Annotated in this window: 95 protein-coding genes (2 of these 95 running past the window's edge); 34 read left to right on the forward strand and 61 right to left on the reverse strand. The window is 49.6% G+C overall.

Annotation, left to right across the window (positions count from 1 at the left end; translation table 11 throughout):
• From ACY0JR_RS04425 to queA, 3 genes are all read right to left on the reverse strand, one after another.
• Positions 1 to 180 carry the 5' end (the start) of a 2-C-methyl-D-erythritol 4-phosphate cytidylyltransferase gene (locus ACY0JR_RS04425; protein ID WP_462632688.1) on the reverse strand. 537 nt of this gene lie to the left of the window's left edge, so the window shows 180 of its 717 coding nt (coding positions 1-180); the start codon lies at positions 178 to 180; its stop codon lies beyond the left edge, outside the window.
• A 161-nt stretch (positions 181 to 341) separates the two neighbouring features.
• Positions 342 to 2,954, reverse strand: coding sequence for a PAS domain S-box protein (locus ACY0JR_RS04430; RefSeq protein ID WP_462632690.1), 2,613 nt, complete (start codon positions 2,952 to 2,954; stop codon positions 342 to 344).
• Positions 2,955 to 3,949: 995 nt separating this feature from the next.
• A complete protein-coding gene (gene queA, locus ACY0JR_RS04435) occupies positions 3,950 to 4,996 on the reverse strand; it encodes a tRNA preQ1(34) S-adenosylmethionine ribosyltransferase-isomerase QueA (RefSeq protein ID WP_462632691.1) in 1,047 nt (348 codons plus the stop codon).
• Between the two features lie 229 nt (positions 4,997 to 5,225).
• On the opposite strand from queA, the gene ACY0JR_RS04440 reads away from it, so the two are divergent.
• The 7 genes from ACY0JR_RS04440 (at position 5,226) to uvrA (ending at position 14,402) form a co-directional block, all read left to right on the forward strand.
• Positions 5,226 to 6,482: an ABC transporter permease gene (locus ACY0JR_RS04440; protein WP_462632692.1), complete on the forward strand. Its 1,257-nt coding sequence runs from the start codon at positions 5,226 to 5,228 to the stop codon at positions 6,480 to 6,482.
• Positions 6,483 to 6,589: 107 nt separating this feature from the next.
• Positions 6,590 to 7,453, forward strand: a complete 864-nt coding sequence (locus ACY0JR_RS04445; RefSeq protein WP_462632694.1) for an LOG family protein — start codon at positions 6,590 to 6,592, stop codon at positions 7,451 to 7,453.
• A 247-nt stretch (positions 7,454 to 7,700) separates the two neighbouring features.
• Positions 7,701 to 8,201, forward strand: coding sequence for a hypothetical protein (locus ACY0JR_RS04450; RefSeq protein WP_462632695.1), 501 nt, complete (start codon positions 7,701 to 7,703; stop codon positions 8,199 to 8,201).
• Positions 8,202 to 8,330: 129 nt separating this feature from the next.
• Positions 8,331 to 8,957, forward strand: coding sequence for a PepSY-associated TM helix domain-containing protein (locus ACY0JR_RS04455; protein ID WP_462632697.1), 627 nt, complete (start codon positions 8,331 to 8,333; stop codon positions 8,955 to 8,957).
• 137 nt (positions 8,958 to 9,094) lie between these two features.
• On the forward strand, positions 9,095 to 10,210 hold the full coding sequence (locus ACY0JR_RS04460) for an alanine racemase (protein ID WP_462632698.1): 1,116 nt from the start codon (positions 9,095 to 9,097) through the stop codon (positions 10,208 to 10,210).
• A gap of 313 nt (positions 10,211 to 10,523) precedes the next feature.
• Positions 10,524 to 11,171 (forward strand): hypothetical protein, encoded by a 648-nt coding sequence (locus tag ACY0JR_RS04465; RefSeq protein ID WP_462632699.1) that lies wholly within the window; start codon positions 10,524 to 10,526, stop codon positions 11,169 to 11,171.
• A gap of 192 nt (positions 11,172 to 11,363) precedes the next feature.
• Entirely contained in the window at positions 11,364 to 14,402 is a 3,039-nt protein-coding gene (gene uvrA / locus ACY0JR_RS04470; protein WP_462632701.1) for an excinuclease ABC subunit UvrA, read from the forward strand.
• A gap of 216 nt (positions 14,403 to 14,618) precedes the next feature.
• Here uvrA and ACY0JR_RS04475 read toward each other — a convergent pair whose 3' ends face one another.
• The 14 genes from ACY0JR_RS04475 to rpoN form a co-directional block, all read right to left on the reverse strand.
• Positions 14,619 to 14,867, reverse strand: a complete 249-nt coding sequence (locus tag ACY0JR_RS04475; protein ID WP_462632702.1) for a hypothetical protein — start codon at positions 14,865 to 14,867, stop codon at positions 14,619 to 14,621.
• 182 nt (positions 14,868 to 15,049) lie between these two features.
• The gene (locus tag ACY0JR_RS04480; RefSeq protein ID WP_462632704.1) at positions 15,050 to 15,736 is read right to left on the reverse strand and encodes a DUF4142 domain-containing protein; all 687 of its coding nucleotides are present in this window, start codon (positions 15,734 to 15,736) and stop codon (positions 15,050 to 15,052) included.
• Positions 15,737 to 15,993: 257 nt separating this feature from the next.
• Positions 15,994 to 16,632 carry a DUF4142 domain-containing protein gene (locus ACY0JR_RS04485; RefSeq protein WP_462632705.1) on the reverse strand — a complete coding sequence of 213 codons (639 nt, stop codon included), beginning with the start codon at positions 16,630 to 16,632 and terminating at the stop codon, positions 15,994 to 15,996.
• 283 nt (positions 16,633 to 16,915) lie between these two features.
• Entirely contained in the window at positions 16,916 to 17,158 is a 243-nt protein-coding gene (locus ACY0JR_RS04490) for a hypothetical protein (RefSeq protein ID WP_462632706.1), read from the reverse strand.
• A gap of 94 nt (positions 17,159 to 17,252) precedes the next feature.
• Complete coding sequence (locus tag ACY0JR_RS04495) at positions 17,253 to 17,873, reverse strand: DUF4142 domain-containing protein (RefSeq protein WP_462632707.1); 621 nt, start codon at positions 17,871 to 17,873, stop codon at positions 17,253 to 17,255.
• Positions 17,874 to 17,984: 111 nt separating this feature from the next.
• Positions 17,985 to 18,656 (reverse strand): DUF4142 domain-containing protein, encoded by a 672-nt coding sequence (locus tag ACY0JR_RS04500; protein WP_462632708.1) that lies wholly within the window; start codon positions 18,654 to 18,656, stop codon positions 17,985 to 17,987.
• A gap of 97 nt (positions 18,657 to 18,753) precedes the next feature.
• The gene (locus tag ACY0JR_RS04505) at positions 18,754 to 19,326 is read right to left on the reverse strand and encodes a DUF4142 domain-containing protein (protein WP_462632709.1); all 573 of its coding nucleotides are present in this window, start codon (positions 19,324 to 19,326) and stop codon (positions 18,754 to 18,756) included.
• A gap of 601 nt (positions 19,327 to 19,927) precedes the next feature.
• Positions 19,928 to 20,395: a hypothetical protein gene (locus ACY0JR_RS04510; protein WP_462632710.1), complete on the reverse strand. Its 468-nt coding sequence runs from the start codon at positions 20,393 to 20,395 to the stop codon at positions 19,928 to 19,930.
• 9 nt (positions 20,396 to 20,404) lie between these two features.
• On the reverse strand, positions 20,405 to 20,590 hold the full coding sequence (locus ACY0JR_RS04515; RefSeq protein ID WP_462632711.1) for a hypothetical protein: 186 nt from the start codon (positions 20,588 to 20,590) through the stop codon (positions 20,405 to 20,407).
• A 146-nt stretch (positions 20,591 to 20,736) separates the two neighbouring features.
• Complete coding sequence (locus ACY0JR_RS04520) at positions 20,737 to 22,386, reverse strand: beta-N-acetylhexosaminidase (RefSeq protein ID WP_462632712.1); 1,650 nt, start codon at positions 22,384 to 22,386, stop codon at positions 20,737 to 20,739.
• Positions 22,387 to 22,532: 146 nt separating this feature from the next.
• A complete protein-coding gene (locus ACY0JR_RS04525; RefSeq protein WP_462632713.1) occupies positions 22,533 to 24,089 on the reverse strand; it encodes a M28 family metallopeptidase in 1,557 nt (518 codons plus the stop codon).
• 120 nt (positions 24,090 to 24,209) lie between these two features.
• Positions 24,210 to 24,695, reverse strand: a complete 486-nt coding sequence (locus ACY0JR_RS04530) for a hypothetical protein (protein WP_462632714.1) — start codon at positions 24,693 to 24,695, stop codon at positions 24,210 to 24,212.
• A gap of 508 nt (positions 24,696 to 25,203) precedes the next feature.
• A complete protein-coding gene (locus ACY0JR_RS04535; protein WP_462632715.1) occupies positions 25,204 to 25,824 on the reverse strand; it encodes a hypothetical protein in 621 nt (206 codons plus the stop codon).
• Positions 25,825 to 25,966: 142 nt separating this feature from the next.
• Complete coding sequence (rpoN, locus tag ACY0JR_RS04540) at positions 25,967 to 27,448, reverse strand: RNA polymerase factor sigma-54 (RefSeq protein WP_462632716.1); 1,482 nt, start codon at positions 27,446 to 27,448, stop codon at positions 25,967 to 25,969.
• Between the two features lie 223 nt (positions 27,449 to 27,671).
• On the opposite strand from rpoN, the gene asnS reads away from it, so the two are divergent.
• The 3 genes from asnS (at position 27,672) to ACY0JR_RS04555 (ending at position 30,792) form a co-directional block, all read left to right on the forward strand.
• A complete protein-coding gene (asnS, locus tag ACY0JR_RS04545) occupies positions 27,672 to 29,060 on the forward strand; it encodes an asparagine--tRNA ligase (RefSeq protein ID WP_462632718.1) in 1,389 nt (462 codons plus the stop codon).
• A 344-nt stretch (positions 29,061 to 29,404) separates the two neighbouring features.
• A complete protein-coding gene (locus ACY0JR_RS04550) occupies positions 29,405 to 29,899 on the forward strand; it encodes a cell envelope integrity TolA family protein (protein ID WP_462632719.1) in 495 nt (164 codons plus the stop codon).
• Between the two features lie 317 nt (positions 29,900 to 30,216).
• Positions 30,217 to 30,792, forward strand: a complete 576-nt coding sequence (locus tag ACY0JR_RS04555; protein ID WP_462632720.1) for a DUF4252 domain-containing protein — start codon at positions 30,217 to 30,219, stop codon at positions 30,790 to 30,792.
• Positions 30,793 to 30,926: 134 nt separating this feature from the next.
• On the opposite strand, the gene ACY0JR_RS04560 is transcribed toward ACY0JR_RS04555, so the two are convergent.
• Together ACY0JR_RS04560 and ACY0JR_RS04565 are read right to left on the reverse strand one after the other, a co-directional pair.
• Positions 30,927 to 33,821, reverse strand: a complete 2,895-nt coding sequence (locus ACY0JR_RS04560) for a CHASE domain-containing protein (RefSeq protein WP_462632721.1) — start codon at positions 33,819 to 33,821, stop codon at positions 30,927 to 30,929.
• Between the two features lie 124 nt (positions 33,822 to 33,945).
• Positions 33,946 to 35,295 (reverse strand): FAD-dependent oxidoreductase, encoded by a 1,350-nt coding sequence (locus ACY0JR_RS04565; RefSeq protein ID WP_462632722.1) that lies wholly within the window; start codon positions 35,293 to 35,295, stop codon positions 33,946 to 33,948.
• Positions 35,296 to 35,400: 105 nt separating this feature from the next.
• Here ACY0JR_RS04565 and ACY0JR_RS04570 point away from each other — a divergent pair, with 105 nt between their 5' ends.
• On the forward strand, positions 35,401 to 35,904 hold the full coding sequence (locus ACY0JR_RS04570) for a methylated-DNA--[protein]-cysteine S-methyltransferase (protein WP_462632723.1): 504 nt from the start codon (positions 35,401 to 35,403) through the stop codon (positions 35,902 to 35,904).
• 278 nt (positions 35,905 to 36,182) lie between these two features.
• On the opposite strand, the gene ACY0JR_RS04575 is transcribed toward ACY0JR_RS04570, so the two are convergent.
• From ACY0JR_RS04575 to ACY0JR_RS04595, 5 genes are all read right to left on the reverse strand, one after another.
• Positions 36,183 to 36,800: an alpha-ketoglutarate-dependent dioxygenase AlkB family protein gene (locus tag ACY0JR_RS04575; RefSeq protein WP_462632725.1), complete on the reverse strand. Its 618-nt coding sequence runs from the start codon at positions 36,798 to 36,800 to the stop codon at positions 36,183 to 36,185.
• Between the two features lie 14 nt (positions 36,801 to 36,814).
• Positions 36,815 to 38,131 (reverse strand): cation:proton antiporter, encoded by a 1,317-nt coding sequence (locus ACY0JR_RS04580; RefSeq protein ID WP_462632726.1) that lies wholly within the window; start codon positions 38,129 to 38,131, stop codon positions 36,815 to 36,817.
• 502 nt (positions 38,132 to 38,633) lie between these two features.
• Positions 38,634 to 39,905, reverse strand: a complete 1,272-nt coding sequence (gene kynU / locus ACY0JR_RS04585) for a kynureninase (protein ID WP_462632727.1) — start codon at positions 39,903 to 39,905, stop codon at positions 38,634 to 38,636.
• A 229-nt stretch (positions 39,906 to 40,134) separates the two neighbouring features.
• Complete coding sequence (locus ACY0JR_RS04590) at positions 40,135 to 40,749, reverse strand: hypothetical protein (protein WP_462632728.1); 615 nt, start codon at positions 40,747 to 40,749, stop codon at positions 40,135 to 40,137.
• A gap of 85 nt (positions 40,750 to 40,834) precedes the next feature.
• On the reverse strand, positions 40,835 to 41,887 hold the full coding sequence (locus ACY0JR_RS04595; RefSeq protein WP_462632729.1) for an amidohydrolase family protein: 1,053 nt from the start codon (positions 41,885 to 41,887) through the stop codon (positions 40,835 to 40,837).
• Between the two features lie 225 nt (positions 41,888 to 42,112).
• Between ACY0JR_RS04595 and ACY0JR_RS04600 the strand changes: the two genes are divergently transcribed.
• The 3 genes from ACY0JR_RS04600 to ACY0JR_RS04610 all read left to right on the forward strand — a co-directional run bounded on the left by ACY0JR_RS04600 (position 42,113) and on the right by ACY0JR_RS04610 (position 44,359).
• A complete protein-coding gene (locus ACY0JR_RS04600; RefSeq protein WP_462632730.1) occupies positions 42,113 to 42,496 on the forward strand; it encodes a RidA family protein in 384 nt (127 codons plus the stop codon).
• A 208-nt stretch (positions 42,497 to 42,704) separates the two neighbouring features.
• Positions 42,705 to 43,562 (forward strand): SDR family oxidoreductase, encoded by an 858-nt coding sequence (locus ACY0JR_RS04605; RefSeq protein ID WP_462632732.1) that lies wholly within the window; start codon positions 42,705 to 42,707, stop codon positions 43,560 to 43,562.
• A 65-nt stretch (positions 43,563 to 43,627) separates the two neighbouring features.
• Entirely contained in the window at positions 43,628 to 44,359 is a 732-nt protein-coding gene (locus ACY0JR_RS04610) for a YebC/PmpR family DNA-binding transcriptional regulator (protein WP_462632733.1), read from the forward strand.
• Between the two features lie 490 nt (positions 44,360 to 44,849).
• Here ACY0JR_RS04610 and ACY0JR_RS04615 read toward each other — a convergent pair whose 3' ends face one another.
• Positions 44,850 to 45,377 (reverse strand): 3-hydroxyanthranilate 3,4-dioxygenase, encoded by a 528-nt coding sequence (locus ACY0JR_RS04615; protein ID WP_462632734.1) that lies wholly within the window; start codon positions 45,375 to 45,377, stop codon positions 44,850 to 44,852.
• 305 nt (positions 45,378 to 45,682) lie between these two features.
• Between ACY0JR_RS04615 and ACY0JR_RS04620 the strand changes: the two genes are divergently transcribed.
• The 3 genes from ACY0JR_RS04620 (at position 45,683) to ACY0JR_RS04630 (ending at position 50,427) form a co-directional block, all read left to right on the forward strand.
• A complete protein-coding gene (locus tag ACY0JR_RS04620) occupies positions 45,683 to 46,471 on the forward strand; it encodes an SDR family oxidoreductase (RefSeq protein ID WP_462632735.1) in 789 nt (262 codons plus the stop codon).
• A gap of 185 nt (positions 46,472 to 46,656) precedes the next feature.
• Positions 46,657 to 48,099 carry an aldehyde dehydrogenase gene (locus tag ACY0JR_RS04625; RefSeq protein ID WP_462632736.1) on the forward strand — a complete coding sequence of 481 codons (1,443 nt, stop codon included), beginning with the start codon at positions 46,657 to 46,659 and terminating at the stop codon, positions 48,097 to 48,099.
• A gap of 141 nt (positions 48,100 to 48,240) precedes the next feature.
• Positions 48,241 to 50,427 (forward strand): S9 family peptidase, encoded by a 2,187-nt coding sequence (locus ACY0JR_RS04630; RefSeq protein ID WP_462632738.1) that lies wholly within the window; start codon positions 48,241 to 48,243, stop codon positions 50,425 to 50,427.
• Positions 50,428 to 50,872: 445 nt separating this feature from the next.
• Here ACY0JR_RS04630 and ACY0JR_RS04635 read toward each other — a convergent pair whose 3' ends face one another.
• From ACY0JR_RS04635 to glmM, 3 genes are all read right to left on the reverse strand, one after another.
• Positions 50,873 to 51,835, reverse strand: a complete 963-nt coding sequence (locus tag ACY0JR_RS04635; protein ID WP_462632739.1) for an L-threonylcarbamoyladenylate synthase — start codon at positions 51,833 to 51,835, stop codon at positions 50,873 to 50,875.
• 164 nt (positions 51,836 to 51,999) lie between these two features.
• On the reverse strand, positions 52,000 to 53,142 hold the full coding sequence (locus ACY0JR_RS04640) for a cysteine desulfurase family protein (RefSeq protein ID WP_462632741.1): 1,143 nt from the start codon (positions 53,140 to 53,142) through the stop codon (positions 52,000 to 52,002).
• Positions 53,143 to 53,320: 178 nt separating this feature from the next.
• Entirely contained in the window at positions 53,321 to 54,715 is a 1,395-nt protein-coding gene (gene glmM / locus ACY0JR_RS04645) for a phosphoglucosamine mutase (RefSeq protein WP_462632742.1), read from the reverse strand.
• A gap of 698 nt (positions 54,716 to 55,413) precedes the next feature.
• Here glmM and mazG point away from each other — a divergent pair.
• The 7 genes from mazG (at position 55,414) to ACY0JR_RS04680 (ending at position 62,235) form a co-directional block, all read left to right on the forward strand.
• Positions 55,414 to 56,238: a nucleoside triphosphate pyrophosphohydrolase gene (gene mazG, locus ACY0JR_RS04650; RefSeq protein WP_462632743.1), complete on the forward strand. Its 825-nt coding sequence runs from the start codon at positions 55,414 to 55,416 to the stop codon at positions 56,236 to 56,238.
• 262 nt (positions 56,239 to 56,500) lie between these two features.
• On the forward strand, positions 56,501 to 57,364 hold the full coding sequence (locus ACY0JR_RS04655) for a MotA/TolQ/ExbB proton channel family protein (RefSeq protein ID WP_462632744.1): 864 nt from the start codon (positions 56,501 to 56,503) through the stop codon (positions 57,362 to 57,364).
• Between the two features lie 32 nt (positions 57,365 to 57,396).
• Positions 57,397 to 58,002: an ExbD/TolR family protein gene (locus tag ACY0JR_RS04660; protein WP_462632745.1), complete on the forward strand. Its 606-nt coding sequence runs from the start codon at positions 57,397 to 57,399 to the stop codon at positions 58,000 to 58,002.
• Between the two features lie 15 nt (positions 58,003 to 58,017).
• On the forward strand, positions 58,018 to 58,554 hold the full coding sequence (locus ACY0JR_RS04665) for an ExbD/TolR family protein (RefSeq protein WP_462632746.1): 537 nt from the start codon (positions 58,018 to 58,020) through the stop codon (positions 58,552 to 58,554).
• Positions 58,554 to 59,378, forward strand: coding sequence for an energy transducer TonB (locus ACY0JR_RS04670; RefSeq protein ID WP_462632747.1), 825 nt, complete (start codon positions 58,554 to 58,556; stop codon positions 59,376 to 59,378). The genes ACY0JR_RS04665 and ACY0JR_RS04670 overlap by 1 nt, the downstream gene beginning before the upstream one ends.
• Before the next feature lie 383 nt (positions 59,379 to 59,761).
• A complete protein-coding gene (locus ACY0JR_RS04675) occupies positions 59,762 to 60,709 on the forward strand; it encodes a PstS family phosphate ABC transporter substrate-binding protein (protein WP_462632748.1) in 948 nt (315 codons plus the stop codon).
• Positions 60,710 to 60,996: 287 nt separating this feature from the next.
• Positions 60,997 to 62,235 carry a tetratricopeptide repeat protein gene (locus ACY0JR_RS04680; protein WP_462632749.1) on the forward strand — a complete coding sequence of 413 codons (1,239 nt, stop codon included), beginning with the start codon at positions 60,997 to 60,999 and terminating at the stop codon, positions 62,233 to 62,235.
• A 753-nt stretch (positions 62,236 to 62,988) separates the two neighbouring features.
• Here ACY0JR_RS04680 and ACY0JR_RS04685 read toward each other — a convergent pair.
• The 13 genes from ACY0JR_RS04685 to ACY0JR_RS04745 form a co-directional block, all read right to left on the reverse strand.
• Positions 62,989 to 64,059: an RluA family pseudouridine synthase gene (locus tag ACY0JR_RS04685; RefSeq protein ID WP_462632750.1), complete on the reverse strand. Its 1,071-nt coding sequence runs from the start codon at positions 64,057 to 64,059 to the stop codon at positions 62,989 to 62,991.
• Between the two features lie 93 nt (positions 64,060 to 64,152).
• Positions 64,153 to 64,770 carry an OmpH/Skp family outer membrane protein gene (locus ACY0JR_RS04690; protein ID WP_462632752.1) on the reverse strand — a complete coding sequence of 206 codons (618 nt, stop codon included), beginning with the start codon at positions 64,768 to 64,770 and terminating at the stop codon, positions 64,153 to 64,155.
• A 19-nt stretch (positions 64,771 to 64,789) separates the two neighbouring features.
• Complete coding sequence (locus tag ACY0JR_RS04695; RefSeq protein WP_462632754.1) at positions 64,790 to 65,470, reverse strand: OmpH/Skp family outer membrane protein; 681 nt, start codon at positions 65,468 to 65,470, stop codon at positions 64,790 to 64,792.
• Between the two features lie 29 nt (positions 65,471 to 65,499).
• Positions 65,500 to 68,082: a BamA/OMP85 family outer membrane protein gene (locus tag ACY0JR_RS04700; protein ID WP_462632755.1), complete on the reverse strand. Its 2,583-nt coding sequence runs from the start codon at positions 68,080 to 68,082 to the stop codon at positions 65,500 to 65,502.
• On the reverse strand, positions 68,082 to 68,828 hold the full coding sequence (locus ACY0JR_RS04705) for an isoprenyl transferase (protein ID WP_462632859.1): 747 nt from the start codon (positions 68,826 to 68,828) through the stop codon (positions 68,082 to 68,084). The genes ACY0JR_RS04700 and ACY0JR_RS04705 overlap by 1 nt, the downstream gene beginning before the upstream one ends.
• A gap of 83 nt (positions 68,829 to 68,911) precedes the next feature.
• Positions 68,912 to 69,646 (reverse strand): type IX secretion system protein PorG, encoded by a 735-nt coding sequence (gene porG / locus ACY0JR_RS04710; protein WP_462632756.1) that lies wholly within the window; start codon positions 69,644 to 69,646, stop codon positions 68,912 to 68,914.
• Positions 69,647 to 69,712: 66 nt separating this feature from the next.
• Positions 69,713 to 70,684, reverse strand: coding sequence for a DUF6089 family protein (locus ACY0JR_RS04715; protein ID WP_462632757.1), 972 nt, complete (start codon positions 70,682 to 70,684; stop codon positions 69,713 to 69,715).
• A 127-nt stretch (positions 70,685 to 70,811) separates the two neighbouring features.
• Positions 70,812 to 71,690, reverse strand: a complete 879-nt coding sequence (locus tag ACY0JR_RS04720; RefSeq protein WP_462632759.1) for an NAD kinase — start codon at positions 71,688 to 71,690, stop codon at positions 70,812 to 70,814.
• A 73-nt stretch (positions 71,691 to 71,763) separates the two neighbouring features.
• Positions 71,764 to 72,429, reverse strand: a complete 666-nt coding sequence (locus ACY0JR_RS04725) for a CBS domain-containing protein (RefSeq protein WP_462632760.1) — start codon at positions 72,427 to 72,429, stop codon at positions 71,764 to 71,766.
• Positions 72,419 to 73,189: an alpha/beta fold hydrolase gene (locus ACY0JR_RS04730; protein ID WP_462632761.1), complete on the reverse strand. Its 771-nt coding sequence runs from the start codon at positions 73,187 to 73,189 to the stop codon at positions 72,419 to 72,421. Before ACY0JR_RS04730 ends, ACY0JR_RS04725 begins: the two co-directional genes overlap by 11 nt.
• Positions 73,190 to 73,224: 35 nt before the next feature.
• A complete protein-coding gene (locus tag ACY0JR_RS04735) occupies positions 73,225 to 73,800 on the reverse strand; it encodes an anthranilate synthase component II (protein ID WP_462632762.1) in 576 nt (191 codons plus the stop codon).
• A gap of 170 nt (positions 73,801 to 73,970) precedes the next feature.
• Positions 73,971 to 74,480: a CvpA family protein gene (locus ACY0JR_RS04740; protein ID WP_462632763.1), complete on the reverse strand. Its 510-nt coding sequence runs from the start codon at positions 74,478 to 74,480 to the stop codon at positions 73,971 to 73,973.
• A 9-nt stretch (positions 74,481 to 74,489) separates the two neighbouring features.
• Positions 74,490 to 74,951 (reverse strand): GatB/YqeY domain-containing protein, encoded by a 462-nt coding sequence (locus ACY0JR_RS04745; RefSeq protein WP_462632764.1) that lies wholly within the window; start codon positions 74,949 to 74,951, stop codon positions 74,490 to 74,492.
• A 118-nt stretch (positions 74,952 to 75,069) separates the two neighbouring features.
• Here ACY0JR_RS04745 and ACY0JR_RS04750 point away from each other — a divergent pair, with 118 nt between their 5' ends.
• The 4 genes from ACY0JR_RS04750 to ACY0JR_RS04765 all read left to right on the forward strand — a co-directional run bounded on the left by ACY0JR_RS04750 (position 75,070) and on the right by ACY0JR_RS04765 (position 78,159).
• Positions 75,070 to 75,786, forward strand: a complete 717-nt coding sequence (locus tag ACY0JR_RS04750) for a pyridoxine 5'-phosphate synthase (RefSeq protein ID WP_462632765.1) — start codon at positions 75,070 to 75,072, stop codon at positions 75,784 to 75,786.
• 58 nt (positions 75,787 to 75,844) lie between these two features.
• Positions 75,845 to 76,423 carry a hypothetical protein gene (locus tag ACY0JR_RS04755; RefSeq protein WP_462632766.1) on the forward strand — a complete coding sequence of 193 codons (579 nt, stop codon included), beginning with the start codon at positions 75,845 to 75,847 and terminating at the stop codon, positions 76,421 to 76,423.
• 41 nt (positions 76,424 to 76,464) lie between these two features.
• Entirely contained in the window at positions 76,465 to 77,232 is a 768-nt protein-coding gene (locus ACY0JR_RS04760; RefSeq protein WP_462632767.1) for an alpha/beta fold hydrolase, read from the forward strand.
• Positions 77,233 to 77,439: 207 nt separating this feature from the next.
• A complete protein-coding gene (locus ACY0JR_RS04765; protein ID WP_462632769.1) occupies positions 77,440 to 78,159 on the forward strand; it encodes an SAM-dependent methyltransferase in 720 nt (239 codons plus the stop codon).
• Between the two features lie 246 nt (positions 78,160 to 78,405).
• Here ACY0JR_RS04765 and ACY0JR_RS04770 read toward each other — a convergent pair whose 3' ends face one another.
• The 7 genes from ACY0JR_RS04770 to ACY0JR_RS04800 form a co-directional block, all read right to left on the reverse strand.
• On the reverse strand, positions 78,406 to 79,758 hold the full coding sequence (locus ACY0JR_RS04770) for a murein hydrolase activator EnvC family protein (protein ID WP_462632770.1): 1,353 nt from the start codon (positions 79,756 to 79,758) through the stop codon (positions 78,406 to 78,408).
• Positions 79,759 to 79,795: 37 nt separating this feature from the next.
• A complete protein-coding gene (gene lolB1, locus ACY0JR_RS04775) occupies positions 79,796 to 80,560 on the reverse strand; it encodes a lipoprotein insertase outer membrane protein LolB1 (RefSeq protein ID WP_462632772.1) in 765 nt (254 codons plus the stop codon).
• The gene (locus ACY0JR_RS04780) at positions 80,553 to 82,310 is read right to left on the reverse strand and encodes a tetratricopeptide repeat protein (RefSeq protein WP_462632774.1); all 1,758 of its coding nucleotides are present in this window, start codon (positions 82,308 to 82,310) and stop codon (positions 80,553 to 80,555) included. Before ACY0JR_RS04780 ends, lolB1 begins: the two co-directional genes overlap by 8 nt.
• Before the next feature lie 14 nt (positions 82,311 to 82,324).
• Entirely contained in the window at positions 82,325 to 83,332 is a 1,008-nt protein-coding gene (locus ACY0JR_RS04785; RefSeq protein WP_462632775.1) for a sugar phosphate nucleotidyltransferase, read from the reverse strand.
• Positions 83,333 to 83,457: 125 nt separating this feature from the next.
• Entirely contained in the window at positions 83,458 to 83,904 is a 447-nt protein-coding gene (gene dut / locus ACY0JR_RS04790; RefSeq protein WP_462632776.1) for a dUTP diphosphatase, read from the reverse strand.
• A gap of 19 nt (positions 83,905 to 83,923) precedes the next feature.
• Entirely contained in the window at positions 83,924 to 85,423 is a 1,500-nt protein-coding gene (locus ACY0JR_RS04795; protein ID WP_462632777.1) for a lipopolysaccharide biosynthesis protein, read from the reverse strand.
• Positions 85,424 to 85,578: 155 nt separating this feature from the next.
• The gene (locus ACY0JR_RS04800; protein ID WP_462632778.1) at positions 85,579 to 86,361 is read right to left on the reverse strand and encodes an enoyl-CoA hydratase/isomerase family protein; all 783 of its coding nucleotides are present in this window, start codon (positions 86,359 to 86,361) and stop codon (positions 85,579 to 85,581) included.
• 385 nt (positions 86,362 to 86,746) lie between these two features.
• On the opposite strand from ACY0JR_RS04800, the gene ACY0JR_RS04805 reads away from it, so the two are divergent.
• Positions 86,747 to 87,016, forward strand: a complete 270-nt coding sequence (locus tag ACY0JR_RS04805; RefSeq protein WP_462632779.1) for a hypothetical protein — start codon at positions 86,747 to 86,749, stop codon at positions 87,014 to 87,016.
• 530 nt (positions 87,017 to 87,546) lie between these two features.
• On the opposite strand, the gene infB is transcribed toward ACY0JR_RS04805, so the two are convergent.
• The 5 genes from infB to ACY0JR_RS04830 all read right to left on the reverse strand — a co-directional run bounded on the left by infB (position 87,547) and on the right by ACY0JR_RS04830 (position 95,502).
• Positions 87,547 to 90,798 (reverse strand): translation initiation factor IF-2, encoded by a 3,252-nt coding sequence (infB, locus tag ACY0JR_RS04810; RefSeq protein ID WP_462632780.1) that lies wholly within the window; start codon positions 90,796 to 90,798, stop codon positions 87,547 to 87,549.
• Between the two features lie 188 nt (positions 90,799 to 90,986).
• Positions 90,987 to 92,246: a transcription termination factor NusA gene (nusA, locus tag ACY0JR_RS04815; protein WP_462632782.1), complete on the reverse strand. Its 1,260-nt coding sequence runs from the start codon at positions 92,244 to 92,246 to the stop codon at positions 90,987 to 90,989.
• A gap of 7 nt (positions 92,247 to 92,253) precedes the next feature.
• The gene (locus tag ACY0JR_RS04820) at positions 92,254 to 92,727 is read right to left on the reverse strand and encodes a ribosome maturation factor RimP (RefSeq protein ID WP_462632783.1); all 474 of its coding nucleotides are present in this window, start codon (positions 92,725 to 92,727) and stop codon (positions 92,254 to 92,256) included.
• Between the two features lie 375 nt (positions 92,728 to 93,102).
• Positions 93,103 to 95,265: a ferrous iron transport protein B gene (feoB, locus tag ACY0JR_RS04825; protein ID WP_462632785.1), complete on the reverse strand. Its 2,163-nt coding sequence runs from the start codon at positions 95,263 to 95,265 to the stop codon at positions 93,103 to 93,105.
• Positions 95,266 to 95,268: 3 nt separating this feature from the next.
• Positions 95,269 to 95,502: a FeoA family protein gene (locus ACY0JR_RS04830; protein WP_462632787.1), complete on the reverse strand. Its 234-nt coding sequence runs from the start codon at positions 95,500 to 95,502 to the stop codon at positions 95,269 to 95,271.
• A 165-nt stretch (positions 95,503 to 95,667) separates the two neighbouring features.
• Between ACY0JR_RS04830 and ACY0JR_RS04835 the strand changes: the two genes are divergently transcribed.
• Entirely contained in the window at positions 95,668 to 96,417 is a 750-nt protein-coding gene (locus ACY0JR_RS04835; RefSeq protein WP_462632788.1) for a Bax inhibitor-1/YccA family protein, read from the forward strand.
• 472 nt (positions 96,418 to 96,889) lie between these two features.
• On the opposite strand, the gene ACY0JR_RS04840 is transcribed toward ACY0JR_RS04835, so the two are convergent.
• On the reverse strand, positions 96,890 to 99,361 hold the full coding sequence (locus ACY0JR_RS04840; protein WP_462632790.1) for a bifunctional UDP-N-acetylmuramoyl-tripeptide:D-alanyl-D-alanine ligase/alanine racemase: 2,472 nt from the start codon (positions 99,359 to 99,361) through the stop codon (positions 96,890 to 96,892).
• Between the two features lie 244 nt (positions 99,362 to 99,605).
• Here ACY0JR_RS04840 and ACY0JR_RS04845 point away from each other — a divergent pair, with 244 nt between their 5' ends.
• From ACY0JR_RS04845 to ACY0JR_RS04855, 3 genes are all read left to right on the forward strand, one after another.
• The gene (locus ACY0JR_RS04845) at positions 99,606 to 100,511 is read left to right on the forward strand and encodes an EamA family transporter (protein ID WP_462632792.1); all 906 of its coding nucleotides are present in this window, start codon (positions 99,606 to 99,608) and stop codon (positions 100,509 to 100,511) included.
• 69 nt (positions 100,512 to 100,580) lie between these two features.
• Positions 100,581 to 101,045 carry a hypothetical protein gene (locus tag ACY0JR_RS04850; RefSeq protein ID WP_462632794.1) on the forward strand — a complete coding sequence of 155 codons (465 nt, stop codon included), beginning with the start codon at positions 100,581 to 100,583 and terminating at the stop codon, positions 101,043 to 101,045.
• Positions 101,046 to 101,217: 172 nt separating this feature from the next.
• Complete coding sequence (locus ACY0JR_RS04855) at positions 101,218 to 102,546, forward strand: glycoside hydrolase family 2 TIM barrel-domain containing protein (protein ID WP_462632795.1); 1,329 nt, start codon at positions 101,218 to 101,220, stop codon at positions 102,544 to 102,546.
• Positions 102,547 to 102,906: 360 nt separating this feature from the next.
• On the opposite strand, the gene ACY0JR_RS04860 is transcribed toward ACY0JR_RS04855, so the two are convergent.
• The 5 genes from ACY0JR_RS04860 to ACY0JR_RS04880 form a co-directional block, all read right to left on the reverse strand.
• Positions 102,907 to 104,373 (reverse strand): glycoside hydrolase family 30 protein, encoded by a 1,467-nt coding sequence (locus tag ACY0JR_RS04860; RefSeq protein WP_462632796.1) that lies wholly within the window; start codon positions 104,371 to 104,373, stop codon positions 102,907 to 102,909.
• A gap of 277 nt (positions 104,374 to 104,650) precedes the next feature.
• Positions 104,651 to 105,535: a glycoside hydrolase family 16 protein gene (locus ACY0JR_RS04865; RefSeq protein WP_462632797.1), complete on the reverse strand. Its 885-nt coding sequence runs from the start codon at positions 105,533 to 105,535 to the stop codon at positions 104,651 to 104,653.
• 138 nt (positions 105,536 to 105,673) lie between these two features.
• Complete coding sequence (locus ACY0JR_RS04870) at positions 105,674 to 107,116, reverse strand: PKD domain-containing protein (protein ID WP_462632799.1); 1,443 nt, start codon at positions 107,114 to 107,116, stop codon at positions 105,674 to 105,676.
• Between the two features lie 20 nt (positions 107,117 to 107,136).
• A complete protein-coding gene (locus tag ACY0JR_RS04875; protein ID WP_462632801.1) occupies positions 107,137 to 108,633 on the reverse strand; it encodes a RagB/SusD family nutrient uptake outer membrane protein in 1,497 nt (498 codons plus the stop codon).
• 11 nt (positions 108,634 to 108,644) lie between these two features.
• The gene (locus tag ACY0JR_RS04880; RefSeq protein WP_462632803.1) at positions 108,645 to 111,680 is read right to left on the reverse strand and encodes a SusC/RagA family TonB-linked outer membrane protein; all 3,036 of its coding nucleotides are present in this window, start codon (positions 111,678 to 111,680) and stop codon (positions 108,645 to 108,647) included.
• A 1,109-nt stretch (positions 111,681 to 112,789) separates the two neighbouring features.
• On the opposite strand from ACY0JR_RS04880, the gene ACY0JR_RS04885 reads away from it, so the two are divergent.
• Complete coding sequence (locus ACY0JR_RS04885; RefSeq protein WP_462632804.1) at positions 112,790 to 113,167, forward strand: hypothetical protein; 378 nt, start codon at positions 112,790 to 112,792, stop codon at positions 113,165 to 113,167.
• Between the two features lie 107 nt (positions 113,168 to 113,274).
• Here the strand turns inward: ACY0JR_RS04885 and ACY0JR_RS04890 are convergent, their stop codons facing one another.
• Both ACY0JR_RS04890 and ACY0JR_RS04895 read right to left on the reverse strand, forming a co-directional pair.
• Positions 113,275 to 113,664, reverse strand: coding sequence for a VOC family protein (locus ACY0JR_RS04890; protein ID WP_462632806.1), 390 nt, complete (start codon positions 113,662 to 113,664; stop codon positions 113,275 to 113,277).
• Positions 113,665 to 113,719: 55 nt separating this feature from the next.
• On the reverse strand, positions 113,720 to 115,343 hold the 3' portion of the coding sequence (locus ACY0JR_RS04895) for a DUF5686 and carboxypeptidase regulatory-like domain-containing protein (RefSeq protein WP_462632808.1). Its footprint extends 1,019 nt past the window's final position; only the last 1,624 of its 2,643 coding nucleotides appear in the window; the start codon falls outside the window, past its right edge; its stop codon occupies positions 113,720 to 113,722.

Consider the following 115,343-nt stretch of genomic DNA (forward strand, 5'->3'; position numbering starts at 1 on the left):
CTCGGGTAGTACCACTACCAGTCGCATCTCGGCATCAAAGGTGTGGAATCGTCTGAGGGTGTGCAGGAGTACCGGCTCCCCGGCAATAGGCAGAAATTGCTTGGGCATGGAAGCCTGCATTCTGCTGCCGGAGCCACCGGCCACAATGATCGCGTACTTTTTCAAACCAATGGATTGCATGTGCCTGCAAGATACACAGACCAAGGCACCAGCACCAATCCCGTTTACCAGCGATTTTCAGAAAACAGGCTGTAAACTACCAAGATCAGGTCTTTTAGTCTGTTATTGATTCAGACTCTCTGCTTGTGAAGCGGGCAATAGGTTTTGATTTAGGGCTGGTTTTAGAATTCCAGGATAAAAGTGGTGCCTTTGTCTACCTCGCTGGTTACGCTCAGGTTGCCGCCCATGGCTTTGGCCTGGGAGTGGGCAATGTAGAGCCCCATGCCTTTGCTGTCTTTGTGGTGGTGGAAACGTTGGTACAACCCGAAGATGCGCTCCCCGAATCTTTTCAAATCTATCCCCAGCCCATTGTCTGAAAAGTACAGCACCTCGCGGCCGTCTACTTTTTCGGCTTTTACTTCTATGCACAAGGCCCGGTCTGGGGAACGGTATTTTACGGCGTTGGTGAGCAGGTTGAGCAGGATGCTGTGCAGATAACCGACATTGTAATACACCTGGGGCACTTGGGAGAAATCTGTGGTGAGTTGGATATCTTCATCGGCCAGCAGGCCGTCTACAGACAACACCACTTTCTCAAAGGCTTGGGCCAGGTCTACTTCTTCCTTGTTGGTATGCGGATTGTTTTTGATGACCAGTACTTCCAGCAGATCATTGATGATGGTGTTCAACTGCGCCGTTGATTCCTTGAATTTTTGGATGAGGATTTTGTTTCTGCCCTCTGGAATAGTCTGCGAGTCTATGAGGTTGGCAATACCGGTAAGGTTGGCCAACGGCGCACGCAGATTGTGTGAGGTAATGAACGTGAACTGCTTTAAATCTGCGTTGTTCTGGGTTAGTTCAGAGATAAGTACTTCGCGTTCCAACTCGTAGTGCTTACGGTTGGTAATATCGCGCAGGATAGAAATCCAGTGGGTGAGTACCTGTTGGCGGCCGCACATGGGAATCAGCTGCAACTGAGTCCAGAAAGAACTTCCGTCTTTGCGGTAGCTTTCCAGTTCTACCTCAGAAGCTAACCCCTTCTTCATGCGCTCTAACACCTCCTGTACGGTAGTGAGGTTGGTTTCTGGTCCGTTTAGAAAAGAAGGATCTTTGCCCAGCACTTCTTCCTGGGTATAACCGGTCATCTTGAAAAACGCCTTGTTGAAGAAAATGGATTTCAGCTCCAGCGGCTTTCCAGGAGAGACTTCGCTAATGATGATGCCGTCTTTGGAATTGGTAATCACAGACTCCAGCAAGCGCAACTGCTGCTCTTCTGCTTTCTGCTGCGTAATATTGGTTAAAAGTGCAAACAGGCTTTCTACTTGCCCGGCGTTATCATGCAGGGGTTGTAGTTGTATTTTAAACCACAGTTTTTCTTTGGCTTTTGAGTAAAGGACTACCTCACATTCCAGATTACGGGACTCATGGAACGACTTTTCAATGAGCTTTAGGGTGGAAGGATCGGTTTCTGGGCCCAGTAAGGCGAAGGGGGTTATACCGGCCATCTCTTTCAGGGTGTACCCCAACATTCTGGTGAAAGCCGCATTCATCCACTGGATGGTGAAATCTGGATTCATGATGATCACCCCATTGATGGTTTCGCGGGCTACCACAGAAAGCTTGCGAAGCCTTTCCTCTGCCACTTTGCGACTGGTTACGTCCTGGATGGCGCCCACTACTCTAATGGGTATACCGTTGTCATCTTTCAGCAGAGTGCCCTGGTCTACCACATAGGCGTACTCCCCGTTGGCTTTCCGGAAGCGGTATTCTTCGCGCCAGAGTTCCTGGTCTGCCTTTATGATGAATTCATTCAAAGAACCCTCCACCCGCTTCAAATCTTCGGGGTGTACGTGCGCCGCCCAGACATCAAACTCGGGCCCAAATTCCTTTATCTTGAAGCCGAACAGTTTTTCAAACCCAACTCCCCAATTTATTTTATAGGCAAGAATGTCAAAGTCCCAAATGGCATCATTGGTGGCCATGGTGGCATAGTGAAAGCGCTCATTGCTCAGGCGCAGCTCTTTCTCTGAGAGCTTGCTTTCCAGAATAAGCTGAAGCAGGTTGCGGATACCTTCCAGTGTTTCTTCCTGTTCTTTAGTAGGGGTTTTTACTTCTTGGTGGTAAACGGCCAAGGTACCCAATACTTTCTGGTTTGAACCTATTAGTGGAAAAGACCAACAGGATTCCAACCCATAATAAAGAATAGATTGGTAATGGTCTTTCCAGTGGTAATCTGTTTTAACATCTGAGGCAATTACCTTCTCCTTTAGAAATGCTTCGGCGTCGTAAGAACTAGCCCCTCTCCCAATAGAGATGCCGTTGCTACGTTCGCTGAAACTTTCCGGCAGGCTAGGAGCCGCTATCATATAGAGCTTCTCTCCTTCTAACCGCAGACAGGAACAGAACATGCCTTTGTAGAGCTTTTCTATGCCTTTCAGGCAAAAAGCCACCGTTGATTCCAGCGTGCTACCCGGCCAGGTGTTCCGCTCCAGCACTTGCTTGCTCAGCCGCTCCAACTCCATGACGCGCTTGAATTCCCGCACCTCCTGCAACAGGCTGGTATTCATTTTCATAGAAGCGGCGTTTCTGGCTCTTTCCCGTACTTCCTCCAACTCTTGGCGGGCTTGCTGTAACTCTTGCTGAAGCGCCTGTAGTTGCTCCTGGTGGGTAGTGGTGCTTTCTTCCAGCCGCGCCCTGACTTGTGTGGTGGTCCCTTCCTGGGGCACGGCAAGTGGGTAACTTCCAGTCACCTCCTGGTTCAACGCCGCACTCCCCTTTTCCGTTTTATCTTCCATTAGACATTTCTAAAAAGCTGGTACTACAGACCAATACCTCCTTGCCTGTCGCATTCATCTTTGAAACTGAATCTGGGTGCTCTCACAAATCCTTCGGTAAAAGGTAAATCCTTGCCCCTAGAGGAAGCCTGAATAGTGCCCAAGTGCCTGTTTCAAATAGCAGATTAAAGATAAGCCAATTCTTTTAACCTCCTAGCAATAGGGCATAAATAAGATTCTTTCTAGTTCTACTGGAACTGAGTTAATATTTTGCAGCTGCTTCCCTGAAAAAGGGCCCAAAACAAAAAGCCTCACCAGTGACTTGCAACATAGAAGCAATGCGTGAACTGGCAGTTGTAAACATCTTCCTTCGCCCCCTTTGAAGGGTAGGGCCGTTAAGTTCTACATTGGAGGCTTAAACTGGGGTAAAGTCCATTGCCTTTCTTGCAGAGTTTGAGGCTAACGCCTCACTGATTTGCAAACTTCAGCTCATTTTAGGTCCAAGTTGAAAACTTGAACCATATCAATTTTTAGAACTTAACGGCCCTACCTTCAAAGGGGGAGTCTCTGCTTTAGAGAGGTATTTCTCCACAAGAGATAGCAATGCATACAAGAGACAAGGCAGTGCCTGGTCTCTACGATACCTGATAACGTCTTCTGCGACTTTCCCTTTCCAGTCTTCCCCGAGCGCGCCTCGCTTTTGGCCATAGACAGACACCTACTAAGCGCAAAGGACAATGCAGGCCGAAAGGGCAGTGCGCGAGGGGAAGACGAGGCCTCGCGGCCGTGAGCGCACGGAGGGAAACGATGAAACAACAAAGCATAAGGGCACCGCATCAACCCGCCGCCACGCCAGCAACAAACAAACTGCATGCACCAATCACTCCTCAGAAGCCAGTTCCAAACAGAAACCAACCAACATCGGTAATAAGGTTATTTTCTAGAAACAAGCTCTAAAAACAGAAAGCCCCACCAGCAACCTGCACTGGTGGGGCTTTCCATGAAAGTGTATTTACTTAGAGAATCAGCATCACGTCTCCGTAGCTGAAGAACTTATACTTCTCTTTAATGGCCGTTTGGTACGCTTCCATCACCAGTTCATACCCGCCAAAAGCAGCCGCCATCATCAACAGCGTAGACTCAGGCATGTGGAAGTTGGTGATCAAGCTATTCGCGATTTTGAAATCATACGGAGGGAACACGAATTTATCGGTCCAGCCTTCATTGGGTTTCAGACGGCTGTTCGCCGAAACAGAAGATTCCAAGGCGCGCATGGTGGTAGTTCCTACCGAGCAAACGCGTTTTTTGGCATCCAGAGCTTTGTTCACGATTTTGGCTGTTTCCTCAGTCACGAAGAACTGCTCAGAATCCATTTTGTGCTTGGTCAAATCTTCTACGTCTACCTGACGGAAAGTGCCTAAACCTACGTGCAAGGTTACGGGAGCCACGTCTACGCCTTTCAGTTCCAGGCGCTTCAGTACCTCACGGGTAAAGTGCAGACCAGCTGTTGGGGCGGCTACCGCACCCGTGATCTCGGCGTAAACCGTTTGGTAACGCTCTTCATCTTCAGGTTCTGGCTCGCGTTTGATGTATTTAGGAAGCGGCGTTTCGCCCAAGCTGTGCACCACTTTGTAAAACTCCTCGTCTGGACCGTCATACAAGAACTTGATGGTACGGCCGCGCGAAGTGGTATTGTCAATTACCTCAGCTACCAGATCACTATCCCCGAAGTAAAGTTTGTTACCCACCCTGATTTTACGGGCCGGGTCTACCAACACATCCCAAAGGTGAATACGCTTGTCTAGTTCGCGCAACAGGAACACTTCAATCTTAGCGCCGGTTTTCTCTTTGTTTCCGTACAAGCGGGCCGGAAACACTTTGGTGTTGTTGGTCACCATGACATCGCCGTCATCAAAATAACCAATGATGTCTTTGAAGATTTTATGTTCTATCTTGCCACTGTCGCGGTGAATCACCATCATGCGGGCTTCATCGCGGTTTTGGGCCGGATGCGTCGCCATCAAATCGTTGGGCAGGTCAAATTTAAACTCTGATAACTTCATTTTTTAATATTACGGTATTAAAATATTGTAAAATAGAGCGCAAAGGTAGGCACTTTTATTTTATTTTTAGGCAAAATTTAAGTATGTCTAGCCCCTTAATTTGATACAGCGGCAGATATAGCCCTGTAAGAAAATAACCTGTTTCGCTACTAATACCTGTGTTATACAACTAACGAGTTAAGGAAGAGCATGTTCTCTTTCTCTCCTTTAAAACCTGTATCTTTCCAACATGCTATACATCCGTCTGGTTTATGAGAGCTTTCAGTTTGCCTGGCAGGCCCTGCGGTCTAATCTGCTGCGCACCATTCTTTCGTTGCTGGGCGTAACCATTGGTATTTTCGCCATTATTTCGGTGTTTACCATTGTAGACTCTCTGGAGCGCAGCATTAGGGAAAGCATGAGTTTTGTGGGTGAGCGCACGGTGTACGTAGAGAAATTCCCTTGGATTTTTAGCGACGGTTCTGACATTCCCTGGTGGAAGTTCATGCAGCGTCCTTCCCCTAACACGCGTGAATACAGGTACATGCAGGAGACCCTGGAGAACGCCGAAGGCGTGGCGCTGGTAGCCCGGCGGGGTGGGAACACCTTCAAGCACCGCAACAACAGCATTGGCGACATTATGCTGCAAGGCGTGACTGCTGACTTCAATAAAGTGGCCGAGGTGCCTATTGCCGAAGGCCGTTATTTCACCCAGCAGGAAATGGACGGTTCCCGCAACGTGATTATTATTGGCAACGAGGTGGCGCAAAGCCTGTACCCGCAGAGCAGTGCCTTGGGCGGAGACGTCAGAATTGGCGGCCAGAAGTTTACAGTCATTGGCGTTATGGAAAAACAGGGCGCCGGTCTCTTTGAGGGAATGCCCACCAATGACAAAAACGCCTATGTGCCGTTCGGAGCCTTCGGAAAGATGTTTGCCAGTGGCCCAAGGGGCATACAGCCAACGCTCATGATCAAAGGCAAGGTAGAGGACGAAGGTCTCCAGAACCTGGAATACGAAGTGAAAGGCAAAATGCGCACCATCCGGGGCCTCAAGCCTTACCAGGAAGATAACTTTGCCATAAACCGCTCAGAAATGATGGCCGATGCCATTGGCGAGATGTTCTCCATCATTGGCATTGCCGGTTGGGTGATTGGCGGTTTCTCTATTCTGGTGGGCGGATTCGGGATTGCCAACATCATGTTCGTGTCTGTGAAAGAGCGCACCAACATCATAGGAATCCAGAAATCTTTGGGCGCGAAAAACTTCTTCATTCTGTTCCAGTTCCTGTTTGAGTCAGTGTTCCTCAGCCTCATTGGCGGCGGAATAGGCATTCTGCTGGTGTCTTTGATAACCTTTATCCCCATGGGCTCGTTGGAGATTATCCTTACGCCCGGCAACATTCTGCTGGGATTAGGCGTATCGGTCGTGATTGGCGTACTTTCAGGCATTATTCCGGCGGTCATTGCTTCCCATCTGGACCCCGTAGTTGCCATCAGGTCTAAATAAAAGGCCCAAGACCACCAATTTACCCTGCACCAGTACTGATTTATTTACATACGACTGCCTGTTTACGGCCGCTTTTCCGTAAAACAGGCTATATACATGAAAGCTATATGACGAAGTTGAGAAAATCCAGCAAAACCAAGCTGCGCGATGAAACGGCCAACGTGGGTAGTGGTACCACCATTATCCAGCCAGACGCCAATGACAACAAGGTTGATTCTTTACAGGAAGCCAAGAAAATTGCCAAACAAGACGCCAACTTCACCAGTGAAGATGACAAGCGCATTAGAGAGGCTTTTACTGATAAAAACTGGAATGAGATCAAGATAGCCGACTCCTGGCAGATCTTCAAGGTGATGTCTGAGTTTGTTGAAGGTTTTGAGAAGATGGCCAAAATTGGACCGTGCGTCTCCATCTTCGGCTCTGCCAGAACCAAACCAGAGAACCCGTACTACCAGATGGCCGAAGAAATTGCCGCCAAACTGGTGCGCCATGGGTACGGCGTGATCACGGGCGGTGGCCCCGGCATTATGGAGGCGGGTAACAAAGGCGCGCACTCAGAAGGCGGCCGCTCGGTGGGTCTCAACATCCAGTTGCCGTTTGAGCAGTTCAACAACATCTACATTGACCCAGACAAGCTCATCAACTTTGACTACTTCTTTGTGCGCAAGGTGATGTTCGTGAAATACGCTCAGGGCTTCATTGGTATGCCGGGCGGTTTCGGGACATTAGATGAATTGTTTGAGGCCATCACACTCATCCAGACCAAGAAAATTGGCAAATTCCCGATTGTCTTGGTAGGCAAGAAATACTGGCAAGGCATGTTTGACTGGATCAAAGACGTAATGCTGGAGCAGGAAAGCAACATCAGTCCCGAGGATCTGGACCTGGTACACCTGGTAGACAACGCCACCGATGCCGTTACCGTCATTGATGAATTCTACAGTAAATACTTATTGTCTCCCAACTTCTAAGGAGAAGATGTTATTCGGCCGTTATTGGCCTGTTTTTCATAAAAGAGCCCAGATACATGTATCTGGGCTCTTTGGTTTTTATATGAAAGCCACACTTTTCTCATTTTACTGGTATTTTTTTTATAGAGAAAGACCGTCTACCTGCTTTTACATGAGCCAGATATAATTATATTTGTCTTCCTAAATTACAAATAGCACCGTTACTGTTATTTATTATCCGCTACTATACCCTAACCCTTTATTTATCATGAAAAAAACCTTTACTATGTTCTTGTGCGCCACCACCTTGTTGGCTTCTGGTTGCGCTTCCATTGTTTCCAAGACCAAATATCCCATCAGCCTTTCAAGTGCTCCAGAGGGCGCCAGCTTTACCATTGTGGACCGCAACGGAAAAGAAGTGGCGGCTGGCCAAACGCCCACCTCGGTTGTACTCAAATCGGGCAACGGGTATTTTAAAAAAGCCATTTATTCCATTAAATTCAGCAAAGCCGGCTACAGCGACAAAACCATGACCTTAGAAGCTGATTTAAACGGTTGGTACATCGGCAACATCGTGTTTGGCGGCCTCATCGGCTGGTTGATTGTTGATCCGGCTACGGGTGCTATGTACAAGTTTAACCAGAAAGACGTACAAGCTATGCTGAGCCAAAGCACCGCCTTCGCTCCTCTCCAAGGCGAAGGGCTCAAGATTGTTTCCATTGACGATGTTCCTCAGGAATTGAGAGCCAACTTGGTGGAAGTAAAATAACCGCATTTTGCCCCGTTTTCACAAAAGAGCCCAGATACCTATCTGGGCTCTTTTGCTTTGGTGCCTCCCACAATACACTAACTTTGCTTTCCCTGAGTTAACTATAAGAAACGCTATTCCCCCACCGCCGTGACCAATTCCACCAAAAGACAGAAACAGGCCCGCGTGCTGCGCGATTTCCGAAAAGTGCACCGGCTTACGGGTGCCTTGTTGTTCGTCTTTTTCTTTGTGCTCTCCATCACCGGGCTTCTGCTGGGTTGGAAAAAACACACGGGTGGCATAATTCTGGCCAAAACCCACACCGGCACCTCCACCAACCTCAAAGACTGGTTACCTGTGGATAGTCTTACCGCCAACGCGTTCCGGGCTGTGCAGGATTCTTTAGGCGTAGACGTTTCGCTCACCCTAGACCGCATAGACATGCGCCCCGACAAAGGCACCGTGAAATTCCTGTTCATGGAAAAGTACCTGGGCGTGCAGTTAGATGCCACCACCGGCCAACTCCTACACTTGGAAACCCGCCGCGCTGATTTCATTGAGAACCTCCACGACGGCACCATTCTGGACCGATGGTTTGGCGTAGAAAGCGGCGTCTTGAAAGTCATCTACAGCACCGTGATGGGCGTGGCCCTGCTCATTTTCACCATTACTGGTTTCTGGCTCTGGTATGGTCCCAAGCGCATGAAGCAAGACAAACCTGCCGTGGCCTCCAAGCCCGAAGGCCTACGCCCGGCAAGACCTGTCAGGCCTGCGTAAGAATTTGCTTCAAACTTCCGCTTTCAAGCTATTTTCTACAAAATAGGTCTGAAATGATAAGCTGTTTGACCTTGCTACCCGCTTTTAAAGGCTAAGCAGACTTGCCTATCTTTGAGTTGAATCTTTCACCGTCCGTTATGTCTTTCCTTGACCAAATCTCAGAACCTACCCTCCTGCTGAATGAACAGGTTGCCCGCACTAACATCCGCCGGATGGTGGAGAAAGCGAAACAGCAAAACGTAAGATTGCGCCCGCACTTTAAAACGCACCAAAGCAGGCAAGTGGGTGAATGGTTTAGAGAAGAAGGCATTACAGCCATTACCGTTTCCTCAGTAAAAATGGCGCAGTATTTTGCCCAACACGGCTGGCAGGACATTACCATTGCGTTCCCACTCAATCGCCGCCAATTACCGCAAATAGCAGAACTGGCCCAGCAGATTACCCTGAACCTGACCGTCACCTCCGCCGATGACGTGACCTTCATGCGGGAACACTTAGCAACGCCTGTAAACGTGTGGATAAAAGCAGACACCGGCTACGGCCGCACGGGCATCAAGACCGAAGATACTGCTGCTTTAGACACCGTTTTACAAGAACTGGCCCAATCCCCACAGCACACGTTTTTAGGTTTCTTAGCCCACGCCGGACACACCTACAAAGCCCTGAATCATGAAACCATTGCCGCTATCCACGGACAAACGTTGGCCAAAATGCGGGCCTTAAGAGAACGGTATTCCGGTACATGGCCAGAGTTGAAACTCTCCATTGGCGATACGCCCAGTTGCAGCGTCATGGAAGATTTCAGCGGCATGGACGAGATCCGGCCCGGTAACTTCGTCTTCTATGACCTCATGCAGAACCTCATCAGTTCCTGCCGCCTTGAGGATATTGCCGTAGCCGTGGCCTGCCCCATAGTGGCCCTGCACCCAGACCGAAACGAGGTCATTCTCTATGGCGGCTCCGTACACTTCTCCAAAGATGCCCTACCGCAGCCGGATGGAAGCCTCATCTTCGGGTTAGTGGTGCCGCTCACGGAGAATGGATGGGGAGCACCTTTGCTAGACACAGCTTTGGTTTCACTTTCGCAGGAACATGGTATTGTGCGCACCACGCCGGAGTTAATGCAACATTTTCAGTTGGGTGGTTTGGTGGGGGTGCTCCCGGTTCATTCTTGTTTGATGGCGGATTTGATGAAGGGTTATACAACTTTAGATGGGGAACGGCTAGAGCATTTGAGCGGGGTAATTGTCTGAAGCAGGACTTTCAGGATACAAAAGATTTCCAAGATTCTTTCGCTGGCGCAAGCCTCTGGCTCGTGTCCGCACGCATTCCTGATTAGATTAGTACCAACTGTAAATAGAAAAGCAAGGTCTGCAAGCTCGTGCCAGCATAGGCTTTGATTTGATTTTGGGAAAGACAGGTTTGAAACGGCACTGGCACAGACGCTCGCAGGAGCTGCGCACACTACGAGCGTCTGTGCTAACAGCGTATCCTTGCTTTCAGGGTATTTTATGTAAAACGACTTCTAAACGCATCTAAGAAGAAAATGCACCTCAATCGTTAAAGATGCGACTTACAAACCCTACTTACTTTTTCTGTCTCCTACTTGGCATCTTGAGTTTATGCTTTTATAGTTGTGAATATAAGGCGCAGGAAAGAGCAAAACTTAACAAGGTTCAAAACATCACCTTTATGATGATTGGGCGTGCCGATTCTGCCACTAAACAGAATAAGGGATATGGCATCGCTCGATACATCCACTTAGATCTAAAGCACAATAAAATTTCGGCTTATAGGAAAGCGCTTGATACGGCTACATTCTTCCCTTTCAATAGATATACCTTAGATTCCACCTTTACAGATTTAGAAACACATCCTGCCCTCCAAAAACTTCTTCAACAAGATACAACCTTAATTGGAAGTGGTCTTGCAGCAAGGTACACTGATAGCAATGTAGAAGAACCTTTTGATCTTAGACTTAATGAGTACTATTATATCATCAGGACAAAAGTTGCCTCCTCTGAAAAGATATACTTATTCAGTAGAAGAGAATTTACTCCAGCACTTGACAGCACTCTCAGTTTCTTCCTTGATATTACCGCAAGAGCAAGGATGAAGCTAACCTCTCACAAAATGAATGAAGATATTATTCTTTCACCTATCCTATCTCTCCCAAAATATTCTCGCATTCCAGTTTTATCTGAACATCCTTAACTATCATCTGAAACACAAACTAACTCCCGTTTCCTGCCCTCTTTCCCAAAAACCACCCCAAAACACCTTCACAAAAACACCGCCCCACCAATAAACTATTCCCTTCCAAATTCGGTTAAGAAGAGATGGATTGCCCGCTCCTTTTGTAGCGTGGGAATGCCTACCTTTGCTCTTTAAACCGAACCAAATCGGATGACGCCAAAAGATCCTGTTGCTACGCCGGTAGCCAAAAATACTTCATCCACCGCAGATGTGCCCTTCATTGAAGTGTACGGTGCGCGGGAACACAACCTCAAGAACATTAGCTTAAAAATACCGCGCAACCAGTTGGTGGTGTTTACGGGCATCAGCGGCAGCGGGAAATCCTCGCTCGCGTTTGACACCATCTACGCCGAAGGGCAGCGCCGCTACATGGAGACGTTCTCGGCTTACGCCCGCTCGTTCTTGGGCGGACTGGAGCGCCCGAACGTGGACAAGATTGAGGGGCTTTCGCCGGTGATCTCCATTGAGCAGAAAACCACTTCGCGCAACCCGCGCTCTACCGTGGGTACCATTACTGAGATCTACGACTTTCTGCGTCTGCTTTACGCCCGTACCGCCGAGGCCTTCAGCTACGTGACTGGCGAGAAGATGATGAAGCAGTCTGATGACCAGATTGTGCAGCACATTTTGGAGCATTTCAGCGGCAAGCGCACCATCATCCTGGCCCCGGTGGTGAAAGGCCGGAAAGGCCATTACCGCGAGCTGTTTGAGCAGATCCGGAAGATGGGTTTCTTGCGCGCCCGCATTGACGGTGAGTTGGTGGAACTGACGCCCAAGATGCAGGTAGACCGCTACAAAATCCACGATATAGAGATTGTGATTGACAAGCTGGTGCCTTCTGCCGAAGACCGTTACCGTTTGTCTACTTCTATTCAGAATGCGTTGCAGCACGGCAAAGGCACGGCTTTGGCCATGGACGCGGATACGAACGAGACGCAGTTCTATTCCCGGCACCTAATGGACCCGGCCACGGGTATCGCTTATGATGACCCGGCGCCAAATACCTTCTCCTTCAACTCGCCGTACGGCGCTTGCCCGGTGTGTAATGGTTTGGGCGAAATTGAGGAACTGACTGAGGAGTCCATTGTACCAGACAAAAGCGTGAGCATCAGCCGCGGCGGTATTGCGCCCTTGGGCGAGTACCGCGACATCTGGATCTTCTCTCAGATTACCGCTTTACTGAAACGACACAAAACGGCGCTTACGGTTCCTATTCAGGATATCCCTGAGGAGGCTTGGAACCATTTACTGCACGGTTTTGAAGAAGAAGACCCGAAAGGCAAGAAAGAGCCGTTCGTGTTTGAGGGCGTGCTCAACTTCCTGAAGAAACAGTTGGAGTCTGACTCTGAGAACGTGCGCAACTGGGTGCAGGAATACACGCAGCAAAGCACCTGCCCTGAGTGCAACGGCTATCGCCTGAAAAGAGAATCGCTCCACTTTAAGCTGGACAACAAACATATTGGCGAACTGTCTGAGATGGACATACAGGAACTGGCCGGTTGGGTAGCCAACCTGGAAGAACGCCTGAATGAACGCCAGAACCTGATTGCCCGCGAACTGCTGAAAGAAATCCGGAAGCGGATTGGCTTTCTGGTAGACGTAGGATTGGAATACCTGCACCTGCACCGCTCGGTAAGAACGTTATCTGGGGGTGAGAGTCAGCGGATACGCTTGGCTACGCAGATAGGGACCCAGTTGGTGGGCGTGTTGTACATCATGGATGAACCCAGCATTGGGCTGCATCAGCGGGACAACGAGAAGCTGATAAAGGCTTTGCAAGACCTTCGGGACTTAGGTAACTCCGTGGTAGTAGTGGAGCACGACAAAGACATGATTCTGGCCGCCGACTACGTGGTAGACATTGGTCCGGGTGCGGGGGTGCATGGCGGACAAGTCGTGACGGCCGGTACGCCAAAGGAAATGATGGAAAGCGGCACGACCACTTCTGATTACCTGAGCTACCGAAGAGGTATTCCGGTGCGGCGGCAGAAGCGCGAAGGCAACGGCAAGAGCCTGATCTTGCGCGGAGCTACCGGCCACAATCTGAAAGACGTGACGCTAGAGTTGCCGTTGGGTAAGCTGATTTGCGTGACCGGAGTATCAGGGAGCGGAAAATCGTCGCTGATTCATGACACGCTGTACCCCATCCTGAACAAGCACTTCTTCAACGCCAAGCGCGAGCCGCTGCCGTTCAAAGCCATTGAAGGCCTGGAGCACATTGACAAAGTGATTGAAGTGGATCAAAGCCCTATCGGGCGGACACCACGTTCCAACCCGGCTACCTACACGGGCGTGTTCACCGAGATTCGCAGTCTGTTTGCGTCTATGCCTGAGGCGAAAATTAGAGGGTATGCGGCCGGACGGTTCTCGTTCAACGTGAAAGGCGGTCGGTGCGAGACCTGCGAAGGAGCCGGTATGCGGACTATCGAGATGAACTTCATGCCAGACGTGTACGTGCCGTGCGAGACCTGCAAAGGCAAACGCTACAACCGTGAGACGCTGGAAGTTCGCTTCAAAGGAAAGTCTATTACTGATGTATTGGACATGACCGTGGAAACCGCCGTGGAGTTCTTTGAGTTTCAACCGCGTATTCTGCGCAAAATCCAGACTTTGAACCAGGTAGGCCTCGGCTATATCACCTTAGGCCAGCAAGCGACAACCTTATCTGGTGGCGAGGCCCAGCGCGTGAAACTGGCCACGGAGCTTTCCAAGAAAGACACCGGCCGTACGCTCTACATCTTGGATGAACCAACCACCGGTCTGCACTTCCAGGACATTCAGCACTTGTCAGACGTGCTGAATAAGCTGGTAGACAAAGGCAACTCGGTACTCATCATAGAGCACAACATGGACCTGATCAAAGTAGCCGACCATGTGATTGACATCGGGGCGGAAGGCGGCGCGAAGGGCGGTATGATTGTGGCCCAAGGCACGCCAGAGCATGTAGCCGAGCTGAACTTAGGCTACACCGCCCGTTTCCTGAAGGAGGAACTGAGCACCAGCCACTACGTAGACGCGCCGGTGTTTGTGGAAGAAGAACCCGAAGCTGAAGATGAAGTTCCGGTGGAAGAAGTGAAAGAGAAGAAAACCCGCGGCCGCAAGAAAAAGGAAACCGTTGCCGAGGATGCCTCCGCCACCACCCCTGTAAAGGAGAAAAAGACACCGGGCCGGAAGAAGAAAACCGAATAGCCTTTTCGGCCTTTTTCCCTGAAAACAAGCCGAAAATACAAAAACAGAAAAGCCTTGCTCAAGAGCAAGGCTTTTCTGTTTTATGGACCATCATTAAATAGCACTCGCTAGCATCTCGCGCTTTGTGCGTATTTCTTCAAAACGAGCTTAGAAACGGCCAGATAGCTTAGTTCTTGGTAAAGATGAAGCCTTAGAAAAGACGGTTGGCCTTTGATATTAGTGAGCTGCTTCTGCTGTGTGAGCAGTAGCAGCAGCTTTGGCGGCAGTAGTATCTGCTTTCGTTTCAGGAGTAGCTTCTGCAGTAGTGGCGTGGGCGTCAGCAGTTGAAGGAGCAGTTGTTACTACTTCCGCGTCAAGCGACGTACCGGAACCCTTATCATTGGGGTCTGTGGTGGAAGTGTACGTAGAACAGGCAGCACCGGCAAACAGCGCGCAAGCCGCGAAGAATGGCATGATATGTTTCATTGTTTTTGTAAAGTTTGCCCCAAAGGTACTCAATTCAGGCTTTCAAAAAACACCTGGGTTTAAGAGCAGCACCTCAGCCCATCGGTTCCTTTCGGGCTACTTTTCTGAAAACGCCCTGAAAAGAAAACTGCCTGCACCAGAAGGTAGGTACAGGCAGTTTATGATCTAAAATAGAGAATAGCTTATTTGCTGACCGCTTGCTGACGGCTTCTACCCACTTGTTCATAAATGGGCTGGGCAGCTTGGCGGTGCGCCTGCAGGATAGGCAGGTTTTTAGCGGCGAAGGCTTTGATCTCGGCATCTTGCCCGCCTTGGGCTTCCTGTTCAAACAGCTTAATGTCCATTTGGTGCGCTTCTACCATGTGCTGCATGTAGGCTTTGTCAAACTCCAGTTCAGACAGTTTGGAAAGCATGTCCAGGTGCTGCTGGTGCTCGGGCATAAGCGTAGTAGGCAAGGTAATGCCTTTGGCTTTGGCAATGGCCATGAGTTCAGTGTTGGCCTTGGTGTGGTCGGTGACCATGCGCTGGCCAAATTGCTTTACGCCCGCATTCTGTCCTTTGGTAGCGGCCAGTTTGCCGGCCGCCACTTCCAGCATACCGCTGCTGGCGGCAGTCATGGCAAAGAGATGATCCTGGTTCTGGCTGGCGTTCATGCTGTCTGAACTGGTGCCGGTGGCGGGATTATCCAGGGTAGCGTTGTTGTTCGCCTCGGCTACACCCATGCTGGCATTATGGCCGGTGCCTACTCTCTCATTGGAGAGGCCATACCCGGTGCCATAATCATCTGGGTCCGTAGAGGAAGTATAGGTACTACAGGCCGCGCCGGTTAGCAGGGCGGCGGCTGCAAAGAAGGGCATTATTCTTTTCATAGTTTTAAAGATGATCGCGTGTAGAACTGGTTTTAGAATGTTTTTATACGCAGGCCTCTGGCTTGAGTTAGACTTGTTACCAAACCAAGGTCATTTCAAGAAGAACCTCCGGTTAAGCTGGTCTTTTGCCCGGAAAGGAAAAGGCAATTAGGCGGTTATACCTTATGCTTCGTTACAAAAAGAATGTCTGTGTTTTCGGGGCGTTTCTGCTGAAACACCCCGAAAACACAGACATGGATGCTAATGGAAAACCAAGCTTAGTCTACCTGATCTTCTAATTTAGTGGCCATTTCCTGATGCGATTTCAGCATAGGGAGGGTCTTGGTGGCCAGTGCTTTCACCGGAGGGGTTTCGGCGTTGGCACTCTTTAACTGGAACATGGCAATGTCCATTTTGTGGGCGGTTTCCATGGCATCCATGTAGTCTTCGTCAAACCCTTTGCCGGTTTTGGTTTTTAGCCTGTCCAGCATGGTTTGGTGTATAGGCATCAAGGTTTTAGGTAGGGTAATTTTCATTTGGGAAGCCAACGTCATTTGCTCCTGGCTTGCTTTGGTGTGATGGTCTATCATCATTTGGGCAAACTTCTTCACATCTGCGTTGGTGGCATTCTGGGTGGCCAGTTTACCGGCCTGAATTTCAAACATGTTGCTACTGGCGGCCGTCATCATGAACATGGCATCTGTCATGTTGGTCATATCCATGGTTGTACCAGCGCCAGCACTCATGGTTCCGCCGGTTGCTCCTGTACCCGCTGTGCCGGTACTACCGCCTCCGGTGGTAGTGCCTGTAGTAGTTCCGCCGCTAGTAGTAGTTCCCATGGAAGTACCGGTTGAACCACCAGAGGTGCCTCCGCCGGTAGTAGTACCAGTGGTAGTACCCATTGTACCGCCTCCCATACTACCACTGCTGGTTGCTGTTCCGCTCGCGGAACCTGACATTGATCCTGAACCTGACCCTGTAGTGCCGGTGCTCGTACTCGTGCTGGTACATGCGGTGCCTGCAAGCATTGCTCCGGCCACCAGCATTGACATCATTTTTCTCATAATTTTTGCTTGTTTCGTTTTATTTGTTCTGCCTTTTATACGCGCTTAAAATGAGGCAGTTAACGCATTTACCTCCGAAGAAATACTGTATTTTGATTTCGCCGCCTCAACCCTTTACAACTCTCCCCCACGTTTCCTATCTCTGATCAGTAGAATCAGAATCAGCATTTAGTGAATCTGCCGCCAACGCGTGGGAGGAGACCGCACCGCCCATGCCTCCACCTCCTGCGCTGCTGGTAGCAGCGGTTGGGCTGGTGTTATCTTCCGCATTGGCGGCGGTATCCGTATCGGTGGTAGGCTGAGTGCCCTTTTGGTCACTGCTGCAGGAAATACTAAAAGCCAGAAGCAAGACAAGTACTGAAGACGGGAGGTTTCTCATAATTTTCTACGGATGGGGTATTTTGCTAAAGCCTGTACCTAAACAGCAGATCAACCAAGTATGCGCTAGTTCTTTCTTAGCAGTCACAAACGTGCTAATCTACCTGATCTTCAAAGCGGGTGGCCATTTCTGAGTGCGACTGAAGCACCGGCAACGTCTTGGTCGCAAAAGCTTTCACGGCCTCATTCTGGGCATTGGTGCTTTTCATCTGAAACTTAGCAATGTCCATCTTATGGGCGGTTTCCATGGCATCCATGTAGGTTTCATCAAAACTGGAGCCGGTTGCCGCCATTACCTTGTCTACGATGGCTTGGTGGGCCTGGGTGAGGGCCGTAGGCAGCGTTACGTTTAACTGCGAGGCGACCATCTTTAACTCGTTGTTTGCTTTGGTGTGGTGGTCTACCATCATCTGCCCGAACTGTTTCACCTGAGCGTTAGTAGCTTTCTGGGCGGCCATTTGGCCTAACTGTACCTCCATCATCCCGCTGCTGGCGGCATCAATCAGGAACATGGGATCAGACATGTTGGCAATCTCCTCATTAAGGGTTTCCCTTCCACCTGCGCCTGTTGGGTTCACCGCTGCCGCATCTGCGGTAGTAAGGGTGGTTTCAGCAGTAGACGCGGCCGTATCATTGGGGTTCGTAGTATCGGTACTGGAGCAGGCAGAACCCGCCAACAAGACTGGAATGGCTAAATAAAAGATGGCTTTTTTCATAGTGTGTCAAAGGTTAGCATTCAACTGTAGGTATTGAACCCGCAGAACGTCAATTGGTTTAAAGAAAAAAGCCTGCGGTGGCAGGCTCATTCTGTTGCTTGTGGTGGTTTACTACTTCACTTTCTTTTCCAGTTCATCTGCCTGATGTTCGTGAATACGCAGCACCGGCAGCGTTCTGATGGCGAAAGCCTTCACCGTAACCGTAGGAGCGCTGTTGCTCACCACCTCAAACAAGGCAATATCGCTTTCGTGCACATCTTCAATTTTATCAATGTATAACGCGTCAAATTCTTTACCGGTTAATTTAGACAATTGTTCCACCAGGTCTCGGTGCATGGGCAGCAGCGAAGAAGGTGCATCCATGTTCATCCCCGTGGCGATGGTCACCAACTCCTGGTTCGCTTTGGTGTGGTGGTCAACCATCATCTGGGCAAACTCTTTCACCTCTGAATTAGCCGACCGGGCCAGGGCTAACCGGCCTAACTGCACTTCCATCATGCCGCTGCTCATGGCTTCTGTTAGGAAAGTAGCCTCGGTGATGTTGCGGGTGCCGTAGCGCATGGTTCCGGTTCCGGCCACGTTACTGGCAGTACCGGGGGCCACATACGCATCGGCGGAGGTGCCTCCTACGCCCACCACGCCGGTGGCGGTATTGGTAGAAGTGACCGTAGCGGCGTATTCATCTGTGGTGGGCACCGAATTAGAGGTATTGATATCTACTCTGCCACAGGCGGCGCTCAGCATTAAGGCACAAGCAGCCATCCCCAAAAATATCTTTCTCATAGTTGTCTTCTCTTTAACATCCTCTTCTGACCTAACCCAAACCGAAGGGCTTTGTTCTTTCCACTGCGCCGTTCACCTTATCCTTTCTTTCCGAACTCTATTGCGGTTGAATCTGATCTTTCAATTCTTCCACCTGAGAAAGATGCGCGCGCAGGGTAGGCAAGTTTTTACTCGCGAAAGCCTTTAACTCCAGGTCCGTTCCTTCTTCAGCCATTTCCTCAAATTTCTCAATGGTTTCTTTGTGGTCTTCTTCCAGGGCCTCTAAGTACGCTTTGTCAAAGGCTGCGCCCGAATTGCTCATGACGGCATTATAGGTTTTCTGATGGTCGTCGCTCAGGCTGGTGGGCAGCATCAGGTTCTTCAGGTCAGCGATCTGTTTCAGTTGAGTGTTGGTCTGGGTATGATGGTTCATCATCAACTCGCCCAGTTGCCTTACCCGGGGGTCAATAGCTTTGCTGCTGGCTAAGCGGCCAAGTTCCACCTCAAACATGCCGCCGCTGGCTACTTCGGCCACAAACCAGCCGCCTTTCTCATCTTTCCCGGTGCTTTCCAGCAGTTCCTCGTTGTGTTTGCCCGCCGCATCTACAGACGTAGCATCTGAAGAGCCGCTACAACCAGAGACCAAGGACACAGAGGCCGCGAAGAGCACAGGGAACAGGTAATTTTTCATAGTTTAGATCTTGTACTGATGGCCAACGGAGTATATCCGTATGGTCTTTTTACGGTTTCGCCTGCACAGGGTTAACTCCTGCCTCAGAAAAGTCCAACTAAGGCGTATTGACGGGCTTGCAAAGGGGAGATGCTCACTTCAGTAGTTATTCTATTGGGACTACTTCGCCTTTCCTGCAATATGGGCTGATTCCTTCTGAAGGAACTACTTGCTCTATGCTGACTTGTCGCCGTTGTTGGTGTTATCACCAACAACTTCTACTCGGTTCACTTTGAAGGCAGTTTGGGAAAAGGAGCCGGTAAAGGATTGTTGGTGATAACACTAACAATGGCACGGAAGGAGAAGGAATGCGTACGCCGTTTCAGGGTAACGGCGCTACAGACCAGCAATGTAGCCTCGTTACCCTGTAACGAAGTACTTGTGCCGATGAAATGGGCCTTGTCTATTCTTAGCCTGACCGCTATGGTATTATCACCAGCAATGACACGTGAAAAGGAATTTACACCGCATGACTAAAAGCGGAAGGGCGTTTTGGAACTGCTTTCTTGAAAACAGCTCCAAAACGCCCTTCCGCCAAGAAATGGCCCGCACCTACACCAGGTTACAGACTCACGCCTTTGCTTTTCCCGGCCTGCCGGATGGCATCGCGCACGGTTTCTTCGTACTCTTCGGGAATAGAGTCAAACTCAATCTGGCCGGTCTGCCCAGACGTAAGCCGATACAGCAATTTATCTGACTGCACCCGCAGCAAACTGATGGTATTCCAAGGCAGCGTAATGGCCGCTTGGGTAAGGGAAAGTTTAAGTTCCAGGTGCTCGTCGGTGACCTGCACGTAGCTTGTTCCGGCGGGTTTACGCCGGCGCCAGGCCACTATGATGTAAGCGATGGCCAAGGCCAGTTGCAGCAAAGGCAGCAGGTACACAAGCAGATTCACTTCATTAGCGGCATAGTGCCGGTACACGCCAAGGCCGCCTAATATCATAAACACCACCGCCATGAACAGATACAGCTTTGAGAGCGCAGATCCGTTGTGGTGGGTGGGTGACAGGTTTAAAAAGAAGGATTTCATAAAGTAAGACTATTTAGAAGATTTGCTTTTCCGTTCTCGCAAGACCAGAATGATCTTTAAGACCACAAACATCATAAACCCCAGAAAAGCGGCCAGCGTCACCATGATATTGGGGTCTTCTAACCGCCACATCAAAATCAGGAACGAAATGGTGAGCATGCAGTTCAGCAACAGAGTAGAAGGACGTGAAGCCATGGGTAAAAGCAATGTAGGTAATTGAGTAAAGATACAAAGTTGTATCCACTACCCAAGCCGGTCTCTGTTTCTAGACCGCTTTCTCAAAACAGTGCCAGAAACAGAATAGTGCCTGCCAGTAGCAAAAGAACGTTGCTGCTTTCGGTTTATTTATCAGCTATGGTCCAACGCTCAAAGTCTTTGAAATAGGCGCTCCCCCAGGACGTATACCGGGGCAACATAGCGGCTTTCAGCCTCCGTTTGAAATCTGTAAAATCCTTTTGTTTGGGGGCTGTCCAGAGCACTTCGCTGAGGGCCGTCATGCGTGGGAAGATCATGTACTCTACTTTAGAAGGATAGCCCATGTACTCCGTCCAGACGTTGGCCTGGGCTCCCAGAATGTACTTGTCCAGTTTGCGTTGCTGCAGTTCGGCGGGGACTGGGTTGAAGTTGTACACGGCATCTAGCGGGTTGTAGCCGTGAATGGCGAGACTGTCTTTGGGGTCTTTGGACTGATAACTGTCAAAATACAACGGATTGCCCGGCGACATGATGACCGGGTGGTGCCGACGGACGGCCGCGACACCTTCCTCAACTCCTCTCCAGTTCATGATCACCGCGGTGGTATCTAGGTCACCTTCCAGAATCTCGTGCCAGCCAATCACTTTCTTGTTCTTTTGAGCGAGGTAGCCCGACACCTGTTTGATGAAGTAGGTCTGCAGTTCTTTCTCGTCTTTGAGGTGATTGGCCTTCATGAACGCCTGGGTATTGGGATCGGCTTTCCACCATATTTTACTGCACTCATCGCCGCCAATATGGATGTACTTTGACGGGAACAGATCAGCCACTTCCTGAAACATGGTTTCCAGAAACTGAAACGTAGCTGGGTTTGGGGCCAAGACGTTGTTCTGCCGGTTGTACATGCCCCAAGTGTTGGCTACCTGCCAGGCCGAGTCTGGTTTGGTGCTGAATTCTGGATAAGCGGCTATAATCGCGCGGCTGTGACCCGGTATGTCAATCTCAGGAATGACGTTGATGCCTCTGATGGCAGCGTAGCGCACCACTTCGCGTACCTGGTCCTGGGTGTAAAATCCACCGTAGCGGGTAGAGTCATAGCGGGCGGGCGTGTCTTTAAAATGGCCTATGAGGGTAGAATTACGCCAGGCTCCCACTTCTGTCAGTTTGGGGTAGCTTTTGATTTCCAGGCGCCAGCCCTGGTCATCGGTGAGGTGCCAGTGGAAGTTATTGAACTTATGAAAGGCCAGGTAGTCAATGTACTTCTTCAGGAAATCTACCGGGAAGATATGGCGACTTACGTCCAGGTGCATGCCGCGGTACGCAAAGCGCGGATAATCTTTGATTTCTACCGTGGGGAATTCCACCTGTTTTACTTTCTGCAGCGGAAGCAACTGTAGCAGCGTCTGAATGCTGTGTACCATGCCTGCCACGTCCCGCGCCTTCATCCTGATCATAGAACCGCCTGACTCCAGCCAATACATCTCAGGACGGTTGGCTTCAATGGTATCATGGGCCAGCAGAATGCGGCTGTGTCTTTGTGGCTTGGTGCCAGGCAGAGCAATTTCCAAGGTTAGCCCTATCTGGTTTTTGAGTACTTCCTGCAAATAGAGCGCTTGGTCATGGTAAGGGGCATCAGCCATTATCACGGTCTGCCGGTCAATGGTAACGGGCCTTTCTCCGGTAGCCGTAAAGGAAACCGGCTTGGGCACAATGTTATTGACAGCGCTTACCTGCCCTTGGCAGTAAAAAGGTAAAATAGCCCATATAGCCAGCACAACAGACAGGCAGCACTTCTTCATGTGATCTGTACATTGATTTCAAGCCTATTTTACAGAAAATCAACCGAAACTGTACCATCTTAGTCTTATTTAAGATAGCATAAAAACAGAGCGGCCTTTCTCCTGTGAAAGAAGAAAGGCCGTTCCGGTTTTAGGCTCCAGCGAACTTAAGACTGTGGTCTAGGCTGCGGAAGTGCTTTGCGGGGCAGTTTGTCTTTTCTAATGGCAGACTGGTACACAAACGAAGCTACAATCACGGAGGCTTGTTTCAGGTCATCGGCCTGCAGGCGGTCATAGGTGTCTTGGTTGGTGTGATGGGTGCGGGTGTTGTACTCCAGACCGTCCTGAATGAACTGGAAGCCGGGCAGCCCCAGACCGTCAAACGAAAGGTGGTCGGTGCCGCCGGTGTTGCGGTTGGTCACGGTGGTAGCGCCCAGGTCATTGAACGGTTTCAGCCACTCTTTGAACAAAGGAGCCACGGCCTCGTTGCCTTGCGTGTAAATACCTCTGATTTTACCAGAACCGTTGTCCAGGTTGTAGTACGCGGCAATCTTGGCGTGCTCCGGCAATAGTTTCATGGTAGCAGGGTCGCCTAAGTGTTTTTTGGCGTAACCGCGCGAACCGTGCAGTCCTTGCTCCTCGCCACCCCACAACGCAATCCGGATGGTGCGCTTGGGTTGCAAATTCAGGGCTTTGATGATACGAACGGCTTCCATCATCACGGCTACTCCGGCGGCGTTGTCGGTTGCGCCGGTGGCGGCGTGCCAGGAGTCAAGGTGACCACCCAGCATGACAATCTCAGACTTCAGTTTTTTATCGGTACCCGGAATCTCCGCGATGACGTTGTAGCCTTGCTGGTCTTCGGTTAAGAAACGGGTTTTGCTTTCCAGTTCCACTTCCACGGGAATACCAGCGGCTAGCAGACGGCTCATACGGGCGAGGTCTTCCTGGGCTACTTCAAACTCGGGCAGTACCGGTTTGGCATCCATGGCGTAAGAGGCACCGTTGCTGGTAAAAAACGTACCGTGCGATCCGCTGCGTCCGCTGAACATGGCTACGGCTCCTTCATTCAGGAACATTTCGCTCATTTTGCCTAGTAGTGTCCGGCGAGCCTGCATGGCGGCGCGTTGCTCGTCGGTCATGGGCGTGCGGCCTGCGGTGGGTTGCATGGGCTCGGCCATTTTCTGGAGTTGCTCGTCTGTGTAGCGGGTGGCATCGGCGGTGAAGGTGGTTTTGATGGGCGTGGTTACCTCCATCATCACAATCTTGCCTTTCAGTTTACCGGCGTACTGCGCCAGATCTTCTTCTTTGGCGGCTTTCACCAACATTACCTGCGCTTTTACCGGCCCGTTGGTGCTAGGTGTCCAGGCTTTGGGCGAGCCAATCATAGGTTGGTAGTAGGGCTTAGAGAGCGCCAGATAAGACTTCTCCACTTCCCAGCCTTTCCCGAATGTTCCCCATGGTTCAATTACGGCGTTCTGCAATCCCCAGGAGGTCAGTTTCTCTTTGGTCCATTGGTTGGCTTTGGCCAGTCCGGTAGACCCGGAAAGGCGAGGGCCATTCACATCTGTCAGGTAAAAGGCGATGTCCATTACCTGAGATTTGTTTAAGCCTTCCTGGCGGATTTTCTCTACGATGGCCGCGTCTAGCGGCTCTACTTGTTGGGCAAAGGCGGGCATGGCCAGAAAAGCGGCCCCCAATACTAGCTGTAAAGTTTTATTCATTAGTGACAGATGTAGGGTTGTACTGCTAAATATAAGCAGGCTGATTGGATTAAACCAACCCCAAAGAAGATAAAAACCTCAAGATGAATAACATGAAGGCCGCACACTGCCTTTCAGAACTTACATGGCATACGTTCTCAGGTAGCAATTCTCAAACGTAAATTTCCCTGCTTTGTCTATGCGGTAGGCTTCAATGCAAGACCAACGGTTGTACACATTACCGGCATGGAAATATCTTTTCACCAGCACCAGTCTCTTGGACAGCAACACAATGGGATAGGAATAGGCGTAATAGGGCGCAGGAGCCAGCCCCAATTCCTGCAACACGGCAATGTTCTCAGGGAAATCCTGAGCAGTCCATTCGGTCCGCTTCTGCCCTCTTATTCTGCTTTTAATTTGCTCAAACTCTGGCTTGGTGAGGCGGTAATCCATCTTGAGTTGCGGTCCGGCCCCATGCAATCCCTGCCTGGCCGCCAACCGGCTTTCATCTGAAATGTTGACCTTCGCCCAAAGTGAATCATTGACATACACCTCAGACAGATTCCAAGGCAATATGTTTTTGTCTACCCGGTCATGCCTGCCGTTCTGCCCAGCCAGAAAACGCATAAAATTCTGGATGACCTGCGTTTCCGTTTTACCTGTTTGCGCAGTTCCTTCAGCAGAAATAAACACTAAAAAGCAAAAGAAAATGGAGAGGGCTAAAGACTTGAACTGCATAAGGCAAGAAACGGGTAATTCTTCTACAATATCTGCAAAACCGTCCTGAATCACAACCAATGCTAAGCGAGAAGGCCCTTGCTTTGGTTTTCTGGTAGGTGAGTGGCGAGGCTAGTTGACTCAGCAAAAGTTGGTTTGAGGCTATGCCTCATGGAAGTTTCAAACTTCCGGACATTTTGGGTCCAAGTTGAAAACTTGAACCATGTTCTTCTATGGACAAACTAGCTCACTATGGCGCGGAAGTTACTTCCGTGACTAACAGATACTGGTAAAGAAAGTCACGGAAGTAACTTCCGCGCCATAGTTCAGAGTTGTAAAGAGGTTGCCCCAAGTTCCCTTCACTTGTGCGTCTTGCCTGTTTCAAGGCTATTTTTCTAAAAGCACCTTAAAACCAGCGTTACATTGGCATTCCCCAGAGGGAGATTCCTAACAGGAAACCTAAGGTAAACCCAGCGTAAACTTGGTGGATAGTATGGGCACCTAAAGCCAAACGGGCAGAGATGACAGCACCGCAAATCACGCATCCCAACACAATGGGGTACAGCATGTAACCTTCAGGGAGCCAGCTGTGCAGCAGTACCAGAATTCCTAAACCGCCTCCTAACCCTATACTATGGGCACTTATTTTCCAGAATTGATTGATGACCAAGGTCAGGTAAACCGATGCGGTGATTACCCCCATCATCAAATAGAACAGGCTATCAAAGAAGGAAATTCTGTAGAACACGACTGTGAGTACGGTGTAACAGGTAGCGGCTAACATGAGGGGCCAGCGTCGGTCTGAGCGGGCTTCCAGAGTAAGGGAAGAGACTAATCCGGCCTGTTGCATCATCAGGGTTCCTAGCACTGGCAGCAGGAAAGTGATAATAAACACCAACAGCACAATGAGCCGTCGGCCTTCCGGCGAATACGCGAACACCTCGGGTGGCAGGTAATACAGCAGCAGACTGAACAGGTACGTGGGCTGTATCAAGGGATGAAAAAGCACCGAGAGCACCGTTGCGAGGCGGGGATTCACTTTTTTAATCAGGAATTAAGAATTGGGAATTAGGAATTGTTCTCTGGTGAACTAATTCCATGCATGTGCCTGTGAGACAAGGTTGATACTATTCATACTTCCATCAAAAATTCCTAATTCTTAATTGAACCCGCTTTGCGGGTTATAGTTCTTTGCGTAAGCGGGCTACGGGTATGTTCAGTTGCTCGCGGTACTTGGCTACGGTACGGCGGGCGATGTTATAGCCTTTCTCGTTGAGCATCTTCTCAATCTTATCGTCAGACAGGGGCTTGCGCTTGTTTTCGGCCTCAATAATGTCTTTCAGGATGGCTTTTACCTCGCGGCTGCTGGCGTCTTCCCCGGCATCGGTGGCAATGCCTTCTGAGAAGAAGAACTTGAGCGGAATAATCCCGAACTCGGTCTGTACGCTTTTGCTGTTGGCTACGCGGCTCACGGTAGAAATATCCATGCCAATGTCTTCGGCAATGTCTTTCAGGATCATGGGCTTCAGCTTGCTTTCATCGCCCTCCAGAAAATAATCGTACTGACGGCGTAGAATAGCTTCCATGGTGCGCAACAGGGTATTCTGACGCTGCTTGATGGCATCTATGAACCACTTGGCGGCATCCAGTTTCTGCTTCACAAAGGTGACGGTTTCCTTTAGCTTCTTGTCTTTCTTGGAGCCTTTGTCATAGGCGTCAAACATGTCGGCGTAAGAGCGGGAAATGCGCAGGTCTGGTGCGTTGCGGGCGTTGAGCGAGAGTTGCAGTTGGCCGTCTTCATTGGTGATGATGAAGTCTGGAATCACGTACTGTACGCGGGTGGCCCCGCCGGTTCCGCCGGGCTTGGGGTTCAGTTTCAGGATGAGGTCAATGGCCGCTTTCAACTCGTAGTCTTCCAGCTCCAGTCTTTGCTGAATCTTGGCGTAGTGCTTCTTAGTGAACTCGTCAAAGCAGTCATGGATGATTTGCTCGGCCACTTCGGTGATTTCATCTGGGTCGCGGCGCTCTAATTGCAGTAAGAGACATTCCTGCAGGTCTCGGGCGGCAATGCCGGGCGGGTCAAACGCCTGGATTCGGCGCAGCACGTCTTCAATTTCCTGCTCAGAGGCGTCTATGTTTTGGGAGAAGGCTAAGTCATTGGAGATGGCATGCAGCTCACGCCTGATGTAGCCGTCCTGGTCAATGGAGCCAATCAGTTGTTCGCCAATGGCCATTTGCTTGGTGTCCAGGTTCAGGAAACCCAGTTGGTCCATGAGGGCGTCAGTGAGGGAACCGGTGAATGCGATGGGCATTTCGCGGTCTTCCTCTTCGCCGGGGCCGTCGCCCTGCATCTTGTAACCGGCTATCTCGTCATCGTTGATATAATCGCCCAGATCTACCTCGTCATCTTCGCGGCGGGGTTCGTCTTCGGCAAAATCATCCTCGGTGTTGTCGAAATCATCATCGGCATCACTATTGGAGTCATCATTATCCGTAGAAGGCTCATCAGCGGCATCCCCTTCTTCCAACGCGGGGTTTACCTCCAGTTCTTCTTTGATGCGGGCCTCCAACTCAGCCGTTGGTACCTGCAGCAATTTGATGAACTGGATCTGCTGCGGCGATAATTTCTGGGATAAAAGCTGTTTTAAATCAAGTCTCTGCATACGTCCACGGCATTGGTCACACACGTGCGGCCTTGCCCAAAGTTATGGTTTTTTACTACTGGATTGCAAAAAAGGTTAATGGCTGGGCAGGCACAGCACTCCTGTAGCGGGCTACAGGAAACAAGACTCTTCTCATAAACTAAATTATTTGCCTTTCTCTACTTACTTTTGCAGCAGCCTACTACGTGCTACTTGATACGTGCTACACGAGACGAGAAAGAATATGAAAAGAACCAAAGTAAATGCCCTGCTCCAGACGCCCGCCAGCGGCCAGGAGGTGCTGGTAAAAGGTTGGGTGCGCACCAAGCGCGGCAACAAATTTGTGACGTTCATTGCCGTGAATGACGGTTCTACTATAAATAATATACAAGTGGTAGCTGACATGACCTTGTTCACCGACGAGGCCCTGCGCGAAGTAACCACCGGCGCCAGTATTTCTGTCTTGGGAACTTTGGTTGAAAGCCAGGGCAAAGGCCAGACCGTTGAAATACAAGCTACCAGCATTGAGGTATTGGGCGTGGCAGATCCTGAGACCTATCCGTTGCAGAAGAAAGGCCATTCCCTGGAGTTCCTGCGCGAGATTGCCCACCTGCGCCCGCGCACCAACACGTTTGGCGCAGTGTTACGCGTACGGCACGCCATGGCGTTTGCAGTGCACAATTACTTTAACGAGAAAGGCTTCTTCTACGTGCACACGCCGGTGATTACCGCGTCTGACGCCGAAGGTGCCGGTGAGATGTTCCGGGTGACTACGTTAGATCCCGTAAACCCACCGCGGACGGAGGATGGAGCCGTAGATTTCTCTGAGGACTTTTTCGGGCGTTCTTCTAACCTGACCGTTTCCGGCCAGTTGGAAGGCGAAGTACTGGCGATGGCTTTGTCGGAGATCTATACCTTCGGACCAACCTTTAGAGCCGAGAACTCCAACACCAGCCGTCACTTAGCCGAGTTCTGGATGATTGAGCCCGAAATGGCTTTCTATGAACTGGAAGACAACATGGACCTGGCCGAGGACTTCCTGAAATACCTGGTGCGCTACGCCCTGGATCACTGCAAAGATGACCTCCAGTTCCTGAACGACATGTACGACAAGGAACTGCTCAGTCGCCTGAACTTTGTAGTAGAGAATGATTTCCAGCGCCTGACCTACACCGAGGCCGTAGAGATTCTGAAAACTGCCAAGCAGAAGTTTGAGTACAAAGTAGACTGGGGCACCGATTTGCAGAGCGAGCACGAGCGCTACCTGGTAGAGAAACATTTCAAAAAGCCGGTGATTCTGACCAACTACCCCAAAGACATCAAGAGTTTCTACATGAAACTCAACGAAGACGGCAAAACCGTCCGCGCCATGGACGTGCTTTTCCCGGGTATTGGCGAGATCATTGGCGGTTCGCAGCGCGAAGAAAGCTACGAGAAACTGGTGACCCGTATGCAGGAAATGGGCGTACCCGAGAAAGAGATGTGGTGGTTCCTGGATACCCGTCGCTTCGGGACTGTTCCGCACAGCGGCTTTGGGTTAGGTTTTGAGCGACTGCTGTTATTTGTGACCGGCATGGGCAATATCAGAGACGTGATTCCTTTCCCGCGTTTCCCGAAGAGTGCAGAATTCTAAGACATAGAGGTATCACAATGTTTAAATCGGGCTGTTGTTTCATGACAACAGCCCGATTTTTTTGCTACTGGGTATAGCAGGCCGAAAGGTACTGGCCAGTGCGTTTTCCAGTAACAGGAGCATTCTTCCTTTCTAGTATCTGGTTGATAACCAAGGCTACTCTCCTATTTCTTATTGCTATTTTCTCTTCTTAATAAATTAAGCTAACTATCAACAGATACTTGACTTAATTATATTTAATAATTGATAAGGCATTTTTTCTATTGATTATTTGTATTAACTAAATATTATCTTGTCATTTGTATTGACAATAGCTATTTATCCAATCATACATAATCAATTATATGCTAAGAAAACTTACCCTACTACTACTCATGCTGGTCCTAGCCATAGGCTCCACGTATGCGCAAACCTCTAAGCAAAAAGAGCGGGAACGCGCCGCTCAAATGAAAGAGCGGGCTGAACTGGCCAAGCAAAAAGCGAAAGAACGGAAAGAGCTTCTCAAGCAGAAGCAAATTGCCCGTGAAGCGTTGCAAGATGCGAAGTATGATGCGCAGGACGAAGCTTATTTCCAGAAAGAGGAAGCCAGAAAAATAGCGCAAAAAGAACGCGAAGCAGCACTAGAGTTAAAAGAGCAGCAGCGGAAAGATGCGTTGAAGGAGAAAGCCTTGGCGGCCAAAGAAAAAGAACGCCAAGCCAAGCTAGCCCTGAAAGAAAAAGAAGCTGCTAAGAAACTAGCCGCGCAGGAACGTGCCCAAGCTCTGAAAGACAAAGAAGCTATCCAGAAAATGGCTGCGAAAGAAAGGGAAGCCAATAAGAAGATAGTTTCCAATAAATAAGCCAGCTACTACAAGAAAACAATCTATATCCTATATTCTATCTCTTCAATCCATGTAAACAGCAAGAGCCCGCTTTGTCGGGCTCTTGCTGTTTACAGACGGTCCAGGTTCCGTTTCACTTCGCTGAAAAGACGGTGTTTTTGGAAAAGCAATGCCAAAACAGAATCCTGTCTCTTATCCCCCCTTCTGTGTGCGGAAAAGCCGCAGAAGTTGGCGCAGTTGCACAGATTCTTGTGCTTTGACTCCCTTTCCTTCGCTTCCGCTTAAAGCGTTTTCTTCTTATTTCCCGTAAAAGAGGTAAAAAACAGAATTTGCGTATGCGTACTTCCTTTGCTTATAGATTTCAGAATGTGCTCTTGAAACGGCTTCTGCCTTACCTGGTAGTAGCGGTGTTGTGTGTCATGCAGGCGTGCAGCAGCACCAGTAATCTGCCCGCGGCTCAGTCAACGGCCGAGTTTTACCAGAAATACAAAAACATGGACGGCTTCAAAGGAACCACGGTTCCGGTGGGGCTGGTCTCCAGGTACCTGGCCAAAGAAACAACAGATACTACCCTGCGGGCGGCGTTGGCCAACATCACCTCGGTACGGGTGCTTTCGTTCACGCCTACTTCTAACAAAGCGCAACGGCTGCTGGAGAAAGGCCTTACCCAGGAGTTGGACCAGGTACTTCAGAAGGACAACTATACGGCCATTCCTTTGCTAGACGCGACACCCGGTGCCCTGCAGTTCAGGATGCGGCAGTCTAACCAACAGGTGCAGGAACTTGTTGGCTACCGTCGAACGGGCAACTCTTTTTTGATGCTTCAGGTGAACGGCCGCTTTACCCGCCAACAGGTGGAGCAGATGCTGGAGAAGATTGACCCAGATGTGTTACTTCCGTTGCTGGGCTAAGCGAAGGCAATTTCTCTCGGAATATTTGGTAGACCTAGTTTCACTCGCTCGCGGCTAGCGAGTAATCTTATTTTAGGGTATAAAAGGTGCTTTGGGCCAGTTTTCTGTAAAACTGGCCCAAAGCACCTTTTTAGTTAAACCGACATTTCTTTAAAGTAGACCATGAATTTGGTGCCCTGACCGGGCTCACTGCATACCTCAATGCGACCGCCGTTGTTTTCGATGATGCGTTTCACGATGTACAAGCCAATGCCGGTGCCTTCTACGTGCGAGTGGAACCGCCGGAACATGGTGAACAGTTTTTCCTGTTGGTCTTCGCGTATACCCAAACCGTTGTCTTCTACAGTGAGCACCACATAGTCATCCTCCCGGAAAGTATTGATGACAACTGTTGGCTGGCGGGAAGAGTCCCGGTATTTGACGGCGTTGGAGACCAGGTTGTAGAGAATGCTGCGGAGGTTTTTGCGGGCGTATTTCAGTTGTTTTACCTCAAAGGTGGTTTTCAGGTGTACTCCGGCTTCCTGTATCAAAGAAGCGATGTCTTCCTCTACGCCCGCTAATACCTCCGCGAAGGAAAGCACCTCGGCCTGAGAATCCAGGTCTTTCTGCACTTTGGTGATCTCCGTAAGGTCATGGATAGTGCCTTTCAGTTTAGCGATAGAAGACGCCACCATGTGCAGCAAAAGCTGTTCTTCGCTGCCTTCTTTTCCCTCAACGGTTTCCAGCAAAGCAGAGGTAAGCCCTTCCAGGTTGGCCAGCGGAGAGCGTAAGTCATGCGATGCGGTGTACACGAAGTTATCCAGGTCATTGTTGATTCTAATCAGTTCCTGGTTTTTTTGGTTCAGTTCATCATTGATGGTGGAGAGTTGCTTGCGGCTTTTCACCTGTTCGGTCACTTCCACGGCAAACGTCAGGATGGATTCTACTTCGTCCCGGCTGTTTTTGATGGGTTCATACACAATGTTGAAATGACGCATCACTTCCTGCCCCTCTGGGGTGGCAAAGGGAATGGATACTTCCTGACCTACATAAGGCTCGCCGGTAGCTATGATGCGCTGCAGAACTGCTTTGAACCGCTCGCGCCTAGCCTTGGGCAGTGACTCAACCGCATTTTGGCCTACTATTGCTTTTCCCTCATACAGCTTGCTTAAGTAGGCGTTGACCAGCGTGTATTTGAAATCTTTCGCCCGCACCAGCCCCACAATGGCGGGCACCTGCATAAAGATATACTGCAACGTGTCTGCGCTTTGCTTGAGCTTCCGCTCCATCTTAATGCGGTCACTAATGTCAATGGCCGACCCGATATAGCCCATAAACTCGCCGCCCTCGGTACTGAACCGGGGAATTCCCATGGTGACTACCCCGCGGTATTTCTTATCACGGCGGCACAGGCGGTATTCTACTTTGAAGTCGTCTTTTGCTTCTAAAGCTTTCAGGTAGGCCTGTTCCATGGCTTGGCTATCATCTGGATGAATGAACTGCAGCCAGCCTTTTCCTAGATTGTCTTCAAGCTTAGAACCGGTGAACTTAAGCCACTGCCGGTTGACGTAGGTACAGTTATTTTCCTCATCGGTGATCCAGATCATCACCGGGGCACTGTCTGCCATGTTCCGGAAACGGGCCTCACTCTCCATGAGCGCCTGCTGGGCTTTTTTCTCTTCGGTTACGTCCCGCACCTCCAGAATATGCCCCACCACCACGCCGCCCTGCTTTACAAAACGGGTGGAACAGGCTACGGGAATGGGATTCCCGTTGTGGCAGAGAAAAGTGTCTTCAAAGGTGAATGCTTTCTGGGACACAAGCTCCGGGGCCAGGTTACCCGGTTCCTGGTTTTGGTGCACTATTTCATACAAGGGCCTGCTTTTGAGATCATCCAACTCATACCCCAGCAAGCGTCTGGCCGACGGGTTCTGGAAGGTACAGTAGCCCCGGTCATCTAGCATGAACAAACCGGCGGTGGTATTTTTGGTGATGAGCTCGGTGAGTTGGTTAGACCGCAGATAGCGCTGCAAAGACCAGATCACAAAGAAGATGAGCAAGCTGATGATGCTTCCGCCCAGCAGAATGAGGTCATGCTGGTCTATGCCCGAGGCTTCGGCAAAGGCCTTGGTAGCTTTGAAGTGCAGGGTCCAGGTACGGCCGGCAATGCGCACTACGTCTGTATGCAGCAACAAACTGTCGGTGCTTTCAGAAGGATCTATCTTGGTCGCATTCCTGTACAGCAGCGCCTCTTCTTTTGTCTCTTTGCCGTCATAGATGGAAACACTTATGTCTTTCAGGTCATTGTCAATGGTATAGGAAAAAAGGTCTTTCGCCCGGAAGGGAGCGTACACAAAGCCTTTCAGCTTGTTTCTGCGCGCTAGCAAGTCCCGCGGATCTTCGCCGCCGTAATATACTGGCAAGTAGATGAGAAAGCCCGGCTGCACATCACTTTCGGTTTCCTGCACCAGTTTCACTTTAGCGGTCATGGCGGGCTTGTTCTCATCACGGGCGGCTTCCATGGCTTCCCGGCGTGTGAGGTCTGTGAACATGTCAAAACCGATTGCCCGCCGGTTCAGCACGTTCATGGGCTCCAGGAAAATGATAGATGTGTACTCAGTGCGTGGCGCAGCGGGCCACACCTTAAAAAGAGGGAAGCCTTCTGCCCTTATGCGTTCCTCTAACCTAGGCACCTGCTCTGGGTAGAGCATTACCGTAAACCCTATGCCCTGCACTCCTTTGTATAATTCGCCCTGCACTCCCCGGCGTTCTTTGTTCAACTGCAAGGAATTCAGGTAGCTTTGGAAATCTGCCCGGGTAACGGTATCTGACGCGGCGAACAACCCGCTCACTCCGTTCAGAATCTGCAGATAATTTCCCATGCGGCGCTCCAAGGTGTTTTTTATCTGTACCCTCCTGATCTCAAACTGCTGGGCATCCTCGGCCTGGTCATTGGTTTTGGACACGTAGTAGGCATACACAGTCATACCTAGCACCAGCACAAAGGAGCCTATAGCCAGGTAATAATCTTTTAAGCGGGAAAATATCATGTATGGACGGTTCGCTCCACCTTTTGCAAAAACAGGGCAGGTGGTTCTAGTTGGGTCTAAAATTTACTACAAAGCGGTAGTTTAGGGTGTCTTTTTAGAAAAACAGGTTAAAAACAGAAGGAAATCACGTCAGTTGCGCCTGAAGGTACTGCTGTACTTCGGGTTTATCATAATCTTCTTCTTTCTCAATATGCTCCATGAGCTTGCGCATGATCTCTTCCTGGCGTTGACCATTGGCAAGAGCCTCGGCATACGGAATATCTGGGGAAAAGGTGACCATGGAATACAGCGGAAGCCAGGAATCTGGGTACTGGCCGGTGATTTTAGCCTCTATTTTCTTCTGTAGCAGAAACCGGGGATCGGCCACTTTGTCCCGCATTTCGATGAAATTGTAGACGGCCAGATCTGCGATGGCGTCTGTGTTGGGCTTGCGAATTTCCTGAAACGTCTGGAAAATGGTTTCCCAATTGTCCTGGTGTTGTTCCAGAAGCCCGCGCAGCACGGTGCAGTCTTCAAACCCGGCGTTCATGCCTTGCCCGTAAAATGGAACAATGGCATGGGCGGCATCTCCCAACAACAGGATTTTGCCGCTGTGCCGCCAGGGAAGACATTTGACAGTAACCAAAGAGCCGATGGGGTTCTCAAAGAACTCCTGCGCCAACTCTGGCATGAGTGCGGTCACATCAGGGAAAACCTCCTGGAAGAAAGTATTCACATCAGCCTCGGTCTGCAATGATTGGAACGAGGGTTCGCCTTCATAAGGGAAAAACAGGGTGCAGGTGAAGGAGCCGTCTACGTTGGGCAGCGCAATCATCATGTACTGGCCGCGGGGCCAAATGTGCAGCGCGTTTTTCTCCAGTTGCCAACTTCCATCGGCCGCAGGCGGAATGGTGAGTTCTTTGTAGCCGTAGTCCAGATAGCTTTGCTCATAGTTGAACCGGTCTGTTTTCTGCAATGACAAGCGCACCATTGAATAGGCACCATCGGCGGCGAAAATCACGTCTGGCTGAATGTGGTGCTCCTGGCCGGTACTATTGTCCAGCATAGTCACTTTATTGGTGGCTACTTCCACCTCCATCACCTGCTGCTGAAAATGCAACGAAATGGTAGGCTCAGCCTCGGCTAAATCCAGCAAGGCTTGATTCAGTCCGCCTCTGGATACGGAGTAGATGGCTTGCCCTTCCTGCCCATACGGCTGAAAAGAGAGGTTCCCGTGCTTGTCATGCATGACGCGCCGGTACATGGGAATGGCCACTTTTTTGATGTCTTCGGCTATGCCGATGGTTTCCAGCGCGCGCCAGCCTCGGTCGCTCAGGGCTAGGTTAATGGAGCGTCCGCTGCCAATGTCGGTGCGGCGCAGGTCTGGCCGGCGTTCATAGACATCCACCCGGTAGCCTTGTTTGGCCAAGTACAAAGACAGCAGGCAGCCTACCAGGCCCCCGCCCATGACGCTGAGTTGGGTGGTTTTCTCCATCAATTTACGTTACATAAAACCTGTGGCGCAGAAAGTGCCCTGAATTAGTGCATTCTACGGAAAGAAGAGGTAAACTTAGGTTAAAATCTGTGAAAAAGCCTCTCCATGTCTGTTCCTTCGTCACTCTTTGTCCTGCACGTGCCTTCTCCTATAGGCATTATTCAGCTTACCTCTACGGAAAACGCTCTGTTTAAGGCTTCTTTTCTGGAAAACGGCCCCGAAGCAGACAGCACCTTTCTACCCGCTTGTTTACAGCAGGCCGCTATGCAGTTAGAAGAATATTTTGCCGGTACGCGGCAGTCGTTTGAGGTCCCGCTTCACGCGCAGGGTACCGCTTTTCAGCAGCAAGTCTGGCAAGCCCTACAACAAATTCCAGCAGGTCGCACCGACCACTACTTAGGCTTAGCCAAACGCTTAGGCAACGCCGGCGCCGTAAGGGCCGTGGGTACCGCCAACGGTGCCAATCCCTGGATGATTTTGGTACCCTGCCACCGCATCATTGGCGCCCAAGGCCAACTCACCGGCTACGCCGGTGGTCTCTGGCGCAAACAGTGGCTCCTGGCGCACGAAGCCAAGATGGTAGGTACGTACCAGACGGCTCTTTTTTAATGAGTGATTGAGAGTTTGAATGAATGAGAGAATGGGTGATGAGGAGATGTGAAGATTTGAAGATGTGGAAATTGGGGATGAGAAGATATTCGTGTGGGTAGATTAGAATTATTCTCTGTAACCTTCTATGGCGCGGAAGTTACTTCCGTGCCTTTCGGAAACGCTTAAAAGGGAGTCACGGAAGTAACTTCCGCGCCATAGTATTTGAAATGCATCTTTTAATTCTCTAACCTTCAGATCTCCTCATTTCCACATCCCAAAATCATTCAATCTCTCAATCACTCAATAAACCGAAAGGTGAGATTAACCCTGGGCTGTTGAGGCTTGGTGGTTTTGGGGAGTTGATGGTGCCAGAAGTGCTGGGTGGGACCAGCCATTAGGAGGAGGCTGCCGGAGGGAAGGACGAGCTGTCTCTTCAGGTCTTTTTGGAAACGGTGCCGGAAAGAGAAGGTGCGCTCCTGACCTAGACTTAAGGAGGCAATGATGGGGTTTCGGCCTAGTTCAGGCTCGTCATCAGCGTGCCAGCCCATGCTGTCCTGACCGTGGCGGTAAAGGTTGAGTAAAACGCTGTTGAAGGCTGAGCCGGTGAGACTTTCCAGTTGGGTTCTAAGTTGGGAGAGTTCTGGCAACCAGGGCAGCGGCTCCCAGGTGAGGCCGGAGTAGGTGTAGGCTTTACCAGCATCGGCGTACCAGGCAGTGAGCCGGGGTTGGTCTATCTGCTTCCCAAACATCCTGATTTTTTCCTGCCGCCACGCTACTTTCTCTTCCAAGGCATGTTGCAAGGGAATTTGTTTTTCTCTGGGAATGAAGTCGGGTAGCAGATACACCTCGGCGTCTGGCATGGATAATTTATAAGACCCAAACTGCTCCCGGAAGTCTGTTGCTAGTTCTTGCATCAGATAATTTGAGCTTACTCCTTTTTAGCTGAGGACTCAGTAGAGCTCTCCTCTTTATCTTCTGACATCTCTTTAGCAGCTTGATTAGGGTCAATGAAATCACTCGGCTTCCGGACTTTGTCTAAGTACGCCATCACTGGGGTGGCCAAAATGCCGTGAATGAAAATGGAAAGCAGAATGGTGAAGCCTACAATGGCCCATATTTCCTCGGGGTTCACAAACTCGGCTTCGCTCAAGGCAAAGGAGACGTAAAAAATGGATCCAATGCCTCTGATCCCGAAGAAACTGATGGCCCATTTTTCGCGTGTTTTCACCGGAACTCCCAAAAGACCGATGTACCCAGCCACAGGCCGCACAATTAAAAGAAAGCCGATGCTCACCATTGCTCCTTGCCAAGTAAGTGCATCCAACAAACCACGGCTAATACTGCCGCCCAGCAGAATCAAGACAATCACGACTAGAATCCGCTCAATTTGGTCAGTGAAATCATGCATTTCTCGGTGGTAACCAGTATCTTTTTCGTAGTGTTTCAGGGTGAGGCCTGTGACAAAGACGGCAATGAACCCGTAGCCGTGCACCATCTCGGTGAGGCCGTACACCAGCAACGTAGCCGAGATAGCCACAAAACCGTCCCGGGTGTTGGGGAATTTGCCTTTTTGGGGGAGTTTAAACAAGAGGTACTCCAGCACTTTACCCAACAGATAGCCTACCCCTACCCCTACCACAATGCGATACAGCAAATCATAGGAAACCCAATGGCCCAACCAGTTTTCAGGGTCTAACCCGTGCAGGGCTAAGGCAATGGCTAGCCAGGTAAACGGAAAGGCCATGCCGTCATTAAGGCCAGCCTCGGCCGTTAGGGCGAAACGGGTGGCGTCTTCCACTTCTTCGCTGGGCGGACCTACCTGCACATCTGAGGCCAGCACCGGATCTGTGGGGGCCAAAGCGGCCGCCAGCAGCACCGCTGAGGCCACCGGAAACCCGAGCCATCCCCACGCCATCCAAGTCAATGCGCCAATGCAGAGGAGCATGGTCCAACTCACCAGCCGCAACGGCACCTGCCAACTAAATAAGGAAAATCTGCGGTTTATTTTAATGCCCGTACCCATGAGCGTGATGATGACGCACAACTCTGAGAGATGCAGCGCCAGGTCATTCTTGCGCAACGGGTCTGGTTCTGGCAGTCCTAACGGCAGCTTATACAGCAGAAACCCCACCACCAGAAAGAGCATGGCGTAAGAAAAAGGCACTTCCTTAAACCAGGTAGGCAACCAGGCCATGGCCAACGCAGCGATGCCTATCACCACAAATGAAATCAGGTAAATGTCCATGCCGCTGCTGTTTCTGGAAAACGCCTTGTCAGACTTCGTATAAATACTTACCTCATACGGAAACCACGCACCTTGTTTCTACCTTCTTTCCAGAAAAAGCAGAAAAAAACAGCCGCGCCGGAAACCAGCTAACTTGTTCTTTCTCAGAAGCCACGCTTTGATTCTTAGGTAACTTCACAAAAAAGCAGCGTTTAAAGGCTGTTTTCTGAAAACTCCCTTAAACGCTGCCACTTGAATATGTTGTACGTGGTTTCCGGCGAGTCTGGAGACTCGCTTCATCCTTAGTCACGAGACTAGAGTCTTGCGCCAGTTATGCAAGTTTAAACCTGTGAGGTCTTGGAGACCTCACAGGTTTTGCGTTCTCAGCCTGTTTTCCGCAATGCCGCTGGCTCCAAATACCTCGTAGCGTGCGCAGCTCCTGCGAGCGTCTGCGCCAATATCGTTTCCAGTCTCTTTCCCACAAAACAGCTCAAAATACATCAGTGGGCTGAAGACCGAATTCCTATTGCTTGAAGTGCGCCGACAGGAATTGACCAAACCGGTAAACGTCTTCAAAGGTGTTGTACATGGGCGTAGGAGCAACCCTAATCACGTTGGGCTCGCGCCAGTCCAGGATGAAGCCGTTGGCCATAAGGGTTTCAAACAGTTGCCGTCCGTTCTGGTGGACCAATAACGAAAGCTGGCAGCCTCTAGCAGATGGTTCTTCGGGCGTAATTACCTCCAGGGCTTCTTTGGGCTGTTGCAGCTCTTTAATCAGAAATTCTAAGTAGCCGGTGAGTTGCTCGCTTTTAGCCCGAAGGTTCTGCATGCCCGCCTGGTCAAAAAGCTCCAGCGAGGCTTTGTGCACGGCCATGGGCAAAATCTGGCCGTTGGAAACCTGCCAGCCTTCGGCCCCGGCCATAGGAATAAAGCCTTTCTTCATCTGGAAACGCACACTCTGGTCATGGCCCCACCAACCGGCAAACCGAGGCAACTCTGAATTACGGGCGTGGCGCTCGTGCACAAACACCCCAGAAGTTCCGCCCGGCCCCGAGTTCAGGTATTTGTAGGTACACCATACGGCAAAATCCACGCTCCAACCGTGCAGTTGCAGCGGCACGTTTCCGGCAGCATGGGCCAAGTCAAAGCCGCAAAGGGCGCCTACGTCATGGGCCTCACGGGTAATGGCTGCCATGTCAAACACCTGCCCGGTGTAGTAGTTCACGCCACCCATCATCACCAAGGCCAACTCGCCTCCATTTTCCCGAATGGCGGCCAGAATATCTTCGGTTCTGAGGGTGTGTTCCCCTGGTCTGGGGGCCACTTCAATGATGGCATCTTCTGGCGAAAAGCCGTGGAATTTCACCTGGGTTTCCAGCGCGTATTGGTCAGAAGGGAACGCTCCCGCCTCGGTGAGAATCTTATACCGCCCGTTTCCTGGTCGGTAAAAAGAGACCAGCATGAGGTGCAGGTTCACGGTAAGTTGGTTCATGACCACCACTTCTTCGGGCATAGCCCCTACTACCCGGGCGGTAGGGCCAGCCAAGGCAGTGTGGTAGGTAAACCACTGGTTCTCTCCCGTAAAATGCCCTTCCACGCCCAACTCGGCCCACTTGGTCATTTCTTCCTCCAGGGCAGCCCGGGCAGATTTCGGCTGCAAACCCAACGAATTCCCGCAGAGGTACACGGTGTCTTTCCCGTTGTGCTGCGGAATATGGTACTGGTCTCTAAACGAACGAAGCGGGTCTGCCTGGTCTAGGGCTTGGGCAAAGGCAAGGGTATTTTGAAAAGACATGAATACGAGGTGCTAAAATCTATTTGGAACAGTGGCTAAGTTACCTAACAAGCGTTAGACTACCATAAAGTTTCAAAGTAAACTCCTTTGTACGCAATCCTGTGTTTAGAGTACGTTTCTTGGAAAACAGGCGCAAAAGCCAGATGTTCAAAAGCGAAAAATTTTAATTGGTTTTCCGCCTCCCGAACACGTTTGGGTTTAGCATCTGCCTCTAGCCGATGGATTACATTTAAATAACTGATGATGTTTTATCATTTCTTTTCACCAAGAACCGAAAGCCTACCCCGAGAATTAATTTTGTTGAAAAGCCGGCTTCACCATACAACTCAAATTTGGGATGTAAATAATAGGTTAGCCCTATTAATCCCCCATAATAAGTATCATGTACTTTGGTATTGAATTCATCTCGGTATATATTTTTTTCATCATACACCACAGACCTAAAAGTATACCCGTAAAACCCTGTGAAGTAAAAATGCACCTTTGATTGCGTAAATAGAAAGGAGCCTGTATTGATAGTTCCTCTCACCCCAACGTCATATCCAGAACCGACATCTTTTGAGTTTAAGGCAGGAGATGAATGATCGGTGTAAGTAGCCACCTCACGTGAATACAAAAAGTAAGGTCCCGCGCTAAATAAATTGCTTAGACCATATTCTGCATAAAGCATTGCCGTATATATTCCGCCATCGCTATCAGGGAGGTAGTAAATAGGATACCCATTGCCCGAAGTAAGGCCCAGACCTACTGCTAATTCGTTTTTGTTTATTTGCGCAAAAGACTCGGTAGGCTTTAAAGCAAAAAGTAGGGCAACTGAAATAATGAACTTGATATAAGTTTTCATAAGATTCCGATTACTTAACACGTTCAACTCCATTCACGCAGCCAGAGGCCGCACATAACTTACACTCGCGGGACGCGAGCGAGGTTTAGCCTTGCTTCGTCTGCCGAAGTTTTTGCACCAGGAACCGTTCTTTCTCCAGCCCCAGCCACTGCAAGGCCGAACCACTGAGCAGCATTTCCTTGACTTCATCTGCATACGGCATGGATTCAATCAGTTTGCCCGGCTCCTGCTCACCCAACGGGAAAGGATAATCAGATCCCAACGCCACCTTGTCGGCCCCAAATTGTTTGACCACGTAGTCCAGTGTATTGGGGCAGTGCACCAGGGAATCAATCCAGAACTTGCCTACGTAGCTTTCCGGGGCCACGGGGTTGTCTACCGCGCAAAGGTCTGGGCGCACGTCAAAGCCGTGCTGAATGCGGCCCAGGGTGAACGGAAACGAACCTCCGCCGTGGGCGAAGGCTAATCGTAAATTCGGTAACCGTTCCAAGACCCCGCCGAAGATGAGGGAACAGATGGCGCGGGAGGTTTCGGCGGGCATGCTCACGAGCCACGGCAGCCAGTATTTGCGCATCTTCTTTTCGCCCATCATGTCCCAGGGGTGCACAAAGATGGCGGCCCCTAGATCTGCGGCGGCTTCAAAGATGGGGAACAGGGCGTCATCGTCTAGATTGGTGTCATTGACGTTGGAGCCAATCTGCACTCCAGCCATGCCTAGTTCTTTCACGCAGCGCTCCAGTTCTTTGATGGCTAGTTCGGTGTCCTGCATGGGCAAGGTGCCCAGGCCCACAAACCGCGTGGGGTAACGCGCCACCACTTCGGCAATATGGTCGTTCAGGATTTTGGAAAGGTCCCAGGTGTGTTCGGGCTTGGCCCAGTAACTGAACATGACAGGCACGGTGCTCAACACCTGCACGTGCACGCCGTGGTGGTCGCACTCGCGCATGCGGGCCGCCGGATCCCAGCTGTTTTCCTGAATCTCCCGGAAAAACCGGTCGTCCAGCATCATGCGGGCGCAGCAGGGTTTGTGGTGCTCCAACCTGATGAACCCACCGTAGCCGTAGCGTTCCCGCAAATCGGGCCACCGTTCCGGCAGTATGTGCGTGTGGATGTCTATTTTAAGGGGCTGGTGCAACATGGAAAATTAGGCAAACAAACAGATGCGTTGCTCAACTTACGAAAACTCTTGCAGATTGTCTTGTTCTGGAAGAAGAGGCTTTCGGTTTTACCCCTAGTTTCTGGAAACTAGCCTAAAACCGACTACAAGTGTCATCTACTTTAAACGTAACTAGTTAAAATACGCCATTTTACTGGCAGGTTTGTATATTATTGTACCGTTATTCACCTCTAAAGCAAACATACTATGGCACGTCAGTTATTCTCTTCCGGGACCACTTGGGAAAGTAGCGTGGGGTATTCCCGCGCCATCAAAGTAGGGCCGCTCATTGAAGTAGCCGGCACTACGGCGGTGGAAAACGGGCAAGTAATTGGCCCCGGCGATGTGTACGCCCAAACCATTTGTGTTCTGCAAAAGATTGAACTGGTGTTGCAGGAAGCCGGAGCCTCGTTGAAAGATGTGGTGCGTACCCGCCTGTTCGTGACGGATATTAGTCAATGGCAGGAAGTAGGTCGCGCCCACGGCGAGTTCTTCCGGGACATTAGGCCGGTGACCAGCATGATAGAAGTAAAAGCCTTGATTGACCCGGCCCTTTTGGTAGAAATTGAAGTTACTGCTTATTGCGCATGACCCGCTTTTTAGCAGTTTTTTCAAAATCAGCCTGAAAGGAGCCGCTGCAAGTACTTCTGCTGTATTCTAAATTAACGCGAGTAGCTCAGCTGGGCAGGCATTCTTTTGCAGATTTACACATTAACAGAAGTGATGTTTGATAAATCGGCAAAAACCGCTTAGTTTAGGGAAATGTAGGAATATGACTACCCCCATTTCTCTCCTGCCCATGAAAACTGTACTTGTTTTAGGAAGCACTGGCAGCCTGGGTTCTTCGGTGTTGGAAGTACTCAGACAGCAATCCTATAAAATAAGGGCTACCGCCCGAACTCCTCTTAAAGCAGAGCAGCTTACCCCGTGGGTAGACGAGGTCATGGTCTGCGACCCCACTGAACCCGACACCCTCACCCCCGCTTTACTGGACGGAGTAGAGTATATTATCTCGGCGCTGGGGAAAAGCCTTAGTCTTTCAGACGATAGCCGCGCTTCTTTCCATGAGGTAGATTACCAAGGCAACCTGAATGTATTGAAACTGGCGCAGGCCAATGGACAGATTAAGAAGTTCGTGTACGTGGCGGCGTTCAGCGGGGAGAATCACCCTAATGTGGCGTACTTCAAAGCCCACGAAGACTTTACCAGAGCTCTTCGGAAAAGCGGAATCCCCAACAGCATTATCAAACCGCCGGCCCTTTTCTCGGCCTTCCTGAACTTGTTGCCACTGGCCCGCAAAGGTCGTCTAGCTTCTTTCGGCCCCGGCGATGCCATCACCAACCCCATCCATGAACATGAGGTGGCCGAAGCCTGCGTGCAGGCCCTCACGCTTCCAGTTGCCACCATAGAACTGGGCGGACCCGTGGCGTACTCCAGGTTGCAATTGGCTGAACTGGTGGGCAAAGCCGTGGGCAAAAACAAACCGGTACGCCGGGTACCGTACTGGCTGGCCCATACCTTTTTGCCTATGGTGCGCCTCCTTAACCGCTCTCTGTATGAGAAAGCCGCCTTTTTTGTGGAGGTCAATAAAACCGATTTCGTGGCCCCGGCTAAAGGCCATTTGCGGCTGGAAGATTATTTAGCCGAACATGTATAGCAACCCGCTTGGGGCATCCGCCGTTTTTCCCGATATTTGCCTGTACTTCGTTTTAGAAAACTGCAATGGGAAGAGCATTTGAGTTCCGGAAAGCCCGGAAGATGAAACGCTGGGACATGATGTCCAAGCAGTTCACCCGCATAGGGAAAGAGATTGTGATGGCCGTGAAATCTGGCGGTCCCGACCCAGACACCAACGCCCGTCTGCGCGTGTGCATCCAGAACGCCAAAGGGGTGAACATGCCCAAAGACCGCGTGGAAGCCGCCATTAAACGTGCGCAGGGCAAAGAAGAAAGTGATTACTCAGAAGTTGTATATGAAGGTTATGGCCCGCACGGCGTAGCCGTTCTGGTAGAAACCGCTACCGACAACGTAAACCGCACCGTGGCCAATGTGCGCATGCACTTCAACCGCACTGGCGGTGAGTTGGGACGCACCGGCCAGTTCGATTTCATCTTTGAACGCAAAGGCGTGTTCCACCTGAACGGGGAAGGCCTGGACATGGAAGAACTGGAACTAGACCTGATTGACTTCGGGCTGGAGAGCATTGACAAAGACGAGGAAGAGAACGAAATCATCATCCAAACCTCTTTCGCTGATTTTGGAGCGATGCAGAAAGCCCTGGAAGAGCGCGGCATCCACGTAAAAACCTCTGAACTGCAGCGCTACCCTACCGTTCTGAAAGAACTTTCCCCGGAGCAGCAAGAAGACATGACCAAACTTCTGGACCGCCTGGAAGAAGACGATGACGTGCAGGCCGTGTACCACAACATGAAAGAAGACCACGAAGAAGAATAAGCTCCTTTCAGCCCGTTTTCTGGAAATTGGCTTTAAAACGACTAACATAGCAAAGGCCCGCTTTCTCCAGAGAAAGCGGGCCTTTGCTATGTTAGTAGGCAGTAAGGATTAGTCTTTGTCTAGTAACTTATCTATTGCCATTATACCCAATGGAATTCCTGCCCCTATCAGACCTATAAGGGCAAGATACATAGAAAGGTAGAAAGGCCACACAATTGCTCTAAGGACAAAATCAGCCCCTAATCCCATCTGCATGAGCGGAAACGCCACTATACAATAGACAAATGGCAACACACTAATGGCTAAGGAAAACTTAAGTATGTTCAAAGAGGTACGTAAATGCTTTTTATACACCTTAAAAACCCAGAATAGAAGGATTCCTAGAGGCACAAGGCAAATTAGAATCGGAGCCATAAAATATAAGGTTTCCTCCATCTAAATCTTTATTATAAAAAGTTTAGTTCCTCTTTAGCCACTCCTTGAATAGAAATTACTGCACCGGAGCTGGCTTCGCCATTACTTCCCCGCAGTTGGAGCAGGTGCGTTTCTCGTCTGAGGCCCAGAAAGCGTTCATGACTACAGGCAATTGGCCCACAATATCAGAAACGGGAATAAATTCTTCGTACAGTTTGGTATTGCAGTTCTCGCAGTACCACTGGAAACCGTCTAGTTCACTTTCATCGCGATAGCGTTCCATCACCAAGCCTACGGTATTGGGACCACGGCGCGGGGAGTGTGGCACGTTGGGTGGAAGCAGGAAAATATCGCCTTCGTTGATGTGAATGTCTTTGAACTCGCCATTGTCAATCACCTTCAGCACGATGTCGCCTTCCAACTGGAAGAAGAACTCCTCGCCGTTGTTGATGTGGTAATCTTTGCGCGAGTTGGGTCCGCCCACCACCATCACAATAAAGTCTTTGTTGTCTTTGTACACCTGTTGGTTGCCCACCGGCGGCTTGAGCAGGTGGCGGTGTTCTTCTATCCATTTTTTGAAATTGAAGGCAGGTTGTAAGGCCATGATAGTAGCGTTTGAGTAGATAATGCGTCTTTGGTTTAGGCCAGAGACTGCTCCAAGGTACGAAACCTCTTGCACAAAAGATAGACGCCGTTTTGAAGCCATTTCCTAAAAAGTAGCACTGAAATAGTAGTAACAAAATGCTGAAAGCTCTTTGGCATTCTGCCAGTATCTTGTCAGTTACGTAAGTACTACCGCTTGCCCACAAGATCTTTCCAGGATGACAAGAAGGGAAAGGAACAGGTCACCGCAATATTTCCTATTTTGCTTACTCAGAACTCAGCACTCAAGACTCAGAACGTTTTATAATGGATTTGAATTTACAGCACAAGCACGCCGTGGTCTGCGGCAGTACGCAAGGCATCGGGAAGGCGGTGGCTCTGGAGCTAGCGCTATTAGGCGCCACAGTCACGTTGGTAGCCCGAAACGAAGAACGCCTCCAAGAAACCTTGCAGGAACTCTCCACTGAGGCCGGACAGCGGCACCAGTACGTAGTCGCCGATTTCAGCCGCCCGCGCGAGGTGCAGGAGCGTTTAGAGGCCCATTTAGCGAAACTAGGCGAGGCGCATATCTTGGTCAACAACACCGGCGGTCCGGCAGGCGGACCAGCCTTAGACGCGGCGCTGGAAGAATTCGAAAATGCTTTTGCGGCGCACCTGCTGTCTAACCATGTGCTGGTACAGGCGGTGGTGCCCTACATGAAAGAAGCCGGTTATGGCCGAATCATCAACATCATCTCCACCTCGGTGAAGCAGCCTATCAAAGGATTGGGCGTATCCAACACCATCCGGGGTGCCGTCGCTAACTGGGCGAAGACTCTTTCCTTTGAACTGGCCCCCTTCGGAATTACAGTGAACAACGTGCTACCCGGTGCCACCCTCACCGCCCGCCACCACTCGCTCATTGAAACTCGCATGCAGAAAACCGGCCTCCGCAGGGAAGAAATTGAAAAAGAGATGCTGGCAGGCATCCCGGCCAACCGTTTCGCGGAACCCGCCGAGGTAGCCGCTGCCGCTGCGTTTCTGGCCTCCCCCGCCGCAGGCTACATCAACGGCATCAACGTACCAGTAGACGGCGGACGTTTGGGGAATCTATAGCGGCGTTACACCGTAACGCCGAGGCTGAAGTCCCAAAGAGGTATCTCAACGCCTTAGCCGTTTCTATAACGATTGGCCTGAAAGACCCTTTATAGTTGAATAGAACGATATTTACCTAGGAGAACCTCGGCGTTACAGTGTAACGCCGCTACGTTTTTTTTGCATCCAACCTCTAGCGTTTCCCCATGCTGCACCTCCAGAACTTCCTCAACGGCACTTTCCAAGCTCCAATTTCTGGCGCGTACCTGCCCAATATCAATCCGGCCACTGGTGAAGTGTACTCGCAGATTCCTGATTCTGATGAGCGCGACGTGCAGGCAGCCGTGGAAGCGGCGCAGGCCGCGTTTCCAGCCTGGTCCTCGCTGTCCGCTGAGAAACGGGGCCGTTTTCTTATAAAGCTCTCCGAGCTGATTGACCAAAACCTGGAGCGCCTTGCCGAAGCTGAGACCACCGACAACGGCAAACCGCTTTCGCTCTCCAGAACCGTCGACATCCCGAGGGCCAGCAGCAACCTGTACTTCTTCGGGACGGGTATCCAGCACTTCGCCTCCGAGGCCCACACCATGGAAGGCGTGGCGGTGAACTATACGGTGCGCAAACCATTGGGCGTAGTAGCCTGCATTTCCCCGTGGAACCTTCCACTTTATTTGTTTACCTGGAAAATTGCGCCTGCCCTGGCTGCCGGGAATTGCGTGGTCGCCAAACCTTCTGAGATTACACCCTACACTGCTTTTCTGCTGGCAGAACTATGCGTGGAGGCCGGTTTACCTGCGGGTGTGCTGAACATCGTCCACGGCACCGGCCCCAAAGTGGGCGCGGCTATGTGCGAACACCCCGAGGTGAAAGCCATTTCCTTCACCGGCGGAACTCAAACCGGCAAAACCATCGCGCGTACGGCGGCACCGATGTTCAAGAAGCTGTCGCTGGAATTGGGTGGCAAGAACGCCACCGTCATCTTTGCCGATTGTGACTTTGAGAAAACGGTGAACACTGCTGTACAGGCTGCCTTCTCAAACCAAGGCCAGATTTGCCTGTGCGGCTCCCGCATCTTAGTGGAGCGCCCACTGTATGACCGTTTCAAGGCTGCTTTTCTGGAAAGAGTCAAAAAACTAACGGTAGGCGACCCCATGGAAGCTGATTCCAGAATGGGTGCGTTGGTCTCTGAAGCGCATTTGCAGAAAGTGCAGCAATACATTGCCCTGGCGCAGGAAGAAGGCGGCACGCTGCTCACCGGCGGCGAACGGGTGCACCTGGAGGGCCGCTGTGAGAACGGCTACTTTCTGCAGCCCACCGTCTTTGAAGGCCTTCCGCACACCTGCCGCACCAACACAGAGGAAATCTTTGGACCGGTAGTCACGCTCATGCCGTTTGACACCGAGGAAGAAGCGCTCACCTACGCCAACTACACGCAGTATGGCCTGGCCGCTTCGGTCTGGACGCAGGACCTCACCAGAGCGCACCGAGTAGCGCATCAACTGCAATCAGGTATTGTGTGGGTGAACACCTGGCTCCTTCGGGATTTGCGCACCCCGTTTGGCGGCACCAAGCAAAGCGGCGTTGGACGGGAAGGCGGCTGGGAAGCCCTTCGCTTCTTTACCGACCCGCAGAATGTGTGCATCAAGTTTTAATTGATTGAGGGAGTGAGAGACTGAATGAATACTTGCGTGCCCTATTATTCTCCCATTCATTCAACCATTCAATCTCTCATTACCTAATAATTGCCTAAATTTAAGGCTACGAACTTTCTAACCGACCGAATGAAACATAGAATGAACCGCTGGCTTGTTGCGGCCTCCTGCCTTTTGATGGCGGTAAGCACCCAAGCCCAGCAGAAACGCGATTTTGATTTAGACGACATTTTCCGGAAAGGCACCTTTCAGGCCCGCTCGGTGTACGGCGTGAACTGGATGCGTAACGGCCAGTTTTACTCCTCGCAAGTAGCCGACCAGGCCAACCAAGCTGTGGACATCGTGCAAGTAGACGTGACTACGGGTCAGCCGGTGAGCACTATTATTGAGGGCGAGGCCATCAAGGTAAACGGCAAAACGCTGGAGTACGATGACTATACCTTCAGCGCAGATGAGACCAAAATCTTGTTTGAGACCGAGCACGAACCTATCTACCGACGCAGCAGCAAAGGCCATTTCTATGTGTATGACCGTGCCAGCAAGAAACTACAGAAACTTAGCCAGGGCGACAAACAGAGTTACGCTACTTTCTCGCCTGACAACAAATTCGTGGCCTTCGTGCGGGACAACAACCTGTTCTACGTAGACTTAGCTACCATGCAGGAGCGCCAGATTACGAATGACGGTAAATGGAACTTCATTATCAATGGCGGTACCGATTGGGTGTACGAAGAGGAATTCGGGTTTGCGCAGGCGTTCTTCTGGTCGCCGCAGGGAAACCAGATTGCCTTCTACAAGTTCGATGAGAGCCAGGTACCCGAGTACAACATGCAGATGTGGGGGCCGCTGTATCCGCAGGACTACAAGTTCAAGTACCCGAAAGCCGGGGAGAAAAACGCCACGGTATCCATCTACACCTTCGACCTAGGCTCTGGCAAAACCACCAAGATGGAAACTGGCAATGAGGCCGACCAGTACATCCCACGCATCAACTGGACCAACACCCCTAACCTATTGTCCATCCGGCGCATGAACCGTTTGCAGAACACCCTGGAGATTCTGCACGCCAACACGCAGACCGGCCAGAGCAAAGTGGTTCTGAAAGAGACTGACAAAGCCTACATTGACATCACTGATGATTTGACCTACCTGGCCAATGGCAAGCAGTTTGTGCACAGCTCTGAGAAAGACGGCTTCAACCACCTGTACCTGTATGATATGAACGGCAAGTTGGTACGCCAAATCACGAAAGGCAAGTGGGAAGTAAGTAGCTTCTATGGTGTAGACGAGAAAAACAACGTAGTGTATTTCACTTCCACCGAAGTTTCGCCCATGGAGCGCCATTTGTACAGCATCGGGTTGAACGGCAAGAACAAAAAAAGCCTTACGCCCGCCAAAGGCACGCACACCATCAACTTGAGCCGCGATTTCAAATATTACCTGGACTATTACTCCACCATCACCACGCCTACGGTGGTGAGCCTGCACACCTCAGACGGCAAGCAGATCAAAGTCTTGGAAAGCAACGAGAACCTGAAAAACACGCTGGCCACCTACAACCTGCCCAAGCCCGAGTTCTTCCAGTTCAAGACCTCAGAGAACGTGACCCTGAACGGCTACACCATCAAACCTACTGACTTCGACCCGAACAAAAAGTACCCGGTGCTTATGTTCCAGTACAGCGGCCCCGGCAGCCAGGAAGTAGTAGATAGCTGGAGAGGCCGCAATTACCTGTGGCACAGTTATCTCACCAAGCAAGGCTACATCATTGCCGTGATTGACAACCGGGGTACCGGCGGCCGCGGCGCGGAGTTCAAGAAGATGACCTATGGCAACCTGGGCCACTATGAAGTGATTGACCAGATTGAAGGCGCTAAGCATTTGGGCAACCTGCCGTACGTAGACAAAGGCCGCATTGGTATCTGGGGCTGGAGCTTCGGGGGCTACATGAGTTCGCTGGCCATCACCAAAGGCGCTGATGTTTTCAAAGCGGCCATTGCGGTAGCTCCGGTGATCAACTGGCGTTTCTATGACTCCATCTACACCGAGCGCTTCTTGAAACTGCCGCAGGACAACGCCAAAGGCTATGATGACAACTCGCCCATCACCCACGCGAACAAGCTGCGCGGCAAGTACCTGCTCATTCACGGCACCGGCGATGACAACGTGCATTTCCAGAACTCTATTGAGATGGTAAACGCCCTGGTGAAAGCCAACATTCCGTTTGAGAGTGCCTACTACCCTAACCGGAACCACGGCATCAGCGGCGGTAACACCAGCATCCACTTGTTTACCAAGATGACCGAGTTTATCCAGCGTAACTTGTAGTCTGAACTTACCTTTGAACAGAAAACGCCAGCCTTTTAAGAAGGGCTGGCGTTTTTTGTTTTAGACCTGTTTTGAAGCTACTTGCTAAAAATCAGCCTCAAAATAAAATAACAAGAAACGATTAGTAGACAGCCTCCGGCTCGTGTCCGCACGCATTCCTTACGCTTCCCCCTCTTTTGTCATCCTGAAAGGATCTAGTGAGCAAACGGTAAAAGCGCTTAAGACAAGGCTTTCTAGTTCGCCCACAAGATCTTTCCAAGATGACAAAGTGGGATGGATGGAAAGCAAAGGAATAAACCAGCGCATCGAATGTTTGTAAGAAAGCAAAAGATTAGGAATTCGTGCGGACACGAGCCGGAGGCTCGCGCCAGCGTTAGAGTATGGGAAAAACTTGCTAACCATTTAGAGGCTGATTTCTGTAAAACGGCTCCAAAACGCTCAGCCCCTAACCTTGGAAACTCGCGCGTTGCAGGCGGTCATTGATGGCGCGGCCTAAACCTTGTTCTGGCATCGGCTCTGCCAGAATTACGTCAATGGGTTGTTCATCTAAGGAACGCAGGGCGGAAAACAGGGTACGGGCGGCTTCGCCGAGGTCGCCATTGGCGGAAAGCTGGATTTGCTGTTCAATAGGAACCTGCGGGAAATTTTTTCGAAGCGAAATGGTACCCACTCTGGCGGGGTCTACCAATTGGAGATTCTCTTCAATGGAGCCTAGCAGCACCTTCTTGCGAGGCGAGTAATGACTGCTGAGCATACCGGGGGCGGCGGGATTGGACGAAGATGTTTTAATACGCGCTTTGGAAATCTGCACTACTTCTTCCAGTTCCTCTAAGGCCAGGCCGCCTAAGCGGAGTACTTCTACTTCATCTCCATTCAGACTTAGAATGGTGGATTCAATGCCCACGGCGCAGGCACCTCCGTCCAAAATATACGGAATACGGCTGCCCAATTGGTTCTGTACGTGCTGGGCCGTGGTAGGGCTCACATACCCGAACGGATTGGCGCTAGGCGCCGCCACTGGGAAAGGCAATTGCCTCAACAAATCTAGCGTAAGCGGATGGTTGGGAATGCGCACCCCAACGGAGTCATGGCCCGAGGTGACCAGCAAGGGAATATGTTCTGCTTTGGGCAAAATGAGCGTTAAAGGGCCGGGCCAAAAACGCTCGGCCAGCAGATAGGCCACATCGGGTACTTCTCGGGCGATGGTGCTTACCTCAGAAATAGCGTGCGTGTGCACAATGAGCGGGTCAAATGCAGGACGGTTCTTGGCCTCGAAGATTTTCACCACGGCGGCCTCATCGTAGGCGTTAGCGGCCAGTCCGTACACGGTTTCGGTGGGTATGGCGACTAAATCGCCTTGGGTAAGATATGCGGCGGCTTTTTGTAAATCTTTGCCTAGGTCTGCCATGTCTGTAGAATGATATTGCAAAGCTACTACGGTTCTGCTTCACATTCAGCCTACTGAAGGGAAGACACACCACGTTTTTAGGTTATTTTTCTGTAAACAGGCCTAAAAACAGAAAGCCCTGCGGCAAGGCAGGGCTTTCTGTGTATCAATTACTGTGTTTCAACTTACACGGCTTCTTTCTGGTACAGTTTCGCTAAAGTAGCCACCGCGTAGTCAATCTCTTCTAGGGTGTTGTATTTACTAAACGAGAACCGCACGTTGCCGCGCTCCATGTCTGTTCCAATAGCACGTAACACATGGGAACCTAAGTCTACGCCACTGGTGCAGGCGCTTCCGCCGGAGGCGGATATTTTAGCAATATCTAAGTTAAAGAGCAGCATCTCGTTCATGTCTGAGGCCGGAAGGCTCACGTTCAGAACGGTGTAAAGGCTTTTATCAGCTTCGGCCGAAAGGCCGTTGAACTGCACGTCTTCTATCTGCTCGCGCAGTTTAGAAACCATGCGGTCTTTCAAACTTTGGATGTGGCGGTGGTGCTCGTCCATATCGCGGTAGGCAATTTCCAGGGCTTTGGCTAAGCCCACAATGCCGTACACGTTCTCGGTGCCACCGCGCATGTTCCGCTCCTGCGATCCACCTTGGATCAATGGATGGATCTTCACCGAGGAATCTACGTAAATGAAGCCTACACCTTTGGGACCGTGGAACTTATGACCGGAACCTACCAGAAAGTTCGCGCCCAACGCCTGTACATCATGACGATAGTGGCCCATGGTCTGCACCGTATCTGAGTGGAAGATGGCGTTGTACTTCTTGCAGATATCGGCAATAGCCTGGATGTCGTTCAGGTTACCCAATTCATTGTTGGCGTGCATGATAGACACCAACGTGCGGGGCTGGGCCGGCAAGGTTTCTTCTAAATGCTGCAAATCCAGCACGCCATTGGCATCTACGCGTAGCATGGTCAATTCAATCTCGCCGGTCTTCTCCAATGCCTCCAGCGAGTGCAAGACTGCGTGGTGTTCCAGTGGCGAAGAGATGGCATGTTTGATACCCAGGCTGCGGATAGAGCAGATAATGGCCAGATTGTCGGCCTCGGTACCGCCGGAGGTAAAGAACACTTCTGAGGGCGAGGCGTTGATTAAGCCCGCAACTGTTTTCCGGGCACCTTCAATGGCCGCCCGCACCTGCCTACCGTGCGCGTGTATAGAGGATGGATTTCCGTAATGTTCCAGCATGAAGGGAGCCATTACCTCAAAAACTTCTTTATCCAGGGGCGTAGTCGCCGCATTATCTAAATATACACGCATGATAGAATTTACTTTTTACAACAACAGCAAGTGAAACAGGTACGGTTCATAATTTTAAGACTTTACGCAGGCAGAACCTGGTATTTTAAGCAAGAAGAGTGGCAAGCCGATAGACAAGGAAAACACTGAAGTTTCGGTTTAAGGTCAACTTTTCAGAAACCAGCCCTAAACTGAAGCCCTACTCAGATTTCTCTGAGATGATTTCTTTGATATCGCCAATGATTTTGTTCGCCAGGTGGTCAGCGGTGGAAAGGCTGTCAGACTCAGCGTAGATTCTGATGATGGGCTCGGTGTTGGATTTACGCAGGTGCACCCATTCTTTGTTGAACTCAATCTTGACGCCGTCAATGGTGTTGATGGGCTGCTTGGCGTATTGTTTCTGCACTTTGGCCAGTACCGCATCTACGTCAATGTCTTTGGTAAGCTCAATCTTGTTTTTAGAGATGTAGTAGTTAGGATACTTCGCCCGTAACCGCGACATTCTTAAGCCAGATTTGGCCAAATGCGTTAAAAACAGCGCAATGCCCACCAACGCGTCACGGCCGTAGTGCAGTTCTGGGTAAATGATGCCTCCATTGCCTTCGCCGCCAATAATAGCATTCTGGGCTTTCATCATGTTTACCACGTTCACCTCGCCCACGGCAGCCGCAAAGTATTGTCCGCCCGCTTTCTCAGTTACGTCGCGCAGGGCGCGGGTAGAGGAAAGATTGGAAACGGTATTTCCTACCTGGTTTTGCAAAACGTAGTCAGAAACAGCCACCAGCGTATATTCCTCACCGAACATGCTGCCATCTTCATTGATCAAGGCCAGGCGGTCTACGTCTGGGTCTACCACAATACCCAAGTCAAACTTCCCTTTTTCCATCACGCGGGAGATTTCACCCAAGTTCTCAGGGAGTGGCTCAGGGTTATGGGCGAAGTGCCCGGTAGGATCGCAGTGAATTTTCTCAATGTGCTCCACGCCCAGTGCTTCTAAAAGCATAGGCACGGCGAAACCGCCGCTGGAGTTCACGGCGTCTACCACTACCCTAAAGTTTTTGGCTTTAATAGCCTCCACGTCTACCAGCGGCAGATCCAGAATGGCTTTGATGTGCTTCTTCAGGAATTTATCTGATTGGGTATATTTCCCCAGTTTGGTCACTTCCGCGAACTGGAAAGACTCCTGCTCGGCCAGTTCCAGCACCAGTTTTCCTTCGGCGTCGTTGATGAACTCGCCGTGCTGGTTCAGGAGTTTGAGGGCGTTCCATTGCTTGGGATTGTGGCTGGCCGTCAGAATGATTCCGCCGCCGGCTTTCTTGGCCGGAACGGCCATTTCTACGGTGGGCGTGGTAGAGAGACCTAGATCAATCACGTTAATGCCCAACCCTTGCAAGGTGGCAGCCACTAATCTGTTCACCATTTCGCCAGACAAACGGGCGTCACGGCCAATCACAATGGTATCATTCTGGGTGGTTTGCAGTACCCAGGTACCAAACGCCGCCGCAAATTTCACTACATCTACCGGGGTAAGGGCCTCTCCCACGTTCCCCCCAATTGTACCTCTTATGCCTGATATTGATTTTATAAGTGCCACAGATTCCTATTTTTGAACATGCAAAAGTAGTAAAATTGAAACGAATCAAAGCAAAGAGAAATATAAAGGCCCCAATATCGCTACTTTTGCCAGTCTTGCGCAATTCTTTAACACCGCTAAAAACAAGCGTTTGCCAGATTATTAGCTGAAACATGCCTAAAACTGAACCACAAGGAAGCAGGGCAACAGAGTAGCACATTTCCTATTATACAGGAGCAAGCAGAACCTGTGTGCGGTTAGACAAGCCTGGCGTTTATAGGCATCTTTCTCAAAAACACCCTTAAAACCACCTGCGCCTTTTACCTATTCCCACAGATAAACACCTATTTCTTTAGGTAAAGTATTCAAGTGCATTCCTAAAAACCTATCTTAGCTTCAGGTATTCCTGCCGGTGAAGAACGCTGGTTTGTTTTCACCTGCCACGCATGGCCCTAGACAGTAGCCGCAGAAAGATTTATTTTTTTCTGTTTCCTTTATGGAATCCTGAACAGGCGTGCATCATGGTAGTAAATAAATCGTTCTTCGCGCAGACAAGGTCTAAGCCAGAACGTACTTGTTTCAGCTTTTTTTCTGAAAAATGCTTGAAAACAGGTCCGCCCCCTACTGCACCGTCAAAGTTTATGGTTTGTAGTGTTACTGCTTTAGGAAGAAAGTGCGTATAGCGCCTGAAATCCTTACATTACGTTTAAATTTGTTACATGGAAACCCCCGTAGTACCCGCTTACTCCAGACAGGCTCAGCTTACTGCTTTTAACCGTCTGCTGGATATTTTAGATGATTTGCGTGAAAAATGCCCTTGGGACAGGAAGCAAACCATGGAAAGCCTCAGGCACCTCACCATTGAGGAGACCTACGAGCTCTCTGAGGCCATTCTCACCCAGGACTTACCGGAAATCAAAAAAGAACTAGGCGACGTACTGCTGCATCTGGTTTTCTACGCGAAGATTGCTTCTGAACAAGGGGCGTTTGACATTGCCGATGTGTTGAATGCCCAGTGCGACAAGTTGGTTTTCCGGCATCCGCATATTTACGGAGACACCAAAGCCGACACCGAGGAAGAGGTTAAAAAGAATTGGGAGAGCTTAAAGCTTAGAGAAGGCAATAAATCAGTTTTGGCCGGCGTTCCTTCATCACTTCCGTCCATGGTGAAAGCCATGCGCATCCAGGAGAAGGCCCGCGGCGTTGGATTTGATTGGGATGAACCCTCTAAAGTATGGGAGAAGGTGGAAGAAGAGTTAGCCGAGTTCAAGGCTGAGTTTGACAAACCTCATTTAACACAGGAAGACAAGGCCAAAGCGACCGATGAGTTGGGCGATGTTTTCTTCTCTCTCATCAACTTTGCCCGTTTTCTGGACCTTAACCCTGAGGAGGCCCTGGCTAAAACTAACCTGAAGTTCATTCACCGTTTTCAGTACCTTGAGCAGGCTGCAGCAGCCCAGAGGAAGAAGCTGAGTGAGATGACTCTGGCCGAAATGGATGTCTACTGGAACGAAGCAAAAACAAAAAACAAACCTGGGGAGTAGTATTAATATTCTTAAGTATATTGCAGAATGATTGGATTTTTTCAGTAAATTTTGCGGTATTATTTGATTTTTTGCGATTTAATCCCTAGGCTTGTATTTAGGTAGCTCCTAAACTAAGGTCATTCTCTTACTGAATTAATCATATTAAGGGAATTATTAATGTCAAAAGAGCATTTAACTTTTTAACAACCAATTCATTATTAACACTAACTCAAACAACTAACACAGTAACACAAACAACTAAACCTAAATTTTAGAAAAAATGGAAAGAAAGAGTGCACCTGCAACTGCAACTACAAAACCAGCACAACAGAAAGAAGGCAAAGCAGGCTCAATGTTCGCAAGTATTGTAATTCCGGTAGCTATTATCGCTGCTGTTTGTATTTATCTGTTTATCCTTGGTAATGGAGCCAACTTTGAGGGCGGTGACAACGCAAACCACCCACTACCAGGCAATATGTTAGGCCAGGTGTATAAAGGTGGTTTTATTGTACCAATCCTTATTGCCATTAACATTCTGGTAATCACTTTCTCAATTGAGCGTTTCTTGACCATCAACAAAGCCAAAGGCGGTAAAGGTCTTGAGTCTTTCGTGAGAAGTGTACGTCAGAAGATGAACAATAATGACATCAACGGCGCTATCGCTATCTGCGACCAACAAAAAGGTTCTGTAGGTAACGTGGTAAAAGCGGGCTTACTGAAATACCAAGAAATGCACAATGAGCATGGTATGACCAAAGATCAGCGTATCCTGGCTATCCAGAAGGAAATTGAAGAAGCAACTGCTCTTGAGTTACCAATTCTGGAGAAAAACCTGGTAATCATCTCTACTATCGCCTCTATCTCTACTCTGGTAGGTCTTATTGGAACGGTATTGGGTATGATTAAAGCGTTCGCGGCTCTTGCAACGGCAAGTGGTGCACCAGACGCTACCCAGTTGGCAAACGGTATCTCTGAGGCCTTGATCAACACTGCCCTTGGTATTACTGGTTCTGCTATCGCCATTGTTGCTTACAACTTCTTCACCAGCAAAATTGATGAGTTGACGTACAGCATTGATGAGGCTTCTTACAGCATCATTCAGACGTATGCCGCTCAGCACACTGAGAACAACAGAACCATCTAATTAAACGGAACTTCTAACGTAGAAGGTAAAAAATGCCTAAGGTAAAACCACACAGAACCTCTCCCTCCCTGGACATGACGCCCATGGTGGACTTGGCATTCCTTCTGGTAACGTTCTTCATGCTTATATCGAAGTTCGCGCCAGAGGAAGTGCTGGTAGTGGATACGCCGTCTGCAACAACAGAAATCAAGGCCCCAGATGCCAACGTTATCACCATTAGCATTGGTAATGATGAGCGGGTTTTCTTTGGCGTAGACGACAAAAACACTAAACTGAGACTGATAGATAAAATAAGTGAGAAATACGGCGTAGGCTTCACGCAGCCAGAAAAAGAAGTATTTGCTTCTCTGGCTTCCTTTGGAGTTCCTATCTCTCAGCTTAAATCCTATCTGTCTATGAAACCCGAAGATCAGAAAAAGGTAAACCAACCAGGTATTCCTATTGATTCTGCAAGAAATGAGTTAGGCGACTGGGTACAATTAGCCCGTTACTCCAACCCTCAGTCCATTGTAGCCATCAAAGGAGACCAAACTGCAGGTTATCCGGTAGCTGGTCGTGTAATTGAGATCTTACAAGACAAGAACGTGAACCGTTTCAATCTTGTGACCGATATGGAAGTTAAACCTGTTATTAAATAACGAAAGGGAAACGACATGGCAGAGATACAACAGTCCGGCGGAGACGAGGGCGGTAAAAAGCGGGCCAAGAAAGGCTCTACCAAGGTGGACATGACGCCCATGGTGGACTTAGGCTTCCTGCTGCTTACTTTCTTCGTAATGACCACCACATTGGCTAAGCCACAGATCATGGAAATTAACATGCCTGTGAAGCCAAAGGACCCAATTGAACAAAACGAGCTGAAAGCATCTAATGCCTTTACCGTTTTACTTGGCGCAGACAACAGAATTTTCTATTACCGTGGCTTGCACCAGCCTAACGTTGGCGCAATCCCTACGGTTGAGGAAAGCAACTGGTCTGCAAACGGTATCAGAAAAACGGTATTGGAAGCTACACGCGCCAACCCTAACCTGGTAGTACTGATTAAAGCTGATGAAACCTCTTCTTACAAGAATCTGGTAGATATCTTAGACGAAATGGCCATCACCAGCACCCAGAAGTACGCTGTGGTAGAGTTAGACAACGCAGACGCTACACTACTTAGAAACGCAGAGAAAGGAGGAGCGCAATAATGGATAACCAACGTTTAGCCACCGCTACTCTAGATGATATGGTTTTTGAAAACCGTAACAAAGAGTATGGAGCCTACATGCTTCGTAAACTATATACGAAGAATGTGAACCGGGCAATTGTTATTGCAATCGTTCTGTTTGTTCTCTTCTTAAGTATTCCTTTGATTCAATCAATGTTCAAAGGTGAGGAAGAGACCTCAGTAGCACCGGTAGTAAAAGTAGTGGACTTGGCCGCACCACCTTCCGTTGAGAAGATTGTGCCACCACCACCACCACCACCAGATGCTCCGCCACCCCCACCACCTGTACGGTCAACCGTTAAATTCACGCCTCCGGTAGTGAAGAAAGACGAAGAAGTAACTAAGGAAGAAATTCCAGACGTAAAAGAGCTTCAGAAGACCGATGCTGGTACAGAAACTGTAAAAGGTGACCCTACGGCACCGCCAACCCTTGAAGGCATTGAGAACGGTACTGGCCCAACTGGTCCGGTGCAGGAAGTCTTTGAAGACAAGGTGTACATTGCGGTAGAGAAAATGCCTGAGTTCCCGGGCGGAATGGCAGCCATGATGAAATACATGGGTGAGAAATTCCGTATCCCATCAGCCGCGCAGCGTGCTGGTGCTGAAGGTAACGTGGTACTCTCTTTCGTGGTAGGCCCAACCGGGGAAATCACCAACATTGAAGTTCTAAAAGGCCTTGGTTATGGTCTTGATGAGGAAGCCGTACGTGTAATCAAGGGTATGCCTAAGTGGAGCCCAGGAGAGCAGAACGGTCGTAAAGTATCTGTAAAATATACAGTTCCTTATCGCATCGTGATCAAATAAGCCAACCTGCATTGGTTCTTCACAAGAAAAACTCCGGAGACAGACATTCCTTACAGAATAGTTTGTCTTCGGAGTTCTTTTTTACCAGTAGACTTCGCTTTTTACGTAACATCCTTAAAGACAAACCATAAGGAGAAACATGAGTTATTCCAGAAGACCACAACGCACGTCCCAGAGAAGTACCTATGAGAATGTCATGAAATATGTGTCACTGCTCATGGTGCTCCTATACTTTGGCTTCGGCTTATACGTTCTTCTTTCTAGTCCCAAGCAGATACCTTTCCCTAGGGAGTATAAATATATCTTTGGCGGACTGCTCCTTTTCTATGGTTTGATTAGATTTGTGAGAGCGTATCAACAATACTTTAAAAAAACCAGACGAAATGAAGAAGATTAATCTTTTAACTTTTCTATTTACTGCAGGAGTAGCCCTTGCTACCATTTCCTGTGGTCAGTCTGGCGGTAGAACAGCAGACACACCCACCAGTGGTACTATCAAGATAAGCGTAGATGAATCTTTTGCACCTATTGTAGATGCCCAGATCCAGACCTTTCAAGGTTTGTACAAATACGCCAAGATTAATGCCGTCTATAAGCCCGAAGTTCAGGTAGTACATGATCTCCTCAATGATACCATCCGCTTTGCCATCATGGCCAGGCAGTTGAACGATCAGGAGAAGGCTGAATTTGAGAAGTTCAAGATAACGCCCCGCGTCAACAAAATCGCCATAGATGGGATAGCGCTTATCTTAAACAAAGAGAATACAGACACTACCCTCACGTTGCAGCAGGTTAAAAGTATTTTCACCGGGGCCACAACAAACTGGCGCCAACTGGACCCCTCGGCCCAAGACGGCAAAATCACCATTGTGTTTGACAACAGTAATTCCAGCACGGCTCGCTTCATTCTGGATTCCATTAACCAGAAGAAACCACTTCCGCCTAACACCTATGCCTCTACGTCTAACTCAAAACTGGTTGACTACGTAGCACAAAACAGGAACGCCATTGGCGTAATAGGTGTGAATTGGATCAGTGACCGGCAAGACAGCGCCGCCATTAGTTTCCTCAATAGAGTAAACGTGGTAGGTATTAGCCGCAAAGAAAACCCCACTTCTGAAGACGACTTTGTACAACCTTACCAAGGTTATTTAGCTCAAGGAACTTATCCTCTACGCAGAGAGGTTTTTATAGTAAGCAAAGAGGCCCGGGCAGGACTTGGCACAGGTTTTGCATCTTTCATTACTGGTGATAAAGGCCAACGGATTATCTTGAAATCAGGCTTAGTCCCAGCTTCTATGCCAGTACGGATAGTAGGGTTCAGACAATAATTAAACCAGAGTTTCACTTACACTAACAACCAAAACAAATGACTAAGAACTGGAAGACGTATGGAGTTTTAGCGGCTGCTTTCCTTTCTGCCGCTGGAGCCTCAGCACATAACAATGAGCTACGTTCTGGTAAGATTGAACTAACACAATCCTCCCAGGCGGAAGTAGCATTCGCTTCCTACACTGTACAAGATAATTCTGCTGCCGGTTTGGTAAAACAAGGCAAAGCAGCTCTTGAACAAAATAGAGTAGCTGAAGCGCAGCAGCTGTTTGATAAAGCATTGTCCATGACTAAGAACAAGGACAATAATATCAAGATCATGATTGGAGAAGCCTATGTTTCCTCTGGCGTGAAAGATCTGTCTCCGGCCATTAAAGTTTTAGAAGATGCTACTAGCAAAGACACCAAAAACGCCAATGCGTTTGTTTTACTAGGTGATGCCTACCTGCACAACAAAACAGTTGATGGTGGTAAGGCAATGGCCAATTATGACAAAGCACTTGCGGCAGACAGCAAATTTGCCAAAGCGCACCTGCGTAAAGGCCAGCTTTACGTGCAGTCCCGCAACTTTACACAGGCCAAGGAAGCATTAGATGCCGCTATAGCAGCTGATCCTAACTATGCCCCTACCTACCTGGAGTTAGCAGAACTATATTATCGCGCAGAGCAGTATCCTAAGAGTTCTGAGTACATTAAGAAGTATGTGTCAATGGCTGAAAATACGCCAGAGACCCGTGCAAAGTATGCCTCTATTCTTTACCTGACAAAGGATTACCCTACTGCCATGACAGAAATCCAATCTGTTCTGAAGAGTGATCCTAACAATATTGCTATGAATCGTTTGTTGGCATACACTTACTATGACACCAAACAATATGACAAAGCGCTAGAAGCCATCACTGCTTACTTTAACAAGTATGATGAGTCTAAGCGTATTCCGTCAGATTACGAGTACTATGCTAACATACTTGTAGAAAACAAAAAGCCACAAGAGGCAATAGCGGTTATTGAGCAGGCGAAGAAGGTTGACCCCAAAAATCCTTTGTATGATGATCTTTTGGCAAAGCAATACCTTAGCCTTAAAAACTATCCTAAAGCAATTGAGGCCTACAAAGCCAAATTTGCGACTACTCCTCCCAACAACACAGATCTCTTCTACTACGGTTATGCCCATGAGTTGAATGATGATTTCAAAACAGCCGATAGTGTGTACGCCATCATCACCACTAACAACCCTACGTATGCGTATGGTCATTTCTGGAGAGCGCGTGCAAACTATAGCTTAGACCCGGAAACCAAGCAAGGATTAGCAAAACCTCACTATGAGGAGTTTATTAAGCTTACTTCAGGTGATAAGGAGAAGTACAAGAAAGACTTAATCACGGCTAACAACTACCTTGGCTATTACTATTATACCAAGAAAGACAAAGCCAATGCCACTAAATACTGGCAAGAAGTGAAAGCCTTAGACCCAACTAACGCTGATGCCACTAATGGATTGAATGGTCTTAAAGCCATGAAGTAATCTTTCTTCAGGAACATAAAAAAAGCGCCTCTTTACGTTAAGAGGCGCTTTTTTTATGTTCCTGAAGAGATCTAGTAATACTAAATGTCATAAACAACCTTCCATTAGTAAGGACTTCAAATAGTTCTTGGTTTCTACTTTTCAAGTTGCTAGCGCGAGCCGGAGGCTCGCGCCAATAGCGGTACAGACACAAGCAGGTGCTTCCTACAGGAAATACCTTAAAATGAATGGAAGAACGCAAATCCTAGCTGGTATAACTGGTATAACATACCTAATCTTAAGCCCTGCCGAGGTTCTCCGCGAATTTGAAGACTCGCTGCATCCGCAGTCACTAGATCAGAGTCTCGCCCCAGTTTGTAAACGCAAAGTCGCCTACTCCAACCTTGTAACATCTTTAGACCTGCAAGCGCCTGTGCCACTGCGTTTAAGCCTGTTTTCCACAAAACTGCCCTAAAACGTTAATTCATGCACACATGACAGGTTTATAGTTGAATGGAAGTAATAGAGCTTGACAAAATTTATATGTAAAGCTTTTTGATAACCTAAGAACCGACCATTAGCGATTATAAAGCAAACGGGTTATACAAAGACCAAGCGCTTTTGAGTCAATTTTGGGAAAACAATCCCGAAACGGGTTTAAGGACAGATCTCTTTAGAAAGGTTAACCAAAGAAGTCTTTCTTCTAAACCTTATTAGCTCAACCTATGTACCATTACTCTTCTCCGCAATCGAAGACAGACCTCTGCTCTTTCATCAAGCGTTACTTCTGCTCTGAAGAACTTGCCCGTATTGACGCCATTTTTCCAATGCAGCTACAAAATCAGCGGGTAAATCAGACTCAAAGAAAACAAACTGCTGGGTAGTAGGATGAATGAAGCCTAGGGATTTAGCATGTAACGCTTGTCTGGGCAGTACGTCAAATGTATTTTGGACGAAAGCTTTATAAGAACCGGTTTGCTGTCCTTTTAAGATTCTATCGCCGCCATAGGTAGCATCATTGAACAAGGGGTGTCCCAGGTACTTCATATGGGCTCTGATCTGGTGCGTGCGTCCTGTCTCCAAATTACATTTGATCAGACTGCAGTACGTGAAGCTTTCCAGCACCTCATAGTGGGTAACAGCCGGTTTCCCGAATTCACCCTCAGGGTAAACGGCCATCACCTTTCTGTCTTTCGCGCTCCGACCTATATGCCCCACTATGGTTCCTTTGGCTTGAGCCGGAACGCCCCACACCAAAGCATAGTACGTTCTTTCAATGGAGTGGTCAAAAAACTGCCTAGCCAGAAAAGTCATGGCAAACTCAGACTTGGCAATCACCAATAACCCTGATGTGTCTTTGTCAATCCTGTGCACCAAGCCCGGGCGAATCTCTCCGTTTCTGGAGGTAGGAAGGTTCTGCAGGTAATACACTAAACCGTTGACCAGCGTGCCAGACCAGTTGTTATACGCCGGGTGCACCACCATTCCCGGAGGTTTATTGATGATCATCAGCTCCTCGTCTTCAAACACAATGTTCAACGGAATGTTCTCCGGCACCACATCTGTGTCTCTGGGAGGATTAGCCAACGTAACCGTGATGACATCAAGTGGCTTTACTTTATAGCTTGCCTTAGTGGGTTTTCCATTGATTTGGACAGATTCTGCCTTGATCGCATCCTGTAGTTTGTTCCGGGTTACGTTAGGCAAACGATCCATCAGGAACTTGTCAATTCGCAACAGGGCCTGGCCCTTGTCCACCTGAATACGGTGATGTTCGTATAACTCATCTGAATCGGCGCTAGCCAACTCTTCATACTCGTCTTCTGTGCCCTCAGGTAATTGCATCTGATTTACGCCTGTTATTCAAAATGTAGCACAAAAATAAAGAGCCGGTAACGATAATCGTTACCGGCTCTTTATTTAAAGAGGTCTTAAACCTTATTTTTTCTTCTTAACCGGGGCTGCATTTTGTACAGCTGGTTTAGGAGAAGTAGAAGTAGTACCTGGAGTAGCGGCAGAAGCAGCGGCAGCACCTTTAGGAGCAGGTGTTACACCAAGGTCTTTCAACACAAGGTCAGTGAAGTTGTTTCCATCTTCTGGACCATACAACAAAGCTTCAGCGGTAAAGATGTGGGTATAACCGTTCTCTTTGGCTACTTTGTCAATAGACTTCTGAATTTTGTTCATCACAGGCTCTAAGGCAGCTTGCTCTTTTTTCTGCAAAGAAGCATCAGCGTTACGCTGGAATTCTTCAATAGAGGCTTGTAACGTGGTTAATTCTTTTTCTCTATCTGCTCTCACCACATCAGTCATAGTAGGAGCACCTTTTTTATAAGCTTCTACTTTTGCCTGATAGTCTTTGTATTTATTCTGAAGCTCTTTCTCCAATTGGCCGCTGTGCGCTTTCAGATCTGACTCAATCTGACGGCTCTCAGGCAATTGGCTAATGATGTAGTTGGCGTTGGTATAACCAACTTTCACGTTTCCTGTCTGTGCGAAAGAAGCCACGCTCACTAGCAAGAAGGCAGCTACTAACAGAGATTTCAATTTGTTCATTGTAAGTTACTTAGTTTGTTTAATTGTTTTTCTTTTTAACCGGAGGTGCTTTGCGCACTGGTTCCGCTTTTTTAGTCGTCGGGTTCTCTGAGGTGGTTGCTCCTGCGGGGAGCGGTGGCACGTCAGCCGGGTCATCTACTAAAGCGTTTGCCGGACGGGCTCCTGCGGTGTTTTGTTCTTTAGATGCAAGGCCTAGCTCTTCCAATACAAATTCAGTGTAATCATGCCGGGGATCTGTGTACAACATCACTACATCTCCAGACTTGTCAAACATAAAGTTCAACCCGCGTTGCCGAACTACCTTCTCAACGGCTTCAAATAGTTGGTCCTGTACGGGCCTGATCAGTTCTTGCCGTCTTTTGAATAAAGAGCCCTCAAACCCGAACATCTTCCGCTGGTACTCCCGTATTTCGGCGTCTTTGCGGCTGAGTTCTTCCTGCCGCTTCACTTTCATGTCGGGCGTTAACAAGATCTCTTCAGCCTGATAACTCTTTTGGAGCTTTTCAAGTTCCGCACGCATGCCTTCAATTTCTTTCTGCCAGGTCTGCGACAGCTTTTCTACCTCGGCCTGAGCACTGGCATACGCGGGCATTTTCTGCAAGATAAAACCAGAATCAATATAGCCAAAGCGCTGCGCACTCACGTCCTGCCCAAATAGGAGGAACAAGCTCACCAACAAAAAGCACCCTAACTTCTTCATCACACTTACCTTAACAAATTCTGTTCCAATTATCTGATTTGTTGCCCAATGATAAAGTGAAACTGACCTCCATTGGCACCAGGGCGTCCTGGTACGGTATCAAGTCCCCAACCATAATCAAAGCCCAACAAACCGAAAGCAGCCATAAATACCCTGGCTCCTACCCCTACAGAACGATACAGTTTGAAGGGATCGTATTCACGGTAACTTCCGAAGTTATTACCAGCCTCGGCAAACCCTAAAACAAACACGGTAGCGGCAGGGTTCGGAGAAATTAGGTAACGTAGTTCAGCCACATATTTATTGAAGGCGATACCACCTGCACCGTTTGGTGAGATACTTTCGTCTTCATAACCTCTCAAACCAATATAATCTGTAGCTACAATGAAAGAGCCTCCACCTAAACCTGAACCTCCTAATTTGAATCGTTCAAATGGACCAATTACACCTTTAGAGCTGTACGTCCCAATGAAACCAAAATGAGCCCGGGTGTTCAAGGCAAGTTTACCGTTTCCGCTTAATGAATGGAACCAGGAAGCATCAAACATCCACTTGTGGAATTCAATCCACTGAAAATTATTTACCGTGCTCTTAAATAAAGAGTAAGGCGGCGTAAAAGTCACGTTCAGTCCTATAGAAGAACCTGAACGAGGGAAGGTTGGTTGGTCAATGCTGGACCGGGCAAAAGATGTAATGAATGAAATGTTGTTCGCATCTCTGATCTGGTTTGCCTCTTCATAGTTTCCGAAAATGGCAGAGGCGTTGCTCATATTATACCGGAAGTAAGAAATAGAATTACTTAAGGTAAAATAATCATCTGGCCACCGCAGCCTTCTTCCCAGGTTTACGCTTGCACCAGTAATGTCAATGAAAGATTCTTCTCTCTGTCCGAATTCATCTTGTTGGTTATACCGTTGAATAGACTTGCTCAAGCTTACCGTCAAAGAGTTTGGTCTGCGTCCGCCTAACCAAGGTTCTGTAAACGACAATGAATAAGACTGGTATCTTTTACCGTTCGCCTGAATATTGAGAGCTAGACGTTGTCCATCTCCAGACGGAACAGGGCGCCACTCTTTCCAGTCAGTTGCTTTGCGCAGTGAGAAGTTGTTCAACACCAAACCAACCGTTCCTACCGCACCGAGGCCACCACCCCAACCACCAGACAAGGTAATTTGATCATTTGGCCGCTCCTCTACTGTGTAACGGATGTCTACCGTACCGTTCTCAGGATTAGGGATGGGTTCCATTCCGATTTTCTCAGGGTCAAAATAGCCCAGGTTGGAAAGCTCCCGCTGTGAACGAATCAAAGCTGATCTGCTGAAGTTCTGCCCTGGCAATGTGCGTAATTCACGAAGGATTACGTGGTCACTTGTCTTGGTATTTCCGGTAACAGTGATTGAGTTCACCGTAGCTTGGGTACCTTCGCTTAAACGCAGTTCAATGTCAATAGAATCGCCTTCTACGGCAACCTCAACGGGTTCAATCTGGAAGAACAGGTAACCATCATCCATGTAAAGCGAGGTTACGTCATTTCCGTTAGGATTATAGTTCAGACGTTTGTCTAGTTCTTCTCTGTTGTAGATATCTCCCTTGTTCAGACCTAATACTCTGGACAACATGGCATCGTCATACAGGTAGTTACCGCTCCAGGTAATGTTACGGTAGAAATATCTGCGCCCTTCGTCTACTACAATCTTGATGCCTATGCGGTCATCACTAATCTTGTAGATGGAGTCTGAAACAATAGTTGCATCCCGGAAACCTTCCGAGTTGTAAAAATCGATCAGGAGTTTCTTATCTGCCTCGTACTCCGTTTTGTTGAACTTAGCGCCTGTGAAGATTTTATAGAATTTCTTCTCTTTGGTCTTCTTCAGCTTACCTTTTAATTTGCTTTCGCTGAAAACGACATCATCCTCGTCGCTCCATAAACCAGAGATGAATCCACTTATACCACTCTTTTTAGTTATGCCAGTAGCAGGGTTGGTTCTTTCAATATCCAGCTCTCCAATGCGAACCTTCTCTCCTTTGTCTACTCTAATCTCCAGAGCCACACTGTTAGAAATAACAGAGTCTGGCGTTTGTCTGATTACCACCTGGGTATTCAGATAGCCTTTATCCTGGAAAAACTTCTGGACCGTAGTACGGGTGGAGTTCAAAAGTGCATCTGTCACTACTCTACCTTTATTCAAGGCGACAGACTTCTGTAGATCTTCTGATTGGGCCTTCGTGGTTCCAGAAAAGTCAAAACGCGACAAACGCGGGCGCTCTGTTAAAAAGAAATCAAGGTAAATGGTATCGTCCTCAATCTTAGTGGCACGCACATCTACCCCACCCAGAATTCCCTGGTCCCAGAGTTTTTGAATGGCTCTGCTGATGGCATCACCAGGAACATCAATTTCATCGCCAATTCTTAACCCCGTTAAGGAAATCAACGTACTAGGGTCTAGGAACTTTGCCCCACTTACCGTAATACCCCCTATCTTGTATTTACGAGGATTTGCGTAATCAATGGAGGTGGTCGTGTTGTTGCCACCTACCCCTAGTCTGATCTGCGCATTGGCAGTTATACCAGACGTCACTAAGAGGCATAACAGCCAAAAGTACTTACTCATTAAGAATGTGCTTTTTGTAATTGTTCGCTTGTCTTTCCAAAACGACGTTCCCGTTGCTGGAAAGCAAGTATGGCTTCATAAAGATGTTCTTTCCTGAAATCTGGCCAGAGCAGGTCTGTGATGTACAGTTCTGTATAGGCTAATTGCCAAAGCAAGAAGTTACTGATCCGTTGCTCCCCACTGGTTCTGATTAAAAGCTCCGGATCTGGCATGCCAGCCGTATTCAGGTAATTCTGCACGGTATCCTCATTGATCGCCTCTGGCTCCAACTCTCCCGCTTTTACCTGCGCCGCAAGCTTTTGCATGGCGTTAACCAACTCCCAACGGCCGCTATAACTCAAAGCCAGCACCAAGGTCATGCGCGTGTTCTTGCTGGTGAGTTGGATGGCTTCTTCCAGTTGCTTTCTACAGGCTTGAGGCAGCGCGGCCGTATCACCAATAGACTGTAACCGAATATTATTTTTATTCAAGGTCTCCGTCTCCTTCCGGATGGTGCTGACCAATAACTGCATTAGGGCTTCTACCTCATACTTTGGTCTTGACCAGTTTTCTGTGGAAAAAGCGTAGAGAGTCAAGTAATGCACCCCCAGTTCTGCTGCGGCTTCCACTGTTTCGCGCACAGCCGTAATAGCATTCTGGTGCCCAAAAATCCTAAGGTTGCCCTTTTTCTTTGCCCACCTACCATTCCCGTCCATAATAACGGCAATGTGTTGGGGCAAATTGCCTATGTCAATCTTTTCCTTCAGGCTCATTAAAAAGAAATTTCAATGCAATTTAGGAAAAGCTTTGCACATTTTACTCATCTGATTCTACTCTACCCCTACACCTCTTACTTAATGGGGCAGTGAATCTTGTAAAACGTATAGGAAATACTAACACCGTTGTAGAAGTACAGGTCTCTGCTGTACGGATTCATCACCTGCTCATTCTGATTTGCCAGGTTATCAAAATCATCTGTGAAGAGAACCCTAACGCCTGCCTCAAGCCCTAAATTCCAATGCTCAGAAAGCGCGTACTTTACACCAGCCCCAACGGGAACCGCAAAAGCGAAACCAGTTCTGTAGGCTTGCTCCTGATCTGTGTTGGCGGGGTAGATAATGGCAGGATCCTGGCCAGTTGTCTTGTTATTGTATACCACCCCTGCCAAACTCACGGTGAAATAAGGTGTCCAGCGGATGTTACGTCTGAAATCATAGTAATCCATGAAGTTATAGTCAATGCCGCCGCTCAGTTCCAAAAGGCTGGTAGTAACGGTGGCTTGTCTATACATAGACAACGGTAATTCTCTAGCCAGGAAAGAAGGATTGTCTGTATAGGCTTCATCCTGGGCCTTTATTCTACCCAACAGCAAACTGACTTTACCGGTCAACGCACTGGAAAGATCCCTTTTATAGAAAATAGTGAGCGCCGGCCGGTTACTCTGTAACCGATACCTGGGAGCCACATCTCCTTTGTAAAGAACGCCACCAATCCCTACTCCTAGTTCACTGGTGGTTCTAGGTTGCCCCGTTTGCTGCTGCGCAATGGCAGGTACTACAAAAAAAACACTCCCTATTTGTACCAAGGTGCAAATAAGGAGTGCGCGTACTGTTTTTAGAATCATTTACTTCAAATCAAAGGTGTTACCGTGTTAACGGAATTTCGGTCCTCTTCTTGCTGGAGCCAGAATATAATTTAAAGAAAAACCTGTAGTGATGTACCAGTCATCATCTGAGGAATCTCCTCTTTGGTTTCCTTTAGCACCAAAGCCTTCAATTCTGCTGAAACCGTTCTCGGTGATGATATTGTAGTTGCCAGCTCTTGAGTTCTCAGAGCTTCTATCTGAAAGAATAGCGGCGGCGGTTCCTTTTCCACCACCCATGGCTGCTAAATCACCTTTATCTGCGTACGTAGTACTTACATCATCCAAGTAGTCAGTGAAGGTTTTGCGCCAGGTAATTTCAAACCCTACATCCCAAGTTCTAGCTAATTTGTATTTCATACCAAAACCGAAAGGGATGGCAAACTGAACTTTCTTATAGGGTTCTGGATAATCACCTCCGTTGGCATACTGCCCCTCTGTTCCTAGCGGCTGCAATTCATACCAACCGGCTGGTAGAGCCGGGTTAGCACCGTCATAGTACGCTTTAGGGTTGTGGTGTAATACCGCTAATCCCACAAAGGCATAAGGTGTAAAGTCTGGGCGACGGAGGTACGTTCTGCGGTTTTCGAATAAATCAATGATACCATGTACGCTTAACTCCTTGATGTCATTTCTAAAGCTGAGGTTACGTTTGAATCTAGGCTCGTTTTCTGGCTCAGAGAAGTCAGCACTTTTGCTGTCATCGCCGGTGATTCTTCCCCAGGAGAGAGCGGCTCTACCAGAAATCCGTGAAGTGAATTTACGGGTAAAGTGTACTGACACACTTGGACGGGTAGAGTTCAGGCGTAAGCTGGTAAAGTCAGACTCAGGGGTTACATCGCCAAAATAATTCATGGCATTTAAACTGATCCCCACGCTGTTGTAAAGATTTCTCCTGTTAAAACGCTGTGCTTCTACCTGTGGGGCAGCAGCCATAAAGAGAACAAACAAAATTAATAAAGTAGAGAAAAATTTTTTCATGCCATCAACTATTACTTACTGAATTTCTATTTACTGCGCAAAACAAAATAATCCTGCAACGGACAAAATTATACTTTTTTTTATTACCACAAGCAGGTAATAGGATTTTATAATTTTTTGTTTTTATTTAACCATTTCGCTGATCAAGCCCCCAGTGCATCTTGGTTCTAAGGGTGGTCAGGAAATTCACCTGATTCAATTTCACTAGTCTGGCGTTGAAATTCTCCCGCCTGACTGCCAACTGGATGGAAGCATCTACGGGCCTGGACCTGGAATCTAAAGACACCAGGTATCTGGTACTTCGCCCCTCAATCTCAAAAGATATCACACTTTTATCTGATACCACCAGAGGCCGTACGTTCAAGTTATGAGGACATACGGGAGAGATCACGAAATTGTTTGTCTGCGGCATCATAACGGGCCCTCCGCAGGAAAGTGAGTAACCCGTAGAGCCGGTGGGGGTAGCCACAATCAAGCCATCTGCCCAATAGGAGTTCAGGTATTCGCCGTCTATGTAGGTGTGCACCGCAATCATGGAAGAGGTGTCCCGCTTCACAATGGAGAATTCATTCAGCCCGAAATTGATGCCGTCAAATACTTCCTGGTCACTGTCCAGGTGAATGAGCGATCTGTCTTCCAGGGTGAAGTGTCCTTTTAGCAAGGAGTCAATGGCCATGTCTAATTGGGCATACGGCACAGAGGCCAGAAACCCCAAACGTCCCATGTTTATGCCCATGATGGGAATCTGCAAGGCACCCACGTAGGTCACGGCGTCTAACAAGGTACCGTCTCCTCCCAAACTCAGCACGTAATTGACGTCCTTCAGACTGGTTTCCCGGGTAAAGACCTCGGCTTGGGCCGGAATGTTGGAAAGTGGGGCGAATGCCTCTACAAAGTGGTCTGCCACGGTCACCTGAACGCCCTCTCGGGCCAAAATATCAAATAGCCGGTGCACAAAAGGAATCACTTCCTCTTTTACAGGTTTACCAACTATTGCTATTTTCATGACGAATGACTCAAAGGGGTTGCAATAAATTTACGAAAAGCACAAATATATTGCCTTCACCACTATAGGAAAGTTAAATGTTTAGGTAGCGTAACAGCAAATCCAGTCTGTCCTGGTCTTCTGGTGCGCTGGAGGTATCCTGAAACTGGGCCGTTATCTTATACCCGAACCGCTCCAACGTGGCGATGATGCGGGTAAGGTCACCGGTGTTTATTTTAAGCGTCAGCTTTATTCTGAAGATATCGGCTTCATCTGGCGAGACGTTGGCGCTCAGGATTTTGGCATTGTTAGATTCTACCAGACGGCTGATCTCACTAAGCGAATAGTCGCGTTCGGCCATGCAAAGCACCAGAATACCGCCCTGGCCTTGTATGGCAGACATCTGCCCGAAGGCGGAGATAGTGTCATTTACCGTAATCACGCCTAAATACTCCTGCAGATCATCCAACACGGGTACTACCTGCACTTTGTTTTTGATAGCTAGTTCCATCACGTTGTAGAAGTGTTGGTTTTGCTGCACATGTACGTGCTCAAAATCAAAATGAATATTCTCTAAGACCATTTCTGGGTTCTTAGCCTCCATGACATTCTCTTCGGTTACCAGGCCCAAGTATTTTCGGTTCTTGACCACGGGCAGTTGGTTCAGCCGGAACTCATCCATCCAACGCACGGCTTTCTCGCCGGTGTCTGAGGGTTTAAGGGGCGGAACCATCTGGTTTATCAGTTCTTCAGCTATCATAAGCAGCAGTCTTTAACAGGAATTCTTCTAAGATACTGTTAAAGGCGTTTGGATGTTCCATCATGGGTGCATGACAGCAATGATCTATAAACCGCAACTCTGAATTCTGAATCAATCTATTGAACTCATGCGCCACCATAGGCGGGGTAATGGTATCATTCAAACCCCAGATCAGCAGCGTGGGCGCTTTAATTCGGCCTAAATCTTTGCCCAGGTTATTCCGCTGCGCGGATTTAGCGATGTAGATGATCCGGAGGGCCTTGGGGTTGCTGTTGGTAATATCAAACACCTCGTCTACCAGCTCTTTGGTAGCCACGGCCGGGTCATAAAAGGTGTATTCTATGCGTTCTTTCACAAAACTATAGCTCCCGCGCTTGGGGAAGGAACCACCCATAGAGTCTTCAAACAAACCAGAACTGCCGGTCAGCACCAGCCGCTTCACGTATTCGGGCCGTTTTAAGGCGTACTCCAGTGCCACGTGCCCACCCAGGGAATTTCCCAACAGCGTTAAATCAGACAGGTTTTTATGAGCCACGAAGTCTTCCACAAATTCTACCAAGCCGGGCACACTGGCCTGAGGCAAAGGCATCTCATACAGTGGCATAAGAGGAATGACCACGCGGTAGTTTTTATGGAAATAGGAGACCACTCCCTGCCAGTTACTCAGCGCCCCAAACAGCCCATGCAAGAGCAAAAGCACTTCGCCTTCGCCCTCATCTATGTACTCAAACCCGCCTTCCTTCTTGATTTCCAAATTCATGTGAGAAAATCGCTTGTATTGATAGTAAGTAGAAACTAGTATAGAGATGTAATATTAGCAATATTCACCCAATTTCTGAGCATTTCCAGTCCGTGCGGGGTAAGCGCCGCCTCTGGGTGAAACTGCAACGCGTACAACGGCAAGTGTGCATGCTTAAAAGCCATGAGCTCCCCATCAGTGGTTTGCGCCAAAGGCACTAAGTCCTCCGGAGATTCCTGCACCACCAGCGAATGGTAGCGCACCACCGGTATACTGGAGGGAAGTCCCGCAAAAATGGGATCAGGGACGCACTGAATCTCCGAGATTTTCCCGTGCATCGGCCGCAGGCCTTTCACTACCCTGGCCCCAAAGAACTGGCCCAACGCCTGATGCCCCAGACAAATACCCAACATAGGCAACCGGTCATGGTAGTAGTCAATGACGGCAGGCATGACCCCGGCCCGTTCTGGCGTACCCGGCCCCGGCGACAAGACAATTCCCTGCAACGGCATAGCTTTGAGTTCCTCCAGCGGCACATCATTCCGGCGTACCTCTACCTCTACGCCTAACTGGCGGAAATAATCATAGAGGTTGTAGGTAAAAGAATCAAAATTGTCTAAAAGCAGCAGCACAGAGAAGAAAACGCAACCAAAAGAAAAAAGATATTCCTGTTCTAGGCTTGTTTCTGGTAAGACAGGCCCAAAACAGGAACAGATAACTACTCATCAAAGCGAAGCAGCGGCCCGAGTTTACGGCACTTCCGTTTCAAGGCTGTTTGGTAAAAACAACCTTAAAACAGGCATTACCCGAAAGACTCCAGCGCCTCGCGGCCGAAGGGAATAATCCATTGCACAAAAGCCCAGGCGTTGGGAGCGGCCCCCAGGTAATACGGGTACACCTCAGACTCGCGCACCGTTTGCAGCGCCACGTCCAAGCCTGTGGCGTTAGCGAAGTACACCAGCAGGCAAATGGCAAACGCCCACTTAGCGCCTCCCACTCCGGCTCCTACCACATTGTCCATCAGGCCCAGCGGGGTTAAATGCACACCTTTCTTGACCATTCTACCCACGGCTCTTACGGCAAAGCCGATGCCGGTAAAAACCAGCAGATACGGAAGGAAGGGCAGAAACCCGGCTTTGTCGCCGAGCCACTCATGGATGGGCGGGGTCACCAGCCCTACTATTTTCATCCCGAAAACGGTAATGATGATAAGTGACGCCAAAGACGCCACCTCCAGCACCAACCCTTTGAAGAAGCCCTTGAAAGCGCCGTATGCCACCGGCAACAGCAAGAAAAGGTCAAATGTACTCACCCGCTGAGATTAGGCGTTGGTGTTGTTTAACAAGGCATTTACTGCATTGGAAATGGCTCTACCATCGGCTTGGCCCGCCAGTTCACGGGAGGCTACCCCCATCACTTTGCCCATGTCTGATGGTCCTAAAGCACCCACACGCTGGATAATCTCCAACAGACGCTCGCGCAGATCGCCTTCATCTAACTGCTGGGGCAGGAATTCCTCAATAATGGCCAGTTCAGCCAGTTCCACTTCTTCCAGGTCTGGGCGCGACTGGGTGCGGTATACCTCCGCCGACTCGCGGCGCTGTTTGGCGGCTTTGGTCAATAGTTTCAGTTCGGTGTCTGGGGTAAGGGCCTGCACACCGCCTTTTTCGGTTTCGGCTAACAGAATCTGTGATTTGATGCCACGCAGGGCTTGCAGACGCACTTTATCTTTGGCCAACATGGCTTGTTTAATGCCGGCTTCTACTTTTTCTTTCAGGCTCATAGTTTTATTTTAGTAAAGGTACCGCAGCACCCGGGTCAGAAATCATTTAGGAAAGTGACATCAAGTTTCTTTTATCTTTGCTCCAATCTTCAGGATAGAACGTTAACGCAAAAGCAACATGACGAAACTGAGCGTAAATATAAATAAAATAGCCACGTTACGGAACGCCCGTGGTGGCAACCGGCCAAATGTAGTGCAAACGGCGCTGGACTGCGAGCGGTTCGGGGCGCAGGGCATTACCGTGCACCCGCGGCCCGATGAACGGCACATCCGGTTTCAGGATGTATACGACCTGAAAGCCGTAGTGACCACCGAGTTCAACATTGAAGGCAACCCCACCCCAGATTTCATCAAACTGGTGCTGGCCGTGAAGCCCGAACAAGTGACGTTGGTGCCCGATGCGCCCGATGCCATCACGTCCAACGCTGGTTGGGACACGCTTAAACACAAAGACTTTCTGGTAGACGTCATTGCCCAGTTCAAGGCTGAAGGCATCCGGACTTCCATCTTCGTAGACCCTATCAATGCGCAGGTAGAAGGCGCCGCCGAAACCGGTACTGACCGCATTGAACTCTACACCGAAGCCTATGCCCATGACTACCTCGCCAACCGCAAAGAAGCCGTGAAACCCTACGCCGAGGCTGCCCGCGTGGCCCAGGCTTGCGGCTTAGGCCTGAACGCCGGCCATGACCTGGACTTAGATAACCTGCGTTACCTGAGAGAACAACTGCCCAACCTAGACGAGGTTTCCATTGGCCACGCCCTTATCTGTGACGCGTTGTATTACGGTTTGGAGAATACCATCCAGCTTTACTTGCGCCAACTGAATTACTAATGCGGCATTCCCTTTTTTTGGCTCTTTTTCTAAAAAACAGCTCTAAAACCCGGCGGCTATGCTAGGCGTGTTGCTTAAAATTGCGGCCTTAGTGATTGCGGCGCAGTACGGGGTGCGTTTTTTTGCCTGGTTGTTCAGGAAACAGCAGCGGGTGTTCTTTCTCTCGCCCATGCGCCAGTTCAAAATGGTGTTCTGGTCTTTGTTCAGTTTCTGGTTGGGCGGCACCATGCTAGGTATGCTGCTGAGGGAACAGAATGACACGCCGCTGGAAAAAGGCATCGCGATTGGTTTGGGCACCGTGTTGTTCCTGTTCGCGTTGCCCACGCTGCTGGTACACTTCCAGTACTGGCGCTACGAACGCGAAAATGCCTTGGAATTGGGAAAAGAGACCAAAAGCGCGTTGCTCCTGCAACCCGGTGGCAAGTATCTACTCAACCCGCAGCACATCAGGGAAATGACGCACACAATCTGCCTGTCTAAACGCTTCTTCTGGAGTTCTTACCAATATTTGACGCTTTCGCTCACCAACGGAGAGCAACTCAAGATTACTTCTTTGCTCATAGACTTGGAGCAACTGAAAGCCCTTTGGCCCCGCGTGCCGTACCACACCAAAACGAAATGGGTCTGTTTTCTGTAAAATAGACTTAAAACAACCCTCGCATTCAATCTCTCCAGACTATGGAATTAAATTATAAACTTTTAGGCGAAGGCCAACCACTCCTTATCTTACACGGCCTGTTCGGGACACTGGACAACTGGCAGACCCTGGGCCGCGAGTTCGCCAAAACCTATCAGGTGTACCTGATTGACCTGCGCAACCATGGCCGCTCGCCGCACTCTGATGAGTTCAGCTACCAGCTCATGACCGATGATATTCTGGAGTTCATTCAGCAGCACCAATTGCAGAACCCCCTTATTATTGGGCATTCCATGGGCGGAAAGGTTGCCATGAACTTCGCCCTGCAAAACCCGGATAAGCTTTCCAAACTGCTGGTCGCGGACATTGCCCCCAAGTACTACCCGCCGCACCACGATGATATTCTGGCAGGTTTCCGCTCCATTGACTTGGCTTCCATCCAGAACAGGCAAGAAGCCGATGACCAACTAGCCGTGAATGTCAATGATTACGGTACCCGCCAGTTTCTGCTCAAGAACCTGTACCGCAAAGAAGACAACAGCTTCGGGTGGCGCCTGAACCTGAATGCCATTGAAGCCAACCTGCCCCAGGTTTTGAGCAATATTGAGTCAGAAACCCCCTTTACCAAACCCACGCTGTTTCTGCGGGGTGGCAATTCGCGCTACATCAAGCCAGAGCAAGACTTGCCCCAGATTCAGAAGCTCTTCCCAAACGCGACCATAGAAACCATTGAGAACGCCGGTCACTGGCTTCACGCCGAACAACCGCAGGAGTTCTACCGCTTAACCATGGAATTTCTGCAGAGCTGAAGGTTAATTTTAAGTCATTTTGAGAAAACTGGCTCCAAACGATTAAAACGCCTGAACTGAGGTCTATCTAGTTCGCCCACAAGGTCCTTCCAGGATGACAGATGGGAATAATCAGGATGACAAAAAGGGAATAAGCAGGATAACAAAAGAGAGATAAGCGGCTTTACCTGTTTTGAGCTGCTTTTAGATAAAACAACCAAAGAGTACATGAGCACACCGGCCAAAGGCACCCTTTTCCTGATTCCTACAGTTCTGGCAGAAGACACCGCCTCTGCCGTCATTTGCCGGCAGGTGATCGAGGTCACCGCCCAACTAAAGTACTTTCTGGTAGAGAATGCCCGCACTGCCCGCCGCTACATCAAATCCATCGCGCCCAGCCAGACTATTGAAGAACTGCAGATTACGGTTATTGACAAGAATTCTTCGGATGCCGAACTGACCGCTGCTTTAAAACCTTTGCTGGCCGGACAGGATGCCGGAGTCATCTCAGAGGCAGGCTGTCCGGGTGTGGCAGACCCAGGAGCGGAATTGGCACGTTTGGCGCACCAACACGGCGTGAAAGTAGTGCCCTTGGTGGGGCCTTCAGCGATATTGATGGGTTTGATGGCCTCGGGGTTCAACGGGCAATCATTTGCATTTCACGGCTATTTGCCCATTGAGAAACGAGACCGTATTCAGGCGTTGAAGGGGTTGGAGAAAGAAATGGTACAGAAAGACCAGACGCAAATCTTCATGGAAACGCCGTACCGCAACAAACAGATGATAGATGATTTGCTACAACACCTGAGCAAAGACACCAAACTGTGCATTGCGGCCAATATTACCGGCTCCAACGAATTCATCAAAACCCTGCGGGTGGCAGACTGGAAAGGCAAGGTCCCAGACCTCCACAAACAACCCGCCGTTTTCCTTATTTACAAACGCTGATCCTCTCTCACCGTTTTAGGGCTATTTTCAGAAAACAAGAAGCCTGAAAAGGAATAGCGATAGGCCGCTCTTACAAATTAATTACTGCAAAGGGCAGCTTGCTGGCGCGAGTCTCCAGACTTGTGACAAGAGATGAAGCGAGTCTCCAGACTCGCCGGAAACCACACGCAAAAACCCCAAAGCAGCTTGAGACTACGCGGCCATTGAAAAAGGGCAACCACAAGGATTGCCCCTAAACACCTTTTATTATTTCGGCATGAGCCAGCCTTGCGGGTTGAGGTTGGTTTGGTTTTTCCAGATTTGGAACTGAAGCTCAGAAGTTCCTTCAGCGTCTGTGTACACGGTACCAATGGTTTGCTTGGCGCTTATTTCCTGGCCTTCGGTCACGCTCACAGTGCGGAGTTTGGCGTATACGGTGAAGTACTCACCGTGCTGCACCATCACAATATTGTTCATGCCCGGAATGGTCTGTACTGTCAGTACTTTCCCCCCAAAGATAGAGCGAACCCGTTCATTGGCGCCGGTTTGGATATCAATGCCTCGGTTCTCAACCACCACCCCTTTCAGGACCGGGTGGGCCTGCCGGCCGAACCGCTGCGAGATAAACCCGCGTTCTACCGGCCAGGCGAAGCGCCCTTTGTTACCGGCAAAGCTGTTGGACAAAGCGGTCCCTTCCGGCGTAAGAGTCACCCTATCTGTGCGGGAAACGGTAGCCTTGGTCTTGGCTGCAGCGGCTTCGGTATTGGCGTTAGTACCTGTACTTGCTGGAGCGGGTTTACCAGCCGCGGCGGCGACACGGGCAGCAGCAGCGGCTTCGCGGGCGGCTTTGGCTTTGGCAGCAGCGGCCCGTGCCGCCCGGGCAATTTCCTCCCGTACCCTATCAGCAATTAATCTGTTCAATTGCTGCACGGCTCTCTGACGTTGTTCCAGTTCCTGCTTTAAGGATTGTTCCTGTTTGCTGAGTTGTTGAATGACCTGATCCTGCTGGTCATGCATGGAAAGAAGATTTTTATTCTCGTTCAGCTGCACAGTTAAGAGAGTTCTCTTCTGCCGCTTCTGCGAGGTAAGCGTATTAAGCTGTTGGTTGAGGTTTTGCTGCACTTCTTCAATGGCAGCTGCCTGTTTTTTACGGGCCTCTGTATATTGGCGCAGGTAACTCATGCGCCGCATCATCTGGTTAAAAGAATCAGAGGCAAACAGAAACATAAGTTTGTTGTAGCTGTTGGCCGTTTTGGAAGCCGCGTAAATGAGGCGGGAATATTCTTTTTTTAGCCGTTGTAAATCGGTCTGGGCATCGGCTACTTTCTGTTCAGTGGTGCGCAGGTCACGGTTCAGGTAACTGATCTCTGAGGAAATGTTGGTGATAACGCCCTTCTGAACTGTGATTTTTTCTTTGATTACGTTGAGCTGCCCCAGAGACGCTTGCTTTTTCTGAGCGGTCTGCTGCAAAATGCGGTTGGCTTCCTGAATACGCTTCAGGTTGGCATTTTTCTCGCGCTCCAGTTGCGCCTTGGTTTTGACCGGTGCTTTTTTGGTGGTTGTTCTGGCAGGAGCTCGGGTGGTCTTTTTCTGCTGTGCCTCCGCAGAATTGTACCCCATCAAGAAAAAGAATAATAAAAGATAAAGTAGCCCCGCCCTATTTTCGTTCATAGTTCGAAGGTACGGAAAAAGGAAAATCCAGAGAAGTGTCAGACGTGGAAACCTGTCTGTGCTTCACGGCTACTACCGTGGTTTTACCAGCATTTCCCTCTGGTTGCTGAATGGAAAGCAGTACCGCCATGGCGAAAGGTTTCCCGTTCAGGTCCTCAAAATCCTGGTAATCTACGGTCATGAAATCCTTGGTCTGCAGATTCCGGACCTCGGTACGTTTCAGCTTGAACTTGGTGGTATCCACATATTGGTCTATCTGGAGATTCGTACGAAGTGTACGCAAATGCTGCACTGGTCCTTCCAACTCCAGCTTTTCCCGCCCGTTTTCACCAGCTACAAAATTCCCGATCAATAAATCTTGCAGGGTGTTGAAATCCACATCTACGTTGTAGCGTTGGCGCAGCATGTCATATGAACCGGCAAAAAACTCGTCTTTGAGCCTGTTCACCACATACACCGAATCTGGGGTTACTTTCAAACGGGCCGCTTCAAAGCCCAAAGCCTGCACAGAGGCCCAGATCACTTCATTCTTTTTCATGCGAAGGGTTAGGTTCGCACTTATCTTACTGCTCTCACTCTGTACTTTTCCTTTAGCCGAGAAGAACGTGTAATCTGTGTTAACTACGTTTACTTTATTGATGCTTTCTGGTGCTGCTGCTCCAGACGCCGCCGGTGCCGTCACATTCTTTTGGCAACCTACCATCACCAGTAAACTCAATGCAAACGCGTATAGATAACCCTTACTATTCATATAATTTCTTGTCTTTGATCTTTTTGGTGATGCCCTCTGAGGCACCGCCAACCTGGTTGGCCCGTACCCATTGCTTCAGGGCCAAATCGCGCTGCCCCAATTGGTAGAGCACATCGCCGTAGTGTTCAATAATGGTGGCATCTGAAGAAACTGCTACCGCTTTCTCTAATAGCCGTTTTGCCTCCTGGTAATCTTTCAGCTTGTACAGAACCCACGCATACGTATCTAAATAGGTAGGATTGTCTGGATACTGAGCTACCAACATGCCGGCCAGCGCCTTGGCTTTCGCCAGATTCTGCCCCCTGACAGACAGGAAATAACTGTAATTGTTTAATGCGTGCGGGTTGTTAGGTTCTATGGCCAGGGCTGCCTCATATGCTTGATCAGACAAAGCATATTGCTCTTGTGAATGATAGGCATCGCCTAACTGGAGGTTGAACTGCAATTGCAGGTCTCGGTTATTGCCGGCCAACCTGCGGCCGTACTCCAGGGACTTAGTGGCTTTGGGATAATTTTTGTTAATGAGGTGCGCCGTACCATTGTAGAACCAGAACATAGGCTGGTTAGGGAAGAACTCCAGCGCTCGTTCAGAATGCAGAATAAGGGAATCGTTCTGGTTCATTTCGCCGTCCAGCAACACAATCTGCTGCCAGATTTTATAATGGCCAGGATCTAACGCAACCGCTTTCACGTAATTGTCCCGCGCGGGTAATTTGCGCCCGGCATTCACAAAGATGTCACCGGCCACGGCATAGGCTTTCGCTTCGCGCGGGTGGGCTTTGGTGGTCAGTTCGGCTAGTTTGATGGCTTGGGCCGCTACTTTCTCATTAGGTAACCGCCGGATGTAATCTACTAGAATCTTCACCTTGGAATCAATATCCAGGGCCGGGTTCCCGAAGGCAAGTTCCAGTTGGGCATCGGCTTCAGTGGCTTTTCCTTGCTGTTGCAGCAAATCGGCTAACATCAGGCGGGCGTAAGCATTGTCTGGCGCTACCTGTAAGGCTTTCTGGGTAACGTTTATGGCATCAGCAAACTTTTTGTTGGCGGCCAGAATCTCGGCCTGGGCCAATAAATAGCGTACTTCTTCCGGTTTGGAGGTAATCAGGTTGTCGCCTTCCTTTAGGGCTTTGACCAGGTTGTTCTGCTTGAGGTAAATCTGCTGCTTTTTAAAAGAAATCTCTTCAATGAGCCCGTACTTCTCCTCAATCTGGTCCAACGTCCGTAACGCATCATCTAACCGGTTTTTGGAAAGATAAAGGTCCGTGAGGTTGAAGAGGTATTGCTCGGTGTTGGGCAGTTCCTGGGTAAGTCTAGCGTAGACTTTGATGGCGTCATCATACTCCTGCTGATTTGTGTAGATCTGGGCCAGCAGCAGATGGTAATAGGCGTTCTTGGGTTCCAGTTCCCGCGCGGCCTGGGCGAAGGGCAATGCGCCCCGCACATTGCCCAGCAGCAGGCTGGTTTCGGCTAATTTGTAGTTGACGGCCGCGTTGTTGGGGCTAATGGCGTAAGCCCGTTGAAAACGGTCTAAGGCTTTGTTATATTCTTCCAGCACGAAAAACTTCATGCCTTCCACAAAATAGGACTCACATAGCTGCTGCTCCTGCGGGCTTAAGGTCAGAGAAGGGCTGCCGGTGGTACCGGTAGAAGCGGGCTTCTCTTTTTTGCGCTCAGATTGGGCATAGCTTTCTTCTCCCGCTGCCACCAACCCGCACAAAACGGCCACTATCGTGAGTCCTCTTTTCAACATAAACTTAATCTGTTCTAGCCACGCAGGGTATTGTAGTCGCCTAAGCTCAGGTCAGAAGGTACCCCTTCGTATACAACGTAATTCCCTACCATGGAGTTAGCTATGTGCGCGTGGTTTACCTTGCTGCTTTCCTGCACAATGGAGTTACTGATCACAGAGGCAAATACCTGCGTGTTGTTCCCAATGGAAACGTGCGGACCTACCACTGAATTGTTCAACACCACGTTTTCGCCCAAATATACCGGCGGAATGATCACGCTGTTGTTCACTTGCGCAGTGGCAGACACCAAACCTTCTTCGTCTTGGATGTATTCCAGGTAGCGTTGGTTGGTAAACACGGTAGAATCTTTGTTTCCGCAGTCCAGCCACTCAGAGATCTGGCCGGGAATGAACACCGAGCCTTTGCTCTTCATGTTCTCCAATGCGTTGGTAATCTGGTATTCACCTTTGTCTTTGATGTCATTGTCCAACAGGTACTGCAACTCGCTGCGCAGGTACTCGCCGTCTTTGAAGTAGTAAATACCAATGATGGCCAGGTCAGACACAAAATCCTGTGGTTTTTCCACAAACTCCGTGATTTGTCCCTGCTCATTCAGTTTCACTACACCAAACGGACGCGGATCTTCTACTTTCTGCACCCAGATAGTGCCTTCAGCTGAAGTATCTAATTTGAAATCTGCTTTGAAGAGAGTATCGGCGAAAGCCACAACAACGTTGCCTTTCAAGGCGCTCTGGGCGCATAGAATAGCGTGGGCGGTTCCCAGCGGCTGGTCCTGGTAATGGATGGAACCAACGGCACCAACAGACTCGGCAATTTTCAGCAAACGCGCCTCTACTTCTTTCCCGAAGTTACCAATGATAAAGGCTACTTCTTCAATGGGTTCCTGGCACACCTTGGCAATGTCTTCCACCAACCGCTGTACAATTGGTTTCCCAGCAATAGGAATAAGAGGTTTAGGAACAGTGAGGGTGTGCGGGCGCATACGTTTGCCCATGCCGGCCATTGGTACAATAATTCTCATAGTGTGTGTCTTATAAAGGTTGCTCAAGTAAGGCCTACCTACGGGTTTCCTAGATTTAGGATTTGCATTCTCCCCGTTTTCAGGCTATTTTTCCTAAAATAGGGTAAAAACTGAAGATAACAAATTTATTGTTTGCCAGTACTGCCGTAGCCACCCTCCCCGCGGACTGTTTCGGTCAGTTCCTCGGCGGCCTCCCACGCCACGCGCTCATATTTAGCTACGACCATTTGCGCAATGCGTTCGCCGTCTTCAATGACAAAATCTGTGTCTGAGAGATTCACCAGCAGTACCTTGATTTCACCGCGGTAATCGGCGTCAATGGTGCCGGGGCTGTTCACAATGGAAATGCCGTGCTTGAACGCCAATCCGCTGCGGGGCCTGATCTGCGCCTCGTGGCCTTCGGGTAGTTCAATGGAAAGTCCCGTAGGAATAAGCGTACGCTGTAAAGGCTTTAAGGTCACGGACGCAGCTAAGTTGGCCCGAAGGTCTAACCCGGCAGAGTGCTCGGTGGCATAGGCCGGCAGTGGGTGCTTGCCCAGATTGATAATTTTAACAGGAAGTGTAGTGGTCATAGACAGCTAATATAAGGAATTATCCCTTTACCTGCCGCTGCATCGGTTTTTCCACCAGCCACACCACGGCCAGGAATACGCCGCACAATCCCAAATGGTACGCCTGCCTGAGCCAGAAACTCTCCAGTTCCCACGCGTACGCCAACCAGATAAGACCAGAGGCCAGAACTAAGTACCCAAAAATGGCTTTCAACGGATACGGCACCGGAAAATACTTCTGCCCAATCACGTAGCACACCACTGCCATTGAAAAGTAGCAGAGAAATGCCGCAATGGCGCTGCCCATGTACCCCAAAACTGGAATAAGCAGGAAATTAGCGGCTACTGTCACTATAGCACCAAAGATAGTAATGTACGTGCCATAGTGCGTTTTGTCTGTGAGTTTGAACCAGACGGTGAGGTTGTAGTACACACCGTTAAACAGATAAGCCAGCAACAGAACCGGCACTACCTCCATGCCCGTGCGGTACGCCTCCTGCCCCAGAAAATACTGGAACAAGTCTAAGTTCGCGCTGATGCCCAGATAAGCCAAGGCGCACACAATCACAAACCACCGCATGACTACGGCAAAGGTGGCCGGGGAATTCTTATCTTGAGACTGCGAAAAGAAAAAAGGCTCCGCCGAATATCTAAAAGCCTGAATCATGAGACTCATCATGATAGCCAGTTTATAGTTCGCCCCGAAAATACCCAGCGCATCTTCATTCGTCACTCCGGGGTAAAAACCCTCCGGTAGCCAGTCTTCCAACATAAGCCGGGAAAGCATTTCATTGGTGGCTCCGGCCAGGCCCATCACCAATATTGGGAAAGCATACACCAGCATGGGGCGCATTTCTGTAAAATCAAGCCGGAACCTGAAATCAGAGAACTCTTTCCAAAGCATAGGAATGAACAGCAGGTTGGCCACCATGTTCACCAGGAAAATGTAACCTACCCCCAGTTCCGGGTCATAAATGGTTTCAACCAACGGGCGCAGTTCTGCCAAATATTTTCCTTCGTACACCTGCCTACAGAATATCAGGAAGAAGAGATTTCCGCCAATCACCAGGAAAATATTGGTGAGCCGGATGATGGCAAAGCGCATGGCTTTGTTTTCGAGCCGCAAGCGGGCAAACGGAATGGCTGATACAGCGTCTACAGCCATGGTAATGGCCAGCCAGATAATAAACTTCTCCCTACCCGGGTAGTCTAGCTTTGCTGCAATTGGCGAAGAGAAGATGATAATAACTGCGGTAAAAAGCAGGCTGGACGTAAGCACCAGCGTTTGTACTTTGTGGTAAAGGGCTCGCCGGTCTGCCCCTGGCTTATTGGCATACCGGAAAAAGGCCGTCTCCATGCCATAGGTGTACACAATATTCAGGAAGGCAACAATCGCGTAAAGTTTCGTAACCACTCCGTATTCTGCGGGCGCAAACACTCCCGTATAAAGCGGTACCAACAGGTAATTCAAGGCCCTGCCTACAATACTACTGAGCCCGTAGGCGGCGGTTTGCCCTACCAGTTTCTTTGCAATGCTCATACTAAACTAGAAGTGGAGGGTACACAGGTAAAACAAGAATTGGAAAGAAACATAATGGCCCATTTACAGTTACTCCCGTTTCTAGCCTGCTTTAGGTGAGACAGGTTAAAAACGGGAGCAAGGGAATGATTGATATACGTGATGATGAAAGTAAATTACTCTCCTTTGAAAGCAGGCTTGCGCTTCTCTAAAAAAGCCGAAGTACCTTCTTTAAAATCTTCTGAACCGCAGCAGCGGCTGAAAGAGTTGGCCTCTGTCTGGTAGCCGTGCTCCTCTTTGTCATACCAGGCATTCACGCAGTCTACAATCATGCCTACGGCGATGGGGGCTTTGGCTACAATCTTCTGCATAATCTCCAGGCACTTGCCTCTTAGGTCTTCCTGCGTAGTCACGTGGTTTACTAAGCCTAGCTCTTTGGCCTCAGCGGCCGAAATCATATCGCCGGTCATCATCAGTTCCATGGCTTTGCCTTTGCCTACCAACTGGGTCAGGCGCTGGGTACCGCCATAGCCGGGTATAATACCCAGATTCACCTCCGGTTGCCCGAACCGGGCGTTCTCGCTAGCCACCCGTATATGACAGGCCATGGCCAGCTCGCAACCTCCACCCAACGCAAATCCGTTTACGGCGGCTATCACGGGCTTGGGACATTCTTCAATGAGGGAGAACACATCTTGCCCCCGCTCCGCGAAACGGCGTCCGTTTACCTCGTTGAGTTCGGCAATCTCAGAAATGTCTGCGCCGGCCACAAACGCCTTCTCGCCGCTTCCCGTCAGGATCACGCCCCGCACCTCTGTATCATCATACACTTCCTGAAAGGCGTTGTTGATTTCCTTTACCGTCTCAATGTTGAGGGCATTCATCTTGTTAGGACGATTTACCGTGATAAATAGAATACCGCCTTTGTTCTCCAGCAGAAGGTTATTGTATTGGGTCATGTTCTATTTTCTAAACGTCTGTTTTTCCAAAAATAAGAGGCGCAAATATAAAGAAATACACACAGAATGTTTCTCTTCCCGCCCACCCTCTAAAAATACTCTTTATACCTCCTTTTTAAGGCGAAAAGCTTAGGAAAGTATAATATTTTGCTCAAATTTAAGTTTATATCTTTGGAACAGCAGCCCCACGTTTAGCGTTACACCTCCATCATTCAACCTCTATCCGCTCCTATTCTGTATGATTAACTTTTTCAGATACGTTGTATTTGCAATAACGCTCCTGTTAGTAGGGGCAAGTGCGTCTGAAGCGACCGCGCAAAAGGCAAAAAAAACTAACCGCCGTGGTCCTGATGGCGTAAAAAAAGGCCAGGTGGGAGTTGGAAGCATGGACCGGAGTATGTTGCTGGAGCAACAAAAAGCCGTAGCCTCTGCTAAAACCAGCGGTGGCATGACCTCTAAACCCAATGCTGCTTTACCCGGTATCAAATACGACACCGGCAAAGGTCGCTTCGCCGTCGCTGATTATAAGAGCAAGACCAAGGGTAAGAAAGCAAAAAAGCGGAAATCCAAACGGTTGATTGACCAGGATAACCCCAACGGCAAAATGTACCAGCAAAGCTTGAACAAACGGAACCGTAAGTTCCTGATCTTCTAAATCAGTTAAACAACTTCAACTACAAACAGAAACGCCTCTTCTGCCGCTAGAAGAGGCGTTCCTGTTTTCAGGCCTTCTTGATGATAACGAGCCTAAAACGTAATCTGTCGTAGAGAAGAATTCAATCGCTCCGACTATGGCGCGGAGGCTACTTCCGTGCTTCAGTCTATGCCAAGTCACGTAAGTAACTTCCGCGCCATAGAGAGTTTCTGGACACTACGAGGTATTGAAGGTGAGAACTGCTTTCTGCCTCCTTTCATCAAAATAACCGCAAAACAGTTGCTGAACTTACAATCAGAAGAATTGCTTTTCCCTACCGTACTACTGCTCACCTCAAAGACCTCGTAGTGTCTGGAGGTCCTACGAGTGTCTCTGCTGATTATCTTTTCTACTCAACCCTCCTTCGTACCATAACTATTTTAGATTTCGCCTTACTTCTCAAAAACAAGCCTGAAACCCAAACAAAAAGCCCCACCTTTTCGGGCGGGGCTCTCTTTATTATTATTGATTAACTGTTATTCTATTCAAGATTACAGCGTCCGTTTCACTTCGCGTTCTTCGTAGGCTTCAATTACGTCACCTTGCTGAAGATCATTGAAGTTCTTGATGCTGATACCGCACTCGTAGCCTTGGCGTACTTCGGCCGCATCGTCTTTGAAGCGTTTCAGGGCCAGTATCTCGCCGGAGTGAACTACTATACCATCGCGCACCAGACGTATCTTGGAGTTTCTGGTAATGGTACCATCCGTCACCATACAACCGGCAATAGTTCCCACTTTGGTGATTTTGAACACCTCGCGTACTTCTACGTTGGCAACCACCACTTCTTGTACCGTTGGCGCCAACATACCTTCCATCGCGTCTTTCACCTCGTTGATGGCGTTGTAGATGATAGAGTACAGACGGATGTCTATTTGCTCCTGCTCAGCTAATCTGCGGGCATTGGTAGAAGGACGAACCTGGAAACCAATGATGATTGCATCTGAAGCCGAAGCCAACAGAACGTCTGATTCTGAGATCTGCCCTACCCCTTTGGACAGGATATTCACCTGCACCTCTTCGGTAGACAGTTTCAGTAAGGAGTCAGAAAGAGCCTCTACGGAACCATCCACGTCGCCACGCACAATTACATTCAGCTCCTTAAATGTACCGATAGCCAAACGACGACCGATCTCATCCAGGGTAATGTGTTTCTTGGTACGCATGCTCTGCTCACGCTGCAACTGCTGACGTCCTACGGCAATTTCACGGGCTTCACGCTCCGTCTCCATTACCTGGAATTTGTCACCAGCCTGCGGCGCTCCGTCAATACCCAATACCTGGATTGGCATGGAAGGACCCGCAATTTTGTGGCGGCGGCCCAGCACGTCGGTCATGGCTTTTACACGTCCGTAGTGCGAACCTGCTACCAGAATATCCCCAATTTTCAGGGTTCCGGTTTGTACCAACACGGTAGCTACATAACCACGGCCTTTGTCCAGCGCGGCTTCGATCACGGTACCCACGGCACGACGGTCTGGGTTGGCTTTCAGATCCAATAATTCGGCTTCCAGCAATACTTTCTCCAGCAATTCGTCAATTCCTTGTCCGGTTTTGGCCGAGATTTCCTGGCTTTGGTATTTACCACCCCACTCTTCTACCAGAACGTTCAACTGGGCAAGTTCTTCCCGTATCTTGTCTGGGTTAGCGGTTGGTTTATCCACTTTGTTGATCGCAATTACAATAGGCGAACCGGCGGCTTGCGCGTGGTTAAGGGCCTCTTTGGTCTGCGGCATCACACTATCGTCGGCAGCTACCACAATGATAACTACGTCGGTTACTTTGGCACCACGGGCACGCATGGCGGTAAAGGCTTCGTGACCCGGAGTATCCAGGAAGGTGATGTCTTTTCCAGCATCAGTGGTTACCTGGTAGGCACCAATGTGCTGGGTAATACCCCCGGCCTCACCGGCGGTTACTTTGGTTCTTCTGATGTAGTCAAGCAATGAGGTTTTACCGTGGTCAACGTGGCCCATGATGGTCACAATTGGCGCGCGCGGCTGCAAATCTTCCTCAGCGTCTACTTCTTCAATACCAACATTCTCTTCTTCTTCCGCTGAAGCGAATTGTACGTCATAGCCAAACTCATCGGCGATGATGGTGATCGCTTCGGCATCAAGACGCTGGTTGATGGACACGAACATGCCCAGGTTCATACAGGTCTTGATCACATCGTTCACGCTCACATCCATCAAGGACGCCAGGTCATTGGCAGACACGAACTCCGTTACGCGTAGAATCTTAGACTCTAGCTGCTCTTGTGCTCTGCGCTCATCGGCGGCATCAGCCACGGCCGAACGTTTCTCTCTCCGGTATTTGGCACGGTTACCTTGGTTTCCGCCTTTGCCTCCGCTTAGACGGGCCAGTGTAGCCTTAATCTGATCCTGGATTTCCTTATCGGTCAATTCAGCACGTGGTGCGGCCGGAGCTCCCGGACGATTTCCACCACCCGGACGCTGGCCCGGTCCTCCACCTGCTGGGCGGTTGCCCTGGTAGCCGCCGCCACCTCCTGCCGGACGGTTGCCTTGGCCTGGTCCACCGGCATTACCTTGGCGCTGGGCAGCCTGACCTGTTCCTAACGGACGGGTACTGGTAGCTCTGTCACCGGCGCGGTGCCCTTGTGGGGCTGCCGTGGCATTACTGCCACCAGCATTGCCTTGCGCACCTGGTTTTGGAACTTCAATACGTTTGCGTTTCTTCTTGTCTCCGCCACCCTGGCCTTGGCCTGGTTGCCCGCCGGGCTGGTTTCCTCTGCGGCGCTCATCTGAAGATGCCACTGGTTTACCGCCTTTGCCACGGCCGCCGCTCACCGGTAATTCAATCTTACCAAGCACCGTTAAGCCTTTTAGCTGATCTGCCTGTGCTTTGATAGTGGACTGAGCTACTTCTGGCGCAACAGGCTCGGCTGGTTTATCAGCAGGAGCTGGCGCTGCTGCGGCCGGAGCAGGAGTAACCGGAGCGGCTGGCTCTGGTTTCGGGGCTTGTGGCGCAGGAGCTGCAGGTTTAGGAGCTTCCGCCGCAGGTGCAGGTGCAGGTGCAGGCGCAGCAGGGGCTGGAGCTTGAGGTTTTTCAGTAGCTACCGGAGCAGCAGGTGCTTTGGCTTCTACCGGAGCTTGTGGAGCCGGAGTGGCAACCGGAGCTGGCGCAGCAGGGGCTGGTGTTTCAGCCACCGGTGCTGGCGATGGAGCCGGTGCTGGCTTTTCAGCTGCTACGGGTGCTTCTGCTGGTTTGGCAGGGGCCTCTACTGGCGCTTGTGGCGCTGGCGCAGCCGCTTGGGCCGAAGCTGGGGCGGGTGCAGGAGCTGCTTTAGGCACTGGTCTGCCTTTGGAATCCAGTTCAATCTTCCCTAGAATTTTGATTCCCGGTAATGAAGAACTAGCCGCGGCGGCCGGGGCCGGAGCGGCTTGTGGCGCAGGAGCGGCCACGGCTGGAGCCGCTGGCTTGGGTGCTTCTGACTGCGTTCTAACCTGATTGGATTTGACGAACATCTCCGGCTCTGGCTCAGGCTGCTTCTTAGGCTCTGGGCGCTCCTCTGGTTGGGGTTTCTTCCCTGGAAGGTTCAGATCTGCCGCCTCGGCCTTGGCCTGCATAGAGGAAGCAAACTCTTTCGACAGCATATTGAACTGCTCCGGGGTAATTTTTGAAGTAGGTTTATTCTCGATCTCAACCCCTTTCTTGCCCAGGAAGTCCACTACCGTGGTCAGGCTGATGTTTAGGGTGGTTGCGACCTGTTTAAGCCTCATCGTTCTTTCTTCTGACATGTTCAAATATGCTGTTATAATTTACTTTTAGTAGTTACTTGTTTCTTACTCATTAAAAAGGATGGGGTGGCCATGACGACTTCGCGTTTTTGCCCTGTTTCCCGGAAAATAGGCCAAAATGGCTCCCATCCTCCAGTAAGGTCAAATAACCCGGCACATAAAGCGCACCACTAGTTGTTGTTGCTTTCTTCTGAATCAAACTCCTGGCGGATGATGTTGAGCAGGTCTTCCACGGTTTCTTCTTCCAATTCCGTTCTGCGCACCAGATCCTCCTTGCTGACGGCCATTACGCTGCGGGCTGTGTCCAGACCAATGCGTTTCAGTTCGTCAATTACCCAAGCCTCAATCTCATCAGAGAATTCGGTCAGGTCAATATCTTCTTCAAACCCTTCGGTTTCACGGAACACGTCAATCTCCAAGCCCACCAGTTTACTGGCCAACTTGATGTTCTGCCCGCCCTTACCAATGGCCAGGGAAACCTGGTCTGGTTTCAGGAACACAGAGGCGCGTCCGGTCTCTTCGTTTATCTTGATGCTGCCAATCTTAGCAGGGCTCAACGCCCGCTGGATATACAGTTCCACATTATCTGTGTAGTTGATAACATCAATGTTCTCGTTCTCCAATTCCCGCACAATGGTATGGATACGCGAGCCTTTCATACCCACGCAAGCACCTACCGGGTCAATGCGGTCATCATAAGACTCCACGGCTACCTTGGCACGCTCACCTGGTTCCCGCACAATCTTCTTGATGGTGATTAAACCGTCAAAAATCTCCGGCACTTCGTTCTCAAACAAACGCTCCAGGAATTGTGGAGAAGTACGGGAAAGAATGATTTTAGGGTTACCGTTGATGATCTCTACACGCTGAACCACCGCCCGCACCACGTCACCTTTGCGGTAACGATCTTTGGGGATCTGCTCAGACTTAGGAATCAGCAACTCATTGTCTTCCGAGTCAAGAATCAATACCTCGCGGTTCCAAACCTGGTAGACCTCACCGGAGATGATCTCTCCTACCTGGTCTTTGTATTTTTGGTACAGCAGGTCTTTCTCTAAATCCTTTACGCGTTGAATCAGCGTCTGGCGCGCAGTCAAGACGGCTCTACGGCCGAAGTCTTCCAGTTTCACCAATTCAGACACTTCCTCGCCTACTTCAAAATCTGGTTCAATCTTGCGGGCATCAGAAAGGGCTATTTTGTCATCATCCCAGATGTCTTCAGAGTTATCATCTACAATCTCGCGGTTACGCCAGATTTCCAAGTCACCTTTCTCTACGTTCAGGATGATGTCAAAATTCTCATCTGTCGTCCACTTCTTCCGGATCATAGTGCGGAACACGTCCTCCAAGATCCGCATCATGGTAGGGCGGTCAATGTTCTTGAATTTAGCGAACTCCGCAAACGACTCGATTAATATTGAACTATCCATGTCTTTCTTATTTAAAAGAGATTACAATCTGCGCTTTCACAATATCACTGAAAGCCACGTGAACGGGCTCCAGCAACGCTATCTTATGTTTTACTTTCACTTCTTCGGCAAAAAGAAATCCGTCTTCGGTTACTTCTCTTATCTCACCCGTTTTCTCTGCACCGTCGGCCAGCTTTATTTTTACGTGTCTGCCCACGTTTTTGGCGTACTGCCGGGGCTGAGTCAACGGAAAATCTACACCGGGCGAAGACACTTCCAACACATAGGAAATCTCCTCGCCGTAGGCTTCCTCTATCTGCTTGGCCACGCGGCGGCTGATTTTGGCGCACTGGTCAATGCTGATGCCTTGGTCACCGTCGGCAAGGATGGTTATTTTAGGCCGCACCGGGGTGTCAGATACCTTCACGCTCACAATGAACAGGTCTGGTTCTGGCAGGGCTGCCTGGGCATATCCTTGTATTATTATTTCCTCTAAGGCCATTCGCAATCTGGATAACAAATAAAAAGGGGGACTCTTTCGTCCCCTCCATTTCACTTTAATCGCACAAATGTACAAACAAATACACTGAAACACAAGCAACAGGGCATTATGTGCGCTTTAAGATATTGTCAATGAAATTTTAGGTGGAAAATCTACCACGCCCAAAGCGACTCAGCGCAGAGGACTCGAGGTTTTCTATATATGAATTAACCTATTGCTTGAACGAATAGTTCAACGGGAATAAACTTGATTTAGGCTGCTTTTCAGAAAACCGACCGGAAACGCCTGCTCAGCCAAAAGGGCAACCACAAGGGATTGCTCCTACCATGTACGTTTAGGGCCTGTTTTCTTGAAAACAGGCCCTAAACTCTCTTTTTAAGAGAACAATTTGAACACCAGGAAAGCGGAACCGTATGCCAAGCCGGTCATGTAGAGCATCTGCAGGATTGGCCATTTCCAGCCTTTGGTTTCGCGGTAGACTACGGCTATGGTACTCATGCACTGCATGGCGAACACGTAGAAGATGAGGAGCGAAAACGCACGGGCCGGAGTGAAGAACGGCTGTCCGTTGGCGTCTTTTTCGGCTATCAGTTTTTCTTTGACGGTGGAGATGTTTTCAGAATCACCTACGCTGTAGATGGTGGAAATAGTACCCACAAACACCTCGCGGGCCGCGAAGGAAGTAAGCAAAGCAATCCCGATTTTCCAGTCATAGCCCAACGGACGAATGGCCGGTTCAATGAATTTCCCGAACTGCCCGGCATAGGACGCTTCCAGTTTCTGCCCGCCTATGTGCGCCTCGGCATCTGCTTCGCTTAAGTTTAACGTGGTAAGTTCGGCAGTAGCCCGTTCTTCGGCTTTTTGCATGGCATTGCCCGGTCCGTAGGAAGACAAAACCCACAAGATAACCGAAATAGCCAGAATCACTTTACCAGCTTGGAACACGAACGCTTTTACCTTCTCTACAATGGTAAGGCCTACGTTTTTCCAGCGTGGCATTTTATAAGTAGGAAACTCCATGATGAAGTAGCTGCGTTCTTTGGTTTTAAGCACCCATTTGAGCAAGGCCGCCGAGAAAATAGCCGCCAGAAAACCAATAAGATACAAGCCCATGAGCACCAAGCCTTGTAGACTCATGAAGCCGAGGTAATATTTTTCAGGTACTACCAGCGCAATCATGACCGTGTAGATAGGCAGACGCGCCGAGCAACTCATGAGCGGTGTCACGAAGATGGTAATCATGCGGTCTTTCCAGTTGTCAATAGTGCGGGTAGCCATAATAGCCGGTACCGCACAGGCCACGCCCGAAATAAGCGGCACTACACTTTTCCCGTTCAGCCCGAATTTGCGCATGATTTTGTCCATCAGGAACGTAACGCGGGCCATGTAACCAGTTTCTTCCAGCACGGCAATGAAGGCAAACAACAAGGCAATTTGCGGAATGAAAATCAGCACACCGCCCAGACCGGCAAAAACACCTTCGGTGAGCAGGTCTATGAGCGGGCCATCAGCGAGGGTGTGAATCCAGGCATTGAGGGTGGCCACGCCGGTGTCAATGAGTTCCATAGGGTACGCCGCCCACGCGAAGATGGCCTGAAAGAGCAGGAAAAGCACCACAAAGAAGATGAGGTACCCGAAGATTTTGTGCGTAAGAATCTGGTCCAGTTTGTTGCTGAACTGCTCGTTGTTTTCGGCCTTGGTCACGCGCATGGCATCCAGCAGCAGGCCATTGATTCGGGTGTACCGGTCAATGGTTTCAGCGGCCTGCAAGGTATTGGACTTGAAGTTGTATTGCTTCACCAACTCCGCGATGTACTCTTTGTCATCTTCTGACAGGAAAGACAGCTTATGGTATTGGTGGGCGTAGTGCCAAGCCAGGTAGTCGTTGCTCAGTTCAAAGTAGTAGCGAATCTGGCGTACCATGGCCAGTAGTTCATCTGGAATCTGGAAGAACGAGGTTTTGGGCTTTTCCAATTCCTGCGAGAGCAGAATCTTGAGGGCCGCCAAACCACTGCCGTTACGGGCGTTCACCGGAATCACGGGCACGCCCAGTTCCTGCTGCAACTCGGCTATGTCAATCTTGATGCCGTGCTTTTCGGCTACGTCCAGCATGTTCAACGCCAGCACTGCGGGAATCTTGAGGTCCACGAGTTGGGTAAAAAGCAGCAGGTTGCGCTTCAGGTTAGAAGCATCTGCGGTAATGATGAGTACGTCTGGGTAAGATGCCGCTTTTTTATCGTGGAGTAGGTCAATGATAACCTTCTCGTCTAAGGACTTGGGGTAAAGGCTGTAGGTGCCGGGCAAGTCAATGACCTGCGCTTTGAGGTTAGGCGTGAGCTGGCTGATGCCGGTTTTCTTGTCTACGGTCACGCCCGGGAAATTCCCTACCTTTTGGTTCAGACCGGTTAGATGGTTGAACAACGATGACTTCCCAGAATTAGGATTACCAATAAGGGCGACTTTGGCCACTTTACGCAATGGGGCGGCAGCGGGGGTATAAGGAACGGAGGCGGGAGCCGGCGCAAGAACTTCAGACATAGACTAAGCCTTTAACTTGATGGTAGCAGCTTCGTCTAAACGCAGGGAAAGGGTGTAATCGTTCACAATGATGGTAATAGGGTCGCCAAGCGGGGCGCGGCTGTTGAGTTTTATCTCTTCGCCGGGAATACAGCCCATCTCCAGCAGTTTTAAAGACATTTCGGGGTCAGTTAAGCAACAAATGACGCCTTTCTCCCCTATCTTCAAATCCCGCACACTCTTTTGTTCGTCTTGCACCTGTCTCTGCTTTATTTAGACTTGTTATAAACAGTTGCAAGGTACAAGGTGTTCCGGGTGAATCCAAAAAGAACCTAAGGTTTCGTGTTATTGCTTTGGAAACACTAATTTTCTGGTTGTATTTGTACTGATTTTTGCGTATATTTCGTAAAACCAACTAAAAACATGGCACTTTTCACTTCAAATAACCCTGCTTTGAAAGAAGAAGCATTTCTTCAGCCGACTGTTCCTCAGGCACTGGACGGACCAGCAATGACCTTGAACGGCACCATTGGCAAATCTGCTTTGCTGCTGGGTATTGTGCTGGTCTTTGCGGTGTTCGCCTGGGATTTGTTCGGTATGATGGGCGTGCCTCTTCCCTTCCTGATTTCTATTCCGCTGGTGGGCGTAGGGCTGGCGTTCCTGATTACGTTCAAGAAACACTGGGCCGCCTATATTGCCCCCCTTTACTGTGCGCTGCAAGGCCTGTTCTTAGGCGGTGTTTCTGGTTTACTGGAACTGAAATTCCCTGGTATTGCCACGCAAGCCATGCTGTTGACCTTTACCGTGTTTGGCGGCATGCTGCTTTTGTACAGCACCCGCGTCATCAGAGCCACTGAACGCTTTAAGTCCATTATCCTCACGGCCACCTTCGGGATTTTCTGCTACTACATGATTTCGTTTGTGCTGCAGTTCTTCGGGGTAGAGATGGCTTTGATTCACAGCAGCGGCGTGGCCGGAATCATCTTCAGCGTGTTTGTGGTGATTATTGCCGCCATGAACCTGATTCTGGATTTTGATACCATTGAACAAGGCGTGGCGCACGGCGCTCCTAAAAACATGGAATGGTATGCTGCCTTTGGTTTGGCGGTCACCTTGATTTGGTTATACATTGAAATCCTGCGGTTGCTTTCTAAGCTGAATAGCCGTAGCTAGGTTTCTTATTCTTTCCCATAATCAAAACGCCACTGGAGATTCAGTGGCGTTTTGGTTTATCATTACACCTTTATTGATTCATTGCTGCGGTTTAGCACTTACTTAGAACTGGCTTAAGCAGGTGCATGAAATTTGCTGTTCCCTTGGCTAAGTTGCTTTTTGCGTGGGTGCAAGTGCTGTATTGTTTCATAGCTACTGGTAAGCGCTCACGGCCGCGAGGCCCCGTCTTCCCCTCGCGCACTGCCCTTTCGGCCTGTACTGTTTGTCTCTCTTGGTAGCTGTCTATCTATGGCCAAAAGCGAGGTGCGCTTAGGGAAGACTGGAACTGGAGAAAGTAGCAGAAGCGGTGATGATAAAACCCGTAGAGACAAGGCATGCCTTGTCTCTATCATGCATTCCGATAGTGGTATTTGAATCATTGAAAAGACCTCCTCTGTTTTGTGATCGAATCCCGTAAATCAGCCCTAAAATGCTATTCATTAAAGAACACCCGCTTCACCCGCGTGCTCACGTTCGTAAGCAGTTCATACGGAATGGTACCAATGCGAGCGGCCAGTTCGGTAAGCGGAAGCCCTTCGCCAAAAATCAGCACCTCGTCTCCGGCCCGCACGTCAAGTCCGGTCACATCTACCATGCACATGTCCATGCAGACGTTCCCAATGATGGGCGCGCGCTGTCCGTTGATGAGCACCTCGCCTACGCCGTTCCCGAAGCGGCGGTCGTATCCATCGGCGTAGCCGATGGCGATGGTGGCGGTGTACTTGTCCTCCGCGGCCACTCCGCGCCGACTGTAGCCTACGGTTTCGCCCGCTTTGACAGATTTCACCTGCGAAACGGTGGTTTTGAGTTGGCCCACGGTCTGCAAATTGCTTTGCTCCTGGCCTGCAGATTCCACGCCGTACAAGCCGATGCCTAGCCGCACCATGTCAAAAGCGGCTTTCTCGCCAAAACGCACGATGCCCGCGGAGTTGAGGATGTGTTTGGTCACGGAATAGCCCAGCTCCTTTTCTACCCGGGCGGCCATTTGCTTGAACTTTGCTATTTGCTCTTGGGAGAAATCATTGTACAAGGCTTCATCGGCGCCGGCTAAGTGGCTGAAGACGCTTTGCACCCGCACGTGCGGCATCTGGTCTAATACTGTTAAGGCTTCTTCCAACTCTGCGGCGTCAAACCCGAGGCGGTGCATGCCGGTATCCAGTTTCAGGTGAATGGGTGGCGTTTTAGGGCTCTTTCGGGGAAAATAGTCTAAAAACCGGTGTAGCAGGTCTGGGGAGTAAATCTCGGGCTCCAGATTATATTGCTGCATTTTCAGGAAGCTATTTGGGCTAGGGTTCATGACCATTATGGGCAGCGTGATGCCGTGCTCGCGCAGGGAAATGCCTTCATCGGCGTACGCCACGGCCAGGTAATCTACCCGGTGGAACTGGAGCAGGTTGGCTATCTCGTATGCTCCGGCACCGTAAGCGAAGGCTTTCACCATGACCATGATTTTGGTGTGGCCGGGCACTTTGGTGCGGTAGTAGTTGAGGTTGTGCACCAGTGCATCCAGGTTCACTTCCAGCATAGTGCCGTGTACCTGCTGCTGCAGGGCCGCCACAATTTTTTCAAAGTGGAACACGCGCGCACCTTTCACTAGAATGGTTTCCTGCCGGAAGGTCTCGGAACGGAGCTGGCCCAGAAAGGAATCAGTGCCAAGGTAGAACTCGCTGCCTTGAGGGAAAAGGTCTTGGTGACGGGTAATGATGTCGCCTATGCCAATGACGCGGTCTACGCCCCGGGCAGTGATTTCCTGCGCCACCTGTTGGTAAAGCGCGTGTTCCTCTACCCCGGCTTCCAGCAAATCAGAGACAATTAAGGTTTTTCGCCCGCGCCGGGCTTGTTGGCCCAGTACATCCAGCGCGATGCGCAGACCCGCCAGGTCATTATTATAGGTGTCGTCAATGACGTAGCAGCCGTTGATGGCTTCCTTTCGCTCCAGGCGCATGGCTACGGGCATCAAGCGCTCAAACCGGCTGCCTAATTCTTCGGGCTTTACGCCCAGGTAGAGCAACACTGCTAGGCAGTGAAGGGCGTTTTCTATGGAAGCCTCATCGGCGAAGGGCAGTGTCAAATCCTGGCCATTTCCCTGATACCGGAATCGGATTTTGGTTTTGCCGTGGTGCATTTCCAGCACCTTCAACTGTACCTGCGCCGCCGGATGCTCATGGGTACTCCAGGCAAAACCGGGTAAGCCTTCGGCCTGAAAGGTTTCGTGCACTACGGGTTGGTCGGCGCAGTAAATGAGTTGGTTTACGTGCGCGAACAGTTTCAGCTTCTCCTGTAGTTTCTGGGTTTGGGACGTAAAACCCTCGTCATGCGCCGAGCCCAAGTTGGTAAACACGCCCAGGGTAGGTTGCAGCACGCTGGCCAGGTGCTCCATTTCATCTGGCTTGGAAATGCCGGCCTCAAACACGCCAATGGTGTGGCTTTCGTTGATTTGCCACACTGAGAGCGGCACGCCGATTTGGGAATTGTAGCTCCTGGGGCTTTTAACTACCCGTTCAGACACGCTCAACAACTGCGAGAGCCATTCTTTGACAATGGTTTTGGCGTTGCTGCCCGTAATGCCTATGACCGGAATGGTGAACTTACGGCGGTGATAGGCTGCCAGCCGCTGCATGGCCTGGATGCTGTCGCTTACCAGCAGCACGTTGGCTTCTGGATAGCTGGTCAAATCCATGATACCAGACGCGTCTTCCACCACAAACTGCCTTACCCCAGCTGCGTAGAGTTCAGGGAGATACTGGTGGCCGTCATGGAATTCGCCCCTTATGGCGAAAAACACCGAAGAAACGGCATTGGCGATTTTACGGCTGTCGGTGACCAGGTGCTGCACCGGATACTCTCCCTTGCACTGCACCAACATCCCGCCCGTTACCTGGGCAATTTCTTTGAAACTAAACATGCTAACTACATCTGTTAGTCAAATATACAACAGAAGAAATACTCTCTTGTGCTGTCTTTTGCAGATAGGCCGCGGGCTGGCAAAATGATTTCAAGCTGATTTCTGAAAAGTGCGGCAAAAACAGGGAAGTCTGGGGCGGAGTTAGGCAGTTTTTGAACACAGCTTGTTTGTTTTAGGCCGAAAGCATTATGTATTAGGCAGTACGCGGGGCAACTTCTACCTTTGCGCATCTGAAAAAAATCCTGTGAAATTCAATCGGTACCACGGCGCGGCCATCAGCGCGTTTCTTATTTGGGGCTTTATCCCGTTTCCGCTGAAAGCCTTGACGGCGTTCCCCAGCAGCCAGATTCTGTATTTCCGGATTCTGGTGGCGGTGCTTACGCTGTTGGTTATTTCCGGCGCCACCCGCCGGGAGCAGTGGCGGCAGACGCGGCAGTTATTCAACGCCCAAGGCCCTGTAGAAAAGCGCCGGTTTATCATTTACACTTTGCTGGGCGGCGCATTGCTCACCATCAACTGGCTTGCCTTCATTTACGTGGTGAATCATGTAGACATCCAGACCGGTTCTTTCTCTTACCTGTTGTGCCCTATCTTAACCGCCGTGCTGGGCTTCTTGATTCTGCACGAGCATCTGCGGGTGAACCAATGGATTTCTGTGGCGCTGAGTTTGATGAGTTGCCTGCTGGTGGGCACAGATTCGCTCTACAACCTGCTGTTCAGTCTGCTCATTGCGGCTTCTTATGCCTTTTACCTCATCACACAACGGCTATTGAAGGAGTACGACAAGATCGTGCTGCTCACCCTGCAACTGTTGCTCGCGTTTGCGTTCATAGGGCCTAGTTACCCGTGGTTTGTGGGCGAAGACGCGCAGCCTATCACGGCACACTTTGTAGGGCAGATTGTATTGTTAAGTTGGCTGTTCACCGTGATTCCGCTGTTTCTGAACCTGTACGCGCTCAAAGAACTGAAATCTGCCACGGTGGGCGTGCTCATGTACTTGAACCCTATCATTAACTTCACCATGGCGTTTTTGTATTTTGGGGAGGTGGCCAGTCAGCAGAAGATCATCGCGTATGGGGTTATTTTCCTGTCCGTTATTCTGTATAATCTGCCTATCGGAAAAAAGCCCGAGATTCGGTCTGCTGCCTAATTTTTTGCGGCCGTGCAACTTTTGGCCCTGCGGAAGACTCTTCCTATAAAACAAGGTTAACAGTTCAAGATGAAAAGAAAACTTCTTTCCGTATGCTTGCTCACGCTGGCTTTTGGCTGCACTCGTCCTGACTTGATTTCGCCGGAGGAAGAAGCCGCTATAAAGCAGGCCCGCGCCAAAGGTGCCATCATTCTGACGGTGAATAAACCCACGCCTATTGGTAGTTTAGTGGTAAACCTGCTCAAAATAGAAGACAGCCGCTGCCCTAAAGATGTCATGTGCATTTGGTACGGTAATGCCATGGCTACTCTTCACCTGCAAGACGCCAACGGCCAAACTCTCAACCAGCAGTTGTACCTGGGTGCCCCGTTACCCGCCCCCAATAACCGCGGCTTTCGGGAAGCCGATACCGTGGTGGTGCAACTCGGGAACAAACCCTACCGGCTTATCCTAAGCAACGTTCAACCGTATCCAGATTCTAGCAACCCTTCTCCCAGCGAGAAAAAAGCGATGATTTCCGTTTCAGCCCTGTAATGGAGAAAGCAGCTCTAAAATAAAGCAGAAAGCCGACCTAACCGTCGGCTTTCTGCTTTATAGGCCACTAAGAAGTATTTTAGTTGACCTGCTACTTACGGTAAGGCAAAATTTTATAATTTCAGCCACTTATCTAGTACAATTTCGGCCGTCATTCCTTTTCCTGCGCTCTATGAAAAAACCGCTATTCAGAAGTCTGCTTTTTCTTTCACTTGCTGCTTTCTCCTTTTCCTGCGCCCAGCACAATGCTCCGGTTGCCACCACAGTCCAAACTCCTTCGGCCGCGCCGAAAGCGGTAAAAGTAGATCTCCGAAAAGAGAACGGCCGATATCAGTTATACAGAGGCGGCAAACCCTACTACATCAAAGGCGCAGGCGGCAGCCGTTACCTGGACCAATTGGCAGCTTACGGCGGTAATTCCATCAGAACCTGGAGCACCCACAACGCGCAACAAATATTGGACGAGGCCCACAAACACGGCCTAACCGTGACCATGGGCCTGGACGTAAAGCGCGAGCGGCATGGTTTCGACTACAACAACGCTGAGGCGGTTGCCAAACAACTAGCCGAGCTTCGGGAAGAGGTGATGAAGTACAAAGACCATCCGGCCTTGTTGGTATGGGGCATCGGGAATGAACTGAACCTGAGTTACTCCAACCCCAAGGTATGGGACGCCGTGAACGACATTGCCCAGATGATTCATGAAGTGGACCCTAACCACCCGGCCAGTACCATGCTGGCCGGACTCAACAAAAAGGAAGTAGACTACATCAAAGCGCAGGCTCCGGCCATAGACTTACTTTCCATCAATGCCTACGGCGATTTACCTTCCATTCCCCAGCGGGTGCGGGAATTTGGTTGGGAAGGCGCTTACATGATTACCGAATGGGGACCTACCGGTCACTGGGAAGGCCCGCAAACGCCTTGGAAAGCCTCCGTGGAGGAAACCAGTTCTGAAAAAGCCGCCGTATACCGCAGCCGCTACGAGGCCACCATGGGAAAAGACACCGAGCGCTGCCTAGGCTCTTATGTGTTCTTGTGGGGGCAGAAACAGGAAAGAACGCCCACGTGGTACGGCCTTTTCACGGAGCAGGGCGAGGAGTCTGAAGTGGTAGATGTCATGCATTATCTCTGGTCAGGGAAATGGCCCCAAAATAGAGCTCCGCACCTCACCTACCTGCACCTGGACGGCAAGAAGGCCACCGACAACATCTACCTGAAACCCAACCAAGCCTACCCCATCCAAACCTCAGTCACCGACCCCGACCAAGACGCGCTCACCTACCGCTGGGAACTTCTCTCTGAAAGCACCGACCTCAAAGAAGGCGGCGACGCCGAAAGTCGGCCGGGTGCCATCCCCGGTTTGGTGCAGGATCAGGGCAAAGGCCAGGCCCAGTTGAAGGCCCCGGAGAAAGAAGGCGCTTACCGTTTGTTTGTGTATGCGTATGACAGCAAGAACAACGTGGCTACTGCCAATTTGCCTTTCTATGTAAAGAAGTAAGCATCTTTAGATGGGGCTTCTTCATGTCAATGTTTAAAGATGCGGAATATCAATTCACATCTTTAAACATTGACCAATAGGTACGCTTACTTTACTTCTGGTGCTATTTGCTCATCCTACATTGCTGCGGGTGCTTTTTGGACACAGTTTGCTTAAACCAGCCCGAAAACCGAAGGAGTACCTTCCATCTAAGGGTAGACGCATTCTGGCGCAAGCGTCCGCTTGTGTTCCTGTTTTGCAGATCAGATATGCCTGCGGACATAAGCGGACGCTTGCGCCAGAATGCTTTTGGAAGAATGTAAATACGAGAGGGTATAAACAAGAACTTTTCCAGTTCAGATTGATAGGCCTTCGGATTTTTTACCACACGTAGGTACCTACGGCACCGCTTCTCAACGTGGAAGAGACAATCTGACCACGATAAAGAATATTGAAGGTTTGGCTTCCGCTGCTCTCATTGAAGACCAGCAATACCTTCTTGCCCGCCGGGTTTTTGAAGGCCACATGCTGCAGCGTATGCAATATTTCAACGTGTTGTCCATTCAGGAGCGTAGACTTGACCCGCACCGAACCCGGCCGCACGAACTTAGACGCGTGGGCAATGATGTAATAGGCTACATTACGCGTCGCATTGTTTCCGCTCACGGTCACGGCCGGAAGGCAGCTGTTACAGCCTCCATCAGTGAAAGGACGGTTGTTCTGGTCAGCGGTCAGGTTCCACTCCAGAGCGTTTTTACTCCAGTTGCGCATGGTGCCTATAATCACGTTAGTCATGTGCCATTTCAGGTCCTCTGCGAAGTTGCCCGGTGCCCCTACCCATTGCTCAGTAAAATACACGTTCTTGTCTGGATGCGCATTGTGCACGGTACTCATGCTCAAAACATTCCCGGCATACATATGGAAAGCCGAACCATCCACATACTGTTTCGCCGCTGGGTCATCCATGATGCTAATGGGGTAATCCGGACGGTCTAGGTTATGGTCATACAGGATAATCTTGGTAGCCAGGTTAGCCGCGCGTAAAGCCGGTCCGATGTTGTTCTTCACGAAGTTCGCCTGATCCTGCGCCGACATGTACATGCTGGGGTTGTTGCCGTCATGCAGAGGTTCGTTCTGTACCGTGATGGCGTCAATGGTGATGCCGGCCGCTTTCATGCCTTGGATATAGTTCACCAGATAATCGGCGTAGTCATCATAGAATTCCGGCCTCAAAGAACCTCCTTTGGGGCTGCTGTTGGTTTTCATCCAAGCTGGAGCAGACCACGGCGAAGCCAGCAGTTTGATACTCGGGTTAATGGCCAGAATCTCTTTGAGCACCGGAATGTAATAGGCTTGGTCCGGAGCCAGGCTGAAGGCAGTGCCCATCACATCCTGGTACGAATACACAGTGGGGCTCAGGTCAGAGGCACCTACGTTCAGGCGCAGATAACTCACGCCAATGGTGTTTTCCTCGCTGTTATCTGAAAACAACTCTTTCAGCAAATCAGCGCGGGTGGCCGGGGCCATCTGGTTGAGCACATAAGCGCTGCCGGTGGTCAAGGTGTACCCAAAGCCATCTACGGTCTGGAAGGTCTGGGTGGTATCCAGTTCAATGGTCAGGTTGTTGTTGGTTTCGGCTTTGAAGTTCAGGGCCACATTCTGCTTCTTAAACAGCACTGATTTGTCTGGGTTGGTGAGCCAGAACGCTACCTGACTTGAACCCGTGCCACCTGGGGGCGATGGTGGAGCCGGGCTAGGATCTGATTTTTCTCCGCAACTCGCTATCGTGTTCACTAACAAAGTCAGCAGGACTGCTTTGAACAAGCAACTTAAAAAAGGATGTTTCATAGTGATTTAGGTAAAACAGCATGGCCGGAGCCAAAACAAAGAGAAGTCTGGTAGCACAGGATAAAACAAAGGACATTTAACGGACCTTGTAAGATCTACTCATAAGAAACGTGTTTCACTGCTGTGTTGCATTCTACTCCTCTTTTCGCCAAAAGAAGCATAAAACGGTTAGGTACTGATGGAGTATACAGGAATAAAAAAGCGAACATTCCGCTCTCTTTACTAGAAGGCATGTTCGCTTTTTTATTCAAAGGAGCACAGCTAGCGGTGCCTAGGTTTATTGTTCAATCATTTTATACACCCTTACATAATCTACTTCCATGGTCTGGGGGTAAACCGTTGGATCTACTCCCTGAGCACCTCCCCAGTTACCACCCACTGCAATATTCATTAATAAATGGAAGCGCTTATCAAAGGGCCAAACGGCGTATCCTTTCCCTTCATTGATAAACTCATACATCAATTGATTGTCTATATAGCCCCTAATTGCAAACGGGGTCCAGTCAATTCTATATAAGTGGAATTCCGTGCTTGCATTTGCTATCACTTTGCTGGCGCCCTTCTGGGTTCCTATGCCATGGTTGTACGCTTCGGTATGCACCGTTACATGTACGCGGTCCTGGTCATAGCCAACGTGCTCCATGATATCTATTTCACCAGATTTAGGCCAATTCCCGTAAGCAAAGTCTGTGGGCAGCATCCAGATAGCGGGCCAGGTTCCCTTGCCCGTGGGCAGTTTTGCCTTAATCTCAAAGCGGCCATAGGTCCAATCGCCTTTCCCTTTGGTTACCAACCGCGCCGACGAGTACTCTTTTCCTCCCACATTTTCTTTCCGGGCCGTGATTGTCAGTTTCCCGTCAGCCACACTGACATTCCTGATATCATCAGAATAATATTGCAGTTCATTATTGCCCCAACCATTCCCGCCAATATCATACCCCCATTTAGCGGTATTTGGCTTGCCAGAATACTCAAATTCATCTGCCCACACCGGCGTTGTTTCAAATTTCCAATTCTTATCTACCGGTCCGGTGGGTTGCGTGATAACTGGTCTGGGGATTTCCTTGTCTCCGCCACAAGCCACCATGACAGAGGCAAAGCAGAGGTAGCCTAAAGAAATAGGTAATAGCCTGAATGATCTTCTTGTGATAGAAATAAACATTTTGGTTTCAATTTATGCTGTTGTTTACTGTTACATACAACTATTAGAATCAGCTGGATGTTACCAATTCAAGCTAAAAACGTAAGCCAGGAATAGAAACTATGCCTGGCTTACGTTAAGAGCATATTTACGTCAAATTTAATCTAATCTGAAATCATCTAGGAAGAACACGCCTGGCACAAAGTTGCCTTCGCCGCCTACCTGAATCACAATTCTGTCCAGATCTTTGCGGCTCACAATGTTGGCCGCGCCAAAATCAAACGTTAACTCTACCCACTTATCCAGTTGGGTAACCGGTTGCTTGATTTCCACTTGATTGGCCCAAGGCTGCGCAGCGGTACCATCCTGAAGTTTAATGGAGACTTGTTTCAACAAATGTGGATCTGCCCATGATTCACCGGCAGCAGTAGTAAAGTCGTTGTAGCTCGGGATGAACACTTTGATCTTGAAAACATGCCGCTGGGTTAAATCAAATTTATAGGCAAAATCAGCGAACATGTTGGCAAACTCAAAGGGCTGTCCTTCTTGCTTTACGTACAAAGCAACTTTTGGTGAAGCATTGCCTGACGCTGCAGATGGGGCCGGGTTGTCGTAGCTTTCGTTTAAGGTCAAGGCTTCCGTTTTCCAGACCATGGTTCCAGGAGTATCAAAGTTATCCTTGATGTCCTCCATCTTGTACGGTTTGGCTTCTACTGGCCGGGTGAATCCCTTCGGCACCAGCCGCAACCACCAGGCATTGGCTGCGTTGGCGGCATCGTTCCCTTTTACATAGAGTTCATTTTCCGTTAACTTCAGAATCTCATAGCGGGAAGCACCAGTATAGTAAGCTAAGAAGCCACCACCCGTAAAAGTCAGGTATTTTTTACCACCCTCTTCTACAATGCTCCAGGTCATGTTGGTGGGAGGCGTGTACGGTCTGGTATAGTCTGCGCTTTGGTTTGCGCCACCCAGTCCCGAACCATTTGACCCGTTCACGAAGGTAGAGCCATTGTTCATGTAGGTGTAGGCAAACCCGTTCAGGTTAAACGTCATCTCATCGTCGTAAAACCCTTCGCTTGCTTTTTCATTGACCCCAGCCTGATACCATTCTGGTGTTGCTGCCGCAATGGGGCCTACTCCCAAGTGCCCGGCCAGCATTTTGTCAATTACCCAGGTTTTTCCAGTAGCATTGGCAGCACCACCGGTTAAGAAGTTATAATCTTCCCGGTTCAGCATGGACACATTGGTTTTGGCAATGGTTACCGTCTGCGTTTTGGTAGCAAACCCGCCACTGGTGAAAACGGTGAGCTTCACCGTGTAGGTACCCGCCACCGGATAAGAACCAGAAGCCTCGTTGCCCACCGCAGTGGCCCCATTCCCGAAGTCCCAAATCGCTTTAAGAGCCCCGGGAGTCTCATTTTTGAAGGCGATAATGTTCGCGTTGGAAGGAGTGGGCGTTGCGGTAAACGTTACCTGTTCTGACGTAGGCGCGGCAGCCAGTTCTCCCTCAAAATCCTCTGGCGTACAGGCGGTAAACGAGCCTCCTACTAAAGCTAAAGCCAGGCACAAGTAAACGCTGTATAGTTTAAATATCGTTTTCATGACAATCTATTTAAAGATGATTAATACCCTGGATTTTGCGTGATACTACTATTGGTAATATCAATTTCCTGCTGCGGAATAGGTAAGAACTCATTTCTACCCGCCTTAAACCCTAACGGACCCAAAACGGTGGCGGCTCTTCCCGTACGAACCAAGTCAAAGAAACGGTGTCCTTCTGTGGCTAACTCCAATTGACGCTCCCGGTAGATGTTTTCCAGAGTAGCAGGCACAGATGGCAAATTCACGCGGGTGCGTACGGCATCTAGCAGTGTTTTAGCCCTGGCAGCATCACCACCACTTCTCACCAATGCTTCTGCTTCTAACAAATATGTGTCTGCCAAACGGATTTCAATCTCATTAATAGGCCAGTTCAATTCTGGCGTTCCCACCGGTGACTTCGCGCTTGCATACGGGGCATACTTCTTAATGAAATAGTCTGTGTTCTGGTAGCGTGGGTTATAAGAGGCTCCTTGGGCTTTCAAGGCTTTCCCATCAATGATGGTATGCTCAAAGCGTGGATCACCTTGCATGGCGGCTACCAAACTCAAAGAAATGGGCGCAAAACCCCAGCCCCCAGAATAGATAGGGCCATTATAATTCTCTGGGCCCACAAACTGAGGAGCTACGTTACCTTCTCCTCCGTTTACCCATCCCCAGTCGCCCCAGACACCTTTGGTAGAATGAGGAATCTCCAGGATAGACTCAGCATTAAACTGATTGTCTGGTCTGAAGATGTCGCCATAATTCGCCAGCAACTGGTAATTGCTAGCGGTATTAACTTCTCTGAACAAGGTGGCCGCCTGGGCCATGCGGCCATTGTCATTTTGGTGCATGATGGCTTTGCCTAACAAGGCGGTGGCGGCATATTTGGTTAACCTACCTTTTTCAGCATTAGAAACCGTAGTTGGCAAATCGGCGCGGGCTTCATTCAAGTCTTTCTCTATCTGCGCGTAGATTTCTGCCGGCGTAGCCTGAGTCTGGCTATACAAATCGCTGGTAGGAATAGCACCCGTAATCAAAGGCACCCGGCCAAATAACCGCACCAAATCAAAGTAGAAATAGGCCCGCAGCGCTTTTGCTTCGGCTATGGCTCTTGTCTTGAAACCCTGGCTTAGTTCAGGTGCCTCTTCTATTTTAGATAAAATGAGGTTTGCCCGGTAAACTCCGGTAAAGTTCTTTTGCCAGAAACCTACAGAAGGCGTAATGAAAGGATCTACTGTAAAGTTATCCCAGGCTACCCAACTTACCTGGTCTGTGGCACTGCCCCCTCCGGCATGGGCTTCGTCAGAGGCAACGGTCAGTAGGGGCTGTTTCATGGTGTAACCACCGCTGGTTCCCCACTGCATCACATCATACACCGAAATCAAGCCTTGCATCACCTGCTGCTCATTCTGGTAAAAATTACCTTCTAGTTCAGTTCCTCTTGGGGTTAACTCCAGGAACTCATCCTTACAGGAACTAAACACGGCCAGCCCTGCCACAAACAAAGATGTATATACTGATCTTTTAAGTTTCATAGTTCTTTAAATTAAAAACCCACATTTAAACCAACCATCAAAGACCGGGCTTGCGGATAGATACCCCGGTCAACGCCGTAGCTTCCTCCCCCAATTTCTGGGTCAAATCCAGTGTATTTGGTAAAGGTTAACAGGTTGTTACCCGTAACAAACACACGCAATTTGCTTATATGCGCTCTGCTGAGAACCGATTGCGGTAAAGAATATCCAATCTGCAAGGTTTTGATTCGGAAATAGGAAGCATCCTCTACATAGAAATCAGAACTGCGGTTAAAGTTTTGGCTTGGGTCGCCTTGTACTACTCTTGGGAAGCTGTTAGAGGTTCCTTCTCCTGTCCAGCGGCCCAATACTTCCGTAGTCCAGTTAGCTCCGTTCAAATCTGGGCGTCTCAGTGTCTTGAACACATCGTTCCCAGATACACCTTGCCCAAACAGCAATAGATCAAAGCCTTTGTATTTAGCAGATGCCGTGAAACCAAACGTCCAGTCTGGGGTTGGGTTCCCGATCATGGTGCGGTCATCATTGTCAATAATACCGTCACCGTTCACATCTACTTTACGTAAATCTCCGGGCTGCGCATTAGGTTGCAACAAGGCGCCGCTGCTGTTTACGTAGGAACTTACTTCTTCCTGGTTCTGGAATAATCCATTGGTTCTGAATCCGTAAATAAAGCCTACAGGGCGGCCTACTTCGGTGCGGGTGATTAATTCTCCGGCTGGTCCAAAGGTTTGCCCGTTCAGGAATTCTTTATCCTCACCCAGGTTCGTCACTTCATTTTCCAGGTAAGAAGCGTTACCGCTCACATTGAAACTGAATTGATTGATGGTTCTGCCATAGCCTAACTCTACTTCAAACCCTCGGTTTTCCATATCAGCGATGTTCCCCACAGGGCCATTGTTTCCAACGTACCAAGGCACCGCAATATCTAAGAGCATGCCGGTGGTTTTCTTCTTGTAATAATCAACGGTTAAGTTGAAGTCATTGAACAACACCGCATCAAACCCAATATCTGTCTGAGATGTTTCTTCCCAACGTAGATCTGGGTTAGAGATGGCATTGGGGCTCACCCCGTTTATGAGGGTAGCATTGGTGCCGGTGCCTAGAGTATAATTCCGGCCACCGCCTACGGTAGACAGATACCGAAAGTCACCGATCTGGTTATTCCCGTTTACCCCGTAAGAACCTCTGATTTTCAGGAAGTTCACCACATTGGTTTCAGGGAAGAAATCCTCATGGCTAGCTACCCAACCCACTGATACAGAAGGAAAATAACCGTATTTGTTATTAGGGCCGAAACGGGAAGATCCGTCTCTCCGGAGAATACCGGTGAACAGATATTTCTCATCGAAGTTATAGATAACCCGGCCAAAAACGGAGGATAACGTTTCCTGATATTCACCGCCGTAATAAAGCTGGTTTGACTGAGGCACGGGAAACGCCAGAGAGGCGTCCTCAAGATTATCAACTGGCAAGCCAGATCTGGTACCACCCTGGGTTTCACCGTAGTTGCGCTGTGCCGTAGTTCCTACTAACAACGTAAGGTCATGTTTATTGAAGACACGGTTATAGGAAGCCGTATTTTCCCATAGCCAGAACAAGCCCCGGTTGTTGTTGCGGGTATAATCATTAAGCACGTTGCTGTTGGTGGCGTTCAGGTAAAACACCGGAGAGAAACTTCTATCGCCCCAGAAAGCCAAGTCTGTTCCAATGCTGGATCTTAACTTCAAGCCTTTCAGTACTTCCAATTCGCCGTAGGCGTTCGCCACTATTTTATCTGACCAGCCTCTGGACTGCGCCACCGCTAAAGCCGCTATTGGGTTCACGATTTCAGAGAAAACATAATTGGAGATTCCGTAAGGTCTGCCGGATGCATCTCTTACCACCGGCTGCTGCGTGTAAGGACAGGTAGCACAATTGATAATGGCCGGGTCTGTCTCTACAATAGGTGTGATAGGGTCTATGTTGATGGCCCGGTTTAAAGGAGACCCGTACTCGGTGTTAGTAGCCACGCCAACGGAACTGATGCGCGTATACCCGATATTGGTCCCGAAAGATAAGATTTTGTTTAATTGATGGGTGGCATTCACCCGGGCCGTAAACCGTTCAAACTGTGAGTTAGAGGGAGCTACAATTCCTTCCTGGTTGAAATAACCCACAGACGTATAAAAGGTAGACTTTTCGCTGCCGCCAGAGATGCTTAAATCATGTTGCTGAATCTTGGCATTGTTACTGAAAACGGCATCTTGCCAATCCGTCCCTTCGCCTAAGGACTCAGGGTTAGGGAACAGAATGCCGCCGCCGTTGGCTACACTGCCTTCATTGGCTATAATGGCGTACTCCCGGGCATTTAACAGATCCAGTTTACGCCAGGGTGCCTGCGTACCCACATAGCCCGTGTAGTTAATGGCCATCTGCCCGGCTCTTCCTTTTTTGGTGGTCACAATGATTACCCCGTTTGCCGCCCGGGCCCCGTAAATAGCCGCCGAGGCCGCATCTTTCAACACCTCAATGGACTCGATATCGGCTTGGTTCAGGTATTCTATACCGCCGCCCACCTGCACGCCATCTACAATGTAAAGCGGGTTGCTATTGCCAATGGTGGTGGTCCCACGCACTCGTACCGTCGCGCCTTCACCCGGCTGCCCGGAGTTGGAGGTAATGGTTAAACCAGAAGTTCTGCCTTGCAGCGCCTGCTCTACCCTGGTAATCGGCAAGTTTTCTAAGTCCGCAGCTTTAACACTGGAGATAGCCCCGGTAACCACGCTTTTCTTTTGGGTGCCATACCCCACCACCACTACTTCTTCCAGGGCTCTGGCATCTGTAGCAAGGGTGACATTAAGTACTGTGGTGTTGCTAACCGGTACCTCCTTAGGAAGGAAACCGATGTAGGAGAAAACCAAAGTTCCTCCGTTATCTGGTACGGCTATTGAATAGTTCCCAGAAACATCTGTAGAAGTTCCCGTTGCAGTGCCTTTCAGAACTACTGATACCCCAATCAATGGCTCTCCAGTTTCTGACGTAACCTTACCTGTAACGTTGACTTCCACGGCACTTCCCTTTGCTCTCTTAAGTGAATGAGCCTTCGGTAATGATGAAGCACCCTTCAATGCCCCTGCGTGTACTTCTGAACTATGGTACCCAACTACCATACTGCAGCTAAACGCTAGTAGTATAATTTTTTTCATGTATTTGTTTTGAGGTTATAATTAGTGCATTATCGATTAATAGAACACTAGTGCTAGCATGTATGACTTTCTGACTAAATGTCTTAAGATTCATATTTTACTAGAAAAGCAAATAGATAAGCCTTTTGACATAGTTATGCCAACTATATTATTCTTTGTCCTGATCAATTTCGACTTATCATAGGCATCTGTTTAAGTATTTTAGGTTCAGTAATAGTAGATTGAGAGAATACTACTCCTCACAGGGACAGGAGCAGAAAAGCAAAGCGTCTACTCTTTGCAAATACATTTTTAATAAAAAGCATCCTGTTTTAGAACCCAAATATAAAGATTTGTTAAATATTTAGCCTACTTCATAATACATCACAACTACATCAGACGGCTATCAAGAGTACATCAAGAGTACATCAAAAGAAACGGAAATAGACTTCAGAGTGCTTTGAATGACGTTTTTGCCAGGGAATAAATCCAAAAACTTTTCTACCAACCTATACATATTTTTTAAATGTATTATTGACGCATTTAAACTCAGATAGAGTAAAGAATAGCTTTATAGCCCTTTACTACTACAGGTATTTGGCTTTGTTATAGGGTTCCAAGGACAAACGTAAGCAATATGCTTAGAACTTAAACGCTGGGAAATTGCCACCCAAAAACTTGAACCATTGGGTATAAATAAGGGAAACATAACCTGCTGCCTATCCCTAGCTCTGATGTAAGGGTAGCCGGTTTAAACTAAAACCTTGGTGGCTTCTAAGCCCCAGTCCCTTTCTTAAAAAAGAGGCCACCAGATATCTGGTTGGCCTCTTTTTTAAGAGGCCTTTGCTAAGGCTGTGCAACCTTTGGCCCTGCTGAAGGCTCTTGTAAATAGAAGAGGGAAACCTGCCCTTTTTCTAAAAAAACCTATGAAACATAAAAGCAGTTATCTTCTTCTCGTTTTTCTTCTGTTAGGGTGCGCCCGTACAAAAGATGTGGCTATCATAGAAGCACAGGACTCTTTCCCATCCCTTCAGTCCCTGCGAACTTTACATCAGCAACAATCTTATGCACTCTACTGGCAGAAACCTGTTCACATAGGTGACCTTATCGTTACGTTGCAGAAAATAGCAGATAGCCGATGCCCGAAAGATGTGCTGTGTATTTGGGCTGGCGCGGCGGCCGCCGATGTTCAGTTACAGGATTCTACTGGCGTTGCTGTTTCCAGAACCTTGTGGCTGGGGAATCTAGTCAACGTTCCGGTAGGCGGCAAAACGTACCGGTTAACCCTGAGGGAAGTCACGCCTTACCCCAGAATCTCAGAACTGAACCCAGCGGAGAAAGAAGCCAGAGTCTCGGTGTCTGTCCTGTAATTCTCAAATAGTAGTGAATGTACAAGCCCGTGGCGAAAACTGCGGGTTTTGTTTTTAAGCCGGAGCTTAGGGCTTGTTTTCAGGAAAGTAGGTCTAAAACAGAAACCCTATTGCTCATATAGCTCCAGCGGCAGGTTATCTGGGTCAGTGAAAAAGCAGAAGCGTTTGCCGGTGTGCTCATCCACCCTAATTTCCTGTACGGCTACCTTATGCCGGAGCAGTTCCTGCCTGGCGGTCTCCACGTTCTCTACCTCAAATGCCAGGTGCCGCAGACCAGCAGCCTCGGGAAAAGACAGACGGGCCGGCACATCTGGAAAAGAGAACAGTTCAATCACGTAGGTCCCGTTCAGGGCCAGGTCTGCTTTATAGGAATTCCGCTCCGTGCGATAGATTTCCTGTAGCAGGGTAAGCCCCAATATTTGGGTATAAAACGCCTTGGAAACAGCGTAATCTGTGCAGATGATGGCAATGTGGTGAATGCTTTTGAGGTGCAGCATGCGGTATAGAGGGAAAAATATGAAGTTGTTTCACGCCTATTTTCTAAAAAGAGGCTTAAAAACCGTACCCAATCCGGAGGCCGGAGCTTACTTTCTGGCGTTCCTGGAAGCCAGTCACAAAATCTACCCGAAACACCTTGAACAGGTGCTCCAGCCCTACGCCCACTTCCAGGTAATGACCAGCGGCATCAGTGTGGAGGTAGTTCACGCTGCCTACTTCCTGCCATTTCAGTTTGCGCAGCAGCGGGACTTTGTTCAGGATGAAACCGTTGAAGTGGTGGCTGTAGTGCGCTTCTATGTACGTTTTCTGGGTGCTGTAGCGGTAATAGTCCAGTAACTGAAAACCGCTGAAATCGCCGGACAGGATGGTTCGGTTGCCCGAGAAATGCCGGAAATCCATGAAGTACAGCTGGTTCTTCCGCCAGAAAGTACCTACACTCGCCGAATACTCGCTGGCGCCCAGCAGACCCAGTTGCAGGTAATCGCTGATACCAATAGATACAAAATCATAATCTACATCACTGCCCAGTACGTTGGAAATGCCTTTGCGGTAATTGAAGTTGAAAGTGGGCCACTTGGAACCGAGGTTGATTTTACGGTCGGGGTGGGAGATGTATTCGGCCCCGGGCCGATAGGAAAGCGCAACGGTGGCGGTCAGGGCTTCATGGCGCGGGAAGGCAGTAGAAATCACTTCGGCGTTTTGCGGCTCATTAGGCGTAAACACTTTGGAAACGCGGTCGCGCAGCACATAGTCTGTGGTGTTGAACAGCATTTCGCGCTGGGCATAATCTACCATGAACGTCGCCGACAAGCCGTTAATCAACTCGCGGTTGTGCCACAGGCGCAGGTAGTTCCGTTGGTACAGTTTCTCGTAATTTTCCTTCAGCAGCAGCGTGTACACGGTATTCACGAAGGGCGTAATGGGTTCTGCCGCGTTGAACTGGCTTACAAACCTACCGCCCTCAAAACCCACTGCCCGGCGCTTCACCAGATCATAGTTATAAGTGCCTTGTAGTTTCGCCTGGGCTTTTTTGTTGCTGAACCCGTACCGCAACGTAGGCGCGATGGTGTAGCTGCTGCGGTCTTCGAACTGTTTGTTGTAGGCAATACGCAGGTTCGCCACCAAGCCCTCTACGGTGTTGTATTGCCAGATGCGCGTGACGGGCTCAATGCTGAAGCGGGTGCGCTCAAAAGAGTTTCGGTAAGTATAGCCCGACAGTAGCAAATCGGTCACCGTAAGTTTGTTGTTTTTCTGGTCCAGGGAGTCTTTGTAGGGTTTAGATTCTTTAATCACCTGCAGGCTGTCTTTGGTGTGGTAATCCACCACTTCCTCTTCGGTTAAGGGCACCGGTCTTATCTCAGACCAATAAGCACTATCGCGGGTGTTCGCGTCTTTTTCAATGAGTAAGACCTCTTTCTTCTTAAAGAAATCGGCATTTGGTACCCCATCGGCCGGAGGCGCATTGCGCAGTGCTTTCCGTTCTTTCCGGGTGGGTTTGGGGGTTGGCGCAACGGCCACTACGGGCGCACTCACTACCGGAGCCGGAGTTGTGGGCGTAACAGGAACAGGCGCCGGGGGTTGCTTTACAAAGGCCGCCGGTTTTACGCGGTACTTGCTGTAAACGGCCATAAAATAGCCGTTGCCCTTAAACCCGTAACCCTCCACATCAAAGCTGAAC

Source organism: Rufibacter sp. JT3400010 (assembly GCF_054956755.1).

Coding starts and splice junctions, on each gene's coding strand:
- ACY0JR_RS04600 (WP_462632730.1), top strand. CDS start 42,113: ATGGCACGTCAGTTATTCTCTTCCGGGACCACTTGGGAAAGTAGCGTG.
- ACY0JR_RS04670 (WP_462632747.1), top strand. CDS start 58,554: ATGGATAACCAACGTTTAGCCACCGCTACTCTAGATGATATGGTTTTT.
- ACY0JR_RS04685 (WP_462632750.1), bottom strand. CDS start 64,059: ATGCAATTACCTGAGGGCACAGAAGACGAGTATGAAGAGTTGGCTAGC.
- ACY0JR_RS04700 (WP_462632755.1), bottom strand. CDS start 68,082: ATGAGTAAGTACTTTTGGCTGTTATGCCTCTTAGTGACGTCTGGTATA.
- ACY0JR_RS04590 (WP_462632728.1), bottom strand. CDS start 40,749: ATGAAAACTTATATCAAGTTCATTATTTCAGTTGCCCTACTTTTTGCT.
- ACY0JR_RS04475 (WP_462632702.1), bottom strand. CDS start 14,867: ATGAAACATATCATGCCATTCTTCGCGGCTTGCGCGCTGTTTGCCGGT.
- ACY0JR_RS04625 (WP_462632736.1), top strand. CDS start 46,657: ATGCTGCACCTCCAGAACTTCCTCAACGGCACTTTCCAAGCTCCAATT.
- ACY0JR_RS04875 (WP_462632801.1), bottom strand. CDS start 108,633: ATGAAACTTAAAAGATCAGTATATACATCTTTGTTTGTGGCAGGGCTG.
- ACY0JR_RS04780 (WP_462632774.1), bottom strand. CDS start 82,310: ATGTTGAAAAGAGGACTCACGATAGTGGCCGTTTTGTGCGGGTTGGTG.
- ACY0JR_RS04440 (WP_462632692.1), top strand. CDS start 5,226: ATGCTATACATCCGTCTGGTTTATGAGAGCTTTCAGTTTGCCTGGCAG.
- ACY0JR_RS04890 (WP_462632806.1), bottom strand. CDS start 113,664: ATGCTGCACCTCAAAAGCATTCACCACATTGCCATCATCTGCACAGAT.
- ACY0JR_RS04860 (WP_462632796.1), bottom strand. CDS start 104,373: ATGAAACATCCTTTTTTAAGTTGCTTGTTCAAAGCAGTCCTGCTGACT.
- dut (WP_462632776.1), bottom strand. CDS start 83,904: ATGACCACTACACTTCCTGTTAAAATTATCAATCTGGGCAAGCACCCA.
- ACY0JR_RS04850 (WP_462632794.1), top strand. CDS start 100,581: ATGAAAAGAAAACTTCTTTCCGTATGCTTGCTCACGCTGGCTTTTGGC.
- ACY0JR_RS04560 (WP_462632721.1), bottom strand. CDS start 33,821: ATGATATTTTCCCGCTTAAAAGATTATTACCTGGCTATAGGCTCCTTT.
- ACY0JR_RS04760 (WP_462632767.1), top strand. CDS start 76,465: ATGGAATTAAATTATAAACTTTTAGGCGAAGGCCAACCACTCCTTATC.
- ACY0JR_RS04840 (WP_462632790.1), bottom strand. CDS start 99,361: ATGTTTAGTTTCAAAGAAATTGCCCAGGTAACGGGCGGGATGTTGGTG.
- ACY0JR_RS04660 (WP_462632745.1), top strand. CDS start 57,397: ATGCCTAAGGTAAAACCACACAGAACCTCTCCCTCCCTGGACATGACG.
- ACY0JR_RS04770 (WP_462632770.1), bottom strand. CDS start 79,758: ATGGGGTACAATTCTGCGGAGGCACAGCAGAAAAAGACCACCCGAGCT.
- ACY0JR_RS04595 (WP_462632729.1), bottom strand. CDS start 41,887: ATGTTGCACCAGCCCCTTAAAATAGACATCCACACGCACATACTGCCG.
- feoB (WP_462632785.1), bottom strand. CDS start 95,265: ATGTCTGAAGTTCTTGCGCCGGCTCCCGCCTCCGTTCCTTATACCCCC.
- ACY0JR_RS04805 (WP_462632779.1), top strand. CDS start 86,747: ATGGACCGGAGTATGTTGCTGGAGCAACAAAAAGCCGTAGCCTCTGCT.
- ACY0JR_RS04750 (WP_462632765.1), top strand. CDS start 75,070: ATGACGAAACTGAGCGTAAATATAAATAAAATAGCCACGTTACGGAAC.
- queA (WP_462632691.1), bottom strand. CDS start 4,996: ATGAAGTTATCAGAGTTTAAATTTGACCTGCCCAACGATTTGATGGCG.
- lolB1 (WP_462632772.1), bottom strand. CDS start 80,560: ATGAATAGTAAGGGTTATCTATACGCGTTTGCATTGAGTTTACTGGTG.
- ACY0JR_RS04730 (WP_462632761.1), bottom strand. CDS start 73,189: ATGAATTTGGAAATCAAGAAGGAAGGCGGGTTTGAGTACATAGATGAG.
- ACY0JR_RS04690 (WP_462632752.1), bottom strand. CDS start 64,770: ATGAACAAATTGAAATCTCTGTTAGTAGCTGCCTTCTTGCTAGTGAGC.
- uvrA (WP_462632701.1), top strand. CDS start 11,364: ATGACGCCAAAAGATCCTGTTGCTACGCCGGTAGCCAAAAATACTTCA.
- ACY0JR_RS04715 (WP_462632757.1), bottom strand. CDS start 70,684: ATGAAAAAATTTTTCTCTACTTTATTAATTTTGTTTGTTCTCTTTATG.
- asnS (WP_462632718.1), top strand. CDS start 27,672: ATGAAAAGAACCAAAGTAAATGCCCTGCTCCAGACGCCCGCCAGCGGC.
- ACY0JR_RS04785 (WP_462632775.1), bottom strand. CDS start 83,332: ATGAGAATTATTGTACCAATGGCCGGCATGGGCAAACGTATGCGCCCG.
- ACY0JR_RS04530 (WP_462632714.1), bottom strand. CDS start 24,695: ATGCGTTTTCTGGCTGGGCAGAACGGCAGGCATGACCGGGTAGACAAA.
- ACY0JR_RS04565 (WP_462632722.1), bottom strand. CDS start 35,295: ATGGAGAAAACCACCCAACTCAGCGTCATGGGCGGGGGCCTGGTAGGC.
- ACY0JR_RS04580 (WP_462632726.1), bottom strand. CDS start 38,131: ATGGACATTTACCTGATTTCATTTGTGGTGATAGGCATCGCTGCGTTG.
- ACY0JR_RS04725 (WP_462632760.1), bottom strand. CDS start 72,429: ATGATAGCTGAAGAACTGATAAACCAGATGGTTCCGCCCCTTAAACCC.
- infB (WP_462632780.1), bottom strand. CDS start 90,798: ATGAGGCTTAAACAGGTCGCAACCACCCTAAACATCAGCCTGACCACG.
- ACY0JR_RS04480 (WP_462632704.1), bottom strand. CDS start 15,736: ATGAAAAGAATAATGCCCTTCTTTGCAGCCGCCGCCCTGCTAACCGGC.
- ACY0JR_RS04720 (WP_462632759.1), bottom strand. CDS start 71,690: ATGAAAATAGCAATAGTTGGTAAACCTGTAAAAGAGGAAGTGATTCCT.
- ACY0JR_RS04745 (WP_462632764.1), bottom strand. CDS start 74,951: ATGAGCCTGAAAGAAAAAGTAGAAGCCGGCATTAAACAAGCCATGTTG.
- ACY0JR_RS04515 (WP_462632711.1), bottom strand. CDS start 20,590: ATGGCTTCACGTCCTTCTACTCTGTTGCTGAACTGCATGCTCACCATT.
- ACY0JR_RS04800 (WP_462632778.1), bottom strand. CDS start 86,361: ATGACCCAATACAATAACCTTCTGCTGGAGAACAAAGGCGGTATTCTA.
- ACY0JR_RS04655 (WP_462632744.1), top strand. CDS start 56,501: ATGGAAAGAAAGAGTGCACCTGCAACTGCAACTACAAAACCAGCACAA.
- ACY0JR_RS04525 (WP_462632713.1), bottom strand. CDS start 24,089: ATGAATAAAACTTTACAGCTAGTATTGGGGGCCGCTTTTCTGGCCATG.
- mazG (WP_462632743.1), top strand. CDS start 55,414: ATGGAAACCCCCGTAGTACCCGCTTACTCCAGACAGGCTCAGCTTACT.
- ACY0JR_RS04615 (WP_462632734.1), bottom strand. CDS start 45,377: ATGGCCTTACAACCTGCCTTCAATTTCAAAAAATGGATAGAAGAACAC.
- ACY0JR_RS04640 (WP_462632741.1), bottom strand. CDS start 53,142: ATGCGTGTATATTTAGATAATGCGGCGACTACGCCCCTGGATAAAGAA.
- kynU (WP_462632727.1), bottom strand. CDS start 39,905: ATGTCTTTTCAAAATACCCTTGCCTTTGCCCAAGCCCTAGACCAGGCA.
- ACY0JR_RS04550 (WP_462632719.1), top strand. CDS start 29,405: ATGCTAAGAAAACTTACCCTACTACTACTCATGCTGGTCCTAGCCATA.
- ACY0JR_RS04605 (WP_462632732.1), top strand. CDS start 42,705: ATGAAAACTGTACTTGTTTTAGGAAGCACTGGCAGCCTGGGTTCTTCG.
- ACY0JR_RS04635 (WP_462632739.1), bottom strand. CDS start 51,835: ATGGCAGACCTAGGCAAAGATTTACAAAAAGCCGCCGCATATCTTACC.
- ACY0JR_RS04820 (WP_462632783.1), bottom strand. CDS start 92,727: ATGGCCTTAGAGGAAATAATAATACAAGGATATGCCCAGGCAGCCCTG.
- ACY0JR_RS04490 (WP_462632706.1), bottom strand. CDS start 17,158: ATGAGAAACCTCCCGTCTTCAGTACTTGTCTTGCTTCTGGCTTTTAGT.
- ACY0JR_RS04505 (WP_462632709.1), bottom strand. CDS start 19,326: ATGAAAAATTACCTGTTCCCTGTGCTCTTCGCGGCCTCTGTGTCCTTG.
- nusA (WP_462632782.1), bottom strand. CDS start 92,246: ATGGATAGTTCAATATTAATCGAGTCGTTTGCGGAGTTCGCTAAATTC.
- ACY0JR_RS04520 (WP_462632712.1), bottom strand. CDS start 22,386: ATGAAGAAGTGCTGCCTGTCTGTTGTGCTGGCTATATGGGCTATTTTA.
- ACY0JR_RS04630 (WP_462632738.1), top strand. CDS start 48,241: ATGAACCGCTGGCTTGTTGCGGCCTCCTGCCTTTTGATGGCGGTAAGC.
- ACY0JR_RS04865 (WP_462632797.1), bottom strand. CDS start 105,535: ATGTTTATTTCTATCACAAGAAGATCATTCAGGCTATTACCTATTTCT.
- ACY0JR_RS04460 (WP_462632698.1), top strand. CDS start 9,095: ATGTCTTTCCTTGACCAAATCTCAGAACCTACCCTCCTGCTGAATGAA.
- ACY0JR_RS04570 (WP_462632723.1), top strand. CDS start 35,401: ATGTCTGTTCCTTCGTCACTCTTTGTCCTGCACGTGCCTTCTCCTATA.
- ACY0JR_RS04870 (WP_462632799.1), bottom strand. CDS start 107,116: ATGAAAACGATATTTAAACTATACAGCGTTTACTTGTGCCTGGCTTTA.
- ACY0JR_RS04500 (WP_462632708.1), bottom strand. CDS start 18,656: ATGAGAAAGATATTTTTGGGGATGGCTGCTTGTGCCTTAATGCTGAGC.
- ACY0JR_RS04485 (WP_462632705.1), bottom strand. CDS start 16,632: ATGGGAGGCGGTACAATGGGTACTACCACTGGTACTACTACCGGCGGA.
- ACY0JR_RS04445 (WP_462632694.1), top strand. CDS start 6,590: ATGACGAAGTTGAGAAAATCCAGCAAAACCAAGCTGCGCGATGAAACG.
- ACY0JR_RS04495 (WP_462632707.1), bottom strand. CDS start 17,873: ATGAAAAAAGCCATCTTTTATTTAGCCATTCCAGTCTTGTTGGCGGGT.
- ACY0JR_RS04555 (WP_462632720.1), top strand. CDS start 30,217: ATGCGTACTTCCTTTGCTTATAGATTTCAGAATGTGCTCTTGAAACGG.
- ACY0JR_RS04695 (WP_462632754.1), bottom strand. CDS start 65,470: ATGAAGAAGTTAGGGTGCTTTTTGTTGGTGAGCTTGTTCCTCCTATTT.
- ACY0JR_RS04465 (WP_462632699.1), top strand. CDS start 10,524: ATGCGACTTACAAACCCTACTTACTTTTTCTGTCTCCTACTTGGCATC.
- ACY0JR_RS04620 (WP_462632735.1), top strand. CDS start 45,683: ATGGATTTGAATTTACAGCACAAGCACGCCGTGGTCTGCGGCAGTACG.
- ACY0JR_RS04835 (WP_462632788.1), top strand. CDS start 95,668: ATGGCACTTTTCACTTCAAATAACCCTGCTTTGAAAGAAGAAGCATTT.
- ACY0JR_RS04675 (WP_462632748.1), top strand. CDS start 59,762: ATGAAGAAGATTAATCTTTTAACTTTTCTATTTACTGCAGGAGTAGCC.
- ACY0JR_RS04575 (WP_462632725.1), bottom strand. CDS start 36,800: ATGCAAGAACTAGCAACAGACTTCCGGGAGCAGTTTGGGTCTTATAAA.
- ACY0JR_RS04510 (WP_462632710.1), bottom strand. CDS start 20,395: ATGAAATCCTTCTTTTTAAACCTGTCACCCACCCACCACAACGGATCT.
- ACY0JR_RS04795 (WP_462632777.1), bottom strand. CDS start 85,423: ATGAGCATTGCAAAGAAACTGGTAGGGCAAACCGCCGCCTACGGGCTC.
- ACY0JR_RS04450 (WP_462632695.1), top strand. CDS start 7,701: ATGAAAAAAACCTTTACTATGTTCTTGTGCGCCACCACCTTGTTGGCT.
- ACY0JR_RS04680 (WP_462632749.1), top strand. CDS start 60,997: ATGACTAAGAACAAGGACAATAATATCAAGATCATGATTGGAGAAGCC.
- ACY0JR_RS04665 (WP_462632746.1), top strand. CDS start 58,018: ATGGCAGAGATACAACAGTCCGGCGGAGACGAGGGCGGTAAAAAGCGG.
- rpoN (WP_462632716.1), bottom strand. CDS start 27,448: ATGCAGAGACTTGATTTAAAACAGCTTTTATCCCAGAAATTATCGCCG.
- ACY0JR_RS04765 (WP_462632769.1), top strand. CDS start 77,440: ATGAGCACACCGGCCAAAGGCACCCTTTTCCTGATTCCTACAGTTCTG.
- ACY0JR_RS04430 (WP_462632690.1), bottom strand. CDS start 2,954: ATGGAAGATAAAACGGAAAAGGGGAGTGCGGCGTTGAACCAGGAGGTG.
- ACY0JR_RS04855 (WP_462632795.1), top strand. CDS start 101,218: ATGAAAAAACCGCTATTCAGAAGTCTGCTTTTTCTTTCACTTGCTGCT.
- ACY0JR_RS04755 (WP_462632766.1), top strand. CDS start 75,845: ATGCTAGGCGTGTTGCTTAAAATTGCGGCCTTAGTGATTGCGGCGCAG.
- ACY0JR_RS04610 (WP_462632733.1), top strand. CDS start 43,628: ATGGGAAGAGCATTTGAGTTCCGGAAAGCCCGGAAGATGAAACGCTGG.